The 102,207-nt window shown below is 55.3% G+C and carries 99 protein-coding genes, 4 tRNA genes, 4 pseudogenes and 1 riboswitch (1 of these 108 only partly in view); of the genes and pseudogenes, 22 read left to right on the top strand and 85 right to left on the bottom strand.

What is annotated here, in order from left to right; translation table 11 throughout:
• Positions 1-238 precede the first annotated feature (238 nt).
• The 4 genes from RYC18_RS14120 to RYC18_RS14105 form a co-directional block, all read right to left on the bottom strand.
• Positions 239-1,576 carry a sigma-54 dependent transcriptional regulator gene (locus RYC18_RS14120; protein ID WP_316886291.1) on the bottom strand — a complete coding sequence of 446 codons (1,338 nt, stop codon included), beginning with the start codon at positions 1,574-1,576 and terminating at the stop codon, positions 239-241.
• Between the two features lie 2 nt (positions 1,577-1,578).
• Positions 1,579-3,171, bottom strand: a complete 1,593-nt coding sequence (locus tag RYC18_RS14115) for a sensor histidine kinase (RefSeq protein WP_316886290.1) — start codon at positions 3,169-3,171, stop codon at positions 1,579-1,581.
• The gene (locus RYC18_RS14110) at positions 3,161-3,400 is read right to left on the bottom strand and encodes a PP0621 family protein (protein ID WP_002551997.1); all 240 of its coding nucleotides are present in this window, start codon (positions 3,398-3,400) and stop codon (positions 3,161-3,163) included. The genes RYC18_RS14115 and RYC18_RS14110 overlap by 11 nt, the downstream gene beginning before the upstream one ends.
• A 129-nt stretch (positions 3,401-3,529) precedes the next feature.
• On the bottom strand, positions 3,530-4,552 hold the full coding sequence (locus tag RYC18_RS14105; RefSeq protein ID WP_005733851.1) for an outer membrane protein assembly factor BamD: 1,023 nt from the start codon (positions 4,550-4,552) through the stop codon (positions 3,530-3,532).
• 149 nt (positions 4,553-4,701) lie between these two features.
• Here RYC18_RS14105 and rluD point away from each other — a divergent pair, with 149 nt between their 5' ends.
• The 7 genes from rluD to RYC18_RS14070 all read left to right on the top strand — a co-directional run bounded on the left by rluD (position 4,702) and on the right by RYC18_RS14070 (position 9,856).
• Entirely contained in the window at positions 4,702-5,664 is a 963-nt protein-coding gene (gene rluD / locus RYC18_RS14100) for a 23S rRNA pseudouridine(1911/1915/1917) synthase RluD (protein ID WP_002551999.1), read from the top strand.
• Complete coding sequence (gene pgeF / locus RYC18_RS14095; RefSeq protein ID WP_016981940.1) at positions 5,661-6,389, top strand: peptidoglycan editing factor PgeF; 729 nt, start codon at positions 5,661-5,663, stop codon at positions 6,387-6,389. The genes rluD and pgeF overlap by 4 nt, the downstream gene beginning before the upstream one ends.
• Before the next feature lie 170 nt (positions 6,390-6,559).
• On the top strand, positions 6,560-9,124 hold the full coding sequence (gene clpB / locus RYC18_RS14090; protein ID WP_004663469.1) for an ATP-dependent chaperone ClpB: 2,565 nt from the start codon (positions 6,560-6,562) through the stop codon (positions 9,122-9,124).
• A gap of 295 nt (positions 9,125-9,419) precedes the next feature.
• Positions 9,420-9,495, top strand: a tRNA-Asn gene (locus tag RYC18_RS14085).
• 29 nt (positions 9,496-9,524) lie between these two features.
• Positions 9,525-9,601 (top strand) — tRNA-Pro (locus RYC18_RS14080).
• A 5-nt stretch (positions 9,602-9,606) separates the two neighbouring features.
• Positions 9,607-9,682, top strand: a tRNA-Lys gene (locus tag RYC18_RS14075).
• A gap of 97 nt (positions 9,683-9,779) precedes the next feature.
• A tRNA-Pro gene (locus RYC18_RS14070) sits at positions 9,780-9,856 on the top strand.
• A 327-nt stretch (positions 9,857-10,183) separates the two neighbouring features.
• Here the strand turns inward: RYC18_RS14070 and xerC are convergent.
• The 3 genes from xerC to RYC18_RS14055 form a co-directional block, all read right to left on the bottom strand.
• A complete protein-coding gene (gene xerC, locus RYC18_RS14065; protein WP_316886289.1) occupies positions 10,184-11,587 on the bottom strand; it encodes a site-specific integrase in 1,404 nt (467 codons plus the stop codon).
• Positions 11,584-13,482, bottom strand: coding sequence for a MobH family relaxase (gene mobH, locus RYC18_RS14060; protein ID WP_083181224.1), 1,899 nt, complete (start codon positions 13,480-13,482; stop codon positions 11,584-11,586). The genes xerC and mobH overlap by 4 nt, the downstream gene beginning before the upstream one ends.
• 428 nt (positions 13,483-13,910) lie before the next feature.
• Complete coding sequence (locus tag RYC18_RS14055) at positions 13,911-14,603, bottom strand: SOS response-associated peptidase (protein ID WP_083181171.1); 693 nt, start codon at positions 14,601-14,603, stop codon at positions 13,911-13,913.
• A gap of 112 nt (positions 14,604-14,715) precedes the next feature.
• Between RYC18_RS14055 and RYC18_RS14050 the strand changes: the two genes are divergently transcribed.
• The 3 genes from RYC18_RS14050 to RYC18_RS14040 all read left to right on the top strand — a co-directional run bounded on the left by RYC18_RS14050 (position 14,716) and on the right by RYC18_RS14040 (position 17,026).
• Entirely contained in the window at positions 14,716-15,150 is a 435-nt protein-coding gene (locus RYC18_RS14050; RefSeq protein WP_003318766.1) for a LexA family protein, read from the top strand.
• Positions 15,137-16,417: a translesion error-prone DNA polymerase V subunit UmuC gene (umuC, locus tag RYC18_RS14045; protein WP_087677426.1), complete on the top strand. Its 1,281-nt coding sequence runs from the start codon at positions 15,137-15,139 to the stop codon at positions 16,415-16,417. The genes RYC18_RS14050 and umuC overlap by 14 nt, the downstream gene beginning before the upstream one ends.
• Before the next feature lie 219 nt (positions 16,418-16,636).
• Positions 16,637-17,026: a DUF3742 family protein gene (locus RYC18_RS14040; protein WP_020314295.1), complete on the top strand. Its 390-nt coding sequence runs from the start codon at positions 16,637-16,639 to the stop codon at positions 17,024-17,026.
• Positions 17,027-17,076: 50 nt separating this feature from the next.
• Here RYC18_RS14040 and RYC18_RS14035 read toward each other — a convergent pair whose 3' ends face one another.
• The 5 genes from RYC18_RS14035 to RYC18_RS14015 are packed head-to-tail and all read right to left on the bottom strand — an operon-like array spanning position 17,077 to position 21,785.
• Positions 17,077-18,615 (bottom strand): conjugal transfer protein TraG N-terminal domain-containing protein, encoded by a 1,539-nt coding sequence (locus RYC18_RS14035; RefSeq protein WP_087677427.1) that lies wholly within the window; start codon positions 18,613-18,615, stop codon positions 17,077-17,079.
• A complete protein-coding gene (locus RYC18_RS14030) occupies positions 18,612-18,986 on the bottom strand; it encodes a hypothetical protein (RefSeq protein ID WP_087677428.1) in 375 nt (124 codons plus the stop codon). The genes RYC18_RS14035 and RYC18_RS14030 overlap by 4 nt, the downstream gene beginning before the upstream one ends.
• Before the next feature lie 2 nt (positions 18,987-18,988).
• Positions 18,989-20,380, bottom strand: a complete 1,392-nt coding sequence (locus RYC18_RS14025) for an integrating conjugative element protein (protein WP_004409751.1) — start codon at positions 20,378-20,380, stop codon at positions 18,989-18,991.
• Complete coding sequence (locus RYC18_RS14020; protein ID WP_087672709.1) at positions 20,377-21,315, bottom strand: TIGR03756 family integrating conjugative element protein; 939 nt, start codon at positions 21,313-21,315, stop codon at positions 20,377-20,379. The genes RYC18_RS14025 and RYC18_RS14020 overlap by 4 nt, the downstream gene beginning before the upstream one ends.
• The gene (locus tag RYC18_RS14015) at positions 21,312-21,785 is read right to left on the bottom strand and encodes a TIGR03757 family integrating conjugative element protein (RefSeq protein ID WP_087677429.1); all 474 of its coding nucleotides are present in this window, start codon (positions 21,783-21,785) and stop codon (positions 21,312-21,314) included. Before RYC18_RS14015 ends, RYC18_RS14020 begins: the two co-directional genes overlap by 4 nt.
• A 418-nt stretch (positions 21,786-22,203) precedes the next feature.
• On the opposite strand from RYC18_RS14015, the gene RYC18_RS14010 reads away from it, so the two are divergent.
• From RYC18_RS14010 to RYC18_RS14000, 3 genes are read left to right on the top strand one after another with little or no spacing between them, the layout of a single operon-like run.
• Positions 22,204-22,419, top strand: coding sequence for a hypothetical protein (locus RYC18_RS14010; RefSeq protein WP_087677431.1), 216 nt, complete (start codon positions 22,204-22,206; stop codon positions 22,417-22,419).
• Entirely contained in the window at positions 22,416-22,640 is a 225-nt protein-coding gene (locus tag RYC18_RS14005; protein ID WP_087672713.1) for a hypothetical protein, read from the top strand. Before RYC18_RS14010 ends, RYC18_RS14005 begins: the two co-directional genes overlap by 4 nt.
• A 53-nt stretch (positions 22,641-22,693) precedes the next feature.
• Entirely contained in the window at positions 22,694-22,945 is a 252-nt protein-coding gene (locus tag RYC18_RS14000) for a hypothetical protein (protein ID WP_176394376.1), read from the top strand.
• A gap of 273 nt (positions 22,946-23,218) precedes the next feature.
• On the opposite strand, the gene RYC18_RS13995 is transcribed toward RYC18_RS14000, so the two are convergent.
• Entirely contained in the window at positions 23,219-24,634 is a 1,416-nt protein-coding gene (locus RYC18_RS13995; RefSeq protein WP_087677432.1) for a DNA cytosine methyltransferase, read from the bottom strand.
• Positions 24,635-25,140: 506 nt separating this feature from the next.
• Here RYC18_RS13995 and RYC18_RS13990 point away from each other — a divergent pair.
• Positions 25,141-28,908, top strand: coding sequence for a zinc chelation protein SecC (locus RYC18_RS13990; RefSeq protein WP_122270532.1), 3,768 nt, complete (start codon positions 25,141-25,143; stop codon positions 28,906-28,908).
• A 26-nt stretch (positions 28,909-28,934) separates the two neighbouring features.
• Here RYC18_RS13990 and RYC18_RS13985 read toward each other — a convergent pair whose 3' ends face one another.
• From RYC18_RS13985 to RYC18_RS13930, 12 genes are read right to left on the bottom strand one after another with little or no spacing between them, the layout of a single operon-like run.
• On the bottom strand, positions 28,935-29,351 hold the full coding sequence (locus tag RYC18_RS13985) for a hypothetical protein (RefSeq protein ID WP_103392881.1): 417 nt from the start codon (positions 29,349-29,351) through the stop codon (positions 28,935-28,937).
• Positions 29,348-30,043 carry a DsbA family protein gene (locus RYC18_RS13980; protein WP_087677433.1) on the bottom strand — a complete coding sequence of 232 codons (696 nt, stop codon included), beginning with the start codon at positions 30,041-30,043 and terminating at the stop codon, positions 29,348-29,350. The genes RYC18_RS13985 and RYC18_RS13980 overlap by 4 nt, the downstream gene beginning before the upstream one ends.
• The gene (locus tag RYC18_RS13975; protein ID WP_011267019.1) at positions 30,040-30,339 is read right to left on the bottom strand and encodes a hypothetical protein; all 300 of its coding nucleotides are present in this window, start codon (positions 30,337-30,339) and stop codon (positions 30,040-30,042) included. Before RYC18_RS13975 ends, RYC18_RS13980 begins: the two co-directional genes overlap by 4 nt.
• Positions 30,336-33,344: a conjugative transfer ATPase gene (locus RYC18_RS13970; RefSeq protein WP_087677434.1), complete on the bottom strand. Its 3,009-nt coding sequence runs from the start codon at positions 33,342-33,344 to the stop codon at positions 30,336-30,338. Before RYC18_RS13970 ends, RYC18_RS13975 begins: the two co-directional genes overlap by 4 nt.
• Positions 33,344-33,799 carry a TIGR03751 family conjugal transfer lipoprotein gene (locus RYC18_RS13965; RefSeq protein ID WP_003425120.1) on the bottom strand — a complete coding sequence of 152 codons (456 nt, stop codon included), beginning with the start codon at positions 33,797-33,799 and terminating at the stop codon, positions 33,344-33,346. The genes RYC18_RS13970 and RYC18_RS13965 overlap by 1 nt, the downstream gene beginning before the upstream one ends.
• Positions 33,777-35,261, bottom strand: a complete 1,485-nt coding sequence (locus tag RYC18_RS13960) for a TIGR03752 family integrating conjugative element protein (RefSeq protein WP_003425118.1) — start codon at positions 35,259-35,261, stop codon at positions 33,777-33,779. The genes RYC18_RS13965 and RYC18_RS13960 overlap by 23 nt, the downstream gene beginning before the upstream one ends.
• On the bottom strand, positions 35,251-36,174 hold the full coding sequence (locus tag RYC18_RS13955; RefSeq protein ID WP_074845320.1) for a TIGR03749 family integrating conjugative element protein: 924 nt from the start codon (positions 36,172-36,174) through the stop codon (positions 35,251-35,253). The genes RYC18_RS13960 and RYC18_RS13955 overlap by 11 nt, the downstream gene beginning before the upstream one ends.
• On the bottom strand, positions 36,171-36,839 hold the full coding sequence (locus RYC18_RS13950; RefSeq protein WP_024960171.1) for a PFL_4703 family integrating conjugative element protein: 669 nt from the start codon (positions 36,837-36,839) through the stop codon (positions 36,171-36,173). The genes RYC18_RS13955 and RYC18_RS13950 overlap by 4 nt, the downstream gene beginning before the upstream one ends.
• On the bottom strand, positions 36,836-37,228 hold the full coding sequence (locus RYC18_RS13945; RefSeq protein WP_003435722.1) for a TIGR03750 family conjugal transfer protein: 393 nt from the start codon (positions 37,226-37,228) through the stop codon (positions 36,836-36,838). The genes RYC18_RS13950 and RYC18_RS13945 overlap by 4 nt, the downstream gene beginning before the upstream one ends.
• A 15-nt stretch (positions 37,229-37,243) precedes the next feature.
• Positions 37,244-37,612 carry a TIGR03745 family integrating conjugative element membrane protein gene (locus tag RYC18_RS13940; RefSeq protein ID WP_074952401.1) on the bottom strand — a complete coding sequence of 123 codons (369 nt, stop codon included), beginning with the start codon at positions 37,610-37,612 and terminating at the stop codon, positions 37,244-37,246.
• A 19-nt stretch (positions 37,613-37,631) separates the two neighbouring features.
• The gene (locus tag RYC18_RS13935; protein WP_074952398.1) at positions 37,632-37,871 is read right to left on the bottom strand and encodes a TIGR03758 family integrating conjugative element protein; all 240 of its coding nucleotides are present in this window, start codon (positions 37,869-37,871) and stop codon (positions 37,632-37,634) included.
• Positions 37,868-38,230 carry an RAQPRD family integrative conjugative element protein gene (locus RYC18_RS13930; RefSeq protein WP_074952394.1) on the bottom strand — a complete coding sequence of 121 codons (363 nt, stop codon included), beginning with the start codon at positions 38,228-38,230 and terminating at the stop codon, positions 37,868-37,870. The genes RYC18_RS13935 and RYC18_RS13930 overlap by 4 nt, the downstream gene beginning before the upstream one ends.
• Positions 38,231-38,480: 250 nt before the next feature.
• Here RYC18_RS13930 and RYC18_RS13925 point away from each other — a divergent pair, with 250 nt between their 5' ends.
• Positions 38,481-39,428 carry a DUF2971 domain-containing protein gene (locus RYC18_RS13925; RefSeq protein WP_236534903.1) on the top strand — a complete coding sequence of 316 codons (948 nt, stop codon included), beginning with the start codon at positions 38,481-38,483 and terminating at the stop codon, positions 39,426-39,428.
• 57 nt (positions 39,429-39,485) lie between these two features.
• Here RYC18_RS13925 and RYC18_RS13920 read toward each other — a convergent pair whose 3' ends face one another.
• Positions 39,486-39,800, bottom strand: a complete 315-nt coding sequence (locus tag RYC18_RS13920; RefSeq protein WP_054994234.1) for a DUF4177 domain-containing protein — start codon at positions 39,798-39,800, stop codon at positions 39,486-39,488.
• Between the two features lie 168 nt (positions 39,801-39,968).
• Between RYC18_RS13920 and RYC18_RS13915 the strand changes: the two genes are divergently transcribed.
• Positions 39,969-40,400 carry a hypothetical protein gene (locus RYC18_RS13915; protein ID WP_074952385.1) on the top strand — a complete coding sequence of 144 codons (432 nt, stop codon included), beginning with the start codon at positions 39,969-39,971 and terminating at the stop codon, positions 40,398-40,400.
• 23 nt (positions 40,401-40,423) lie between these two features.
• Here RYC18_RS13915 and RYC18_RS13910 read toward each other — a convergent pair whose 3' ends face one another.
• The 23 genes from RYC18_RS13910 to RYC18_RS13800 all read right to left on the bottom strand — a co-directional run bounded on the left by RYC18_RS13910 (position 40,424) and on the right by RYC18_RS13800 (position 62,498).
• Positions 40,424-41,881: a UvrD-helicase domain-containing protein gene (locus RYC18_RS13910; RefSeq protein WP_083181163.1), complete on the bottom strand. Its 1,458-nt coding sequence runs from the start codon at positions 41,879-41,881 to the stop codon at positions 40,424-40,426.
• A gap of 9 nt (positions 41,882-41,890) precedes the next feature.
• Positions 41,891-42,640 (bottom strand): TIGR03747 family integrating conjugative element membrane protein, encoded by a 750-nt coding sequence (locus RYC18_RS13905; RefSeq protein WP_003425101.1) that lies wholly within the window; start codon positions 42,638-42,640, stop codon positions 41,891-41,893.
• Positions 42,641-42,679: 39 nt separating this feature from the next.
• Positions 42,680-44,839 carry a type IV conjugative transfer system coupling protein TraD gene (gene traD, locus RYC18_RS13900; protein WP_087677435.1) on the bottom strand — a complete coding sequence of 720 codons (2,160 nt, stop codon included), beginning with the start codon at positions 44,837-44,839 and terminating at the stop codon, positions 42,680-42,682.
• Between the two features lie 11 nt (positions 44,840-44,850).
• Complete coding sequence (locus RYC18_RS13895) at positions 44,851-45,357, bottom strand: integrating conjugative element protein (RefSeq protein ID WP_003435734.1); 507 nt, start codon at positions 45,355-45,357, stop codon at positions 44,851-44,853.
• On the bottom strand, positions 45,354-45,911 hold the full coding sequence (locus RYC18_RS13890; protein ID WP_074952376.1) for a transglycosylase SLT domain-containing protein: 558 nt from the start codon (positions 45,909-45,911) through the stop codon (positions 45,354-45,356). Before RYC18_RS13890 ends, RYC18_RS13895 begins: the two co-directional genes overlap by 4 nt.
• Positions 45,896-46,642 (bottom strand): TIGR03759 family integrating conjugative element protein, encoded by a 747-nt coding sequence (locus RYC18_RS13885; protein WP_016567472.1) that lies wholly within the window; start codon positions 46,640-46,642, stop codon positions 45,896-45,898. The genes RYC18_RS13890 and RYC18_RS13885 overlap by 16 nt, the downstream gene beginning before the upstream one ends.
• A gap of 8 nt (positions 46,643-46,650) precedes the next feature.
• A complete protein-coding gene (locus tag RYC18_RS13880) occupies positions 46,651-47,361 on the bottom strand; it encodes a hypothetical protein (protein WP_029572125.1) in 711 nt (236 codons plus the stop codon).
• 441 nt (positions 47,362-47,802) lie between these two features.
• Entirely contained in the window at positions 47,803-48,624 is an 822-nt protein-coding gene (locus RYC18_RS13875) for a hypothetical protein (protein WP_316886286.1), read from the bottom strand.
• On the bottom strand, positions 48,621-49,037 hold the full coding sequence (locus tag RYC18_RS13870; RefSeq protein ID WP_229621099.1) for a hypothetical protein: 417 nt from the start codon (positions 49,035-49,037) through the stop codon (positions 48,621-48,623). The genes RYC18_RS13875 and RYC18_RS13870 overlap by 4 nt, the downstream gene beginning before the upstream one ends.
• 205 nt (positions 49,038-49,242) lie before the next feature.
• The gene (locus RYC18_RS13865; RefSeq protein WP_016567474.1) at positions 49,243-51,501 is read right to left on the bottom strand and encodes a DEAD/DEAH box helicase; all 2,259 of its coding nucleotides are present in this window, start codon (positions 51,499-51,501) and stop codon (positions 49,243-49,245) included.
• Positions 51,502-51,607: 106 nt separating this feature from the next.
• A complete protein-coding gene (locus RYC18_RS13860) occupies positions 51,608-53,059 on the bottom strand; it encodes a DUF6094 domain-containing protein (protein WP_003425086.1) in 1,452 nt (483 codons plus the stop codon).
• A gap of 29 nt (positions 53,060-53,088) precedes the next feature.
• Positions 53,089-53,688: a hypothetical protein gene (locus tag RYC18_RS13855; protein ID WP_029573114.1), complete on the bottom strand. Its 600-nt coding sequence runs from the start codon at positions 53,686-53,688 to the stop codon at positions 53,089-53,091.
• A 66-nt stretch (positions 53,689-53,754) separates the two neighbouring features.
• Complete coding sequence (locus tag RYC18_RS13850) at positions 53,755-54,279, bottom strand: hypothetical protein (RefSeq protein WP_003425083.1); 525 nt, start codon at positions 54,277-54,279, stop codon at positions 53,755-53,757.
• An 88-nt stretch (positions 54,280-54,367) separates the two neighbouring features.
• Positions 54,368-54,979 carry a DUF3275 family protein gene (locus RYC18_RS13845; RefSeq protein ID WP_003317516.1) on the bottom strand — a complete coding sequence of 204 codons (612 nt, stop codon included), beginning with the start codon at positions 54,977-54,979 and terminating at the stop codon, positions 54,368-54,370.
• A gap of 95 nt (positions 54,980-55,074) precedes the next feature.
• Positions 55,075-55,410, bottom strand: coding sequence for a hypothetical protein (locus RYC18_RS13840; protein ID WP_054991125.1), 336 nt, complete (start codon positions 55,408-55,410; stop codon positions 55,075-55,077).
• Between the two features lie 476 nt (positions 55,411-55,886).
• Complete coding sequence (locus tag RYC18_RS13835) at positions 55,887-56,042, bottom strand: hypothetical protein (protein ID WP_003317518.1); 156 nt, start codon at positions 56,040-56,042, stop codon at positions 55,887-55,889.
• 70 nt (positions 56,043-56,112) lie between these two features.
• Entirely contained in the window at positions 56,113-56,685 is a 573-nt protein-coding gene (locus RYC18_RS13830; RefSeq protein WP_004409789.1) for an STY4534 family ICE replication protein, read from the bottom strand.
• 96 nt (positions 56,686-56,781) lie between these two features.
• Entirely contained in the window at positions 56,782-57,012 is a 231-nt protein-coding gene (locus RYC18_RS13825) for a hypothetical protein (RefSeq protein WP_003425076.1), read from the bottom strand.
• Between the two features lie 304 nt (positions 57,013-57,316).
• Positions 57,317-57,559: a hypothetical protein gene (locus RYC18_RS13820; RefSeq protein WP_003317521.1), complete on the bottom strand. Its 243-nt coding sequence runs from the start codon at positions 57,557-57,559 to the stop codon at positions 57,317-57,319.
• 307 nt (positions 57,560-57,866) lie between these two features.
• On the bottom strand, positions 57,867-58,415 hold the full coding sequence (locus RYC18_RS13815; RefSeq protein WP_087677437.1) for a regulator: 549 nt from the start codon (positions 58,413-58,415) through the stop codon (positions 57,867-57,869).
• 348 nt (positions 58,416-58,763) lie between these two features.
• Positions 58,764-59,030 (bottom strand): hypothetical protein, encoded by a 267-nt coding sequence (locus tag RYC18_RS13810; protein ID WP_017699420.1) that lies wholly within the window; start codon positions 59,028-59,030, stop codon positions 58,764-58,766.
• Positions 59,031-59,849: 819 nt separating this feature from the next.
• A complete protein-coding gene (locus RYC18_RS13805) occupies positions 59,850-61,871 on the bottom strand; it encodes a DNA topoisomerase III (protein WP_003425069.1) in 2,022 nt (673 codons plus the stop codon).
• 132 nt (positions 61,872-62,003) lie between these two features.
• Complete coding sequence (locus RYC18_RS13800; protein ID WP_003425067.1) at positions 62,004-62,498, bottom strand: hypothetical protein; 495 nt, start codon at positions 62,496-62,498, stop codon at positions 62,004-62,006.
• Between the two features lie 266 nt (positions 62,499-62,764).
• On the opposite strand from RYC18_RS13800, the gene RYC18_RS13795 reads away from it, so the two are divergent.
• Complete coding sequence (locus tag RYC18_RS13795) at positions 62,765-63,727, top strand: tyrosine-type recombinase/integrase (RefSeq protein WP_029571625.1); 963 nt, start codon at positions 62,765-62,767, stop codon at positions 63,725-63,727.
• 28 nt (positions 63,728-63,755) lie between these two features.
• Here RYC18_RS13795 and RYC18_RS13790 read toward each other — a convergent pair whose 3' ends face one another.
• The 4 genes from RYC18_RS13790 to RYC18_RS13775 all read right to left on the bottom strand — a co-directional run bounded on the left by RYC18_RS13790 (position 63,756) and on the right by RYC18_RS13775 (position 67,197).
• Positions 63,756-63,962 (bottom strand): hypothetical protein, encoded by a 207-nt coding sequence (locus RYC18_RS13790; protein ID WP_074996485.1) that lies wholly within the window; start codon positions 63,960-63,962, stop codon positions 63,756-63,758.
• 479 nt (positions 63,963-64,441) lie between these two features.
• Positions 64,442-64,822 (bottom strand): hypothetical protein, encoded by a 381-nt coding sequence (locus tag RYC18_RS13785; protein ID WP_003317528.1) that lies wholly within the window; start codon positions 64,820-64,822, stop codon positions 64,442-64,444.
• 328 nt (positions 64,823-65,150) lie between these two features.
• Positions 65,151-66,143 carry a beta-propeller fold lactonase family protein gene (locus RYC18_RS13780; RefSeq protein ID WP_003317529.1) on the bottom strand — a complete coding sequence of 331 codons (993 nt, stop codon included), beginning with the start codon at positions 66,141-66,143 and terminating at the stop codon, positions 65,151-65,153.
• A gap of 157 nt (positions 66,144-66,300) precedes the next feature.
• The gene (locus RYC18_RS13775; RefSeq protein WP_003317531.1) at positions 66,301-67,197 is read right to left on the bottom strand and encodes a LysR family transcriptional regulator; all 897 of its coding nucleotides are present in this window, start codon (positions 67,195-67,197) and stop codon (positions 66,301-66,303) included.
• Between the two features lie 117 nt (positions 67,198-67,314).
• On the opposite strand from RYC18_RS13775, the pseudogene RYC18_RS13770 reads away from it, so the two are divergent.
• Positions 67,315-68,483: pseudogene (locus tag RYC18_RS13770) on the top strand (TDT family transporter).
• Positions 68,484-68,491: 8 nt separating this feature from the next.
• Here RYC18_RS13770 and RYC18_RS13765 read toward each other — a convergent pair.
• The 9 genes from RYC18_RS13765 to RYC18_RS13725 all read right to left on the bottom strand — a co-directional run bounded on the left by RYC18_RS13765 (position 68,492) and on the right by RYC18_RS13725 (position 74,540).
• Positions 68,492-69,094, bottom strand: a complete 603-nt coding sequence (locus tag RYC18_RS13765) for a uracil-DNA glycosylase (RefSeq protein ID WP_052739322.1) — start codon at positions 69,092-69,094, stop codon at positions 68,492-68,494.
• Positions 69,094-69,639 carry an inorganic diphosphatase gene (gene ppa, locus RYC18_RS13760; protein WP_010924789.1) on the bottom strand — a complete coding sequence of 182 codons (546 nt, stop codon included), beginning with the start codon at positions 69,637-69,639 and terminating at the stop codon, positions 69,094-69,096. Before ppa ends, RYC18_RS13765 begins: the two co-directional genes overlap by 1 nt.
• A gap of 115 nt (positions 69,640-69,754) precedes the next feature.
• Positions 69,755-71,038 (bottom strand): phosphopyruvate hydratase, encoded by a 1,284-nt coding sequence (gene eno, locus RYC18_RS13755; protein ID WP_087677438.1) that lies wholly within the window; start codon positions 71,036-71,038, stop codon positions 69,755-69,757.
• Between the two features lie 73 nt (positions 71,039-71,111).
• On the bottom strand, positions 71,112-71,453 hold the full coding sequence (locus RYC18_RS13750) for a hypothetical protein (RefSeq protein WP_003317535.1): 342 nt from the start codon (positions 71,451-71,453) through the stop codon (positions 71,112-71,114).
• A gap of 94 nt (positions 71,454-71,547) precedes the next feature.
• Positions 71,548-71,814, bottom strand: coding sequence for a hypothetical protein (locus RYC18_RS13745; protein WP_057409479.1), 267 nt, complete (start codon positions 71,812-71,814; stop codon positions 71,548-71,550).
• A 42-nt stretch (positions 71,815-71,856) separates the two neighbouring features.
• Positions 71,857-72,180: a DUF190 domain-containing protein gene (locus RYC18_RS13740; RefSeq protein ID WP_087673443.1), complete on the bottom strand. Its 324-nt coding sequence runs from the start codon at positions 72,178-72,180 to the stop codon at positions 71,857-71,859.
• 80 nt (positions 72,181-72,260) lie between these two features.
• Entirely contained in the window at positions 72,261-72,626 is a 366-nt protein-coding gene (locus RYC18_RS13735) for a hypothetical protein (RefSeq protein WP_087673444.1), read from the bottom strand.
• The gene (locus tag RYC18_RS13730) at positions 72,623-73,969 is read right to left on the bottom strand and encodes a voltage-gated chloride channel family protein (RefSeq protein WP_087677440.1); all 1,347 of its coding nucleotides are present in this window, start codon (positions 73,967-73,969) and stop codon (positions 72,623-72,625) included. Before RYC18_RS13730 ends, RYC18_RS13735 begins: the two co-directional genes overlap by 4 nt.
• Before the next feature lie 79 nt (positions 73,970-74,048).
• Positions 74,049-74,121, bottom strand: a riboswitch (Fluoride riboswitch).
• 95 nt (positions 74,122-74,216) lie between these two features.
• Positions 74,217-74,540, bottom strand: a complete 324-nt coding sequence (locus tag RYC18_RS13725; protein WP_005895494.1) for a DUF190 domain-containing protein — start codon at positions 74,538-74,540, stop codon at positions 74,217-74,219.
• Positions 74,541-74,632: 92 nt separating this feature from the next.
• Here RYC18_RS13725 and RYC18_RS13720 point away from each other — a divergent pair.
• Positions 74,633-74,968, top strand: a pseudogene (locus RYC18_RS13720) (DUF1264 domain-containing protein); the annotation flags it as partial.
• Between the two features lie 115 nt (positions 74,969-75,083).
• Here RYC18_RS13720 and RYC18_RS26550 read toward each other — a convergent pair.
• Positions 75,084-75,872, bottom strand: a complete 789-nt coding sequence (locus RYC18_RS26550) for a methyl-accepting chemotaxis protein (RefSeq protein ID WP_410478370.1) — start codon at positions 75,870-75,872, stop codon at positions 75,084-75,086.
• Between the two features lie 69 nt (positions 75,873-75,941).
• A pseudogene (locus RYC18_RS26545) lies at positions 75,942-76,703 on the bottom strand (MCP four helix bundle domain-containing protein); the annotation flags it as partial.
• 192 nt (positions 76,704-76,895) lie between these two features.
• On the opposite strand from RYC18_RS26545, the gene RYC18_RS13710 reads away from it, so the two are divergent.
• Together RYC18_RS13710 and RYC18_RS13705 are read left to right on the top strand one after the other, a co-directional pair.
• Entirely contained in the window at positions 76,896-77,456 is a 561-nt protein-coding gene (locus tag RYC18_RS13710) for a GNAT family N-acetyltransferase (protein WP_003425019.1), read from the top strand.
• Positions 77,441-78,400 carry a tyrosine-type recombinase/integrase gene (locus RYC18_RS13705; RefSeq protein ID WP_087677443.1) on the top strand — a complete coding sequence of 320 codons (960 nt, stop codon included), beginning with the start codon at positions 77,441-77,443 and terminating at the stop codon, positions 78,398-78,400. The genes RYC18_RS13710 and RYC18_RS13705 overlap by 16 nt, the downstream gene beginning before the upstream one ends.
• Positions 78,401-78,958: 558 nt before the next feature.
• Here the strand turns inward: RYC18_RS13705 and pilM are convergent.
• The 18 genes and pseudogenes from pilM to RYC18_RS13615 form a co-directional block, all read right to left on the bottom strand.
• Positions 78,959-79,399, bottom strand: a complete 441-nt coding sequence (gene pilM, locus RYC18_RS13700) for a type IV pilus biogenesis protein PilM (protein ID WP_003425016.1) — start codon at positions 79,397-79,399, stop codon at positions 78,959-78,961.
• A 31-nt stretch (positions 79,400-79,430) separates the two neighbouring features.
• Complete coding sequence (gene pilV, locus RYC18_RS13695) at positions 79,431-80,840, bottom strand: shufflon system plasmid conjugative transfer pilus tip adhesin PilV (protein ID WP_316886255.1); 1,410 nt, start codon at positions 80,838-80,840, stop codon at positions 79,431-79,433.
• The gene (locus RYC18_RS13690; protein WP_003425013.1) at positions 80,837-81,769 is read right to left on the bottom strand and encodes an ATPase, T2SS/T4P/T4SS family; all 933 of its coding nucleotides are present in this window, start codon (positions 81,767-81,769) and stop codon (positions 80,837-80,839) included. The genes pilV and RYC18_RS13690 overlap by 4 nt, the downstream gene beginning before the upstream one ends.
• A gap of 2 nt (positions 81,770-81,771) precedes the next feature.
• Positions 81,772-82,296, bottom strand: coding sequence for a type 4 pilus major pilin (locus tag RYC18_RS13685; RefSeq protein WP_087677444.1), 525 nt, complete (start codon positions 82,294-82,296; stop codon positions 81,772-81,774).
• Between the two features lie 38 nt (positions 82,297-82,334).
• Positions 82,335-83,426 (bottom strand): type II secretion system F family protein, encoded by a 1,092-nt coding sequence (locus RYC18_RS13680; RefSeq protein ID WP_003348930.1) that lies wholly within the window; start codon positions 83,424-83,426, stop codon positions 82,335-82,337.
• The gene (locus RYC18_RS13675) at positions 83,416-85,047 is read right to left on the bottom strand and encodes a GspE/PulE family protein (protein ID WP_087677445.1); all 1,632 of its coding nucleotides are present in this window, start codon (positions 85,045-85,047) and stop codon (positions 83,416-83,418) included. Before RYC18_RS13675 ends, RYC18_RS13680 begins: the two co-directional genes overlap by 11 nt.
• Entirely contained in the window at positions 85,044-85,646 is a 603-nt protein-coding gene (pilP, locus tag RYC18_RS13670) for a type IV pilus biogenesis protein PilP (protein ID WP_003317569.1), read from the bottom strand. Before pilP ends, RYC18_RS13675 begins: the two co-directional genes overlap by 4 nt.
• Entirely contained in the window at positions 85,636-86,994 is a 1,359-nt protein-coding gene (gene pilO2, locus RYC18_RS13665) for a type 4b pilus protein PilO2 (RefSeq protein ID WP_087677446.1), read from the bottom strand. The genes pilP and pilO2 overlap by 11 nt, the downstream gene beginning before the upstream one ends.
• Before the next feature lies 1 nt (position 86,995).
• Positions 86,996-88,732, bottom strand: a complete 1,737-nt coding sequence (locus RYC18_RS13660; protein ID WP_011267069.1) for a PilN family type IVB pilus formation outer membrane protein — start codon at positions 88,730-88,732, stop codon at positions 86,996-86,998.
• Positions 88,729-89,862, bottom strand: a complete 1,134-nt coding sequence (locus RYC18_RS13655; protein WP_074291191.1) for a TcpQ domain-containing protein — start codon at positions 89,860-89,862, stop codon at positions 88,729-88,731. The genes RYC18_RS13660 and RYC18_RS13655 overlap by 4 nt, the downstream gene beginning before the upstream one ends.
• 151 nt (positions 89,863-90,013) lie before the next feature.
• Entirely contained in the window at positions 90,014-91,480 is a 1,467-nt protein-coding gene (locus tag RYC18_RS13650; RefSeq protein WP_011267071.1) for a YecA family protein, read from the bottom strand.
• A gap of 110 nt (positions 91,481-91,590) precedes the next feature.
• Complete coding sequence (locus RYC18_RS13645; RefSeq protein WP_003424996.1) at positions 91,591-93,543, bottom strand: DEAD/DEAH box helicase; 1,953 nt, start codon at positions 93,541-93,543, stop codon at positions 91,591-91,593.
• Positions 93,544-93,545: 2 nt separating this feature from the next.
• Positions 93,546-95,432, bottom strand: a complete 1,887-nt coding sequence (locus RYC18_RS13640) for a hypothetical protein (RefSeq protein ID WP_087677447.1) — start codon at positions 95,430-95,432, stop codon at positions 93,546-93,548.
• 103 nt (positions 95,433-95,535) lie between these two features.
• A pseudogene (locus RYC18_RS13635) lies at positions 95,536-95,724 on the bottom strand (CrpP family ICE-associated protein); the annotation flags it as partial.
• Positions 95,725-95,799: 75 nt separating this feature from the next.
• Positions 95,800-96,045 carry a hypothetical protein gene (locus RYC18_RS13630; protein WP_024666896.1) on the bottom strand — a complete coding sequence of 82 codons (246 nt, stop codon included), beginning with the start codon at positions 96,043-96,045 and terminating at the stop codon, positions 95,800-95,802.
• A gap of 202 nt (positions 96,046-96,247) precedes the next feature.
• Positions 96,248-96,712 carry a single-stranded DNA-binding protein gene (locus RYC18_RS13625; protein WP_005895538.1) on the bottom strand — a complete coding sequence of 155 codons (465 nt, stop codon included), beginning with the start codon at positions 96,710-96,712 and terminating at the stop codon, positions 96,248-96,250.
• 1 nt (position 96,713) lies between these two features.
• Positions 96,714-97,298 carry a DUF3158 family protein gene (locus RYC18_RS13620; protein ID WP_005895541.1) on the bottom strand — a complete coding sequence of 195 codons (585 nt, stop codon included), beginning with the start codon at positions 97,296-97,298 and terminating at the stop codon, positions 96,714-96,716.
• A complete protein-coding gene (locus RYC18_RS13615; protein WP_005895544.1) occupies positions 97,295-98,074 on the bottom strand; it encodes a PFL_4669 family integrating conjugative element protein in 780 nt (259 codons plus the stop codon). The genes RYC18_RS13620 and RYC18_RS13615 overlap by 4 nt, the downstream gene beginning before the upstream one ends.
• Positions 98,075-98,216: 142 nt before the next feature.
• Between RYC18_RS13615 and RYC18_RS13610 the strand changes: the two genes are divergently transcribed.
• Positions 98,217-98,489 carry a hypothetical protein gene (locus tag RYC18_RS13610; RefSeq protein WP_176394377.1) on the top strand — a complete coding sequence of 91 codons (273 nt, stop codon included), beginning with the start codon at positions 98,217-98,219 and terminating at the stop codon, positions 98,487-98,489.
• Positions 98,490-98,545: 56 nt separating this feature from the next.
• On the opposite strand, the gene RYC18_RS13605 is transcribed toward RYC18_RS13610, so the two are convergent.
• The 3 genes in view from RYC18_RS13605 to RYC18_RS13595 are tightly spaced (at most 36 nt apart) and all read right to left on the bottom strand, a layout consistent with a single transcriptional unit that may run on beyond the window.
• Positions 98,546-99,910, bottom strand: coding sequence for an STY4528 family pathogenicity island replication protein (locus RYC18_RS13605; RefSeq protein WP_176394378.1), 1,365 nt, complete (start codon positions 99,908-99,910; stop codon positions 98,546-98,548).
• A gap of 5 nt (positions 99,911-99,915) precedes the next feature.
• Positions 99,916-100,653, bottom strand: coding sequence for a DUF2857 domain-containing protein (locus RYC18_RS13600; RefSeq protein WP_011267074.1), 738 nt, complete (start codon positions 100,651-100,653; stop codon positions 99,916-99,918).
• 36 nt (positions 100,654-100,689) lie between these two features.
• On the bottom strand, positions 100,690-102,207 hold the 3' portion of the coding sequence (locus RYC18_RS13595) for a ParB family protein (protein ID WP_087677449.1). 243 nt of this gene lie beyond the right edge of the window; 1,518 of the gene's 1,761 nt are visible here — the last part of the coding sequence; the start codon falls outside the window, past its right edge; its stop codon occupies positions 100,690-100,692.

The raw sequence follows: 102,207 nt of genomic DNA, 5'->3' as shown, positions 1-102,207 counted from the left end.
GCGTCCAGAAATGCATGCCGACGCGGAGCGTCGCACGATAGTGGAGATTATCGTTCCTTGCGCCCTAGCCCAGACACTTATCGTTCCTCACGCTCCAGCGTGGGAATGCCTTGCGTGACGCTCTGCGTCACAAATCTGCGCCGCGCCGCTTATTCAGGATAGGACGCAGAGCGTCCAGAAATGCATGCCGATGCGGAGCGTCGCACGATAGTCGGTCAGGCTGTGCCGTACGGAGCGCTCAATCCAGGCCCAGTTTCTTCAGCCGGTAACGCAGCGATCTGAAGGACAAGCTGAGCCTTTCTGCCGCTGCGGTACGGTTCCAGCGGGTTTCTTCCAGGGCCTGCAGAATGAGCTTGCGCTCGATGCTTTCCAGGTAGTCTTCAAGGTTGTCGATGTCGGCCAGGCTAGGACCGCTGTGCTCCTGGGGGCTGGCGGACTCTGCCAGGCGCAGATCGCTGGCGTGGATTTCATCGTTTTCACAGAGCGTGTAGGCGCGCTCCAGCATGTTTTCCAGTTCGCGCACGTTACCGGGGAATCGGTAGCTCTTCAGCGTGTCCAGCGCCTGCGCATTCAGGCGCGCCACCGGTTGCGTGCCATTGCCAGCAAGTCGCTTTAGAACACTGGCTGCCAGTTGATTGATGTCCTCGCGCCGTTCGCGCAATGAGGGGACGCGCACTTCGATCACGTTCAACCGGTAATACAGATCCTGACGGAAACGGCCTGCCGCAACCTCTGCATTAAGGTTCTTGTGCGTGGCGCACAGAATGCGTACGTCCACAATCTGTTCTTGCTGGCTGCCTACGCTGCGGATGGATTTTTCCTGGATGGCTCGCAACAGCTTTACCTGCATGGCCAGCGGTAGGTCGGCCACCTCGTCGAGAAACAGCGTCCCGGTATGTGCCGCCTGAAACAGACCAGGCTTGTCTTCGTGGGCACCGCTGAAACTGCCCTTGCGATGGCCAAAGAATTCACTCTCCATCAGCTCGGAAGGAATGGCCCCGCAATTCACCGGTATGAACGGTTTATCGATGCGCGGACCCTGCTCGTGGATGAGCCGCGCTACAAGCTCCTTGCCGCTGCCCGATTCGCCGCTGATGTAGATCGGCGCCTGGCTGCGGGCCAGCTTGCCGATCTGGTTGCGCAAGGTACGCATCGCCAGCGAGTCGCCCAGCAGGCGGCTGTCGATGCTGCGGGCTGGCTGGGCGCAAGGCAGGCTCAGCGCACTATTGACCAGTTCGCGCAGCCTGCCGAGGTCAACCGGCTTGGTCACAAAATCGAAAGCCCCGGCCTTGAGCGCATTAATCGCGGTGTCCAGGTTGCCGTGGGCAGTGATCATCGCCACTGGCACATGGGGGTAGCCGTGCTGAATATGCTGCACCAGCTCAAGGCCGTTGCCGTCGGGCAGACGCATGTCGGTCAGGCACATATCGAACGGCTCGCGGGCCAGCCAGTCGTGGGCCTCGGCAACATTGCGGGCGCATCGGGTGTCGAGTTTCATGCGCCCCAGAGTGATCTCCAGCAGTTCGCGGATATCCGGCTCGTCATCGACTATCAGGATTTTTTGCCGTTGGCTCATGCTCAGCTCGTTTTGAACGGGTGGGCGAAGGTTATGCGCAGACAACTGCCGCCACCTTGCCGCGGGACGTATTCCAGGTGCGCCTGATTGCTTTCGCACAGCTCGCGTGACAGATATAGACCAAGACCGGTGCCTTTGCTTTCCGTGGTGAAAAACGGCTCGAACAGCTTGGCCAAATGTTGCTCGCTGACCCCTGGCCCGTCGTCCTGCACTTCCAGAATCGGCAAGTCGCTTTGTTGGTCATGATGCAGCTTCAGCCAGACCTGCGCTGACGAATGATTTCTGCCGCTGTAGCGCAGGCCGTTCTGTAGCAGGTTGGTCATGATCTGGGTCAGTTGCCCTGAATCCATGCGGGTTGTCAGCGTGCCGGGACTGATTTCGACATGAACCGACTGTCCGGCCATGGCGGCGCTGCGAAACTCGGCAACAAAGTTTTCCAGCCAGGTTTTCAGGTCCAGCAGTTCGGGCTGCGCTTCGCGTCTGCGCGACAGTTGCAGAACATTTTCGATGACCCGATCAATACGCCCCGACTGGTCATGAATGATCTGCCCCAGTCGTCGGTCCGCTGCGCTGAGTTCTTCCGACTCGTTGAGCAACTGTGCGGCATGGCTGACTGCGCCCAGCGGGTTGCGTATCTCGTGGGCAATCCCGGCAGTCAGGCGTCCCAGCGCGGCGAGCTTGAGCTGCTGCGCCTGATGAGCAATTTGCGACAGGTCTTCAAGAAAGATCAGCGTCTGGCGCTGATCGCCACGATTGAGCGCGGCAAAGCTCGGTTGCAGCACCGGCCCGATGGGTGAAGTCGTGACGCTGCGCGGCACCATGATCGGGTTGACGAGCCACTGGCGCAGGCGTTCCACCAACTGCGGCGAGTAAGCGTCGATAACCTGGCCGACCAGTCGCTCGTGGCCCAGTAGGGTAAGGGCACCTTGATTGGCCAGCAGCACCTGACGGTTGGCATCCAGTACCAGAATGCCGGTACGCATGCGTTGCAGGATCAGCGCGTTGAGTTCTTCAAGGCTGTCGACATCCGCTGCACGCTGTTCGGCCAGCACTTCGCTGACCTGCATGCGCGCTGTCAGCGCCTGCACCAGCAGTGCGGCGGCGAAGCACAGGGCACCCAGAGAGCCGGCCTGCACGTAGTCGTTGGAAACCGACGGTGTACCGAAGCTGATATAGAACGTCAGGTAGATAATGCCGATGGCAGAAACGGCGGCGATCAGCAAACCGATACGGCCCCGCAGCAATACATTGCTGATTGCTACGGAAGCAATCAACAGATTGCCGATGCCGCTGGAAGGGCCACCCGCCGCGTAGAACAGCGCAGAGAGCATGATTGCGTCAGTCATTGCCAGACTGAAAAGCTGCGCCTGACGGCTGGGACGCTCCAGCAGCACGACGACCAGAATGTTGAACACCAGATACAGCCAGCAACCCGAGCGGAACAGGTTTGGATTGGCCAGTTGCAACAGTTCGGTTTCCAGACTGCTGGAAATCAGCAGGACCAGTACCACGCCGATGGTTAGCCGATAAAGGTGGTAAAGCCGCAGAATCCTTTGCGCCTGTGGGCTGGCAAGCGAGGGCGTGTCAGCGGTCACGTGCCGCAGGGCCTTCCAGGCGGTGTGCCTCGCTGCAATACCATTGCTGTGCCTGGCTCAGCGCGCGATCCTGAGGGAGATGAACGCCACAGTGTGCGCAGCGCACCATTGGGGTGGCCGCTATTTCAGGCGGCTCGGCACGGGACTTCGGCTTGGGGGGATTGATCAGGCGCTTGACGAACCAGATCACCGCCGCGATCAACGCGGCCCACATGAGTAAGCGAACCATGACTACCAGCTTAGTGATTGACGATGGCGCAGTGTAGCCAAGGTACAGTCAGGCGCACAGTGGCTGCGGCGCATAAATGTGCTGCATAAAAAAAGAGGCCCGAAGGCCTCTTTCTTAATGCCGTGAAGATCAGTCGAACAGACCCAGGGTCATGTAGCTGAACCACGAACGGCTCTTGGTGCCTTTCGCTTCGGCGTCTTTTTCCGCCTGCTCGTCCAGCTCTGCCTGATTTTCCGGCAACAGCTCTTTCGGAATGGCGTCCTTGGCGTCCTGATACTGCTTCTTGATGTCCTGATCGGCACGGGTCTGGCCCGGTGGCAGCGGTGCGCTACCGTCGATCAGACCAAGGGTCGCTTTCGACAGCCACGAGCGGTTGTCGGCTTCGGCCTGACGCGGGGTGAACTTGCCGTCAGCCAATTGCGGGTGGTTCGGGTAATTGGTTTTGAGCACTTCAAGGCTGGTGGCTGCCAGATCGTCGAGGTGCAGACGCTGATAGGACTCGACCATAACGGCCAGACCGTCACCTACCGATGGCGTCTCCTGGAAGTTTTCCACGACATAGCGGCCACGGTTGGCGGCGGCGACATAGGCCTGACGGGTCAGGTAGTAGTCGGCTACGTGAATTTCGTAGGAGGCCAGCAGGTTGCGCAGGTAGATCATGCGCTGCTTGGCATCCGGCGAATAGCGGCTGTTCGGGAAGCGGCTGGTCAGCTGAGCGAACTCGTTGAACGAGTCGCGGGCAGCGCCCGGGTCACGTTTGGTCTGGTCCAGCGGCAGGAAGCGCGCCAGCAGGCCGACGTCCTGATCGAAGGAGGTCAGGCCCTTCATGTAATACGCGTAATCGACGTTCGGGTGTTGCGGATGCAGACGGATGAAACGCTCGGCAGCGGATTTGGCTGCTTCGGGTTCACCGTTCTTGTAGTTCGAGTAGATCAACTCGAGCTGGGCCTGATCAGCGTAGCGACCGAACGGATAGCGTGATTCCAGTGCCTTGAGTTTCTCCGTGGCACTGTTATAGCTGTTATTTCCCAGGTCGGCCTGCGCCTGCTGGTACAGCTCGACTTCGCTGAGGTTTTCGTCGATGACTTCCTTCGACGAACAGGCCGCAGTCAATGCGAGGATGGCGATCAGCAGCAGGTGTTTCACTTGCATGGCGGCTTGCGTCCCTATAACGGCCTGCTGTCTTGGGCGGGGCCGTCCTGTTATGATGAGCGCCCCGCGATACCGGCGGGACAAAAGACGCCGTATTTAACCACAAGCGCGCTGCCGAAACCAAAGGCTAGCCGCCACCTAGTCTGGTCATGTCCGAAAATATAGAACTCCGCGCAGAGGTGCCGTCCGAATTGGGCGGTCAACGCCTCGATCAAGTCGCCGCACAATTATTCGCTGAGCACTCGCGCTCGCGCCTTTCCGCCTGGATCAAGGACGGCCGCCTGACTGTGGACGGAGGCGTATTGCGCCCCCGCGACATCGTGCATGGTGGCGCTGTTCTCGAGCTGATTGCCGAGCAGGAGGCCCAGGGTGAATGGGTTGCTCAGGACATCGAGCTCGACATCATCTATGAAGACGACCAGATCCTCGTCATCAACAAGCCTGCGGGTCTGGTGGTGCATCCGGCTGCCGGTCATGCCGACGGCACGCTGCTCAATGCCTTGCTGCACCATGTGCCGGACATCATCAATGTTCCGCGCGCCGGCATCGTGCATCGTCTGGACAAGGACACCACTGGTCTGATGGTGGTCGCCAAGACCATTCAGGCACAGACCCAACTGGTTACCCAGTTGCAGAGTCGCAGTGTCAGTCGTATCTACGAGTGCATCGTGATTGGCGTGGTGACCGCAGGCGGCAAGATCGACGCACCGATCGGCCGTCACGGCCAGCAGCGCCAGCGCATGGCCGTGATGGAAGGCGGCAAGCAGGCGGTCAGTCATTACCGCGTGCTGGAGCGCTTCCGTTCGCACACCCATGTACGGGTCAAGCTGGAAACCGGGCGTACCCACCAGATTCGCGTGCACATGGCGCATATCAACTATCCGTTGGTCGGCGACCCTGCCTATGGCGGTCGTTTCCGTATTCCGCCAGCGGCCAGCCTGACCATGGTCGATTCGCTCAAGACCTTCCCGCGGCAGGCGTTGCATGCCCGCTTTCTGGAGCTGGATCATCCGACCACCGGTAAGCGCATGAGCTGGGAGTCGCCACTGCCGGATGATTTCGTCTGGTTGCTGTCGCTGCTCAAGCAGGATCGCGAGGCGTTCATCGGGTGAATGACTGGCTGATACCTGACTGGCCTGCGCCAGCTCAGATCAAGTCGTGCGTCACCACCCGCTCGGGCGGGGTCAGTCTGGCCCCGTTCGACAGCCTCAATCTGGGCGATCACGTCGATGACAGCCCGCAGGCCGTGGCGACCAATCGCCAGCGCCTGACCTCCAGTCTCAAGGCTCAGCCCGCCTGGTTGAAGCAGGTGCATGGCGTAGACGTTGTACCTGCCGATCCATCCCGTGTCGTCGAGGCCGATGCCAGCTGGACGAGCACGCCAGGCGTGGCCTGCACCATCATGACCGCCGACTGCCTGCCCGCGCTGTTCTGTCGTCGCGACGGTACGCGTGTGGCTGCCGCGCATGCCGGATGGCGCGGACTGGCGGCCGGTGTGCTGGAAGCCACCGCCGACAGTTTTCAGTGCGCTCCTGAAGACATCATGGTCTGGCTGGGTCCGGCCATAGGCCAGCCGTCTTTCGAAGTCGGCCCCGAGGTGCGCGAGGCCTTTACCGCCAGCCACCCGCAGACAGTCGCTGCGTTTGTCGCCAGTTCGAATCCTGATCGTTTCATGGCCGACATCTACGCGCTCGCCCGGTTACGACTGGCAGCCCAAGGTATCTCTGCCGTGTACGGCGGCGGGCTGGATACCTTCACCGATCCGCGCTTCTTTTCCTACAGGCGTGCCGCGCGCACTGGCCGCTTCGCCTCGCTGATCTGGATTGATCACACCTGATTGCAGGCTCTTTTGCGCGGGCCAGCTAGGCTTGGCTGAACACACGTCTGATCTGTATCAACCACGGCACGCTTGAAACGCGCAGAATCGTCCGCATCTAACTGGCTATTCAGCAGGTTTTCGTTATAGGTGTGTTCATTGCTCCGGCCTGCATTAAAGGAAGGTGACTAATGCGTATCGACAGATTGACCAGCAAATTACAGTTAGCGTTATCCGATTCCCAGTCGCTGGCCGTTGGCCTCGACCATCCCGCCATCGAACCTGCGCACTTGATGCAGGCGCTGCTTGAGCAGCAGGGCGGTTCCATCAAGCCTCTGCTGTTGCAGGTAGGCTTCGACATCAACAGCTTGCGCAAGGAACTGAGCGCAGAGCTGGACCGACTGCCAAAAATCCAGAACCCCACTGGCGACGTCAACATGTCGCAGGATCTTGCGCGCCTGCTTAACCAGGCCGACCGTCTGGCGCAGCAGAAAGGCGACCAATTCATTTCCAGCGAGCTGGTGCTGCTCGCAGCAATGGACGAGAACAGCAAGCTCGGCAAATTGTTGCTGGGGCAGGGCGTCAGCAAGAAAGCCCTGGAAAACGCCATCAACAACCTGCGCGGCGAAGGTGCCGTGAATGACCCTAACGTTGAAGAGTCGCGTCAGGCGCTGGACAAGTACACCGTTGACCTGACCAAGCGTGCCGAAGAGGGCAAGCTCGACCCGGTGATCGGTCGTGATGACGAGATTCGTCGCACCATTCAGGTCCTGCAGCGCCGCACCAAGAACAACCCGGTGCTGATCGGCGAACCTGGCGTGGGTAAGACCGCCATTGCCGAGGGCCTGGCGCAGCGCATCATCAATGGTGAAGTGCCCGATGGCCTGCGCGGCAAGCGCTTGCTGTCGCTGGACATGGGCGCGCTGATCGCCGGTGCCAAGTACCGTGGTGAGTTCGAAGAGCGCCTGAAATCGCTGCTCAACGAACTGTCCAAGCAGGAAGGCCAGATCATCCTGTTTATCGACGAACTGCACACCATGGTCGGCGCCGGCAAAGGCGAAGGCTCGATGGACGCTGGCAATATGCTCAAGCCTGCGCTGGCTCGCGGCGAGCTGCATTGTGTCGGTGCCACCACGCTCAACGAGTACCGCCAATATATAGAGAAGGACGCTGCGCTTGAGCGTCGTTTCCAGAAAGTGCTGGTGGACGAGCCGAGCGAAGAAGACACCATCGCAATCCTGCGTGGCCTGAAAGAGCGCTATGAAGTGCACCACAAGGTCGCCATTACTGACGGTGCGATCATCGCCGCGGCCAAGCTGAGCCATCGCTATATCACCGATCGCCAGTTGCCTGACAAGGCCATCGACCTGATCGACGAAGCGGCCAGCCGCATTCGTATGGAGATCGACTCCAAGCCTGAAGTGCTTGATCGTCTTGAGCGTCGCCTGATCCAGCTGAAAGTGGAAGCTCAGGCGCTCAAGAAGGAAAAGGATGAAGCGGCTATCAAGCGCTTGGAAAAACTCCAGGAAGAAGTGGTGCGCCTTGAGAAGGAATACGCCGATCTCGAAGAAATCTGGACCTCGGAAAAAGCTGAAGTAACGGGCTCTGCACAGATCCAGCAGAAAATAGAGCAGTCCCGTCAGGAACTGGAAGCGGCGCGTCGTCGTGGCGACCTGAACCGCATGGCCGAGTTGCAGTACGGGATCATTCCGGACCTGGAACGTAGCTTGCAAATGGTCGATCAGCACGGCAAACCCGAGAACCAATTGCTGCGCAGCAAAGTGACCGAGGAAGAAATTGCCGAAGTCGTGTCAAAGTGGACCGGTATTCCCGTGTCGAAAATGCTGGAAGGCGAGCGCGAGAAGCTGTTGCGCATGGAAACCCTGCTGCACAACCGGGTAATCGGTCAGGAAGAAGCGGTGGTCGCGGTCTCCAATGCCGTACGTCGTTCGCGTGCAGGGCTTTCCGACCCGAATCGTCCAAGCGGTTCGTTCATGTTCCTCGGTCCGACCGGTGTGGGTAAGACCGAACTCTGCAAGGCGCTTGCCGAATTCCTGTTCGATACCGAAGAGGCGATGGTGCGTATCGATATGTCCGAGTTCATGGAGAAACATTCCGTGGCTCGTCTGATCGGCGCACCACCGGGCTATGTCGGTTACGAAGAGGGCGGCTACCTGACCGAAGCTGTGCGTCGCAAGCCGTACTCGCTGATCCTGCTCGATGAGGTCGAGAAGGCACATTCCGACGTGTTCAACATCCTGTTGCAGGTGCTTGAAGACGGGCGCCTGACTGACAGCCACGGGCGGACGGTGGACTTCCGCAATACCGTGATCGTCATGACCTCCAACCTGGGCTCGGCCCAGATCCAGGAACTGGTCGGTGATCGTGAGGCGCAACGTGCTGCGGTGATGGATGCGGTGGGTACGCACTTCCGCCCGGAATTTGTGAACAGGATCGACGAAGTGGTGATCTTCGAACCGCTGGCGCGTGACCAGATCGCCGGTATCACCGATATCCAGCTGGGCCGCCTGCGCAAGCGTCTGGCCGAACGCGAGCTGGCGCTGACCCTGAGCCCCGAGGCGCTAGACAAGCTGATTGCCGTCGGTTACGACCCGGTCTATGGAGCACGGCCGCTGAAGCGGGCGATCCAGCGCTGGATCGAGAACCCGCTGGCACAGATGATCCTCTCGGGCAGCTTCATGCCCGGTACCACCATTACCGGCAAGGTGGTCGACGACGAGATCGTGTTTGCCTGATAGCGCTCGCCAGCTCTATATAGAGGGCCCTCTCGCCGAGGGCCTTTTTTCTGAGGATGCTGCCAGCAGTAAAATCGGGCCTGAAAGGGGATCTGGGAAAAAATCGCAAATCATTGTCTTAAAAAGCAATTTATAGGGTTGACAGGTGTTTTTAAAATTGTAGAATAGCGCGCCTCAGAGACGTGAACGCAACGATACAAACGAAGCGCAAAGGTCGATGAGATTGAAATCAACGAGTTAACAGCACGCTGGTTTCAAGGCAACAGGTTGTAAAGTTGAATCTGAAATCGATAGTTCCGCGATAGCTCAGTTGGTAGAGCAAGTGACTGTTAATCACTGGGTCCCTGGTTCGAGTCCAGGTCGTGGAGCCAGATTTCGCAAGATTCAATGCAGTTTCAGTCGGGGTATAGCGCAGTCCGGTAGCGCGCCTGCTTTGGGAGCAGGATGTCAGGAGTTCGAATCCCCTTACCCCGACCATATTTGGGTCGTTAGCTCAGTTGGTAGAGCAGTTGGCTTTTAACCAATTGGTCGTAGGTTCGAATCCCACACGACCCACCATTTTTGGTTCCTTTGTATCTGGCTGGATCTTAGGGAGTGACGCCACAAGCGTCACCCAAATAGAAAACGCCTCCTCGGAGGTGTTTTTTAGATTTACCGGGGTATAGCGCAGTCCGGTAGCGCGCCTGCTTTGGGAGCAGGATGTCAGGAGTTCGAATCCCCTTACCCCGACCAAACACTGTTGTGGCTGTATCTTTAGGACCTTGATGGGTGTTCATGTCTCAGTTTGAGGCAGGCTTTACCGTATGAGGGGTCTTATACCCAAACAAGCAGCCGTCTGTCGCGAAACATAGCGCCAGCAAGCTGTGATGTCAAATTGGAGCGCCCCGTACCGAGCGAAAGCTTGTGTACGGGGCGTTTTTTTTGGCAAAAAATGCTGTGCTGCGCGTGTATCGGCCCATATGAAGCAGTCATTAGGCCTGATAACTAAATAATCGGCATCGCGATGCATCTGCTGATAATGGCAGATTGAGTATTTTTACAAGTATCCAACGCAAGTGATCAGCCTGACCTGCCGATCCATCCGGCCAATTCCAGCATTTCAGGGCGTAGATGCCGAGCATCCTGGCTTGGGACAGGTCTTTCCTCGATTACTGGTTCAGCACCAATTCCTCCGCCGGCAATGTTGTTCTGTACCCACCTGGTGAGTTCCCCCAAGCTTCTCAACAGATCTTCTGGACTGGAGCAGCCTAACGGTAGCTGGCTGACTGCGGTGTCGCGGTCACTAGAGGGTGAGGGCGTCTCGTCGCGGTTCACTGTCCTGGTATCTTGAGCAGTTGATGGGCACATGGTCGAGACCGGTGTAGGCAGTGCGCGGGGCCTAGCCAAGGCCTGGCCGACTGAGCTTTCGGCTTCTGCAGTTGTTTCGCGAGTCGTAGTCGATGCAGTCAAGTCCTTAACTGGAGCAGATATTGATCGGTGTCTATCAGCACGCAGCGTCGCATCCGGTTTTGCCATGTAGCTGATTTTGGCCGGCCGCTTTCCTCGTTCGTTCATCACCTCCCGCATCATGTCGTAGTCGGGTTCGATGTAATCCATCGTGGTAGCTATATTCGAGTGGTTCAGCAATTTCTTGGTCAGATAGATGTTGCGCTCCGGTAGCGTCATTAGCTCACTGGCGATCGTGTGTCGGAAGCGGTGAGGCGTCATCCGTACACCGGTCATCGCAGTGAGTTTTTTATACATCGCCTCGACTTGGTTGGAGTTCATCTCATGGCGGCGGTAGTGGCCTGAAAATCTGTTTACGTTGAACAACTGGTCACCCGGCTGGAACCTCAAGGCCTTCGCTGCTTGCATAAGTGTTTCTATCTGAGCCATCAGGCCGTCCGGGATAGGAATCAGGAACTCACGATGAGTCTTCTCCGTTTCGCCTCTGACTCTGATCAGCCGGTCGCGCAGGTATACATCCGCATATCTCAGGCATAGCAGCGCGTTGAGCCTGATCCCCGTGTAGTAGAACGTTTCGAACACGCTCAGCCAGAACCAGGCAGGTGTAATTTCTGTCCGTTTCGCGGTGGCACGCTCCTCTGCGGTCAGCATCCTCAGCCAGTTACGAGCGCGGACGCTTGCGTCGTTCGCAACTGTCTTTTTTGGGCGCTTGGGCGGCATCACACGCGTGTTTTTAAGTGGGTTAACAACCAGCTCCAGCAGACCGTGCTCGATTGCATAGCCGTAGATGGTGCGCAAATGGCTGGAGTACGTGTTCCAGCTGCGCTTGGAGATCCGCTCGAGCTCAGACCTGCGCCAGTCAAGCATGTCTCGGTGGGTCGTCTCACAGGCAAGGCAGTCGCCGAAGAATCTGACGTAGGATTTTGTGGCAGCCCAATAGATCTTGACGGTGTCGGGCCTAAGGTCATGAGTGAGTATGTATTCCTGGGTCAGTTCCGGAAGCGTCATCGGTTTCATTCAGATGTGTCCTTGTCTACCAATTCTGCCAAGCTGATGACCGGGTTGTCATAGGGCACCTCGCTGAAAACGTCGTTAGGCTCTATGAGCAGATAGCCCCGCAGTTGCTTGCTTTTTCGTGGTCCTTTGACCAGGCATGTCCAGATGTTCAGGCCTGCGCCAGTCTTGCGATGTTTTTTCAGCTTCTCAAAAGAACGCTGAACGACCTGCCAAGCTTCCAGATCCCGCTCTTTAGCTTCACGCTCTATGCCCGGGTGCTCAAGTGCGTAACGTTTGAATATGTCCGGGCTCACCAGGAACGCAGTGCCATCCACGGTATGCACACGTGCCTTGGCGTCATTGATGATGATCCTGTGGGAGATCACGCCCCCCTTCAGCCAGGTGAGGAAGTTCAAGCCGTGGCTTGAGCTACCTTCCGGCAAGACTTTTGCCGGCTCTTCGACTGGGGCTGTGTGGTTCTCTGCCTTGTTACCCACAAGCTGCCGAGGTTGGCTAAGATTGGTAGGTGCCGGAGGAGGGGGCAAAAACGGAATCTGATCGTCATCGCCTACCTGCTCGGGTGCTGGTTGAGTCGGTGCTGTCGCTACCGGGTCCGGGAACAGATCGAGCAGCTCGTCCAGCGCATCAAAATCTTTTGCTGCAGGAGGTGCTTGCTGAGGTGCAGGGCGCACTGCTGATGCCGCAGGCGTATTTTTGCTGTTCACCGGTTGAGATTCGTCGCCTCCAGCAGGAACTTGCTCGTTGTCATCCGCCATTGGTGCAGATTCCACGGTCAGCGTACCGGTATACGTCTCAGGTCTATCAGTGGTGTTTGGCCAGATCAGTGCCGGCGCTATTTTCAGCACTGTGAACGTGTTCTTCCAGCCACGACCATTGTCGATGCTGGCCTTCCAAATGGCTTTTCCCTCTCCGTTGGGCTGAATGATCGCTTGATCCTGGAGCAGATTGAACATTGGGGCGTTGGACGAGGGGATGTGTTCGATACCCTGAGACAGCAGAAGTGCTCTGAGCTGATCTACAGCTGGCTTGCTGACAAGCCACAAGCCTTCCTGAGTCAGCCATCCGTCTGAGGGACCGTCTGGCTGATTCAACTTGAATTTATCCGCCACGAGCATCCTCAGGCCTTCAGCCAGCTGCCTTTGGATAGACTGCTTGGGCGCTGACATAGCTCGGCCAGGATTGCCTCCGAGTTCCTGTGCCACGGATGCCTGGTCAGCTTGGGAGACAATTTCACCAAGGATATCGGCATGCTCATACTGACCTGCGAACGCGAACACGAGTTGAGACCAGAGCTCGGGAAACCCGCTGAGCCAGTCCAATGCCTTCGCCGGAATCACATTGGAGTAGATCAGCGACGAAGCTGCTCCATGCAACCGATAGTCTCGACCTTTCACGTACTTGAATCGGTATGGCTGATCCAGAGGCCCGTGCCATGGATGCCAGATAGTGCCATCTGCGAGTTCAACCTTGACGTCTACCGCAATCTTTCCCAGGTCGTGGACGAGCGCACCATAGGCCGATGCTGCAGACCATGCTTCTGACTGAGCCGCTTGCGACTCGGGCGGCGCTCCGATGGGGAGCAGATACATTTGCCGTATCTTAAGTGCGTAGGCGACGATTTCGAGACCGTGATCCAGCATGCCACCATGATATGCATGGTGATGATTCTCAGAGGCTGGGAGATGCTGCACCAAGGCTGCGTAGCTCTTGAATGCCTGCATGTAAAGCGTCTCGAACTGCTCACGGGGCAGAGAGGTCCGCTGCCAGATGTTTTCAATCAACTGGCGCCGTCGGGAAGTCGACAGCAACGCGTCGGGAGATTCTGGTTTGAAAAAGCCTGCAGCAGCATTGGACGAGATCGGAGACGCTTTTCTTCGCGTGAAGAAACTAAGCATTTAGGCACCCATGATGAAGTCATTGGTGGGCCTTTTGCTTTATATGGCTCAGCGTGACAAGTCGAAACCTATATCCATCCTGGAAAGGTTATATACATAAGCCGTCACTCGATTGGCTGGGATCCAAACAGTGACAGAATCGGATGTTGCCACGCTTGCGTAAAAAAATGTAGCCTCCAAGTGACTGTTAAGTAACATTTTTTGTAAATTTCATTTTTATTGAGGACGCCTTTCGAACCCTTTCGGCATCCATTTCCGGCGGACTCGCCGGCCCTTTCGGGTAAGGCACTTACCCTTATTCCCCCATTCCATTCAAACCCTTCGCTTTGCCATTTGCTTCAGCCCATTTCGCCCTTTCGGTGCGGACTACCGGGGGCAGACGAATACGGACAGCCGTTGGTCGGGTCGAAGTCAAAGGCGTGGGGCAGTCAAAGCTCAACGGGCTGGATGAGCTCCGGTCCTTGATTCCGCACGTTCCCCACTGCGCGATCAACCGGGAACCATTCAAAATCGTCAACAATCCTGCAGTGCTCTTTTGCCAACGCTTCGGCTTTCTGCGGTGTAGTTTCGGAATCAAGCCATGCCCGCGCATCTTCTGCCGTCAGTACCACCGGGCGGCGATCATGAATGTCCACCATTCCCGAGTCGCTTGCCGACGTGATGATGACAAACCCGTCGCCATCATGCGGCTCAAGCCCTCTGTGGACCTGGGCCAATGCCGCGAAGAACATAGGCTTTTTACTCTTGAGACGGATGAAGTAGGGCTGCTTTTTCTTGGGGTCATCCGGGTCCTTCACCCATTCAAACCAACCGTTCGCTGGGGCAACTGCCCGTCCGGTAGGCCAGAGCTCTTTGAAGAACTTTCCCGTCATTACGGTTTCGACTCGAGCGTTGATTGGGGCTGGTCGTTTGCCTTTCGCCCAGAAAGGCTCCCACCCCCACCGAACCTTGTCGACACTCAGACCCCCCTCGGTGGGACGGATGATCTCAACCCGAGTGCTAGGAGCCACGTTGTAGCGCTCTATGGGCAGGAGGTCGTACCCATTGATCACGATCTGCTCTGGGGCAAGCTCCTTGAGGTAGTGGTCCATGGATTCGTAGATCGAGTAGCGTCCGCACATGATGTCACCCCAATGTCACTCGTCGAAAATGCCTTTCAGTACGATTGACCGCGCGCGGGCCAAAGAGTTAACTGTATATCTATACAGCTAACTTTATAGAAAGGTCTTCATCATGAGCGTAGTCATTCTTGGTCCGTTGTCTGAAGGGGGTATCAAGCTACCGCTCTACTCATTTCAGGTGCCAGCTGGATTTGCTTCTCCCGCTGTCGATTACATCGAGAAGCACGTGTCCCTAGACGAACTGGCCGAGGTACGGGCACCGCATGTCTACCTGGCGAAAATTCTCGGAGACAGCATGATTGGGGCAGGTATTTTTGATAAGGATTTGATCGTCGTTGATCGCAGTCGCACTGCCGAGCATGGAGAGATCGTTGTGGCAGCGCTTAATAATTCGGAACCGATTTGCAAGCGGCTCTTCATGATGGATGGGGTTGTCAAACTTCAATCCGAAAATAGTGCCTACCCGTCCAAGCACATCCTGGAGGGTGACAACCTCGTCATCTGGGGCGTAGTGAACTACAGCATGCGCCGTCATGGAAAAGCATGAGGCTGTCTTCGCGCTTATCGATTGCAATTGCTTCTATGCCAGCTGCGAGCGTGTTTTTCGTCCAGATCTGGAGAAAACGCCCATCGTGGTACTCAGCAATAACGACGGTTGCGTCATCGCCCGTAGCTACGACGCCAAGCCATTTGTGAAAATGGGGGCTCCCTATTTTCAGATCAAAGAGGTGTTGCGCCGCCACGGCATAAAGGTGTTCAGCAGCAACTACGCGCTCTATGGCGACATGAGCGAGCGTGTCATGTCGATCATCGAGTCGATGGTGCCAGCCTCCGAGGTCTACAGCATCGATGAGGCGTTTGCAGACCTCACCGGGGTCACTGGCGATCTCACAGCGTTCGGTCGACGCATCCGGGCGAACATTCTTAAATGCACTGGCATTCCTGTTGGTGTGGGTATCGGTCCTACGAAAACGCTCGCCAAGCTGGCAAACCACACTGCTAAGCGACTGCTATCCCATACAGGCGGTGTTGTAGACATTTGCGACCTGCATAACCGCAACTGGGTACTGCGTAATACGGCGGTCTCAGAGGTCTGGGGGGTAGGGAAGAAGATGAATGCCCACCTGGAGGCTATGAACATCCGCACCGCAATGGACCTTGCAACCGCCGACCCGCGTACTCTGCGCGACCGGTTCAGCGTGGTCATTGAAAAGACCGCACGTGAGCTGGCAGGTACTTCGTGCCTGGAGCTGGGCGAAGCTGCACCACCCAAGCAGGAGATATGTTGCAGCCGAATGTTCGGAAAACGGCTAACCACCATTCAGCCTATCAAAGAGGCGGTGGCCACCTACACTCAGCGTGCGGCCGAGAAGCTCCGTTCTCAAAACTCGCTGTGCAAGAAGATCCGCGTCAGCATCCGTACCGGCATGTTCAATCCGGAAGAAGCCAAGTACGCCAACGGCGCTTTGGTTGAATTGCCATACCCCACCAACGACGTGCGCTTGATGACCAGGGCGGCGACTGAGGCAGTGAATCGTTTGTTTCGACCGGGGTTCAAGTACAGCAAAGCTGAGGTTCTGTTGCTGGATCTGAGACAGCCTGGCGAATTTACGGATGACATGTTCGCTGCTTCGCAGCCGGCATCTTCGGAGAAGGTCATGGGAGTCCTGGACGAGATCAATACACGCTGGGGCAGAGGGACTTTACGAGCTGGGAGTGTTCCTTCCAATCCAGAGTGGGCTATGCGTCGCGAGCTGATGAGTCAAAGTTATACGACCAGGCTCGATCAGTTGTGGGAGGTGAAAAGTGTGTAGCAGCTCTGGAATGGTAGGGATGGAAGCGCGGACGCACTTGGATTAATGGAACAGTATTTCATTTGAAAACACTGTCGTACCGAAGCGTTATACGGTCTGAAACAGTCGGCCGGCTGTTCGTCGGAAGGTTGATTTCTAAGGGAAAGTAGGTTGAATATGTGAGTTTATAGGTCTATAAATGATGTCAGAACGACATGTTGATTGAGTCACGAGGTGGCTATGAGCACAGTTAAAGTACAAGGCAGCGCTGCAATGCGGATCGGGCAGGGCCTGGGCCGTGGTGTGGCTGCAGTTTTGCGCCTGGAAAAAGCTTTGTGGTCATCGCTGGGCCGTGCCGGTATACCTGCACTTATTGTGACCGCTGTGAAGTGGAGTGCTCGGGTGGCTGTCCTCGGTGCTGGAGCGCTGCTCGCAACTTGGGGCTTGCTACAGCTTCTTGGATTGCTTGCCATCATCGCGATCGGAATCGGCATCTTTAGCAGCCCTTCGATTCAGCAGGGATCGCAGAGCGTCGACTTTGACTTGGATGCCAACAAGGCAACGAAGATCGAAGTCCGTGAAGGCTTGGATGGTTATGGGACTTATGTTGGTAGCCATCGGGTCGAGTAAGTGCGCCAGGTAGCTGTTTCAAACCAGTACCTGGCACATTACGTAGTTGGTCAGATCTTCCCTTTGGCTACTGACATAGCCAACTGTCCACCTTTCCCTCCAGCGTCCTGAGCCGCGCTAGTGCCAGTAGCCAATCCGCTCATCAAACTTCCTAGTTTCGCCCCACTCCAGCCCAACGCTACTATCCAAAAGCTGGGGAGCACGATGAACATCGCTCCCATCACGAAGTCCAGCAGCAGATCTCCTTGCGCATTGCTCGCTCCAAATACCGGGTCAAAATTGGTGTGAGGAACATTGCTGCCGATCCCGTTGCCGTAGAGGGCATCGAGAATCGTACTGTCTACCCATCGTGCGAGCTGGAACCAGAAGTCCACGAAAATCAAGGCAAATGCTGCGAAAGTCACCGTCATCACGACTTTCAAGTCGAACGCCCCGATCACCAGTACAAACGGAATGCAAATGATGAGAGCCATCTTTAGGAAGGCCATCACCATGGGCGCTGCTTGTCTTACACTGTCCATGGCTGGATACATCACAAGAGATCCTGCTGCCTGACCAGCTGTAGCTGCAAGGCGTGTAAAGTCATTTAGCACAGAGCCACCGACTTGACCGCCATAGTCTGAATAAACCTGACCCTGGGTCAGTTGCTGCTTCCTCGGAGAGACCAGATCCCGGATGACCGAGTCGCTCACTTCGGTCTGGGTCATGAATTTTGCCCACTGAGCAAGCTTGCTCAGCAGATCTGGACTGACCTGTGCCAGCAGCCTGGCTCTGAGCCCGACGCTTCCATCCGACCACCATTGAGTGCATGTAGGAAACCCACCACCACCAGTGGTTTGTGGCAGGCCCGCGTCCCGGGTTGCGTCATAGGGCCATTTGGTTCGGGGAGTGTGTGATCTGAACCCAGAGAAACCATCGCTGTAATAGCCGGATGTTTGCAGGAAGAAGTGCGAACCGATCCAGTTGACGTCGTTGAGTTGATCATTGCTAAGGGTAGGCTGGGTCATGAACAGCTTTGCGCGCGCACGTGCGTAGCAATCGTTCGTGAAGTCAGCGACCTCCTGGGCAAGCAGCGGATCGTTGATGCGGGCCTTGTTGACGTCCATCCGGACCTGTTGCAAATCCACTCCACAGGGAATAGCTGCGACTGAGGCCGCAGTTGCTGCCTTGGACATCGCATGCACAAACAGCCACCAGACGGGCACTGTGGCGCTTTTACCGTTCAGCGTACTGAAGGATGTTTCCCAGCCTGTATCAGTCGGATTGGGTATTGAGTATTGGCATTGCTCTGAGCGGCTTCGGTCGAACTGGATGGTATCAATGCTGACGTTCACCAGAGGCATACAGGCAAGAATGATCACGAGGATTGCCGTGTAGAACCGGTTTTCTACTCGGGCCAATGAGAGGACGCCCTTGTTGCCCTCATCAGCTCCCTCACCGCGGGCTCTGAGCCATTCGCTGATGACAATGGCGGCAAAGGGCGCTGCGAAGAGTCCGCTGTCCTCGATCATGTTCCAGATGCCGCCGTTTATGAGCCATCCGACCAACGTCAGGTAATACTCAAGGTAATCATTCGTGTGCAAGATCATGGCAGGTCAACTCCCGCTACAGTGGCGGCGCGCCGAAGCTCGAAAAGGAGAATGACGAAGATGGCCATGACCTCGCAGCGACGAAGTCCCGAGGGGAATAGGTTTGTTTCTGATGCTCGCTGTTTAAGGGTGCGCCTTAGCCTGTACCAGCCGAGCCCTATCGCCGCATAAAGCGACAGCCGCCAGGCCAGCATGTAGTTGTAGTGCGCTTTTTGCCATTCCCTGAACTGCTCAATATCTCCAAAGAAATGTACGATGGCCGTCATGAAAATCAAAGCCAGAACAATGGTCAGCAAGACCGGCCAGGTGAACGATACAAGCGCCTTTGCGCCCCTACGTAGCCATCCCTTGGCAACCGGCAATGAACTCATGATCAGTTACCTTTCGCAGGGTTCTGCAGCTGATCGAGGCGGTCTGGCGTTGGATCTCCTTGAAAGATGCCTTTGGAGCTGTCCTTCCGGCTCTGAGCCCTCTGTAGGATGGCTGTCGGTGAGTTGCTGGCCAAGCTGCGACGCATATCCAACTCGGTCTTGAGGTTGTCAATTTCCTGTTGCAGGCTGCTGTTCTGCTGACTGACCGCCTGCAGGGCCACATCGTTGGCGGCAATGTTCGGTTCTTTGCTGCCGGTGAACATAGTGCGCTGAAGCAGTAGCGCTTTGCCGAGAACCTCAGATAACGCTACCTCTGAAGCAAGACGTTTTGCGAGAATGTCCTGGTCATGCTCAGTCCTGAGTGCCTCGACCACTCCACGGGTAACAGGCAGAGAATCGCTGCTCGCTGCAGTCAAGTTTTCTGAGGTGAGGGCCTTGCTGCCCGAGATCAATTCCTGCAGCGCCTTGAGCTTGGAGTCGTAGGATTCCTGTATGAGTGGTGTGAGGCCAACGCCGGCAGTGGAGGTTGTTTTGGTGCAATCCTCACAAGTGCGTTGTTGTTGCTCTCCCAGTACCCGGTTGGCGAACGTGGTAGCTGCCTGAGGCGAGGACCAGGTGGAACACACCATGCCGTTGTTGCAGGCCGAAGGACTAATGGACGATGTATCGGCAGCGCCGCGTCCGTTCAGCAAGTTGTATCCCGCTCGGGTAACGTCGCCTACGACCTTGATAGGTTGCTGGCCAGATCCGCCGGCCTTATTCCCTCCGAGCCACGTAATACCGTCATTCCCTCCCTGCTTTTCGACCTGTGCAACGGCTGAGACAGCATCTGTGTTCCCGTTTTTCACCGCCTGACTCATAGCCTGGCCCTCGGCGATCTTGTTCCAGCCCATCTGTCCTCCGGCGACGTCGAGCATCTTGTCAGCAATGGCACGGCAAGTGCCTTTGGAGCGGTCGAAGTCAAGACGACCCTGCAGAATGCCGTTGGTAAGCAGGTTGTACAAAGCCGGGTTAGCCCGCTGGATAATCAGTCCTGGTAGTGATGAGACGGCGCTGGTAGCGTTTGAGATCATCGACCCCATGATCGTCTGAAATCCGGAAGTTGCTCCATTCAACTGATTCTGGAGCGTGTTGTTCATGCTCATGTTTCCGCAGACTAGGTTGCTGTTCCAGCCACCGCCGATGCTGATGCTATCCATATTCCCCGCCGTACCCATCGTCACAGCGTTGCCGCCTCCAACGCTGTAGAGCACGTCGTCACCGATCACGCTGCCCGATGAGCTTGCATTGATTCCCGGGATTTCGGCGAGAGCACTATGGGCTGTCAGGGTGCTCATGAATGCAATAGTCAGAAAGGCAGCGCGGCGCATAGTTGAAGTCCTCTTGATCATCATTGAAAGTCCGTACTGCCAAGAAAGGTTTGTCCTTCCCGCTTGCAGCAGGAATACGGGCGCCATAACGCCCAGGCGTAACCACCATCGGTCGCCTGCACACGGGGCTGGGGGTTTGGAAATACCGCGCAGCTTTGACTGAGGGTCGGCGTGAGCTCTTGCCACTTACCGGTGGTGGCGTCGGTCTCGATCAATTCTCCTGCCGGCCAGTAGCCTGGCTGCGGCTGTGCCAGAAGCGGTTGATAGACATGAACCTGACCGCTGCGAGTGACCACGTCACCTGCACGCTGCGCTATCACGGATGCCGCCTTGTAATCGTCGGCTTGATGGATAAAACCACTGCGAGGGTAGACGCTTCCCCACATGTCCCCCGACGTCAGACCACCCACCTCTCGACGGCCGGGAATCAGTGCTTCTGGATACACAGATTCTGGAACGCCGTAACGCCAGGCGACGGTGTCCAAGGTGCTCAGCAGGTAGGGCATATAGGGCGTTGCAGCGCCTTGACAGGCATAGCCCGAGGCGCTGGCAAACTTACTGAATGTTGCACCCCCGGGGTGGCCTATGACGTCAGCGTTTTTGAATTTAGCCAGGCTATTCTCGTTATTATGATTAGTGGTTCCGTCACCGCCATCCTGGGCGAATGAAGTGGGTGAGCTCAACGAAGAGACCTCCACCCAAGGGTTTTCACCGGTATTCGAGTAGCTTGAGACCACGGCGTCTGGAACGAAGTGACGAACCTTGGTCGACGTCTTCACCTTGCATCCAAACGGAGTGCAAAGCAGCCAGTAGCAGATCCCGACCACCTTGTATTCCAGGCAGTCAGGTGACAGGGTTGAGGCGACCAGGGTGGCAGATGTCACCGTGCCCGCTGCTGCCGGCCAGGTTGTGATCGACAGTGCCAGGGCTGCCCATGCTGGAGGCTTTGGCAAGTTCATCGCGGTGCCTCCCCCCGGCCAGTTGCATTTTGGTATTTGGCGGTGGCGCGCCACTGGGCAATGCGATATTCAGCGGCCGTAGCGTTGGTTTCCCCGTACACAACAAACTTGCGGTCGACCACCACTGCAGGGACCTTCGTTACCCCCATGCTCCAGGCGTCTACGAGGTTTTGTTGAGCCAAAGCCAGATCTCGTTGCAAGCGCTGCGCATCGCTGCTCATGAGGCGTTGCTGCATGATCGCGATGGCTTGTTGCTGGTTCGCTGGCAGTCCTTCCGACAGCTTGGCTTCGAGCCGTTCGGATTCGTCGAGGAGGATCAGCCGGACATGTGCCGGTGCCTGAACTGGGTGGTTCCGGTCGGTAACGATCCACGTCTCCGCGTTCGTGAGGGGGACCTGTATGGCCGCAATCAAGATCAGTAAGGCCATGCGGTTCTTGCCGCTGAGGCGGTAGGGGCTGGAGGGTGGCATTAGGCAGTACCTGCAAGTGGTGTCAGGTACAGAAAACGCGACTAATGAACTGTCGTCAGTAGGAAACCGTTATCGGGACGGTTGGGGTTTGGTGGCGCCTGTCTGGACCGTGAGCCTGCCATCGAGCAGCAGGCGCGGTAGTGGTGTCGGTAAACAGTGCAGCAAGCGGGCCTGCAAGCTTACGATCGAGCTTTTGCTGCGAGCCGGTTATCATGGTGGAGGATGTTTCGGGTGCTGTCTCGCTGGACGACTGCACTGTTGTTGCGGAGCACACAGTTGCATTAGGAAAAGACCTTTCGCGCCCAGTGCCGACCGCCAATCTGGCTGCCGCACAGCTTCACTCCAAACCTCGCTTCGTGCGGGGCTTGGCAATTAGAAATACACGACTTTTGCATCGAAAAGACAGAAGGAACGTCTTATGAAATTAGCAGTGGCTCAATTGATTGCGGTTTTGGCTTCTATAGGTCTGGGGGAAGCAGGGCAGCGCACTGCAGATCTGGCGTACAGCGAGGCATGTATTATTGCTCTGCTATTGGGATTTGTTCTGATGATGGCAGCACTTGCGCGCGAGGTCTTTGAAGTGCTGCGTGAAAAGTCATTGATAGGTCAGAACAGAGCGAAAAATCTACGATGAAAGACAATGATCCAAGCGTCCAAATCATGGAACGTGCCCGTCAACGCATCGAGAACGTGGCCATAGCTGGCGACTTGGAGGTGATGCTCCATGTTGCAGCTCAAGCTCAGGGGTGGATCGGCGCTCTGCAGGCAGAGAGTTTGCTGGGTGAAGAGCAGTGCGAAATGCTTGACGTAGAGCTGAAGTCTGCCGTTTCCAATTGGAATGGTGGTCCAGCATAGGCCACATAAGCAGCCTATTGCCGCGAGGCCCCATCAGGATAGGAGATTTAGCCATGACCGATCTCAGCGGAGCTCTGCGCGCAACTGCCACTAAGTGGCGAGATCTCAACCAGGATCACCATGGCGGCATTGTGCTGATCTGGCAAGGCGAGGTATACGGTTGGAAGGATTCATTGCGTGACGCGAGCCATGAGCGCCCGGGTGTATTCGCTGTGGATGAAACTGGCCACATTTTCATCGCCGAAGGAGGTGATGAATATAATGGTGCAAAAGGCTGGGTAGCGGCTGACCTGGACAAACAGTAGGTAATGCGATGAAAACATTTCTGCTTTATTTATTGCTCATTTTTGGCGGTACGGCTGCGGTCGTAGCCGGTACGGTGGCTTTGGGGTATGACTCGCTTAGCGCCTTGACCGGCTGGGACAGTAGAGGGACTCCGGAGCTCGTATTCATGGCGATCTGCGCTGTAAGTGGCCTTGCATGCTCAGTGAAGATTTGGAAAACCCACAAGCAACATGGCTGGTACTAAAACCTTTCGAGGATAGCCCGGCGCTACCCATAAGGTAGGCCGGACGTTTTCAAGCCGCCATCACACCTGCCGGTGTGGCAGTTCTGTGCAGCTTCGTTATCAACTTTCCTACAGCGGCCGCTATCGCTTCGAAAGCGGTATAGATGACAGATTGACCCAGCATTTCGTGGGCTGTGGTGTTGGATACTCCTTCAACGATCTCAACCGGTATGGTTTTGACGCGAGCATGTTCGCTTACCGTCAGAAGCCTGCTGAGCGCCGGGTTTCTTGGGTGTCGAATAAATGGTTCTGTCGATCTTGCCTTCGCGTACCCACGCCCAATACAACCGCATGAGGTTGCTTCAGGTGTCAGTAACTGCCTGCGAAAGCCCTTGCCGCTAGCAATGTCGCGCTCCTCTTTACGTCCCAGGTAGTCATAACACTTCCAGCTTTCATCTGTTTCTGGCACAGCGTCCATGAGATCCTTGAGTGAGCGCTCTTTTGTGCGAAGAGGGGTGATCTGATCCAGTCTCAAAGGCTCAAAAGCCCCCTCCGTGTATGCAACCAAAGCCATCCTGGACCTGCTTTCGAAAGCCCCGAACACGGCACCGTCGAGGATGCACTCGAACAGCCGGTAGCCCAATGACTTCAACACAGATCTGATCACTTCCATCGAAGTGCTGGTCTGGTAATCAGGTACATTTTCGACGATTGCCATGACTGGGTTGGAGTACCGGACAAAGTCCAGAAAGTCTATGAATAACGAGCCCGCGGACGGATGTTGTTCGGCTGAATTGAGTTTGTTTTTGGCCTTGCCTGCACGGGACGCTCCAGTACAAGGAATGCCCGCAACAACCAAATCACATTCCGGTGTGCCCGTGCCGCGCTGTACGTCCCGGACATCTGCACAGATTGCGAATGAAGTGTCTCGCCAAAGCATTGGGTTGTTGCGCAGGCTGGCGTCCAGGTACTGATCTTCAACCTCAATACCAATCCTGACAAACGTATCAATTCCTGAACGCGCCAGGCCGGCGTGTATCGCACGATCCAGCACTCCTCCACCGTGAAACAGACTGCATACCGCCAGTGGTTCTTGGGCATCGAGCTTGCGCTTCATTCGCGCCAGACGCTCTTCAATCCTCTTGTCATTGTCGAGGGGGGTGATGATGATCCTTCCCAAACGAATGACAACTCGGACTTTCTCTGCGGTCTTGAACAAGCTTCTGAGTAGTGCTGTCCGGATCTCGATGAGGGGTGTCGTGATTCCATTTTTAACCCGCCTGGAGACCGTGACATCGCCTGTGTTGAACTCTGGTGATGTGGCTGGCACGAGTTCCAGCCTAGTCTGTCCTTCTAGGCGGATGAGTGAAAAACGAGTTCCTATTTCGATGCCGGCATTTAAAAGCTTTTGGCCCTCAAGCCAAATACGTGGGACGCCGCGGGCTTCCCCTATCTTAGGGGTGATGAGCAGTGAGAAGGTATTCATGTAGGGTTCTCAAAAAGGGAACCCGGCCCAATGGGAGGATTCCCATTGGGTTGATGAAGTGAGGAGTGTGCAGCCACCAACGTCAGTTGGCCGCTCGCGCTTCCGGTTGCTTTGCGAGCTTTGGGGATGTTCACGCAGACAGCTGCGTCGAGGCCACTAGTAGGTAGCCCTCATTACGGGTTTGAAGCTGAAGTTACCTATCCAGGCTCTTACAAGTTCGCCAGTTGTGTCAAGGGCGGAATCGGTACGTTCGGCACCGTCTATCAACCCAGTACATGAAACGCGGGCAAGGGCGCGCGCGTTTTTCTCCAAAGCTACGATGGTTTTCATGCGCAGCGTGCATGCGTCCGCTTTGGCCAAGCACCTGTCGCAAGGCTGCACATGCTCCCTACTAGCGTTATTCAATCGAGCCTTGCATAGTGCATCCGAATCTTGCTGTGCAATTCCACCCTGGCCAGCGGTTTGCTCGAAACCACAACTATAACGGGTGCTTCAAAGGATTGAATATGGACACGCAGGATCCGGAATTCGGCCCATACCAAGTGGATTATGGCTCATTACTAACTGAGATGGCGAAAGGATTCTGCCAACAATCTCTCGGTTCGCTAATGGCAGCTTGTTCGCCACTGCCTAAAAAGCTGGACGGTTTTTGCCCGGTGAAAAGTGCGGCGGCGTTCGGTGGGCTGCTGCTTCGTGCGGATTGCCAAAAACACTGTCTACGTATTGAGCTTTTGATTCACATGGCCATCGCGGCGGGCAATGGTAAACGATCGTTGCCTCCAGAAATGATGGTGCACGGTTTTCACGTGGCAGGTAGTGCGGTGGGTGTATTGGAGGATCCTCCGGAGGACGTACTGGTCCAGAACATCAGTTCCAGACGCGGTAACTACCGAATCCTCTCAGGCATCTGGGAGGGCGCAGGCTTTTATCTGCAACGTTTTGTCAACTTACTAGACGAGATGCCTGTCGAGGGGAATTTCAAAGTCATAGCCGATGCGGGGCACGCATTGTTGAAGGTGTCGGATCTGCTCTGCTCAAGGGCGGGACTTAGCCGTAATCTGCGCGGCGCCGAAATGGGCCTCACTAGCCTGCCTTTGCGAATGGCGTCGAAGGCAGCGGAATTACGTAATGGGGTCGGACTTACTGCCGCAGACTTGCGGGCAATTGATGTAGATGTCGAAGATCTACGCCCATTCATGTTCACTCCCCAGCTCAGGCAGGGGCTGAGCGAGCAATCATTCGGCAATACTGATTTGGAGCGTCGCCCATTGGCAATGGTCGGCGATACCCTGTATCTCGTGTTGCCGACCGCAGTGTCTCTAGCCATCCGTTGGTGGTGTCTGCGCAGCTTTAGCGTTCCTTATTTGCGCGCATCGCTGCGATACAACCTGGCCATCGAATACGTCCAGTTACTACATGATGCGGTGCCATTGACCTCCAGGCAGCCGCTGTCATTCACGAATGAACAGGCAGCGCCTTTGGCGCACCTGACTCGTATGGTAGACGCTGGCCGCTGGCTCAACATGTTGTTTGTGCTAGATAGCCTCCAGAATTTTGCCGATGGCGGTTTCACCGGCGTTGACAAGATGACCGAGTTAGTCGCGCCCGATGTTTCTCGGATCGTGGAGCAAGCCCAGCAACGGGCGAGCGAGAGTGCGGGGTTTGAAAGCGGCATCACTTTGCTAGTTTGCTGTGGGGTCGGACGTGGCATGGGCATGTCGTTCGTCGCACCGCCACGAGCGGACTGGAAGATCGAGGCGATCGCCATCCACGATCTTTGTACGCTGAGCCATATTAATGGTTTCAATACACTGGATCTGTGGCGGTTGTGGGAATCTGAGATGCGGCTGAAAGGCAGCAACGTCTGGCTGCAGAACGCCAACGGACTCCTAAATATGTGCGCGTGGACGGATGCGCTCAATGGCCACATGATTCCGCATGCCGAGATCCCGGTCGAGGCTAGTGTAACCAGCCTTGTGGTATCAATCACACAAAACGGTCTTCTGGATCTTCGTCATCGGGCGCTTCTTGCCACAGACGAACACGCGCGGGAATACGTGGATGGCTCCTGGTTTATCATCCGAAAAGAGGAGTCTAGCTACTTCGACGAGGATGACCTTCAACCGCTGTACGGCAGCGTCAATGCGCCAGGGCGGCCTAAAGGGGCGTTCTTGACTACCAAGCGCTGCTGGTGGAGTGAGTTAGCGTCTCCCATTGGGGGACCGGACACGGAAAGCTATGATCGTTGGAAGATGGTGGCCACCTGGTTGGTCCGATGCGCGCCGGTGCTGGAACGTGTGCTGGCGCAGCAACTTGGCCATGGGCCTATCTTATGGCGGTGCGTCTTTGTCTACCCGCCTCTGGCCGCAGATCTGTCCGAGTGGGGCAACGAAGCAGATGCCAAGGAAGCGATCACCTGTCGGCTGGACCCACAGTTGCGGACGGTCGAGCTGTTAATCGACCAAGGCCTCGATCAGGCTATCTACCATCCCGAGAACATCGCCGAGCGCGCATTGGTCCGGGCATTTGTAGAAGGCGTGGTCACCCTTGCCGGTGCGGCGTCTGAACTGGTCGAGTCACTTGTGACACAGATCGTGCCGAACACTAAGGCGCGGCACGCCCATGTATTTCCGGTGCGTAGCTATCGCGATGCAATTACCGAGCTTGCAAGTCGTTCCCTGATCACTATTAGTCGGCTGGACGACGCAGCGGACTGCTTGGGTATGGGCTGGGCAGTGCGCGGGCGCGAGCTCGGCGGGCGGATAACAGGCAAGGCGGAGTGCCTTGCCTACTTTGGGCAGTTAGTCGGGCAACTGCAGCGAGATCTTTGTGAGCAATTACGACGCTTCGACAGGGAGAGCGTGGTGCGCGCAGTGCTAGAAAATCATGAGGTGGCGGGTGTTTCGCGGGATCGCTGGCACCGTACAGCCGCAGCAGTCCTAGCCTTGCGCGAGAACCAGACGGGGGCGTTGAGTGCTATGCGCGATCATGAGTACACGCTCAATGCCGTCTTCCAGCCAAGCCGAAACCTGCTGGAAATGGCGCTGTGCGAATCGCCTCTGGGCACGTGCAAGCCACTAGGCAAATTGGACTTGGCAAAATTGCTGGCTAAGGCGTCGCGGCTTTACCACATTGGAGGCTGGTCGGATTTAATCCGCTGGGACCTGATGAAGCCGATTGTGATCATCCGGCCGCTCGGCGATGTTCATGTGCAACAGGATTTTATCGACACGGTGATGGAAGGTTACGGCTCGGCAACCAGCGCCTATCGCTACCAGGCATCGGTGCGACGCTATGACAAGAACCTACAACAGCCAAAGGTCGCGGCAAGCGTGCAACAGGACGTCGACACTCAGTTTAACCAAGCCTGGCTGGAGGAATTTGGCGTTGATCTGGATGCTTACCGGCGATTCTTAGATGCCCTCGAGGATTATGGGATCGACCAGCAGCAGGCAGTGCTCGCTATACGGCGCTCGCAGGTATTGACCATGGCGGACTCGATCGAGACGGGGCTAACGATACTCGAGCACTTCGTGCTGGCTCCCCGCCGAGCCTGGGCCGATGTACCGCATGGGTACGATCAAAAGGATATCGATCCTTGGCGCTTCCGTCGGCGGCTAAGTTCATTACGTCGACCGATCTTCCAACTCGACCTTGAGGACGACCCTATCCTGATCCTTGCACCCGGCCTGGTGCGTGAAGGGTTCGCCGCGACGGTGCAGAGCTACTACAGTGGCAGCTACCCAGACCGGCATTTGGGGAGCGCGATGAGACGCTACGCAGGCTATGCGCGTAATAGAGATGGCATGGCCTTCAATGCGAAGGTGCTGGCTCGACTGACGGAGCTAGGCTGGCAGACAGCAGCCGAACTCAAGCTTACCAAGATCCTGAAGCAAAGCCTGGACCGTGACTATGGAGATGTTGATGTCCTTGCCTGGAGCCCGGAGCAAAAGCGCGTCCTCATCATCGAGTGCAAGGACCTGCAGTTTCGTAAGACCTACGGGGAAATTGCCGAACAGCTAAGCGATTTTCGCAACTTAGAAGTAAACGGCAAGCGTGATCTGCTCAGAAAGCACTTGGACCGAGTGCGTGTACTGCGGGAATATCAGGGCCGAGTGGGTGCCTTTGTTGGCATCGCAGGAGATTTTACAGTGGAAAGCGTAGTTGTCTTCAGCTTCCCGGTCCCAATGCAGTTTGCCAGCGGGGCCATCCGCGAACTAGCTCAGCTGCATACCTATAGCTCCTTAGACGACCTCACCGAACGCTTACGGTAGTTTTGCAGGAGTTTTATCGGAAGGAATCAAACCAGCTTCAGGTATGGAATGTCCTGCCAATCTGCGTGGAACATCCAGTATCTGAACTCTTCAATGCTTTGACCACTTCTTGATTGGAGGTTGGCCAACCGCCCCGTCAAACGTTGGCACTGCGCAGGCTGATCCTCGTTATCTGGATCTTCCTCGCGCCACTCCAGCACATAGTCGCTATTGAAGCTGTCTGGATCGAATACCTTGTATACGTGGGATCTGTGCGCCCAGTTAAGGTAATCATGATCGCGCCATCCTTGGGGCAGTCGCATTGCGAAATCGCGACTGTCGGTGATTCCATAATAGTCGGGGTAGTTGCAGTCGCCGTTCCAGACGAAGCTCCAGTACACTCTACCTAGGACTGGGTGGCATGAGCTGACCAATACTTCGCTCTTAAAGACGTTTGTGTTCACTGGTGATCACCAGCGGCCGGCCTCGCAGCTAGCCAATCTATTGCGGAAAGAAGCACGTCACCGTCAGGTGCTCCCTGCAGCTTGATCGAGCGGCCAGATTGTTTGTCCTTGATGACTAGCGTAGGTGTGGCCGTGATGCCGTCCTGGCTTGCCTTGTGAGCCTGGCTAATGACTGCCTGTTGCACGGACGGGTTGCTCGCAGCACAGGTATCGATGAAGTGCTGTCGATCTTCAAGCCCGGGGATCTGCGGATTGCCCGCAGTTCCGTCACCGTTTGACCGAGTACGCTGATAAATGAGCTCGACTGCGAGCCAGAAGGCGTCATTGCCTCTCTCGATCCCCGCGCACTCGGCCCACCGAGCTTCATAGCTCGCTGCAGGCTCATGCATCGACAGGGGCAGATGGTGCCACTGAAGATTCACGTCCGGATGCTGATCAATCCAGGCTTTGAGGCGTGGGAAGTAATCCTTGCAGTAGGGGCATTCCAGATCTGCATATTGGATGATGGTGAAACGCGCCTCACGGCTCCCGTAGACCCATCCGCCACTTTGTCTCTTCTGATCGGCTGCCGGCGCCACGGGGCCACCTGTGACGCCAGGCTTATTCTGCAGCTCGGTCAGCAGAAAAGGTGAGATAGCCAAGGCGACCGCACCGATGCAGTAGAGGATTTGCCAGCGCGTCGGTCGCTTCATGCGGAGGCCTCTTTGTCGAGGAGCTGTTTTGCCAGCAGCTCCTGATCCAGCAGCGTCAGAAGAGCTTTCTGGGCGCTTTCAGGCTGAGGGTGATGCTCAAGCCACTGATCCAAAGCTTTGTGCAGTTGAGACTGAATCTCTCGGCGATCTACCGCTACATGTTTGACGACTTGTAAGTGCTCGATCAGTACCGGCGCGCAGATTTTCAATGCGAGCAGGGAGTCTTCCTGCGGGCACTGAAGTATTTGAGTCAGACTGTCGATCAGGTTTTGAGTCAGGGCATCCATGGCTCTCATGCCAGGTTCTCCAATGCACGGGGTGTTGGGAATGTAATGTTCAGGGGTTCAATACCTCGTTTCCGGTCGAGATCTGCAGCTACTTCCAAGGCAGCTCCCAACTCGTCGACACCCATGGACTGCATCAGGTCGTAACGCTGTTTTTTCTCTTCAGGCTCGGTCATGGCCAATGCCAGGTACAGGCTCGGCGGAACAGCGCGAAACAGGACTTCCATCGATTTCGAAAGAACCACGCCTTCGGTGTATTTACCGCTCTCTTTGCGTGCTGACAGCATCAAGCCCTTCTGTGCAGGTGTGAGCTCACGGAAACGGGAGATCTTCTCCACTTCGTCAGGCGGCATGTTCAAGCAGATCCACCACTCGATCATGTTGAGCATTGGTGCAGTTGAGGGAGGAAAGTCATCCATGTTCTGTGTTGCCAGCCAGAACCAGGCCCCGAGCTTTCGCCACATTTTGGTGATCTTCATAATGTAAGGGGCGAGGAGGGGGTTTTTGGTAATGATGTGGCCTTCGTCTGTCACGTTGACCAGAGGACGGCCCTTGTACTGATCACGCTCCGCTATGTTGTTCACGGTGTTGATCAGCGAGATGTAAGCGATCGACAACTGGGCGTTGTAGCCCTCACGTGCGTAGGTGGCCAAGTCGACGATGGTCAGATCTGCCTCAGGCCAAGGCGTACCGGTACGGTTGAACATCTCCCCGTCGGCGCCCATGCAAAACATGTCCATGGCTTCGGCCATTTCAAGCATCCGATTGCGTCTGCCCTCCGGGATGGAGGTGTCTTCCCCGGCCGTGCGCAACGCATTACGGACATCTTCCGTGAGGACGGTGCGATCGGCGTCGGAGCAAATTCTGGCCGCTGCAAGGATGCACTGTCGGATTACGCTGCGGTCAGCCCGGGTCAGCCGAGCTTCCTCTTTTTCCTCACCGCCGGTGATCATCAAACGGGCTACGATTTCCATCTCGCCGAGGACATCCCGTTCATCATCGTCTTCATCGGGCTTGGCATTCATGTCCTCGTCAGAGCTCTCTAAGTCATCAGCGTCCAAGGTCTTGACCTGGCTCGGTGTGTTTACCAAGCGAATAGCGTCGGCGAACGGAGCCAGGCTAACGCCTGAGTTCGGGGCTAGCTTGATCCTGTTGACTGTCAACCCAAGCTTTTTCGCGAAATCCCCGAGTAGACCGAAACTGTTACCCGCCTCGACGATGAACAGGCGGGGAGCGTAAACCGCAATGAGCTGGTTGAGCAGGTTATTCAACGTGGCGGACTTACCTGCCCCTGTGGGGCCGAACAGAAACATGTGGGCATTCATCTGACGATCCAGCTTGTTGAATGGATCAAATGTCAGTGGAGCCCCACCACGGTTGAATAGCGTGATGCCAGGATGCCCGGTACCACTGGAGCGACCCCACACAGGGCACAGGTTTGCAACATGCTGGGCGAGCATCATCTGCACGTACCAGTCCATGGCTCGCTTTTGATTGACGTCGAAGTTCCCGGGAAGCCAACGGAGGTAGCTGTTGAGTGGGGCCACCTCGTCGTCAGATGCTACGGGTTCCATACCGGCACCCAGCAATGCGTTGGTCAACTGCATGCTGCGCGCGGTGAGCTGTGCTTCGTCATTTCCCTTGAGGTAAAAGGCGATGCTGCCTCGGTACAGCTTGTGCTCACGACCGATCAGTTTCCTGGCATCGTTTACCGCTTCGCGGGTGAGTAGTGAAGCTTGGTTGTCACCCACCGACTTGCGTGCCAGCTTCTCAAGATGAGCCTCCAGCACGTCCTGAGGGGTGATGACCAGGGTGATGGCCAACACAGTGTCCTCCGGCAACTTGTCGAACAGGGCATGCAAGGCATCACCGCCTTTACGTGTTTCGCCAGTCAGGTGGCCGGTCTTCGGGGCTTCGCGCAGCCGATCCAGCATGATGACTCTGTGAGGCTGGCCATCGAAGTACCACAAGCCTTTTTGACTGTCGGATTTTGGCTCTCGATAAAAGAGTCCCTGTGCGAAGTCGTCGCCAGTGACCAGTGGAAGATCCTCGCCGGCATCCTCTGTGCGTTTGTTCACCAGTTGAAAGAAGCGATCAAAGTCTTTGAGCGTCGTTCCCAGGTGATCGGGGTGAGGGTTGAACCACTGCAGGAGCCAGTGTCGGATGTCGTAACCGTCCATCCGTTTGCTTTTAATGCCGGCGTTGGCCAGACCTCCTGTGAAGCGCTGACAAATGTTGTCCAGGTGCATGGCAGGGGTTTGGCCACGGAACGCTGCATCACCGACTACCCGGCGATACACGACTACCCGCACTCTGCGCTGCTGGCCACGCCAAGGCAATTTTGAAACTGTGGTGTCTTCAAAAAGACCACCAGGTTTGGCGATTGCATCGAGGTGATGCTTGAACAGATCCAGATACAGCTCCGAGAACGGGCTGCCTTTAGCCTGTGGTCGGATGTATTCACGCAGGTTCCGAAGGTAGTCATCCCAGCTGGTTTCGTCCTTCGCGTAGAACTGCACAACCCAAGGTGAGGTATCGAGCTCGTCAAAACTATTTTGCAGCGCGTTCTCCAGGGCATCGCGCACCTTGCGAAGCCAGTCGGGATCACGGCCTTCAGTGCCGATCGGAGTCAGTTCGAAGAATGCTGCCAAGGATTTGCCATCCTCAAGCAGCATCGCTTGCTCCGCTGGCAGGTACTCAATCCATGGAAGGAGGTCTACAAAGCTCGGCTTGACGTCGTACAGCGCGGCGACGTCGCCAACCGTGGCAGGCTTCTGCTTCGGGTTTCTCCAATCGCCAGGCGCGGGTATGCCCTGATCCTCAAGTCGCTTTAGGTAACGCTCAAGTGCCGCATCCACATCGTTTTGATCTGAGGCTTTCAAATCCTCAACCAGATCATCTTCAGGCTGTTCAAGTTCGACCGCTGCAGGCTCGCTCAGCAGAGGGTCGCCCGCTATATCCGTCTGCGTAGCTGAATTGAGGGGCGCGCGGCTTTTGAGCCGTTGAAAAAGAGTCATCAGTAGTCCTCAACCCGCTCGCCAGGCATGGCGTACTGCACACGCTGATAGAGCGGGAAAACAGTGGTGTAGCCAGGGACTGGTGCTGGATCGGAGCCCGCAAGGTGCGGAAACACGTACATGACAAGATCCGGATTGGGTAGTCGTTTGAACTGGCTGTAGATCTCGTTTTGAGCGGTACGGGTGTAGGCCGCGCTGTCCTGCAAGGGCTGGGTAGCACGTACATCGATTGGACGGCGCAACTCCGAGCGCGCATCGAGCAACTGCCGGCCACTAGCGCTTCCCGCCGAACCGGTCGTTCCTTGGTTCCAAACGTCCATCATGGTGTTTTGACCATGCGGCAGCATTTGCTCTTTGTTTGTCGAGCATCCAGCCAGCAAGCCCGCCGTGAGAAGGCAATACATCAGCGCGCTGCGCGCTGAGCCCAAGTGATCAATCCAGGTTGGCATTGGCATGGTTCGCTCCTGAGGCGTACTTGACCTTGCGGCCTTTGAGTTCGTAGTCAATTTCCAGCTCTTGATCGATATGCAGTGAGACTTGCGCACCAGGCAGGACATAAATGGCCGCGAACGCTTGTCCGTAGAGTTTGTTAACCCAGCTCGAAACGTCCGTGACTCCTTGGGTCAGGATCTTCCCCATCGCCTCGTTACCAGACAAACCGGTGCTACCAAGCGTCCCAGAAGCGTTCGAGACGTATGAGGAGGTGCTTCCCTCTGTCTTGATCAACGATGCTGCTCCAGCGCCTGCTGCGGTGATGAGGGCTTGTGAACCGATGTACTGCTGCGCATTGCTGCGTCGCTCGCCCGCAATACATGGAATGCCGTATGGATCACTGATCCAGCCAAGGCCACCCTGGATGGGTTGTTGGTCTCCAGAGTTGTTCTGGTTGTTGTTCTGTTGATTGCCACCCTGAACCGGTGCCGGCAACGTGCGGACAGTGCCGTCGGTAAACACGAAGGTCAGACTTTTGATTTGCCCACGCACGCATGAGAGGGTCCAGTCGCCGGACGCTGTACCGCTGGCCACCGCACCGGCTACGTCAGGAAGGTCGATGCCATTGGCAGTCAGGTTGTCCGGACCGATCAGCACCTTGAACGGGTAGGGGTCATTAACCGTCCCATCAACAGGAACCCGGCCGATCAACGCGGACATGGCCACCGAGCCCATCAACGTCGAGTTTTGAGGGAGGGTGTAGGCACGTCGTACCTTCTTACGCTCCTGTTGCTGGCCACCCATGTCATCGCGGACAGACTGAGCACCTGTCGTGAGCGCTTTCTGTCCTCGGTCCACGGACTCGCCGAAGGCTGTAGGAAAGCTGTAGGCGCTCGCGGGGACGCTATTGCCGGCAGTGATCGGTTTGCCATTGCTATCCAGGGCCGTCGCGTCCTGTGGATCGATCCACACGATGTCTGAACCGTTTGTTTCCGATTTGAACTGTTGGCCATCACCAGGCTGAACACCTAACCCAATCGGTAAATCCGAATTGGAATTATTGTTTTGTCCCATTCGGGTCAGTTCATCCATCTGTTTGCGCAAGCCCTCCAACACGCTCTGCTGTTGCTGCTGACTATCCAGCTTGAACTGTTCCTGGGCGTTTTTAAGGCGCTGGTCGACTGTCTGATCAATGTTTGCCAGTCGCTGTTTGAGGGTCTCGTTATCCTGTTTGACCGCAGTGTTCTGTGCGATGACGTCGGTGATCTGTTGCTTGAGCTCGCGTCCTTCAGCGACGACCGTGCGCAGCGTATCGCTCGGCGTGTCGCCTTCCACACCCAGGGCTTTGGCTTGCTCAGCCGTCAGTTTTGGAGCAGGGGTTTCGGTACTTGGTGCGGGGGCACTTCCCAGTGATTTGATGCCGACGAAAATCACAAGCAGGAGGAATGGAATCACCAGGTACTTGAGCAGCGGATTACCTTTCATGCTTCGCTCCTTGCGCTGCACGCGGATCTGCTTGGGTCGCCGAGAATACGGCCGCCTGTGTCAGCCCGTGTCCCCGCGTGACCAGGTACAAGGTCGTGGTGTCACTAGCATCGCCGCGTGATCCAAGATAAGGATGTTGGAACGCTGCAGTGACGAATTCACCCATGAGCTCTCGAGGATCAAGCGTGATCCGCTGCGCCGTCTGATTCTGCAGCTTCACGGCAGTCACCCAAAAATCATCCAGACGCCATGCGCCTAAGGGTGTGGACTTCACAGGTAGAGTGGGAAGCAAGGTCGCCAGATCAAGGCTGCGCTCAACCTTCACCTGGGCGATGCCGTCTACAGGCTCAACGGTGCGCAACGGCGCATAGAGCATCTGGGCTGCATAGCGGGTGAGGACGACTGGGACGGGCGTTTCTCGCTTGACCACTTCCTCTGGTTCATCGTCTTCATCGCTTGAACGGCTGGTTGAGTCCGTGTTCTTCGTAGTGGCCTTGGCTGAGCGTGCTGTAGCAGCCCCTCCATAGCGTGCTGATGATGTTTCACCTTCGACTATCTTCACCGGCTCGAGCGGCGTTTGATCCGTAGATGCCTCTGTAGCAGCGATGTCGACCAGAATGATCTCACCGGTCTTGGCGTTCTGCAGCTGAAGTCGAGTTGGCTCTATCGCTTCCTTCGCATATAGGTAGATCGCGCCCCCCGTACTCTGCACCCGCAGCTTTTCAGTCAGCGAACGCGGGAGTCCAACACGAACATTCTGATCAACGAAGACGATGCGTTCCTGATTGATGCGCAGTGGAATAGCCAGTGGCAACCGCTCCCAGCGGAGAATCTCGACCGCCGAGGCGATTTGGGCGTTGCCAGCCAACACCGCCAGTAATGTCGAGCATGTGATTACTCGCAAAACGCTCATTTGAAGACTCCTTTCGACGGAGTTGCGGGAGCTTCAACATTGCCCTCGATGCGTTGTGGTGCGCCGTTGTAGCAGTCCCAAGCCAAACCGAAGGGATTGGTTTCAGGGTCGACGTCCATACGTACAACGTGGAGTGGATATCTCGCGAGGGCACGCTTGACCAACTGCCCGCCGTAATACTCGTCTGCTGTTATATCGAGCGTCACAGTCCAATCGTCGATAGAGTTGGTCACCGTCCTGATCTCTGGGGAATCTCCATAGCCTCGACCTGGAATTTCGTACACGCCCCGGACGCGCTTGCGTAGCTCACCGCTAGACCTGCGCAGTTCAAAATCACTCTGCAGGTAATGCTTGCAAGATGGCGTGATGTAAGCATCCAGACGGGTGATATTTGCCTGGTAATCCTGCTCGCCGTCGACCGGCCACCGGTTCATTTGCTGAAAGATGTACAGGCCGAATGTGTATACCGATTGTGGAGGGACATCCCACCACATTCGCGTGCTTCCAGACCGCAGATCTGGCGGAACGTGAACGGTCAATTGCTTCGGCGCACTCCACCAGCCGAAACCAAGGCCTGCTGCCACCAGCGCGATCAAGACAATCGCTATCCTCAAGCTGTTGATGTGGGCACGTTGGGAGTCGGCCAATTTCAAGAAACGGCTCATTGTTGCTCGCTCCGGCGGCAAGTCCAGTTGCCTGATCGAAGTACCAGGTTGGCTTTGTTGAATGAGGTCGGGCCGAGCATTGCCGTCTGGAGCTGGACCCTGCGGTAGATCCATGTCTCCGGTCTACCGCGTTTGAGGCGTCGCAAGACCCGAGATGCGATGAGCAGTCCCAAAACTCCTCCTATCAGGGCGCACACCACGGGCATTGACGGTGTGATGATGAATGCCAGCGGCAGACCAATCACAAAGCCTATGCCGCTGCAGCCGAATACGGTCGCCCACATCTCATCCGCCGTAAGACCACCAATCACCACGGGCTGGTTATTCAAGCGACTGGGCAGAAAACGCAGGGTGCCGTCTTCATGCTGATCTTGCTGGAGCTCAGTCATGGGAGCCTCTACGACTTAAAGGATGTTGGTAGCGGTGGTGACCAGGTAGATCGTGACGCCGATCAAGCAAACACCGACTACAGCGGTACTGCCCAAGTCAGCCCATTTGGCTTTGCCCATGTGGATCTCGTGGTAGACGCCCAGCGCATGTCGCCCCACCAGAACGATGCCGAACGCGCACAAACAGAGACCCAGCAGCATGAAGCCGTCGTAGGCATAGTTTTGGAAGGTCTGCAGGAAGCTGGTCCCAGTGCCGCGCGTGGGGGCTTGGGCACCCGGTAGGGCGGCAAAACTAGTGCCAGGGGTAGCGGCCATCAGCAGGACCGAAAAAGGCCGGCGTTTCAAAAAGGCACGTGCCTGAGTGAACAATGAATACAGCGTCATCTTTATCTCCTTGGAAAAATCAACTCAACAGCATGAAAGTCATAACCATGAACAGCACGGCCCAGCGAGCGGCAGAAGCGGCAGCAGCCGATCTATCGAGGTTTCGGGTTGCCCAGCCGCGATAAATGCTTAGAAGAACCCAGACGCCCCATAGCAGGAGGATGCCCATCGCAATTCCGGTCCACAGCGTGTTGCTGCTGGCTGGTGAAAATCCGGCAGCGGCCTGAAAGGCACTGGTCTGGGTTGAGGACATCGTCATGGCGTGTGATCACCGCTGACGTTGTAATGGCCTGATATCTCGACGGGGTCGCGGGGCTGAGCCCGGGAGGGAGTCAGATAGTCCTGCAGGCCCTGGCGGATGCGAGCTATGTCGCTGACTAACCTGGAGTAATCCAGGTGATAGCGCTGAGCCGATTCACTGGGCAGGTCAACGCTGCGCTGTGCAACGGCCTCTAGCGCATTGAGCTGGCGAATCATTACTTCCACATTGGCTTGCTCGGAAGCCGTGCCGGCTGCTCGGGCATGCGAGGAAAGCAGCGGTGTGCATATGAGGACTGCAGACAGGCAGATCTGCACGCTTGAAAACGCTGGTTTGATCGCGGGGAGTTTGATTTTCACGTCGCGGGCCTTGGAAGCTGTAGGAATCTATGTACACAGCATGACCATCGGCCCGGATGGAATCAGTATGAAACCCTTTTTAGGTCTGAGGGGGTTTAGGTTGGCCTGCTAACTGCGCGTCCGGCCAGAGATTCAATGGAGAAAATCGTTTGGCGAGGCTTTAATGCACAGCATGCAGCGCTCTCAATGTTGAGTCGGAGCAGACATGCTGCGGAGAGCTTCATAGGGACTGATTGGAGTTATTGATGTGATGGGTAAAGCGCCAGCAAGCTTGTACAAATATCTAAGTTTCAGTGATCGTATGGTAGAGCAGCTGTATCACGGAAAGGTTTTTTACGCTGATCCAGGGACGTTCAACGATCCATTAGATTGCCGGCCTGTCGTAATCGCTGGTAACCAAAGCATTGAAAGACTGAAATTGCTTCTAAAGTTAATGGTCATTAGGCGCGTAGAGAAGGAGTCCTCTGCAGCGCTGAAACGCTTAAAATTGAAGGGGCAAAGACTCGACTTGCACCGAGCTCGACTCGGGGAGACCGAGGTACAGGATGCTATTCGTGGCATAGAGTATATGGCGACGGATCCAGAGATCACCGATCAGGCAGGCTATTATCAACGTGAGCTGTTGACGCTGATTCAGAGTGAAGTCAAAGACACACTTGCCACGGGCGTTCTTTGCCTCAGTGCGAATGCGACAAGCCCATTGATGTGGTCACACTATGGGCAGCAGCATCGAGGTGTGTGCATTGAGTACGACACTTCGGATCTCAAATCGACGCGTATCCATAAAGTCGTGTATGGCCAGAGCCGTGAAATACTAGCCGACGCAATTCTCCGGTGGTTGCAGGATGGTGACGTGCAGTCGCAGCTCGAGGTCGAGAGGGCCTCCCTACTCACAAAGTCGGGCGAGTGGAGATACGAGAAAGAATGGAGGTTACTCGCTCCCATCGGGTTAGACCGTAGCCCATTCCCCGTCAAATCCGTCACATTTGGTATGAACTGTCCTTCAGCAATTTTCGAGTCGACCATGTCGATGCTGGGTGGGGAAAAATCGACCATAAAATTTTGGAAAATAACCGAGCCGACGTCCAACTTTAAGCTCAAACGCGCGAGAATTCATTTCGACGACTCGATGAGACCTATGCTTGATCAAGATTATTCATGGCTTCTTGACGACTTGGACGATGCTCATGACGTTTAGGAGGCCCGCGACACTCCCTTCAAGTCATTTATCGCCAGAAAGCAGGTCGAAGTCCCATTATTCGACTTGTTGAATTCTCACGCAGCGTTTGAAAAAGAAAAGGAAGCCCGTACTGAGAGTGTAACCAAGCGCCCAGCCTTGGGCGTTTTGGTTGCCAATTTGCTCACGGCCGCGATTGATCTGCTGAACGCTCACCAGCTCCCATCCTTCTCTGCCATGTCGATTCAACACGGCCAGAGTTTCTGGGTCGCTCAGATACCTCTCAACATCCGGCTGGGTCGTCTCATCTATCGACTTGAACATCAACATGCCGCTGGTCACGGTTTTGTAGGGAAGGGGGACGAAGGTCTGGGTGTATTCATAGAGTGTCATCGGATACCTGCTGCGAGTAGATGGGGAAGGCCAGTTCATTTTTGCAGTCTCTAAGCGCTGGGCGAAGCGCCAAACCTATTCCATTTGGAAAATGGTATAGGTAGTGAGATATTTACTACGCCGGTCATGAGCCGGTCTACGCAGTTATATTCAAAGGGAACGTTGGGAATGCAGACGCTGGAATATCACAATTTTGAGTACAAAGGCTTCCACTCCATGGGAGCATGTTTTGTTCGTGTGCGTATCAAGGATGACGGGTTCCTTGTCTGTCTGATAGCTCAACTTCGTGACTACAATGGCACGTCAGTTACAAACGTCATTGAGGACATCATGTATGGTGTTGTTAAGCGTCTTGATTCTGAAAAAGCCCTTCCCAAGGCGCTTTCGTCAATGGATAAAATTCTTGAGCGTTCTGTTTGGATCGAACGATATGCCCCGGGTCTTGGCATCTCACCAGACGGTTCGTGGGCAATCGTTACCCTTGATTCCGAACGTAAACCGGATTGGACACACGCGAGCTTCGAAAGCGTTGTAGCGCATAGCGGTGTAGAACCTGGCTTCTTGGCTCTGACCGAAGAAGACTTGCGTCATAAGAAGTAGTTGGTTGGGGATGGGGCAGCGCATCAAGGTTTCGAGCGCTGCTTCATGTCTTTGAAGCGCTGCATGATGTCGATCACCAGCGAGTTGACGGCAAGAATCTTCATGGCTCGTGTGACAGCGACGTATAGAAGGTTCAGCTCATCGTCGCGTTTGCCTGCGTCGATGTCAGGTGAAAGCGGATCCGCAGAAAAGTCGTCATAAAGTCCAACGAAGTCCCACTCCAGACCTTTGGCTCTGTGCGCGGTGGTAAGGGTCACGGTTGCATCGAGCTCCGACGTGACAGATGCAGCACGCAGCTGCTCGATGCGTTGGGGCAGATCTGCATAGTTTTCGATGATTTTGATCGACCGCAGCATCTCAGGATCCTGCGTGGCCTTCGCGATCACGACATACTGGTCGTAATCGGCATAGTCGGTCAGCAATTTGCGCTGTTGGACCTGGTCATTCATATGCCGGCTGAAATAGAACAGGTCCTCCAGATCGCGCAAGGAATAGCTGTCGATCCCTCCGATCCACTGCATGCGGTGGTTTTGGTTGACCAGGCGCAGCGCGTTCTCGATCACACCGCTCACAGTACGGTGCAGGTAGGTGCGGTGAGGGAGGTCGTCCGGTAAGGCTCGTTTCACCAACGTCGGCTGTCCCAGGCCTTGCAGGGGGATCTTTTCACCCTTGAAGGAAAGGATGACGTTGGCCACGTAGGCAACTGCCGGTCCAAATCTGAAGCTCTGAGTCAGGAAGTGTTTCTCTGCGTCCTTCATCGCCGGGCTGTTTAAAGCATCCACAGCGCCTCTGAACCGATACAGCTGCTGATGCCGATCACCTACAGTGACTTGAGTTATTGTTTGGATCTGGACCAGGTTCGCGATGACCGGGTTCACGTCCTGCCCTTCGTCGAGCAAAATCGCACCGAAACGCTGGCTCAGATCTGGCTGGCTCATCTGGTACAGCTTCAGATAGCCATCGTGCGTCATGGGGACTGAGCGATCGTTGATATCGACCATCTTCTCCCAAACGCCTCTGGTCAGGTTGAGCGCTTTACTCATGTACTGCTGCTGGACCGAGGTCAGTCTGCGGTTGCTCTGGAATCGCACAAAGTGGTCTTCCAGCAGCTCCAGATCTTTGCTGGCCATGAAAGCATTGAGGGTCGAAACGATGTCTTTGGCCAGCTCCCAATCCTGGGTATTGATCGTCCTCGCGATGTCGGTCAAACGCAGATTGCCAGCCTGCTTGTGTTTGTACTGGCTGCCATAGACAGCGTAGGCAAGGCCGTGAGCTGTTTTGCAGGTCACGTTGCGTGGAAAACGGTTCTTTGCCGCGATCTCAACGGCTTTGTTGTAGCAGAGGTACAGCATTTTGACCGACGAATTATGCGTGGCGTAACCGACGAGTGTCGTTGTCTTCCCGGTACCGGCAAATGCCTGGACCAGTAGCTTCTTCGCGAAGGAGTGAATAGCTGGCAGTTGTTCTTCTGTCCATTGCATGGAGGGCACCTAAAGGTATTTTTTGAAGCTGGACGCCGTAATGCTGACCGCCAGGCCGAGCAGTGCTGCGCATGGCAGGAGCACCAACAATGGGCTCACGCTGAATGGCAGAGCCAGGTAGAGGCTCCAGGGGATGATCACCAGCGGCACCATCGTTGCTCGAGCTTTGTGATATAGGTAGCTGGACTCGCGGCCGGCACCGAACCGCCGCAAGTCTCTGCGTACCAGTCCGTCCACAAAACCAACAAACGCCGTCATCACAAATAACGGGATTGCGAGGGTCAGGATCACCAGGCGCACGCAAAACACCAGTGTCGTGTAGAGCGCCGCAAGGCCGTAATCCTGAAACTTGCTGACTCCCACGCCGAGCATGTAGCGCATATCGAAACCGCGTGATCGTTGTCCTGTCGCAGCATAATCAGAGGTGTGTTGAACCCAGTCCTGAAGCCCGGTCTTGACCACCAGCCAGTCATATGTGGTTTGAACCAGCCATGTCGCCGTTCGGCCTGGCTCTTGAACAACCACACTCTGCAGGAACCCCTTGGAGAGCCAGCTGAGTTCATGATCGAGCATTGCACGAGCATGCTGCCAACCGGCCTCCGGCCAGAAAAAGTACATGCAGATCCATTCGACGATGATGGCTCCCCCCAGAGAGAGGAACATCACTGCCGCGAATCGGAAGGGCAGGGTGAAAAGAGATCCTATGAACGACTGTTCGTGGTCTTGTTGCTGTTTCGCGCGATCGGCAACGTCAGCCATATCAGATGCCCCCTTGCCGATCGCTCAACCCGCCGAGAGTCATGCCGCATCCTCAGGTGCAGCACCGATTTTTTTGAAGTCGTCGAGCAGATCTGCAGGCAGCGACTCGTTGAGCGTCTGATAACCAGGCGCTGACCACCAGCCAGTGTCGTCGACCTTGCCCACCTGATACGTCTGACGCATGCTTTCCGCCAAGGCCTGCAGATCTGCCGGCATCACCTCATCAGGATCATGCCCGGGCAAAGGCATTCTTATTTTCCACAGATTGCCGCCCTCCATGAGAGCAAAGCATTGGCCCTTGGGGAGGCCGACGACATGCGCTGGCTCAATCATTGGCACGCTGACCTGCTGAACTTGGTCATGACTGGAGGACGTGAACGCGGTACTGCCCGTTGCACTGTCATTCGCCGAGCTGGCCGGGGTGGATGTGAAAACCTGAACCTTAGGCAACTGGTTTGTCAGCAGCTCGGCGGTGGACGTTTCGCGGACGCGCAGCATGAACACGTTGTTGAAGTTACCGATCACCTGGCCAGCCTTGGCCTTGTTGCCGATCTTCGCTTCGATATCGCTCATTGTCTGGGTGTAGGCAGTCACCTGCATGCCGGCACCACCACCCTTGTTGATCATCGGAATGAATTCCTCACCCATCAGCTCGTTGAACTCATCGGCATGGAGGTTGATAGGCACTTTGGTGCCAGGGACGCCGCCCGGTAGTCCGTCGTCGACACCGAACTTGTAGATATGGCCAGCGACCGAGACCAGGTCGGAGAACATAGAGTTGCCGACGGCAGCGGCGACCTCTGTGTCCGACAAGGCGTCCAGGCCGATATAAACCACGGCCTTTTTGCGGACCACCTGCATCCAGTCAAAGATCGGTCGAGGATCGTTCACGTCCTGATAGTCCGGCGAGATCAGTTCCGCCATGCGGCCTGTTGTCAGCTTCTCAAGCAGTGGCAGCAGCGAGGCGACGATCTTGTCGAAATAGGTCTTGTCGTAGCGGACCGCGCTGCGCAGTCCATCCATCACTGGATCTGCCACGCGCGTCTGAGACAGGTATTGATCGATGGCCACCACGCGGAACGGCCGACCCTTCATGTTGAACGGTACGTTTTTGTCGTTGAGCTTGCCCTCAATGGCGACGATCGCCTCCCAGGCCTTTGGATCAGATTCATCAAAGTATTTAGAGGCATACTCCTGGAAAATCCCTTCGATGTTGATCACGTGCTGCTGGATCTGGAGGTAGTCAGGTCGGCGGCCCAGTGCGACCAGGGCTCTTGCGATGATGTTCACGAAACGCCAGGCGAATTCACGGAATGCTGCCGAGTTTCCTTCGCCGGAGAGTTGGCCAGCGATCCGGGTGGCCACCTCCGAAATCCGACCAAAACGTCCTACGGCGTTGTAGCGTGCCGAGTGATCCGGCCAGCCCAGGTGGAACACATAGAATTCATTCAGGCGTCCGGCGCGTTTGGCTTCGAGATACATGCGCTTGAGCAGATCGGCGTCGCCCTTCGGGTCGAAGACGATAACGACTTCATGCTGGCCGTGTTTTTTACGCCGAATGTCCTGAGTGATGAACAATTCAGCCAGGCGCGTTTTTCCGACACGGGTAGTGCCCAGGACAATTGAATGGCCTACTCGCTCACCCAAAGGGAGAGAGACGTTCTCCTCGTATGGCTCGATGCCGTGCAGCCTTGGCAAACCGCCGACGGGGGGCAGAGGTCGCACAGGATTGATGGGCACGTCCCATGATGTGGCTCTGGCCAGAAGCCGGACCGGGTATGGGGCGAACTCAGCTCTTTCCTCAAAACGACGCGCTGCGCGGAAAAGGGGGGTAGCTTCAACGTAGCTGGCGTACTTCGGCAGGTAAGTGTCCATCAGCCGCTGGGTATGGCGCTGCTGCCAGCGAAAGCCAAGACCGATGAAGAGACGTTGATTGCTGACCGGCACTTCTTTACTGGTCATCGTGTAATGAGGCAGTCGACGGATGTTTCGGCGATAGCGCAGCACCTGCCATGCTTGTTTCAGACGCATTAAACCCAAAGCGAGAAAGCCCGCGGAGGTCACGATGCCGAACAGCGGAGTAAGCGCAAACGCCCAGGGAGCGAACACGCACAGGAATGCACCTGCAGCGCACACGTACACGGTGTACAGCTCTACGGCGGGTCTGAGCAGTGATTCAATGGCGTAATCGTGAGCCATAATCCGACCTCCTATTGCTCGATGGCGGTTGGGGTGATCAACACCGGATAGTGATTCAGGCCGAGTCGTTGAGAAAGCTCGTCACCTGATGCGGGGGACACGAGCGCGTCGGGCAACCAACTCCTGACTACGGCAAGTCGTTCTTGTGTGGCCACGTTGACCACCAGTCCTACGGCCTGCATCTGCTTCAGCACCGCACCGCGTTCTTGTAGCCATCGGCGTGATGTTTCATCGTCACCGATCAGGAACAAAGGCTGCAGGCCTGGCGCGTTGATGATTCGGCCCTGAACTGTCCCCGGAGTCATTCGAGTGGTGCGTACCGGCAAGCCCTGTGCTGCTACAGGATCCAGTTGCGAGGTCAGGTCATTTGAGACAGAAGAGGACGGCTCGGGATTGAGAGATCGATAGTAAGGCAGCGCTGAGTCACCACCTTTGTCTTCAACCACGGTGAGCTCTGCAGCTTGGCAGATCATAAATGGCAGGCAGAGCGCTGCGCCGAGGATCACTGATCGGGTCATGGATTGGTCACCAGCATTTGGATGCCGGTTACCCGGCTGAGATGTTTGGCAAAGGCCTTGCGGTAATTGGCGGCTGGAGCGCCGCCGGCAGGCCGGTGATAGCGTCCGGCTACGGTGATCCAGTCACCGCCAAGCGCGCGCAGTTCGGCGAGCATCTGGGCAGCTACATCGAGGTTCTTGTAGGGATTGAGCGCGTCGCACGGATTGCTTGATTTAAATCTCTGGCCGTTCCAGCCCATGTTGACCTGACCTAATCCGACGTCGACCCGCTTGGGACCCGCCTGCGCGAGTGCGATGATAAGTGCGGTGCAGGCATCGGCACGGGTTGCAAAACGATAACTTGCGCCGGCAACGTTCAGCGTCCAAGGCCACGGGACCAGTTGGCCCCGCAGTGGCGTCCCGCTTTCCTGCAGTGCCACCGAGTAGAGCACTTCCGACGGAATGTTCGCGGCGTGAGCAGCCAGTTGATAAGCCGGCGGCGGAAGCTCGGCTGCACGGCTTGTCAACGCGAAGCACAGCAGGGCAAGGCCTGCCCACGTCACTGACGCAGCCATTGCCCATTCACCTCTCGCACAACGGCCGGTAACTCGCCACCCAAGCTCAGGCCAAGCCAACGTCCACCGTCATGGTTGAGTGTGATTTGTCGGGTTCTGACATTCGCAGGGTCGATCCCCGAGACAATCGCCCAGTTACGAATTCGCTCATCGTCGTTCTGGCTACCCACCATGTACACGTCAAACGGCTGCTTCTGAGCTTGAAGGGCCTTAACCCGAACGGAGCACTCCGGGCAATCGTCCTTGACGAACACTGCCAATCGGCCATTGCCCTGGTTAGCAGGGCTCGCGGTCCCCCCCTGGGACGCCGAACTGGCGATGGGCATCAGATTGGGATAGAGGCGTTTGAAGGCATCGTCATATGCGCGTTGATACGCCAATTCTTTTGCCGTGCGCTGCGCCTCGGCTTTGACCTGGAGCTCTGCATACCGCCGGCGCTCTTCATCATTGCGGGCTTCGATACCCAATGCAGTTAGCGGATCCAGCCCGGGGGAATACACACCTCGTGAACTCTGCATCAGCGTTTGATAGCGCTGCCATTCCTGAGGACTGAGGTTCCAGTCTCGTGCCAGCATCTCGTCGCTCGATTGCGATTGGCTGTCCAGCAAAGCGCTCTGCTGCTCTCTACTGGTGGACTGCGCTGAACTATTGCTGGCGGCGTTGGCCATGCCAGTTGCTGAGAGCAGGATCACTCCCGTCAGTGTGAACATTCGCAAGGTGTAAATGGACATGTGAACCTCTAAGGGCGCAGGGGCAGTATGCGGGTGGAGCCGTTGATGCTGAACAGGGCGCGCGAGTCATCCAGGCTGTTGAGCTGCCAGTTGCTCCCCGCGACCACGTCGCCCGGGCGTACCAAGTTCAATTGACTCAGTTGAGTGCTGCCAGGCGGGGCAACTGACAAGAAACGTTCGCCCCCGCGATACTCCACACCCACGACCGAAAACGGTGGAGGAGCCTCCGGAACTTTGGTTTGTGCTGTTGATTTGCGGGAGGGGGGTGGAGTCTTTGGCTTGGCTGCCGTGATTTGAACAGATGCTGGTTTAGCCGCACGCAGGTCTTGGAGTTTCACCTGCAGCTCCTCGATCCGAGCCCCCATGACCACAACCTCTTCCATTGTGGCACCCTGCTGGGCAGCCTCCTTCGCCGCCTCCTGCACCTGCTTCAGGAGGGCTTGAACGGCATCGATGCGGTTGGACAAAGCCTGCTGGCCGGCTCTGAAATCATCGATGGTCACGGACTTCATCTGGCTGGCGGCATCGAGCCGGTCATCCACGCCATTGATGCGTTGGGTGATGGCGTTGACGGTTTCCAGGTTTGCAGCGGACTCAAAGCCGGCATTGAGGTGGAAAATCTGCCACTGCTGGTAGACCAACATGCCGATCAGCACGATCAGGGTCAGTATTTGCAGGATGGCAGCGCGGGAAAGAGAAGGGCGCAGTGGCAGTTTCATGAAGGACCTCACTCAAGATGTGAGGCAGGTTCGCAAAAGCGATCATCAGAATCAGTACCAAACCGTTTTTGGATTGCGTTGGGTTTCCGAGAGAGAAATTCTCCTCCTGGGAATTCGCGAACATTCTCAGGGATAACCTCAGGATTTCGGGCTGATCTACGAGGGTACTCAACCGGTCAAGGAGGTAAGTCTTCTTGCGCAAAAGTTTGTTAGGATGATATCGTACGATACAGCGCTACGCTCCACGCCTTCCGGGCTGCTGAATCCAATACGTTGGACACCGGCCTGGTCATCGACTGATGAATGCGTTGCCAATAGCTGGGAAAGCACCAGAAACGTATTCGTTTCAGAGCAGCAATCCTTTCTATTGACGCTGAGGGTGGAATAAGCGATAGGCTGCAGGAAAGGGGAATCAATTAATTGATTCCCCTTTTTTTTCGATCAAAAAAAGTCGTTCATGAACATGTTCAGGTGAGACGTTTTAGTGACCTCACGGGTCTCATTATGGCAATTCACAAATGCTCCCTTAACCGATGGGTTTCGCCCCGACCCGCGATTCACGTTGAAGTGCCTGAGAGGATCATCCACTTTCCTGCCGAACCTGAATCTGCCGTTGAGGTCACAAGACTTAGTGTGAGGTTCACCTGTTTGGAACTGTGAGTGATGTTCTTTCCCGTATAAAAAATGCTTATCATCATCATCTATAAAGAAATGTGTTCGATCCTTGTTTTTACGCCTGGGTTTCCGTCTCTTTCTGCGGATGTCTGTCAGTAGAATCTCTACCTCTTTGATAAAGGTGTCACTGTGTGTTTCACAACGTATCTTGTCGAGTAGTTGGCGCCATTCATCAGCATCAAAGTTCAGGGCTGGCAGGATCGAGACAAGGTAATTTTCGCCCCTTGCATTGAGCTGCTTGAAGGCACTGAAGTGATTTAGGAGCCGAGACAGATGATGTTTTAGAAATGGCGCAGGATTCTCAACTCGTTGGGGAATTTCCAGTCTATAGCTGAAAAGCGCCGTTGGAGTGAAGTCGATTTTAGTCGCGCAAGCGTGATCCGCAATTACGAGTAGAGCGTCATTGCAAGCTGATTTTGCGTGAAAATAGTCTTCTAGTGTGTCCCAATGCCCAACCTCTGGAGTACCCAACTCAAGTTTTATTGCTGTTTCACTGAGGTTAGCGGGAAGGGCGACGCCATTGCGGAGCTTTATGAATTCCTTTCGAAGAAAGTCGTTCGTGGTTGCCAGCGCAATGAAAACGTTCATGGCATGCGGTGCAATTTTGCCAGCACAGAGACTGGGATATTGAGGTTTACTAGATCCTGATCATCTAGCTTGCTAAGGATGTCGAGTAACCGGACTGCGTGGCTGTCACCGGTGTACTTCTGCTTTTGCTTTACAGCATCCTCCTCTTGCGGAAAATCGTAAGACTCTTCGGCGGGAATAAGCCCAATCTTCGCGCGGTGCTGCGGGTGAGTGACAACTTTGAGGTGGCCTTGTTCGGCTAAGGTGCTTACAAAGGCCTTCAATGAAGTATTTCCAAGGATGGACTTATAGTCTGCTATTCCCTTCTCGGACAGAGAGCTGGGTAGGTTGCTCAGCAACAACGGGCTGCTGTAGGCCGCCCAAAAATCCCGAGTCGCGTGGATCAGCGTGTCTTTGAGTTGTTCGTTGTTCATCGTAGGTCCCTCCAAATGAGGGCACATATTCTCCTTGAAGGATGCTTAAGGCAAGTGGCCATGTGGCATGCGCTTCAAGATAAAGACTAGAGTAAGCGTCTGTTTACATGACTCGAACCCCATGGCCTGCGGCGCTGGGGGCAGGAAGTGTGTTGCTTGGAGGCACCCGAAGGATATAAAAATGGCCACCCGAAGGTGGCCATGTTCAAGCGTTGATGAGTTGTCTGGCGAGTGCCATCTCTACGGAATCACCATCCTGGTTCAGTGAATCCAATCCAGACTCTGGAACATCCCCTGAAGTGCTCTGCGATACGGCGATCTTCTTGGCCATCAGTTGCAGGCAGGTAATCTGAGAACTGCCGATGTAGCCGAAAAAGATCACCCGGACGTCCTGCTTCTGTCCGATCCTCCATGAGCGCCTTGCCGCCTGTTGCACCGTGTAGACGTTGTAACCCGTCTGCATGAACGCAATGGTCGGAAAGTCCAGCAGGTCCAGACCTGTTTTTACGAGCTCCGGGTTGGTGATCAGTACGTCGACGCCTCGATCAACCTGGTCAAGGATCCAGTCCTCGCGCCTGGCGGTGTCCACCGATGCACGCAGCACTGCCACCTTCAGTCCCGATTGCTCGAGCACCCGCTTCATGCGGCTCGTGGTGTCTCTGGTACCCGTGTAAACCGAGTAGGCTAGAACCTTGCGGTTCCGGGCTTTTTCAGCAAGACATAGGTCCAGAAGGGCCTGTTCCTTCGGCATGAGCTCGTCATCATCGAAGACCGACGGCACGAAAGCCAACGTGTCTCTGGATCGAGGATGTTTCACCACCTCAGGTCGAAAGCAGCAGTCCGGCCATGCCAACAGCACGTTCAACACCACCCCTAACAGCGTCGTATCTCTACGAGCCAGCGCCTGCCGAAGCTCGGCGGTCAATGTCTGGGCAAGCTTACGGTGAGCCGCCTCCTGGTCTGGAGACATCGGTACGTCAATGAACTCCTCCCGGTAACCAGGTAGCACGTTGCCGCCGATATCCTTGAGTTTCAGGAACACAGTGAAGGGTAGAACGAAGCGGTGAATGCCTTTCGGGCCGAACCCCGGAGCCTTGACCGTCCGCACTGAGAGTTTCTTACCTTTGGCAGTCTTGTGAGAACTGCCATCACGCTCGGTGTAGATATCCTTCAATACCCCGTGATCCCGCATAAAAGACATCGCCGCCGGCGCCATGCTTCCTCGCGCGTTGGGCTGATAGCCGTCCTCGATCATACGTCTGGTGAGGATTCGGAACAGGAGGTAGAACAGATCGTCTGCATACCCGCCCATCAGAGTGCCGGTCAGCAGCACAGTCTTTCGTGCTTTGGCTGCGAGCACGCCCATAGCCTGACCTTGTGCCGATCCACTGTTTTTGTACTCGTGCCCCTCGTCCACGACCAGTAGGTCGAAGCACCCATAAGGTAGGTAGCGCTTGATGAACTCGGTGGGTTGGTAACCCCCTTCGCCGAACCCGAACTCGATGTTCGCCATCGCACGCTCCATGCGCTTGGCCTGGCGGTCGCTGAAGATGAAGTTGCCTTTGGCGTCCATCAGGTTGATGAACTCAGAGACATTGTCCAGGAGCATCGAGGCGAGAAAGTCTTCGCCGAAGTCAGATAGAAGCCGTTCTGCACGAACAGGTCCGATTGTAGGGATGCGGCACATCGACTTTAGGATCGTGTTACGGCGGCTGCCGCCATCCGATTTGCCCGGGCGCATCAGCGTCCATAAAGCGGCATCACAGTGTTCGCAGCGTCGACGTCGCTCTTCACGCTGAAATTCCTCAGCGGTGATCAGATTGCCTTCCTGGTCCTGGAGCAGACGCCCACAATCTGGACACGCTGCCAGGCTCCTTCCACCGCCGGCACGTCGCTGCCAAAAGGCCAGACGCCAGTGGAACCCCATCCGCATCCGCACACGGCCGAGAATAAAGAACTCCTGACGTCCGTCGTAGGTATCACCCAGTTGATCGCGCAGCTTCAGCAGCTTGACCAGGGTATCCGGTCCGTTGAGCACCCAGACGCGAGCGTCTGGGATGGTTTCGAGGATTTCGCGCCGCCACTTGTAGACCAGGTGCGGAGGCGCGATGACCATCGTCCTGCGATAACCAGCTCCATGCATGACTGCAGCGAGAGCGATGGCCATCATTGTTTTGCCTGTCCCCATCTCGGCATTGATGATGCCAGCCTGCTCATTCTGATCGAGCAAAAGCGCGGCAATTGCCTGGACCACTTGAGCCTGGGCAGGGAAGGGCTGTCGTTTGAGGCCGTCCAGCACCCACTGCCGAGCCGGATTGTCGATGCCGGCGTAAACCGGTGGGTTGGAGCGGTTGAGTGACTCCAGGAGTTCGTCGCCAAACTCTTCGATAAACTCAGTGAGCCCGATGTTCAAAGTTGGCACACAAGGGTGGCCTGCAGGCGCAGCCAAAGGCAGGTCGTTCATGATGTTTCTCCACTATTGGGTTAAACAGGGCATGCACGACACCACCAAGGGTATTGTTCATACCCTGAGGTGCGGTTAGATGATTGAAAGGTGTTGGTAAAGTTTCTTAGTAGTCAGATGGCAACATGACTGTTGTTGCTGAGCGATCAGACTCGGTAATGATCCAGAGTCTGGTCTCATCCTCTGCGTCGATGTCATACCCGGAAAACAATCGGCCATCAGCACTCAGTGCTTGCTGGTTGCTGTCCCAGTCGTCGTTCGAAATCTCGCCCCAATCGCCCGTCGCGTGACGCCGCAGGTACTGCCTCACGTCGAGAGAGCTATTTTGAAGCAGACTTTGAACGCTGTGCGTGACCATCACACGGCCCAGTTCAATTGAAGCGTTCTGACTACTTGCAGCAGTGTTTGAGGTGGTTTCGTGTGTAGCTGGTGTTGTCGCATCCGAGCTGATGGTCAGTGCGTACCCTAGATAGGATGAGCCTGGCGTCATATCCCATGCCCGAATCCTGGGCACAAAACGATCAGTCAAGATCCGTGTCTCAAACACGTTGCCGTCCTCGTCCTCAGTGAATTCGGTCTTGGGAACCTTATCCTTGTAAGTGTCGCCCTTGAGCACCAGGACACGCCCGGAACGAGAGGTCACTACACCAGTTATGGCTCCAGCAGCGAGTGCCAGTGCCAAGTGCCACCGTGAAAGTGCCTTCACCGGGGCCCGCGGTTGAGCGCCAGTCTGGCCAAAGTGCAGCGTAAAATCAGGCCATAGGCCTCTCAGACGAAGAACCTCTTCACTGAATTGCTCGCGTTCAAGAGTGATTCGGTAGAAGTGTTCCAGGTCATTAGCGATCGGTAGGACAGCGTATTGCTCCCATGGCCAAGTGGCCGGTAGCAGATCAGCAGCTTCTTCCCCGGATCCGATTGCCCGCAGATACTCACGCATCGCCGCCAGTTCCCGGGATCTTGCCAGATCCTGACGCCGTACCCTGATTCCGAATATCACGACCTGTTTGAACGTCCGGTCTACCGCGGCGCAGATCCGCAGCCCGGTAAAGTGATTGGTGAGCCAGCCACACAGCTCGTCGTCCAGCACGTAGTGAGGAACGATGAATACCATCACCCCTCCGTACTGAAGCAACGGCAGTGACCGTTGGTAAAATGCCTTCTCCAGCCTTTTGCGGCCGCTACCCTGGTACTGTGAAGCGCCAGAGTGATCAGCGACCAGATCCCCGTAAGGAGGGTTGAGCCAGAGCAGTCCGAAGGACTGTCGAGAGATCATGGTGTCCATCAAGTCACCCTGCAGCACTCGGTCCAGCAACGTTTTCGAGTGATCAGCGCGCTCTTTGTCGTACTCAACCGCATACGTCTCTGTTCGGTCTCGCTCCAGCCGGTGTGCGACCTCAGCCAAAGCCACTCCTTCTCCCGAGCACGGATCAAGAATCCGCATCCGTCCCGAGGTCGCCGGCAACAATGCCTGCAGAGTGCGCTCCAGAGTCAGTTCGTCAGTCGGGTAATAGCCGTTGCGTGCAAAATTACGGGCAAGCCGTGAGAACATCAAAGCCATGGTTGGCTCCTTGGACTGGTGGGCGTGAACTACGCCGTAACTTCAGTGGTGAGCTTCCCTGCGCGAATGAGTTCGCCGAGAGCTTTTTCGAGCACGTCCAGCTGCAGCGACAAACGCCAGGCTGTCACCGAGCCAATAGCTCCCGGTAGCGGGTGCAACATGTTGTGCGCAGTAAGGACCTCCATCACCGGCTCACGCCAATGTGGAAGGAACGGAAGAGGGCAAGTGTCTACGATCAGCGGCCACAACCTATCGAACGGGTCTTGGGCTTGATTGATGAGCGCGTAAGCAGAATGGTTTGCTCTATCCGGCTGCGAGCAACGCTGATCGAACAGCCATAAGTGCAGCAGGCTGCCGAAGAGCGTTCCGCGAAGCTGGCGAGTGGTGCGTTTTTCCAACAGATCCGTATTAGGGAACACCGGGATGCGTTGGTCATTCATGACGATGTGGAACTGGTCCAGGCCGTTCTCGGTGGTACCGAGTGTGAGTCTGGCCAGAAACTCCTGCATGGCCGTGTCGCGGCCCCAGGCTGATAGAAATATCAGGTTTCGCTGCTCGTCACAGACGCACGCGTCGACGTACAGATCCGGGCATTCTTCGATGTGAAAGAGTTGAGTGCGGTTCGGCATTAGGTCCTCCAAAACACGAGGGGAACCGCCCTGAGGGGCGGTGATGCCCCTCGGGATTCAATGTGTTTAGCGGATAAATTCGGGTTTATCGATTGCCGCCCGAGTTTGTTCTTCTGTCTCGTACTGCCAGCGACCATCAACGAACGCATCGCGGTCGAAGTCGTAAACTTCAAACATGACGTTTTTGTCGCATGGGTTTAGATGGGTGCAATACAGCTCACCCTCTGAATTCAAACCGGCTGCCCAGTGAGCCCCCAGTTTGAGTCGGTAACCCGGTCGACTCTTCAGCAGCATCGTGTATATCTCTAGGATCTGATCGAAACTCAAAGGCTCAGCAGCCACGAGTTTTTTCTCAAGCGGATCGAAGGTTACGGTGTTTGTTTGATACAACGGGCTTTGCCCAGCAATGAATATCTCGCATCGGAAGCGCGGTCGCATTGCTATGGCCGCGTCTGCCTGTTCTACGGTCAAGTCAAGTTCGTCGACCAGAATGTTCCAGATTTCAGAGTCAGGCGCTTCTTCGTTGTTGGTGAGTTGATCCTCAATGATATCCAGGATCGCTTTCTTGATATTTATGAAAAGCGGATGCATGTGATGCTCCTTCAGTTAGTAATGAGGAGCACCCATGAGGGAGCCCTCAGGGGATGTAAAAGTAGAAAACGCTCAGTTCTGAGCAAGGTCAATAAGTGCTGAGATTCCAAATCTGCAGCTTGAAGTCAAGCTCATACCCGAGCTCGCCAAGGCGAACACATTGTTGCCGCAGACGCTTACGGTCTACAGTTGTGTCCAGCTTGACTGAACGTCCAATCGGCCAGATCGTGCCGAACAGCTCTGCATCAGCCTCATGTGCGGTGACCTGTTTCTCAGGCTCGGATCTCGACATCCCGAACGGTGCGTCACTGCCAGCAGAAACTGATCTTCTCGGAGTTGTTTGAATAGTCGGGCGAGGTTTGGTTGACGACGAGCCTCCCGAGGCTTCTTCGTCGAGTGGGTCAGTTTCGTTGTTGGACAGCCTCTCAGCCTCGTCTGCGCTCAGGTTGGCCACATCGTCCAAAGACATGCTGTCCAGCCTGGCGCGGACTTCTACCACTAATCTGCCGCCGTTTGTGTAGTAGGAGGGACGAATTTCGGTGATAACAAAATCACCTCGATATTTGCCCTCGTGGTACTGGTCCAGCAGCGCGTCCTTGATAACGAACTCACCGATGGACGTCGAAAGTCGCCCAACGTTGAAAGCGCCGTTGCGACCGCTGATGGTGCGTATGGCCAAATAGCCGGGCAGGTTGATCATGACTACTCCGGATTATCGGGCAGGCCACTAATATGGGAGCCCGAAAAAAAGCCCGAATATTCGGGCTTGTTCGTGGTTGCAGGTTGCTAACTGGGTCAGCAAAGATAGAGCGGCTTTTCATCCCTCAGCGAAATACACAGGTACGAATTACCGTGTACTGCATCAATGCGATGGAGTTTTAGCTCCAGCCATTCACGCCCTGAGCGGTCACCGTTAGGTGGGAAACGATAGATACCGAAGTCTATCTGGGTTTCATCGGGTTGCAGGTGGAGTTCACGATACGCTTCGAGTACGACTTCGCCTAGGCGAGTGCCGACTTCTGCAATATGTGATGGGGCTTCCAGGTGAACAGATTCATTCCATGCGGAAGGCGTCAGCACAACTGGCAATTTCAGCAAAGTGGATGGCAAGTGGTTTATGGCGGTGGACATAGTAGTTCTCCAGGTGCGGGTAACCACCTGGCCCGACCGGGTGGTGAATTACCCGGTCAGGTTGGTTTTCGTTCTTGAGAACGTTTGGTTAGAGTCTTTCTGTTACAGCGGATGGGCTATCAGGATATATATCTATCCCGCACCATTCCCGAAGAGTCCAGTAAGACCTGAGGATTGCAGCATCTTCAATATACGAGCTGTGGTCCGGTGTGAAATTCTCAACGTGGTCCAATAGGGCCAAGTCTTCGAGCTTGTCCAGGACATCCTCCCAATACAAACTGGAAAAGCGATCTGGAGGCGTATCTTTGTTCAAAACCTGTTGATAGATACTATCTTGAGTGTGTGCTTTTGAGATCAGCAAAGCGAGCTCAAGTCGCAAGGTAAGTCTATTAGTATTACTGTCCATAGGAGCTCCAATATAAGGGCCCCGGACCCTTAAGGGTGGGGGCCTTAAGGGTAAAGTAGAAGGTTTAGTGTCAAGAAGTGATCACCATACCTGTCATTGCAAGAAAAGTGGCGACCAGTCCTCCTGCGCCGATCTGTGTCAGTAGTTGAGCGGAGAGCTGTTGTCCAAATTCCAGAAAAAATATGCTTAGCACTGTAAGCACGAGTGTAGCGATAGCGAATTTCATGAAGTCGTTACCTACTATGTGGAGAAAAGAAAAGGCGCCTGCAGGGCGCCTTGAGGTTGTAAAAAATCTATCAAGCGGCTTGTTTCTCTCCTCGTCCTGCGCGAGCTGGTTTTGCTCGTGTTGGCTTAGGGGGAGTAGCAGCTGGAGTAGCCACATCAGTTGGTTCGCTGGAGGCAGACGCCTCGGATTGAACGACTGGGGTAGCTTCGGACTCTGAACTTTCAGAAGAGGCAGGTGCTTCTTCTTTCTGCGGAGCCTGATAGACGTATTCACCTTCAACTTTGATCCAGGCAAGGTACAAGAGACGGCCTTTGAGGCTGACACCTGCTTGGCCCTGCTTAGCACCACTGCTGTAAGTAAAAACATCAGCCCAGATATCGCCGATCCGGAAAGAGACAAGAACCTTCTTCTCGGCAGCAACAGCTTCCTGGCAACGGCGAATCAGCTTGTCAGCTTCAGCACCAACCACGTTGCAGTCAATGTAGGCGTACTCAGGTTTCTCAGATGTGCCTTTGAGGGCAGCTACTGTCACAGCCATGAAAGGAGCGCCCTTACGAGGCTTCACTTCACGAATGCGGTTGAGATAGCCAATGCCGACGGTGTGCAGGTCGAAGTATTTGGTTTCGTTGGTAGAATTGCTCATGATGTATCTCCAGTTTTGAGTGTTCAAAGCGGAGATACACTTCGCCCAAGGGGAAGGTATTCCCCGCATGGGTGGTAAAGCGAAATTTTACGACAATCAATGCATGAATCTGAACGCAGTAAGCATAACGCCTACAGCAGCAGTCAGCATGACGGCCATACGAATGGTGAGTTTCAGTTCGAGTCTAGACTCGAGAGTGTCGATGTCGGCTTTTGTCGCGAGTTGCGTTTGCATATCCGACTCCAGAGCATCGACGACTGCAGCGGCGCGGTCTTCCGGAACATCGATTGAAATCAATGCTTGGTACAGCGCAATACTGCTTTTCATGAAGGTCTCCTGCTGGGCACGAGACCAACCCTACGGGAAAGGTCCCGATGGGGTGAGAGAATCATTGTGCATCCATCAACCAGATAAACTGATCAACCGTTCGCGCTTCCGAATGCTTTGCGAACTGGGGGTTGGATTAATGCGAAAAACGCATCGTAGTCATGAAATCCAGACTACCTCGGGCATGTTGCTGACAACGTCAGCGGTACATGGCTTTAGAATCCTTTAAGGGCGATTCGTTTGTCAACCCTCCAAATGAAAAAAGCCCCTCAATACATGAGGGGCTTGCCAAGGGTGGGGAGTATTAGGCAATGAGCTGGTCCAAAGGACCCATCACAGGGGCCTTGACTGGTGGTTCAGCATCCTGCTTTTGGGATGTTTCAAGCGCCTTCGATGCGCGAGATTTCCGGGGTTTCTTTACGGGTTTGGCTTGAATTTCTTGCATGTGGTGATCATACCAGCCAGCAAGATCGACGTGTTTGCATCGAGCCAATGCCGGCAGGCGGTATTGTTCCCACTGTTCGTTGGACATCACAGGTTCAGGCATTGTCCTGACTTGCTGTGGTGCGACTTGCACTGGTTCAGGATTAGGCTTATGAGTGACTGCACGGATGCATTCACGCAATGCTGTACCAACCATAACGCCAAAACGAAAGCTTGCTGTACTCATGATGTTTCTCCAGGGAAAATTGCGGAGAACACCGCCCGAGAGGGGAGTGATTCCCCGCTGGGTGAGTGACGCGTTTAATGTGCATCCATCGGCGTTTGAAACACCGATCGTTCGCGCCTCCGGAAGCTTTGCGAACTTTAGGTTGGATCAATGCGTAGAACGCATCGTAGTCGTGAGATCCAGACTACCTTCGACGAATAGTTGATAACTCCAACGCCTTAATCCACAAAGTTTTGAGGAGGTTACGGATAGGTTTGCTTGCGTATAACATTTCTTGTTGACGCCATTGTTCATTCATAAGCTCCCATTCCTCATCACTCATCGCGAGGGCTGGATCACTTATTTCAAAGACTTCAGCATCAGTAAGGTCACAATCTTCAGGTCCATAGTGCTCATAAACCTCTGGCCCAGTGAACTCAAAACAACCGCATGGGCAGGTGTCTTCAGTAAGACCGTGACTGCAGATTCCATGGCTTCGATTAATTTCCCTTGCCGCCTTGATTTCTGACGGGGAAAGATAATCATAGTCCAAGCGTGCATAGGTAAACGCATCTGCTGCTTCAAGCGCCAGTTCGTCATCGCCGAAAGTCTCAATCATCTGAGAGCAGAAATGCTCAAAGACCATCGTTTCGTATGTCGGAAATTGACGGCATGCCTCGCCATAAAGCATATCAACGCGTTTCGTGATTTCAACATTCTGAGATGCTGAGTGCATAGCCGTGTGATTCGACATGGTCAGTCTCCGTTCAAATAGTAGAAAACGGAGAAACTTGTCCCTAAGGGAAAGTATTCCCCGAGGGCAGGTGAGTTGTATGACATGACTCAGCCAAGCCGAGTGCAGCGTTGCGGGCGATGTGAAATATGCATCCATCGGTAACCAATACCGATCGTTCGCGCCTCCGGAAGCTTTGCGAACTTTGGGCGGGATCAATGCGTGGGACGCATCGTAGTCGTGAGATCCTGACTACCCGGGCATGTTGCTGACAACGTCAGCGGTACATGTCTTGAGAATGTGAATTCTTTGAAGGCTTGTCAAGCACGAGCTGTCGGGTTTGGCCACGACCAGCGTGAGATGCTTGTGTCAGAGCTCTCTACGACAGTATCTTCCTTCTGCTTGACTTGGTTCGCAGGCAGCAACCACGGCATTTGTCGCATCAATCACGGACTGCAGTCGACGTGTGATCATTGGGATCTCATCATGCTCCAAGGCTCCCCCTACTCTCAGAATCGCAGCGAGTTCTAAGGCTGCCTGAGCCGCTTGGTTCTCAACTGTTTCTGGTCTTACTGGAGATTGCTTAGACGCAAGTTTAGTGATCATCCAGTCAAGCACTCCCTTCAGCACACTCATGTTAATTCCTAATATTGATGAACGCAAAATACAGCGTTCCTTACTGACTCAGCCCCGCAAAAGCGAGGCGTAATTAGAGCTTGTTTTATTCACGCGAAAGAACAACCTGTTAAAGGAATTTCACGCGAACAGACGCTTTATCTGGCTGGAGAAACAATGTTGTTCTAACGCTGACTCAATGGGAATCGTGCTGAGAGCTATCTCATTGAAGACGCTAGCTCTCAGCCGATGTGTACTTTGCAACAACTTGTAAAGTTTGCCACCTGTGAGCGCTAGCTCAGCGAGGATCCCTGGGCATTGATCGCACGCATTGCTACATCGACATCACCCGGCCCGTTGTCGTGGCTTGGGCCAGTTATCAAAAGGCACGCATTCGCGCACAAAGGGAACCCGTTTTTTCACCGGTGGGCGCCGGCAGCGAAAAGTGGCTACCTCGGAAGGTAACCTGGTCATCCAGCGTTGCGAGATGACCAGGTTACCTGCCGAGAGAGTCGGAAGCGTTTTTAAAAAAAAGTGGACCGCAACACCAGTGCGGCCCTGAGACGACTATGCATCGAACCTTCTGTGAACTCTGTGTGCCTATGAACCCGCTTTCACGAGTTAGACGGCTGCGTGTCTGCTACTGAACAGGGAGACACAGGGAGAATTCACAACAAGATCTGTACGCCCCTCCCGATGCTTTGCGTACTTTGGGGGAGGAGAATGAAGGCAAGGCCGACTTCTCCAGGGTGTCACTGATGACCGTCAGTGACCAGCGGGGTGGAACTGGTAGTAGCCCCATTGTGGCACATCATTTGTAACCCCGCTATCACCAGCCTCTCAGCTGCTCTTGACAGTAGCGGCTCGGGGCTTGGCTGACTTGCCAGGTGATTTTTTCTTCCCTGTACCAATGTTCACCGTACCTTTGCATTCGGGGTAGCGGGAACACGCCCAGAAAACGCCTGAGGATCCTTTACGCTGCGAGGTTTTCGCACTGCACAAAGGGCACTTGGGACCTTCGGGCACTTTGATCGACAAGGTGGTGCCTTTGTATTGTTCGACGAGCCTGGTGATCCAGCTCGATTGTCTGGCGATAAAATCATCGAGCGTCAAGGTGCCTTGCTCGATCATCGTAAGCGCTTGCTCCCATATCGCAGTTGTGCCGGGATCGGCCACAGCAGGAGGGACCGCATCAATTAGCGAGAATGCTGCTTCAGTTGCTCGCAGCGCGCTACCTTTCTTGATGAGTGACCCTCGGTCTATCAAGCCCTGAATCGTGCCTGCGCGAGTTGCTTCAGTACCAATACCGGTGGTTTCCTTGAGCTTTTGAGCCAGTCGTGGATCCTTCACCAGCTTGGCAATGGTTTTCATCGCTTTGATCAATGTACCTTCGGTGTAAGCCTTGGGCGGCTCAGTTTTCAGCGATTTGAGATGCAGGTCCTGAACGTCACACCGAGTGCCAATTTGCAGCACTGGCAGGATCTGAGAGCGGCCGCCACTGTCATCAGCCTCTTCTTCGGACGATGCAGAAAAAAGAACCTTCCAGCCTGGGACCACGATTCGCTTGCCCACTGCTTGCAGTAGAACGGCATTGCATTCGAAGGTGGCCACGGTCCGGTCGTACTCATGGGTAGGCAGGAACTGCGCAAGGAAGTGGGCGCGGATCAATTCATAGACCTTGCGTTCCTTCTCAGACATTGCTGAAAGGTTTGCAGGTTCAAGCGTGGGGATTATCCCGTGGTGGGGACCAGTGATTTTTTTGTCATTCCATGCCCGGGAACGTTGCTCCGGGTCGATCAGTTGCAGCGTTTTGCCGATGGATGGATCCGTTCGATTCAGAGCATCGAGGACCATCGGCACTTCGTCAAACATGCTCTCCGGCAGGTACCCGCAATCGGTCCTTGGGTAGGTCGTCGCCTTGTGAGTTTCGTAAAGTGACTGTGCTACGTCCAGCGTCTCTTGCACACCCATCCCAAACTTTGCAGAGCACACCTCCTGCAGGGTGCTCAGATCGAACGGGAGCGGAGCTGGATCCTTGCCACGCTTTGTATCAACAGAAACTGTTGAGGCAGCCTGACTACTTTTCAGCGCGGCCAGTGCAGCAGCTGCAGCAGCTTGATCAAGGCAACGGCCTTCCTCATCTACCACGTACTCATCGGCGACCCATTTCGCCAAGAACGATTGTCCTGCCGTCCAGAGCTGAACCTCGACACTCCAGAACGGTTTGGGTATGAAGTTCGAGATATCCCGGTCGCGGTCGACCACCAGGCGAAGGGTCGGTGTTTGGACACGGCCCACGGAGAGCACACCGGTGTACCCGGCCTGTCGGCCGAGCAGGGTGAATAGCCGCGAAAAATTCATACCGATGAGCCAGTCCGCTCTGGAGCGAGCGAGCGCCGAGAGGTACAACGGGTAGGTTTCTGAGCCTTGCTTGACGGTGTTGAGCGCTTGGCGGATGGATGCTTCATTGAGCGCAGACAGCCATAGCCTCTGAATCGGTCCTCGGTACCCACAATACTCGATCAGTTCGCGCGCGATCATCTCCCCCTCGCGGTCAGCGTCTGTCGCAATGACGAGCTCGGTAGCCTGCTTGAGAAGCTGCTTGACGATCTTGAACTGACTGGAGGTTTTCGGCTTTACGAGCACTTTCCATTCAACAGGCAGGATTGGAAGTGTATCCAGGCTCCAGTTTTTCAGGTGATCGCCATAGGCATCCGGTGGAGCCGTTTCCAGCAAGTGCCCAATTCCCCAGGTCACGGCCACACCATTGCCCTTGATGCAGCCGTCACCTCGTGTCTTGGCCCCGAGTACGGCGGCGATGTCTTTACCCTGGCTGGGCTTCTCGCACAGATACAAACGCATAAGGACTCCGATGAGGTCGTTTTACTCAAAGGAGAAACATTGCCTGCTTGAGAAGTTATGCGCCTTAGAAAACCCTATACTGGTCCAACAGGGTTATCTGAAGCGCCTCACGCGTCCACCGAATGCCGTCATTTATCCTATGATGTTGATTTGAACCTGCTCAGGTCTAACATGGTAGAATTTCGAAACCGCAAGCTTTGCATCCTCCAACGACATTGCCTTCCTTAAAACTCCGTCTAGGTCGAAGACCTCTGGAGGTTTACGAGATCTATTTAGAAAGGCGTCAAAGTCTGTCACTTGAGAAGATGTCAGTTCCGTACCTGGACGGTAAGTATCCAACAAGTAATTTACCTGCTCCTTGGATAATCCAACTGTCCCCCCTATTCTCAGAGTCCAGTCAATCATCTTTCCTTGCGATCGGTTTACTATCCTCCGGTCCCATCCTGTAACTTTGTAAAGTTCTGCGTCCCCATCTTTATTATATTCAACTACATATTGAATGCGAAGTGCATCCTCGTCCTGAATCTTTTCTGGAAGCTTCATCTCCCAATCTGGAACTGAAACAAATCCATAGGGGTACTCGTTCTTTTCATCATATTGGATAACGTAAACTCTTGGTCCAGTCATTGACGCAATTCCTTTTGATAGTGGCGATTTGATAATAGCAGTGAGATTCCTGATAGCAAGCCTGATGACTCTGCACTTTTGATGATCGGTAGGAGGTGCGCTTCGAGAGAACCTCCGATCCAAGCGAAAGCTAATTTAGGGTGATAAAATACGTTATCACCAATTATTGCCGTTTATCCGATCTGCGTACGCCGATAGCTTAGCGCGTTGCTTTGGTGACTGGGATGACCATCAGTGATCGTAGCTGTGCCAACAGAGAGATAGATATGCATGAACTGACGAAAACCGCCCAGAACGATCAGCGCAGGCTGACGTCAGTCGAATTTCAGACACTGGCCCGGGTGCCGGCCGCAGTCGAGTGGTTTGCCAACCTCGACAACCCTCGCACACGACGCGCCTACCAAAATGACTTAGAAGACTTCTGCGGATTTGTCGGTTTGGCTTCGGCCGATGAGTTTCGTGTGGTGACCCGATCGCACGTTCTGGCCTGGCGTGCCCAGCTAGAACATCGCGGCTTAGCGGGAGCGACGATCCGGCGCAAATTGGCCGCGCTGGCCAGCCTTTTTGATCATCTCCTGGAAAGCAATGCAATCGCCGGCGGCAATCCCGTGCACGGAGTAAAACGGCCGAAGATTGAAAGCAACGAAGGCAAGACTCCGGCATTGGGCGATCACCAGGCCAAAGCGCTGCTCGAAGCCCCGGATGAAACGACGCTCAAAGGGCAACGCGACCGGGCGCTATTGGCTGTTCTTCTTTATCACGGGCTACGCCGCGAAGAAGCGGCGCTGCTGCAGGTGAGCGACATTCAGGAGCGCCGCGGTATTCAGCATCTGAAGGTTCACGGCAAGGGCGGCAAGGTGCGATACCTCCCGTTGCACCCGATCGCAGCCGGGCGTATTCATCAGTACCTGGAAAACTCAGAGCATCATCTGGCCGAACGGAAGGTGCCACTGTTCATGCCGCTGCGAGGTAAATTGACCGGCGCCGGTATCACGGCAAACGGCATCTATGCCGTCGTCACGGCCTACGCGAAAAAGGCCGGGATTGAGGTCGACGGCCTTGGGGTTCATGGACTCCGAGCAACGGCAGCCACCAACGCCTTGGAGCATGAAGCCGATATCGCCAAGGTCCAGGCCTGGCTGGGTCATGCCAACATCAGCACGACCAAGATCTACGATCGGCGGGAGAACCGGCCGGAGGATTCACCCACCTATAAAGTGAAGTATTAATTGAAGTGATCGAGGCCTAAGCGGCAGCTCACCCACGCGCACTGCCGAGGATGTGGTGCAACGCTGCCCATGGATGATGACCTTCCACATCGCTGGCTGGACAGGTGTCGGCATGTAGAAAGGGGCTTTCGCTGTCTTCCAGCGCTTGGCTTTCCATGCAGCCAGTGCATACAGCACGTCCGGCAACGATCGACCATCGACCGTTCCATTCCTCAACACCTCGTTCAGTCTCCACTGTTTCGACTCCTCAGCGTACGTTTGTTAGATGCTGAAGGTAGCGCTGTGCGGGCCGGTTTGATACGCCCAAAACCATACCCTTGTTTGAGTTGTAAGCCATGCGCACCAACCAATAAAGCGACGCCTGTTGGTCGGCTTATTAACGGCAGCTTTCGGCCATAAGCAGACCTTCGCCCGCATATTTACGATGCCCTACCGTTCTAATTGGCGTTGCCTCAGAATATCGGTCCACTAGCGGCTGGATGGAACCACCATGCGCATCGTCACAGACTCCCGGCCAAACGAAATCCTCAGGCTGGCGTTACGGGAATACGTCCAAGGTGTACCGTACCTCGGCCCCATTTTTCGTTGAAATGATCCATCAAAGATTTATGAGGCGCGGCGGCTGTATGTTGGCGAAAATATCAGGTGTGTATTCTTCTGGTTTGCGCCACTGACAAAGCCAGTGGCGTAAGCCAGCCTATTAATTATTTGACGTTACGGCTTGGCAACGTGCCAGACTTGGTTGACGCCGTCACCGGTTGTATCCCCTGGCTTGGTATCTTTGACCCAGCTGTAAAGTGGCATGCCTTTGTATGCCCATTGTTTTGTGCCATCGTCTCGAGTGATGACAGAGTAATCATGACCCGCTTTCGCGTCTGCGGATACCGGTAGAGGTGGCCAGTTTGAAGCGCATGGCCCATTGCAGACCGACTTGCCCGAGGTGTCCTTACCGAAGGTATAAAGAGTCATACCTTTTGCGTCTACGAGTACTTTTCCCTTGTCCGTTTCAGCAAGCTTGACTGGCGCATCGGCGAGCGCCAAACCCGACATGCAGCTGGCGGCAACAGCGACGGTGAGAATCATCTTTTTGAACATATGTATTTCCTTTGGTCATTTTTAATTTTTAGAAGACCCACCTGCCTCTGAAACGGCAAGCGATCAGACAATAGACGAGCCACAAACAGGTTAATTCGACTCCATAGAAAAAACGTCCCGATATCATTTTTTGCTGGAATGCTGGGCTCTCCCCCCCCCGGACCCTGTGCCTTCCTCAATTGAGCAAAGCGACGCTCACGGTCAAGCATCATTGGCTCATCTCAATGAGCGACGGCGATCCATCATCCAGGACTCATCATTTTCACTCATTATTATTCACTTGGTCGTGGAGTATCAGCAGGCCCCCATGAAGGCCTGCGCTGTTCAATCAGTCGGCCTTGAGCGTCGACACCACCTTGTTGCTGGCGAGATCGACTGTGGAGATACTCAAGTCCTCATTGAGGACATACGCCTTCGACTTGTCTTTGGTGAAGACAATGGCCTGGCGGGGTGCCTTCAAACCGGTCACAGTGGTGGTCACTTTCAGCGTTTTGGTGTCGATCACTGAAAGGCTGTTGTCACCGAGGTTACCCGAGTAGACGTGCAGCCCGTCTGGAGTGAGGGCTGCGCCGTAGGGGTCTTTGCCAACAATGACGGTGGTTGTGATGGCGCGTTTTTGAGTGTCGACAACTGCGATGCTGTTACTGCCGCTGTTAGCCGCGTACAGCGTATTGCCGTCCGCCGATATGGAGATGGCGCGCAACTTGTTGAAGCCAGTGATCTCACCTTCAATCGTATTGGTCTTGCTGTCGACCAAGGTAATTTTGTCCCCAAGAAAGTTGGTGACATAGACGGTTTTGCCGTCAGGACTTACTCGGATGCCCTGGCGCGGTTGGGAGAAGCCAGGTACCACAGCTACTGGCCGCTGGTGATCAAGGTCAATGACCGACAGCGTGCTGGCCGCTTCATTGTTGACGTAGAGCAGGCTTCCGTCCTTGCTGAGTGTGGTACCAAAAGCACCTGCGCCCAACGGAATATCTGCGATCACTTTTAAAGTCTTGGTGTCAATCTTGCGCACGACCCCCAAACTGCTGTCGGAGAGGTAGAACACATCGCCAGTTGGCGAAAACACAATATTTCGCGGCGTGACGTAGCCGGTGAGAACCTGGCGAACCTTACCGGTTTTCAAATCATAAACCACTACATCTGGACGCTGACTGTAAGAGACCACCGCCGTCGTTTCATCAGGGCTGACGGCCAGCGAGTTGTTGTGAATATCGCCGTCAAACGTCCAGCGATCTTGCGCGGCCCACGCGCTCATCGATGCGGCCAACGCAACACCCAACGTCAGGGCTGTGACGGTTTTCTTTATCACATTCATCAGAATTTCCTCATAGGGTAAGCAAGGCACCCAGTCGCGCCTTGGCATATACAACTCGTTCATCGCTGCAGGGCAATGAGTTGACTTTATGCGTCGTTGATAAATTCCGCAAACAACTTGTTTTGGTAGCTCTTACCTGTTTTATAAATAGGTCTAGCTACTCCTGGCTCACGAATTGACTGCATTTTTCCCAGAATCGCTCAAGCCCAGGCGAGATGTATTTGTCCCGGTGACGGATCAGAAAAAAACGTCGGGTCAGTGCAGGCAACGCGTGCGGCAGTTCAACCAAGACTTCAGAGGCCAGTAGATCCCGAACGACCCAGCGGGACAGGCAACTGATGCCGATGCCTTGTGCGAGGGTATGCTTGATGGCCTCTGAACTGCCGATCTGGCGCGTTTCGGCGAGATCGTGCAAATGACGCAGCAGCAATTGTTCGACTTCTTCACGGGTACCAGAACCTGGCTCGCGCAGTAGCCATTCAGCGGTACGAAGATCATCAAGTGTGACCTGCTGCTTTAGTGCCAAGGGGTGCCGTTGGCCTGCGGCAATAAGCAACTCATCAATTAGCCAAGGCTCGGCACTGAGTTCGGGCAGGTGGCAAGGCCCCTCGATCAGGCCCATATCAATCTCGAAATCAGCGACTCTTCTTGCGATAGCCATGCTGTTGGCCATGTCGACATCGACCCTCAAATGTGGTGTTGATTGACGTAGCTCACCGAGAATCAATGGCAGAACATAATTGCCTATCGTGGTACTGCATCCTACCCGCAAGCGTGTCTTCAGCCCGGCATGGCCGGGTAAGAAACTGGCCTCTATCTGTTGTGCATTCTCAAGCATCCTTCTGGCTTGAGGCAGTAAGGCATGGCCGTTATCGTTCAGCACTAAACGCTTGCCTACACGGTCGAACAGCCTGGTATCCAAGGCGCTTTCCAACTCGTTCAGTGCGGCGCTGGTTGCAGATTGGGACAGTGACACCGAAATGGCGGCGCTGGTGGTGCTACCGTGCTGCGCGACGGCGCAGAAAATTTGTAGCTGGCGTAGGCTTAGCTTCATGTAATCTACCTTCTTTATAGGTCATATAAACCTATACTATCCGTTTTTACCGCTATTCCCATCAAGCTATACTTCAACCATGTCATATTGAAGGCACACTGAAGCGGGAGCGCGAAAATGAGTGAGACACGACTCGCAGCTATAATGGGCGGCAGCCATCCACTGGCGGCTTTGTCCAATCCACGAGAAGCGATCCGGCAGTTCACACCCAACTGGTTCGCCGCCACGATGGGCACCGGGATTCTGGCGCTGGCTCTGGGCCAACTGCCCTTTGTTGCGCAGTGGCCCAAAGCGTTAGGGGAAGCCTTGTGGTTTTTTAATATCGTGCTGTTTTGCCTGTTTACGCTGATGTACGCGAGCCGTTGGGTATTGTTCTTCGACGAGGCCAAACAGATCTTCGGCCACTCCACTGTATCGATGTTTTTTGGAACTATCCCCATGGGATTGGCGACCATCATCAACGGTTTTCTCCTTTATGGTTTGCCACGCTGGGGGGGGGGGTAGTCGCTTTAGCGGAAGTGTTGTGGTGGATCGATGTCACCATGGCATTGGCCTGCGGGGTGCTGATCCCGTATATGATGTTTACTCGCCAGCAGCACAGCATTGATCAGATGACAGCGGTATGGCTGCTGCCAGTAGTTGCGGCTGAGGTGGCTGCCGCCAGTGGCGGTCTATTGGCTCCGCACCTCGCTGATGCGAGCGCACAGTTCACCATGCTCATCACCAGCTACGTGCTGTGGGCCTACTCGGTGCCCGTCGCCTTGAGCATACTGGTGATCCTGTTACTGCGCATGGCGCTGCACAAACTACCTCATGAAAGCATGGCAGCATCGAGCTGGCTGTCTTTAGGGCCGATCGGTACCGGGGCTTTGGGGATGTTGCTGCTGGGCAACGATGCTCCAGCAATCTTTGCTGCTCATGGAATGGCAAGCATCGGCGGCGTAGCCGAGGGCATTGGCTTGATCGGTGGTGTGCTGTTCTGGGGGCTGGGATTGTGGTGGATGGTATTGGCGCTGCTAATTACCGGGCGCTACTTCAGGGAGGGCATTCCCTTCAACCTCGGCTGGTGGGGCTTCACCTTTCCGCTGGGAGTGTACGCCGTAACAACCCTCAAATTGGGCTCTATGCTGCACCTCACGTTCTTTAGCTTCTTTGGCGTGGTGCTGGTGTTGATGCTGACTGTCATGTGGATGATCGTCGCGGCTAAAACCCTGGCTGGTGCCTATCGCGGCAACTTGTTCGTCTCGCCGTGTATCCACTCGCTGAACAAGGCGAGCAAAACCTGAGCCTTTGGCTACTTGATCGACTGTTTGGCGTGACGCAGTGTGGACAAAATGCGCTGCCTAACATTCGGGTGAGTGCAAACAGAAAGGGGACTTGGGTGTGGCATTTCCAGCAATGAAAAATTAGGGAAGGCGAGCCGAACACGCGGTATGGCTTTCTGGGCAACACGTCCGGCAAACACGATAGTGACGAGATCAGGGAAAAGCGTCAGTAGCGTGATCAGCATCTCGATACCTTCCTCAATTTGCGCTCTGCGGAGCGGACCCTTGGGCTTATCGAGATCTGGTAACCAAGGGTACAAATTCCAAAGGACGGTTTTGTGACGTGCCAGTCCAACCTGCTCAATGAAACCTTTCAGGTTGCGTTGTGCAGGCCCCGGATTGTCTCTTGAGACATACCGTGGAAGACTGACCGTTCGAGCGGGCGATTCCAACAAGATCAATACCCTTGCGAAGACGCCGCCATCCAGTGGATCGAAATACGGTAAAGTTCTTCCGCCCGTGGACTGGGCCATTACCCAGCGCGTCAATTCAGCAGTTTTCGGCAGCAGCAAAAAGTCTTCTCTTACCTTCAGAGAAATTTCCTGCTCTGCGCTCTTCTGATTGAGTAACACTACTTGCAAGCCTCCTTCTTCAGGTTATAGGCCGCTACCGATTTACGAATATCTTCCCGCGCTTCGTCTGCGCTCCCCCAGCGGCCCATTTTCACCCACTTACCCGGCTCTAACGCTTTGTAGTTTTCGAAGAAGTGCTGAATCTGTGCGAGGAGTAACGCAGGGAGGTCAGAGCATTCCTTTACATTGCTGTACATAGAGCTGAGTTTTTCATGAGGCACTGCGATTACCTTGGCATCCGCACCAGCTTCGTCCGTCATGTACATCACACCTACTGGGCGACTGCGGATGACAACGCCAGGTGATACCGGGTAAGGGCAAATCACGAGGACGTCCAAAGGATCGCCGTCATCGCTCAAGGTATTTGGAATGAACCCGTAGTTAGCCGGGTAGAACATCGGCGTGCTGAGGAAGCGATCAACGAAGATCTGTCCACTTGGCTTGTCCACCTCGTACTTGATCGGCGAGTGGTTTGCAGGAATCTCGATAACGGTGAAGAAGTCATCGGGGATCGCGTTACCAGCTGGAATATCCGTGTAGCTCATGCTCATATCTCCAAGCGTCTAGGAAAGGCCAATGCCACTGACGTTTTTGCCAACAGCTATACGTGGTTCGTTTTTTTACGGTAACCAGTCCAACAGGTTTACCGGCGATAGGCCGTCAGCGCACGAATGCATCATGTCCTGCATAAAACGCACGGCTGCCAAGATGCTCTTCTATTCGCAGAAACTGATTGTATTTCTCGACCCGCTCCCCCCGGCATGGAGCTCCTGTCTTGAGATGGCCAGTCCCCATCGCGACAGTCAGATCAGCGATGGAGCTGTCCACCGTCTCCCCGCTACGATGAGAAACCATCGCCCCCCAATTTGCCCCATAGGCCATTACGATGGCGGCCTTGGTCTCAGTCAGGGTTCCGATTTGATTGGGTTTGATCAGTACGGCATTGGCGACGTTTTCTGTGATGCCTCGCTGGATCCGTTCGACGTTGGTGACAAACAGGTCATCTCCAACCAACTCGATCCGGTCACCCAGCGCAGTATTCAATAGCTTCCAGCCCGCCCAATCGTCTTCCGCGAGGCCATCTTCCAGTACCGCAATCGGGTACTTGTCGACCCAGGAGGAATAGAGGCTAATCAGCTCTTGGGCATCGACCTTACGACCTTCCGAACGCAGATGGTAAAGACCGTTTTCATAGAAACCGCTGGATGCTGGATCGATAGCGATCTCGATCTGAGATCCAGGGGCGTAACCGGCCCTTTCAATTGCCTTGAGGATCAGCTCAATGGCATCTGAGTTTTTCTTGAGCGTCGGAGCAAAGCCGCCTTCATCTCCGACCGCAGTTGAGTAGCCGGCGTCCTTAAGCACCACTTTCAGCTCGTGGTACACCTCAGCGCCCCAACGAAAGGCTTCCTTGAAACTGCCAGCCCCTGTAGGTGCAATCATGAATTCCTGAAAGTCAGGGCCTTGCCAGTTGGCGTGAACACCGCCATTGAGAATATTGAACATCGGGACGGGCATTCTTGCTGCTTGCTCGCCGCCCAGATATTGGAACAAGGGCAAGTTCAGCGCAGAAGCCGCCGCTCTGGCAACGGCGAGGCTCACGCCCAAGATCGCGTTTCCTCCAAGCCTGGATTTATCAGAGGTTCCATCCAGCTTAATCATAAAATGATCAATTTGTTCCTGGTCAATCGCATTCATGCCCCTCAGAGACTCAAGTATTTCGGTATTCACATTGCTAACGGCCTTTAACACTCCCTTGCCGGAGTACCGCTGTGTATCTTTGTCACGCAACTCAACTGCTTCGTGAGCGCCTGTAGAGGCACCGGACGGTACTGAAGCCCGGCCCATGGCGCCGCACTCCAAGGTGACGTCGACTTCAACGGTAGGGTTGCCGCGTGAATCGAGAATTTCACGTGCATGAATGGCCTGGATTTGCGTTTTCATAGATCTTCTCCAAGTAACGATTCGGGAACGTCATTAACGATGTGAAACCGTTGATAGGCCTCTATGTCGGACGTCAGCTCTCCATGAGTATCCTGAACAGCTGCACTGCCGACACCGCAATTGCGGGAACCAAGAAGCCTCCAATAATTAGTTCAGGAATCTCTCCCACCAAGGGCATGAACTGCCCTCTTTTTGCCATCTGGAAAAGCTCCATCATTTGGTTTGAAGCAACCATTACAGAGCAGCAATACGCCGTCTGGGCTTGTAGCCTGACGCGCCTTTGATTTAGCAGATGAAAGGTCAGCAAGGACACTCCAACGCTTACGATGAAAAGCGCGGCGAACTCATAGACGGATCCTGTGAAAAACCTGCCCATCACAAGCCCGAATACGATGCTCAGCGTCACTGCGCTCATGTGGTCTCCCAATTCTCTAAAATGATTTTGATGAGCCGACGTCGGTGAGCTCCATTTCGCGATCTCATCTTTGGATTGCCAACCGCCATCGCGCTCAATGTTGCTGTGCTCTCAGCTCGTAGCCCGGTACGCAGGTCTGGGCTACGTCGGCCTTGCAGGACTTCTCACTGGGCATACGCAGCGTGACCAATGCGCCTTCGAGCGAGGTGACTATGTACCACCCCTCGCTCGAGACCTTTTGACTGCCTGCGATGCCGGCCAGAAAAAGTGACCAGAAAACCAGTCCTACGAGAAGCGGCTTGTTGTCACGAGCCCAGTTAGCAGGTGCTGGCTGTGGACGTAGGTTATAAACTCGGTACATGGCGCTTATCCTTTTTATTGGTTGTCCAACAAGGTGCGTTTTTTAGTTTTTCGCCTGGCCCACTCGACCGTATTCGATGGGCAATTTGATATAGCTCAGTGAAAACGACTCCTTGGCCAAGGCCTCCAGCAACCTGTCGCACCCAATTTCATCAGTGGATATCGTCACCGTGACGGGATGATCGGCACCGCTGAGGAAATGTGCGGTATGCAAACGCCCCAAATGATCTAGCCCCTCTGTACCGCTTACCAACGTCGCACCCAGCGCGCCCTCTCGCTTTGCGAACTCGACCAACCACTCTCCCAGTGGAAGGTGCTGGTAGTTGGTACTCTGTTCGGTGAAAAACGTCAGTTGAAAGCCGTTCATAGCTACATCCTCTAATGTCGCGAGTGACCGACGCTTCGGTCGGCCTTACCTCTTCATTTCCGAGCTGTTTTCAAACTGAATTACGACGCGTCAGTGAGCGGTAACTCACATAAGAGAAGAACTGCTCGCACTTTGCGTAACTCGTCAGCGTGGTCGCGCAGGAATGCGCGCAGCTTGTCCTCTGTATCCAGCAATTCCAGACACTGGGGATGACGCATATCGCCAAGCTCCGGGTGATGATGGGAGATGCGATAGCCTGGCAAATAACCTGCAGAAATCGTCTTGAGCATGACCTGCTCAATTTTTGCTTTTTGAGCAACTTTAAGGAGGTGCTGGGCTAGTGCAGGTGCGCTTAGGTGGTGCCAGAAGCTGGTCACGCGAGCCCGGCTAGCGCCAGGAAAATAGAGTTGCAAAGCTCTCAGGCGATCTTGGTGATGTTCAATCATTTCTCTTCCCCCGCAAGAGTCACTTTCCGCTCGCTGGCGGATTCACTTTGAGCATGAAATTGCTTGATATCAGAGAGCCGGATTTCCTCCGGAAGAGGACGGTGATGCTTGCTGTGGGCGACGCGCTGGGCGTGATAGATCCCGGTGTGTCCGGATACGAGGTAACTTGCGATACAGGCAATGGCTGCAAGCGGAGCAATTTCGGGCCCGAAGAGCTCCATGGCCATAACGATGGTTGCCAGTGGCGTATTAGCTGCACCGGCAAAGACGGCGACAAAGCCGATACCAGCCAGCATGCCGAAGGGAAGGTGCAAGAGGGGAGCCAGCGCATTCCCCAAGGTGGCACCGATGTAAAACAGCGGTGTGACTTCGCCGCCCTTGAATCCAGTCCCCAGGGAGACAACGGTGAACACCATCTTTCCAAGCCAGTCCCAAGGGGCCATTGGCATTTGAAAGGATTGGACGATGCTCGGAATGCCTAGCCCGATGTACTTATCAACGTCGATGTAATGGTTACTACCGAGCGCCCACACTGCGACTGCGATCAGCAGGCCGCCGGCGAAGGGTCTTAATGGTGAATAGGTGATAAGCCGCTTAACGGAGGCTCCGAGCTTGTGGGTCGCAGTCGCGAATAGCAGGCCGGTAAGGCCAAAGACAATCCCAGCTGCCACCACAGCCATGACGCTCCACAGCTGCACCGGAACCACTTCGCCAATGACGTAATGCGTGTGAACCACGCCCCAGGCTTGCCCCACCTGGTCAGCAACGATTGCCGCAACCACGCAAGGGAAAAGCGCGTCGTAACGCATACGTCCAATGGCCAATACTTCAAGTCCGAATAAAGCCCCGGCAAGAGGGGTGCCGAAGACGGACGCAAAGCCAGCACTGATACCGGCCATGAGAATCACCCGACGGTCTTCGCGGCGCAGACGGAAGACATGCGTCAGTTGATCGGCAAGGGCACCGCCCATTTGCACCGCCGTCCCCTCACGTCCCACAGATGCACCAAAAAGGTGGGAAATCACGGTTCCAATCAGCACCATCGGCACCATGCGCAAAGGCACGATCTTCTTAGGATCATGGATCTCATCGATGATCAGGTTGTTTCCGGCATCAACGGGTTTGCCTATCAAGTGATATGCAAGTCCCACAGCAAAGCCAGCCACTGGCAGGAGCCAGATCACCAAAGGATGGGTTTCTCGCCACTGGGTGGCATGATCCAAGGAAAGGAGGAATAACGCAGAAGCAGAGCCTGCCAAAAGAGCTACAAGACCTGCAAGCGCAAGCCATTTCGCTATATAGGGAAGTAAGTCGAGTTGTTCAGGTCGTCGAAATTTAGACATTTGGCCAGCCACAAAAAAGTAAGTGGGCCTGACCAAAAAGGGAATCTGAGCGCGAACGCCTACAGACCTGATCGATCAGGTTTCTGTAGGCATCATCAGCTGCTACGGGCGCAGCGTTTGGTTAATGGAGGAATGCCATCTCCAATGCGCCGATCTTAGCTAGGTCTGTCCAAAATGTAAAATCGTGTTTCGGAGTACGAGGCAAGCGAAGGCGTCTTCGAGTCACCGCTTATGAAAGAGGGCCAAACTAGGTGACCTCTGTTCCGACGAAGCCCAGCTCAACTGGGGTTTTTATGTAAAACAACGAGATATCTTCAAGCTCCAATCGCTTGAATAACTGTTCAGATTCGTCCTCGGTAATGGCCATACGAATTTCGGTAGGCTGATCCGCTAGTTCAAAAAAATGCGAGGAATGCAGCCGGCCGGTATGCCCAAAGCCTTCGATACCTGTGGACAGGGTCGCACCCCGCAGTCCCATTTCTTTCGCCAAATCAACGACCCAGTCGCCGAGCATCTTTCCCTGATAGCGACGATTTTGTTGAGTAAAGAAAGTCACCAGAAAACCTTTCATATTCCTCTTCTCAGCGCGTGCTGATTATTTGATAGGACAGAAGCCCGGCAGCCGTCATTACCAGCGAGCCCACGACGTGTATTGCTGACCGGGTGGAGCGACTGGCTCATACCTATGGCAAGACGTGGCACACCTGGCACACCGATCAAGACAAAACACTTCCCCTAGGTGTTCCACAACTGATGATGGGGATCACAGCTGACGGCCAGGCTGATCCCGCAATGCAGCAACAACGCAACCAACGCTTGGGAATCGTCAAGTCGGCAATCAAAGCTCAACGAGCCGATATTCAGATCCCCAAAGCAGATCCAGGTGCGGATGGATGGCAGCATGGGAAGACAATTCAGATCAATGATCCTACGGGACATCTTCACGGGCCCGCAACGTCACCCACCCCACAAAACACAAACAGCCGATCAACCCAATAGCCAATAGACTGTGCAATCCCTGCAGGCTCAGGCTCAGGGAGGACGGTATATCGCCAGACAGTCTAGGTCCGATATCCAAGGACATCGGACGAGTCCGCTGACGTACGTGAATACCTTAAACCTTGAAACGATTGACCAGCTGATTCAGATTAACCGCAAGCTTCGACATCTCGTTGCAAGCGCTTGCAGTCTGGCTTGCACCTGCAGAACTTTGGGAGGCCAGCTCGCGAATGCTAACCAGATTGCGATCGACTTCCCGGGCGACGTGCGCCTGTTCTTCCGAAGCGGTGGCGATGAGAATGTTACGCTCGTTGATGCCCGTAATAGCTGTCGCGATCTGGTCAAGCGAACTGCTGGCATCGCCTGCGACGCTTAGGGATTCTGCAGCCAGTTCTCTGCTGGTGGCCATCGCCTTCACGGCCTGGTCAGAATCGTTCTGAATGGCCTGAATCATCTGCTCAATTTCTTGCGTAGACACTTGCGTGCGGTGAGCGAGGGCTCGAACTTCGTCGGCAACGACTGCGAAGCCTCGGCCTTGTTCACCCGCCCTAGCGGCCTCGATCGCGGCATTGAGCGCAAGCAGATTGGTCTGCTCAGCAATGGCTCTGATCACCTCAACCACTTTGGAAATGTTCTGTGCACGATTGGACAAGCCAGTGATCTGCTCGCTGGTGTCGCGCACGTTGCTCGACAGCTTTTCGATGGACTTAAGCGTCTGCGATACACGCTCCAAACCAACCTCCGTATAGCCCTGACCTTTCCTGGACTCTTCGGAAGCTGATTCGGCATTGCGTGCTACCTCGTCCACTGCAGCGCTCATCTCGGTGACAGCAGTTGCAGCCTGATTTACTTCATCATTCTGCGACACCAGGCCAAGGCTGGATTGCTCAGTCACCGCGGTCATTTCTTCCGAGGCGGCAGCCAGTTGGGATGAGGAGTCAGCGATCTGCGTGATCGTGCTTCGAAGGTTCTGCTGCATCGTGGCCAACGCGCTCAAAAGCCTGCCTGCCTCGTCGGTACCGCTTACCTCAACCTCCTTCGTCAGGTCGCTTGAGGCAATGCGTTCGGCGACGCTAAGGGCGCTCCCGATGGGCGACGTAATCGTTTTGGTTAGAAGAGTTGCCAAACAAAGAGTCAGGAGCGCGACGAAGATAATCAGGCCGATGACGATGTAAAGACCTGAATCATAAACTTGCGTCGCTTGAACACCGGCAAGCGCAGCGCCTTTGTTATTGAATTGTGTTAATTCCTCGACCTGAGTTTCCATTTGGTTCGTGAGGGGACGTATACCGGTAGCGACGAGTTTGACAATCGAAGCGGTGTCGCCTGCCTTCAACAAAGGTTCCAGCAGATCCAGTTGGCTTGCGTAATCGTCGTAGGACTTTTTCACGGCCAAGAACAACTGTCGCTCCTGGTCACTCGCAATGAGGGTCTCATAGTTATAGACCGCATCCTTCATGGCTTTCCGGTAGGCAGGAAATTTGACGATGGTCTGCTGAACGGTTTGAGGATCGGCAACGGCCCGCTGGGTCTCCAACCGGACGCGAAGGACGGTGGAGTTCATCATCGCGGTTTGCCGAATACTGGGTAGCCAATTCAGTTCGACATCCTTTTCCGTATCGCGAAGCTTGCCCATCTGCAGTATGGCGATGACGCCCAAGACCACGACCAGCAAAATGATGGCCGAAAAAAACAAGGTGGCGCGTGGAGCGAGGTTTATATTTCTGAGCCGCATAGGACTTCCCACTGCAAGATGGCCAGAGGCCTGGTCTTGAAGCTATCGGCTAGAAATCGTGAAGGATTATGGCTGTTCGTCAGCTCGTTGACACCACGTCCCCCGGCGGCGCATGCGTACCATTGTCGGTTATGGCCGTTACTTACCAATGTAAGAAATACGTTATCACGCTAATTCAGGAGGGCTGACCGTATGTCTATCATTGAGCCAGTTCGGCATTATTTTCATAGACGCGAAGCTGAAATGATGATTCAGGTGGCGCACAAGTTGAGTTTGTTGGTTCAGGAGCAAGCAGCGCCACGAGGCAACTTCGTTTTCCCTGGGATGGACTATTTGGCCAGGCTGGAGGTCGAGGGCAAGCGAGTGGGCCACATTGATTACTGCATCAACCCGCTGCAGGACCGGCTCTACATCGACAAGATCGAAATCGACGCAGATTATCGACGACGCGGGTTCGCCTTAAGCGCGCTCTGGCAACTCTGGCAAAAGCACCACCTGCCCATAGTGCCCCTGTATCAATTTGGCACATCAGATGGATTCTGGCACAAGGCGCGGATACGTTTTGCGGCGGTGGGAGCCGTAATCGGAGATGAGATTCGTAGCATGGAAATGATCGCCGAAATGGATCGCTGGCAGCACCTAGTGCCTGAGCCGATCCATGAGCGCTTGCAGCGTGAGCTCATGGCATCGGATGAGTGGCCTGCTATTAAGGCTAAATGGGACGCGGAGTACGGTCCATGCCGGGAGAATTGATCTCAATTGAGGATGGCGGACGTCGGCTTACGGCGGCGGAGTTCCAGCAACTGACGGCTGTACCCTCAGCCGTGGAGTGGTTTGCCAATATCGATAATCCACGTACCCGCCGGGCGTATCAGATCGACCTACAAGACTTCTGCAGTTTCGTCGGCTTGGCCGGGGCCGAAGAGTTTCGGGCCGTGACGCGCGCACATGTCCTGGCCTGGCGCGCTCGGTTGGAGCAGCGTGGTCTGGCCGGAGCAACGATCCGGCGTAAACTCGCCGCGCTTGCCAGCCTGTTTGATCATCTGCTCGAGAACAATGCAGTGGCAGGGGGCAATCCGGTCCACGGCGTCAAGCGGCCCCGGATCGAAAGCAACGAAGGGAAGACGCCCGCGCTCGCGGACCACCAGGCCAAGGCGCTTCTCGATGCGCCGCCGGCTGACAGCCTCAAGGGACTACGAGATCGTGCTGTGCTGGCCGTGCTGCTGTACCACTGCCTGCGCCGGGAGGAGGGCGCGCAGTTGAAAACCAGCGACTTGCAGGAGCGACGGGGCATTAAGCACCTGCGGGTGAACGGCAAAGGCGGCAAGCTGCGCTGGCTACCGCTGCACCCCGTGGCCGCCGAACGTATCTACGCATATATGGAAAAGGATCTTGAGCGAGGAGCAGGGAATGGGTCGCTGTTTAGGTCACTACGAGGTCGCGCCTCTGGTACCGGGCTGAGCGCCGATGGCATTTATAAGATCGTGTGTCATTGGGCGATGTCTGCCGGCATCAAGGTTGATGGTCTGGGCGTCCATGGTTTGCGGGCCACGGCGGCGACAAACGCGCTTGAGCATGACGCGGACATTGCCAAGGTGCAGATCTGGCTGGGGCACGCAAACATCAGCACGACGCGTTTGTATGATCGGCGCGGCCAGCGGCCGGAAGACTCTCCGACGTTTAAAGTCAAATACTGAGAACCGCGGATTGTGGGCCACCCTTCAACCACTACCACTCGTCGGAGAATTAAGGTTGGTAATTACTGCTCACTCCAAATCTCGAAATTTGACGGAAAGGCTCGTAGAGGTCTCCCGGATGCTTCCAGATACCTCAAAACACCATTTCTACGAAAATCGCGTAGTCATAAAAACCCCCGCGCGAGGCGGGGGCAGAGTGCATCACTGTCTTTATCAGGTGGCAATGCAATTTTCTTGCGTTTAACATCGGTGCAACACATGACGCATACAACGGGACCTAGGAAATCTCAGAGTATTGCTGGTAACCCTCTGCGTCAACTCCTCTAGGGGGTTTACTCGCTGTCGTGTGGATATGTCAGGAGCCTAATCCTGATCCCATTCACTCTGCGAGGACATCGCCATGCTGCGATTCATACCTGAAGAGTTGATTAGAGCGCTGCAGACCGTTTACTGGTCTATTCGTCTGATTCGACTAATTCAACAAGTCTAAGCAACACCAGCAGGGGCATGCGCCCCTGCTGCCTTTCTGTTCGCATCTGTGACGATCCGTCAATTGACTCATTGGTACGCCACGGCTGCGCCGTTGGGTACTGTCGCCGGCAGTGCGACCCCCACGTTACCAGATGACGGGGTGACAAGGCTGCCAGACGACGCCGTTCCGATGGCCAGCGACCCCCCAGTCAAATTGATCATCTCTGAAACAAGACCGGGAGGAGGGGATCCGACGAACGCGTAACTTCGTCCAGCATCGATCACTCCCTCCACCCCAGGGTAACGCGCGTACCAGGTGGGCAGTGCCAACTGGTTATCGGCCACCGTTCCTGATGCAGCTTTGTGAGCGTAGGCATACTCGGCCAAGGCATTTCTGTAGACGAGGACGTTATGAGCAATCAAGGAGATTTCTACGGTCTGGGAGCTCTGTTCTGCCTGGTGTGACTTCTCATAAACCATTCCGAGCACTGCTGTAATCACCACCATTGCAAGCCAGTAAATGTTCACTCTACGTCCTCGATGACAGTTATGAGCCTGGTCAGAACTGACAACAGAAAATGGTGGCGTAATCGTTCTGGCCGACCACGATTCCTGGGGTACTGCTGAATCGTTGGCCTGAGCCGGCCGTGTCCCAACCAACTTTTGTGTAGCCGACTGGGCAAGCGTAGGTAGTGACGTCGTTTGCGTCGTAGCCGGGGATGGTTTTTGCCGTGCAGGTAGGGGCACTGGAACCGTTCACCACCCAGACCTGGTTATCACAAGAAAGGGATCGACCCGTACTGGTTCGACCAACCATACCGTTTGCAGCACAGGCAGTGCCGGCAGTTGCAACGCCATTCAGCTGCAGGTATTCACCGACGGTCGCGCGACCTTCCGAAGTCACTGTCCCACCCCGGATGTTCCCGGCTGTGTAGAGGTTCTTGTCGCCGTAGACCCGAACCCAGTCCGAGTCACTCATGTACCAGCCACCACCCCATTTTTCGCTGTACCAGCCGGTGTCGCCCTGAGTGCGAAACCAACCGCCTGTGACAGTCTCGCCTGATATGCGGGCAGCCGCCCCCGTGAGGTTGGCCGAGGCATTCACCGACTGCGCGTATACATCACCTGCAGCGATGACGTTGCTCTGGGCTGTGACGCTCCCCGACGCACTCACATTCCCCTGGGCTGTGACAGATCCCGAGGCACTCACATTGCCAACGGCGTTCACTGACCCAGCAGTGTCGACATTACCTCCAACCGTCACTGTTCCAGAGGCGTTCAATGCAGCCACATCGTTGACATTGTTTCCTCCCATACTGAGCGCCGTGTTCATGCGATTGAGTTCAGGCTTTCCTGGGATGGCGTTGCGGTACAGGTAGTCGTTGGAGAGCGTGCCATCCTGGAGAAACAAGGCACTCGCAGTGTGGCCAACGCCTGGGTTGATCCCATAGTTGCTCAGCGCAAGTTGCCAGCCGCCTCGTACTCCTTGGATAACGCCGGTGTTGTTGAACGGGATGAAGCCACCCGGCGCACCCATATTTTCCGCAATCGTCCGGGTACCGATCTCATCGATAGCCTGGCCACCGGTAGTGATCACGATGGATTCGAGCTGGTTGACGTTGACCCTTCGAGCAAGCACCACGAAGCTTTGACCGAATGCATTTGTGTCACTGAAGCTGGCTGGCAGATAGTTGGTGTTGCGTAGCATCTGAGGGGTAATCGTCGCAGGCGTGGTTGTGCCCGCCGATCCATAGACCGTTGCGAAATTGTCCTTCAAGTATTTAGAAGCGGCCTCTGCGATCTGCTGCTGCTGCTGCTGAGCTGCGATTTGATAGTTCTGCGCATCCATCCTGTCGGCCATCAGCGAGACGCCTATGGCCGACGCAATGGCGAAAATGATCAGGCCGAAGAGCAGCTCGATCACCACAAAACCATTCTTTCTGGTCTGGCCATGCTTGAGAACATTCATCCCCAGAGGCTCCTGTTCGATTGTTGATCCACATCCTGGCTAAGCATCGCGATCTGATTCGAACGGATCTTCTCGCGAATACCAGGGCCGTCAGGTCCAGTCAGTGAAAGGCTCTGGATCTTCAGATGTCGCATTTCGCCTTCACCTTCGAGGGCAAGCGCAGCTACAGCTACCAAACCCTGTGACAGAATTGATCGGACGTTGCTGATGGCCGGCTCCGCAAGAGTCGCTACTCGCTCGATCGCCTGCGGTACTGTTCCCGCGTGAACTGTGGTGATGATGAACAGGCCATTGATTGCCGCTCGCACTGCCTGAACTGCCGTGGGGGTGTCTCTGATCTCACCGATAAGCATCATGTCCGCGCCAGAGCGGAGGCCTCTCATCAAAGCCTCCTCATACCCGCCATTGCGTCTCGAAACCTGCATCTGGATGCAACGACCAGGTCCGTGACGACCGTTCAAATCTGTCTCAGCTGGATCCTCTGCAGCCAACGCGATCCCACCGCACGCATTTAGCCTGGCGATGATCAGCGAAGCTGCGCTTGACGTCTTACCGGTGCAAATCTCGCCGCAAAAAATCACCAGGCCGCGCACCTGCTTCGTAAGTAGCGATTCGACAAGGTCTTCAGGAAAACCCAATTGGTCGAACTGCCGGACCTGCGCATTTGATCTGCGCAGTACGAACACGGCCTGGCCAAAGGCATCGGGTATCTGAGTGACGCGAAGCACCGTTCCTTCTTTGATCAACGAGAACTCAGGATCCTGATGCACTTCAAAATGCTTTGCGCATTCCTCCCGTAATAGCAGGGCGCTTTCTTTCCAGTTTTCCGGAGCCTCGACACGTCCGCTCTGGCCATCCAGGCCTTTTACGTCCGTAAAATCCGGCCCCAAGTAGAGGTCACTAAAAGGCGTGTCGATAATTGGGTTCATGCTCAGTAGGCCGTCCAAGCCAACGTGTTGCTATCAGTAGAGCAGCCACTGGTGGCAGCAGCTGAACTCACCTCGCCGTTCACAACTGTGCCGCCATTGATAGAGGTGGTGACCTTCTGCCCGCGTCCAATCTTCGTGGCCAGTGTCACACAGGCATCTTGGGGCAAACCGGCCTCGGTCACGGTGAATGTCATCCCGTTGGCAACCACAGTGACCTGGCCACTCCAGGCGTTGTAGAGCTTGCCGCTGGAGAACGACATATTGGGCAGGCCACGTATCGAGCTGAGCTGGGCGATCAGATCGGTCCCTGACGCTCCGTAACCGGTACTGCCTTTGAGCTTGCGAGTGTTCGCGATCAATTGACCGACGTTACCCTGTTCGTTGTTGACGTCCGAACTGCCCATCGCGCCCCAACCGTTGTAAAGGGCGTAGCCCATCCCGATCAGGATAACGATGAGAACGAAGAGCAATTCAATCGAGATATAACCGATCTGGTTCGCCCGAGCGGAGTGACTGGTGTTTTGCATGTGTGTGGTCCTGGGTATGTGGGTAACGGGTGTAGTGCTCAGTGCGTCATGCCTTGTGTGGCATTGCCGGTCATGCTGTAGGCCCCGACCATGACCAGAATCATCAACAGGCCGATCAGAACCATGGATACGAGGGACAGTGTCTTTGCGTAACGCTCGACCTGTTTCAGTGATATCTCCAACCAGCGAAGGCTGTAGCGGTGCACTGCAGCCGAGAAGCTCTGCGTAGTGGAGAGAACAATCAGAAATTGAATCGCTTCGTGGTCTGGGAATTCATGCCCGGAAAGATCTAAAGCCTCCCCAAAGTTTTTACCCATCCGAACCCCGTAGTGGGCGGCTTCCAGGCGTTCACGCAGCCACGGATTTGCCCCACGCTTTAACGTGTCCAACGCTCCGAGCGGATCGATGTTTGCTCGCAGCATGACCGCGATATTGAGGAGGAACGTTGAGCCGTGGAGCGCTTTGTAGATTGACCAGGGAGGCAAGATCTCCAGCCTTGTCCGCCAAGGGCCACGGAAGTAAGGCAGAGTGACGACACTGGTGACAACCAGGACTACCACAAGGCACAAAGTCAGAAGTCCCCAGTTAGTCACAAAGGTGGCGATCATGTGCAGAACCATGGGTGCGCCGGACCAGGCTTCTGGGTTGGATGAGCGGCTCATGGCCGGCACCACCCGGGTGGCGATTACGTTCAGCAAGTAGGCCATCAGGCTCCAGACAAAAACCGGGTACGAGGCCGTTGAGACCACCAGCTTCATCACTTTTTGCCGAGCTTCGATGATCCGCACGCAGTCGCTGAATGCCTGGATCAAGTTCCCTGACTTCTCGCCGGCGCTGATAACGGCGTGCTCCTGATAAGGCACCCAGTTAAGGCAGGCCTGGGCCAGCGTCTTGCCGCCGTCCACAGCTTTGCCTATGCCATAGCTGGCAAGCGCGATCGGATGTCGAGCACGTCGGCCTCCATCACTGTAGATCGATCCAATACGATCAAGAGCCAGGTCGAGCGGCACCCCGTTCTCGAGCAGAGCGGTCATGCTCTCGTAAAGCCGGATCCGCTCATTGCCTCCAAACTGGTTCCTGTAAAAGCCATCTACAAGCCCAGACCAGGCATCCATCACCTTACTGAGCATGGACTTCTGCCTCAGGCGCTTCGGCATCCAGCATGTAGCTGTCAAAATCCAATGGACCGACTACGGCCTCTGCCATGCGCGGGTCAATCAGCCCTGTATTTATCTTGATGAGCGTGTGGGCAACCTTCGTGATACCACCCATGTGCTTGACCCAATACTGGCGCGCAGCGCTTGGGCCATTTTTTCGGATCTCCTCCATGAACCGGTGGGTCGGGAGAAGAATCTCGGCGACAGCGGCCCTGCCGTTCACCCCGTCACGGCATAGAGAGCAACCCGGCCCAGCCAGATAGACCTGATCCAGCACGGTCATCTTTTCGAGCCGCTCGACCAGCTGCGGATCCAAGGTACTGATCTGGCTGCGCGCAGGCACGCGACACTTCTTGCACAGCGTTGGCAGCAGTGACTGGTTGATAAGGCCGACAATGAGTGTTGGGTCGGTGACCAGGCTTGTATCAGCCCCCATGTCGATCAGGCGAGGAATTGCTGCTACAGCGTTGTTGGTGTGCAGAGTCGATAAAACCAGGTGGCCGGTCATCCCCCCTCGCAGTGCCCCCTGAGCTGATTCAAGGTCTCGAATCTCCCCATACATCAGTATGTCGGGGTCGAGTCGCACGGAGTTTGTAATGGATTCTCCCCATGACTCATTGCTGCCAAGAGGGGACTGATTTGCACGCATCGGATATTCGGGCGGGTCCTCAACGGTCAGGATATGTTTTGTGCCTTTGCACTCTTCAGCCAGAAGGTTGATCTGCACCTGGAGCGACTTCGATTTCCCTGATCCAGTCGGACCGGTCAATATGATCACGCCGTAAGGAAGACTTCTCAGCCGCTTGAACAGCAAATTCTGTTCTGGCAGAAACCCCAGATCGCCGACGGACTGTTTCTCCTGATCGTCATAAATCAGTCGCAGCACCATCAAAGGCCCTTCGACGAGAGGGCGGGTTGCTACACGGGCCCCTGACAGTCCCAATTGATCGAGGAAGGTGCGAGCCATGCGCGCATCTTGTTTCAGTTCCGGTTGATAGTAGCCCTCAGATTTGACGTCACACATTGAGTTGAAAAGTGAAGAACAGAGCTCGTTTCCTACGGCGCTCTGGATCTGCCCGTACTCCCGCAAGAGACCGTCCTCACGAAACTTGATGTAGGTGATTTCGTGGCCAACGATGAAGTGAACGTCGGAAGCACGTCGTGCATGGGCCGCGCCGATGATACGAATCACCTCTTGTTGACGCTGGGTACTGTCTATAGATCCGGCGAAAGCTTTACCCGCATTCTGATACAGAGACTTGATGTCGCTGAGCGTGCTGCTGATGGTCTGAAACGGCACGCCGGCTCGGTCCAGGCGGTCCATAAATGCCATCACATAAGGGTCGTGCATGTGCTGAGACGACACGAGCAATTCTGCTTCTTCAGCCTCTGGGGCAGGTGCTAACAAGGCAACGAGCTGACGCAACTCGCTGGTGATGTCCCCCCACCGATTTCCCTCCGCAGTCAGGACGGTTCCGACCACGTCAGATTGCATGGCAATGGTGATCGGTTGCACGACTGCGGTCGGCCGGGCGACCTGGCGTGCCAACGGATCAGCCTCAATGTCTGGCTCAATTCGTACCGCGCCGCTCATCGCTGAAACTCCTGCGACATGCTGGACAGCGGACTCATAGCCGAGGGCTGCCCCGGAGCTACAGGCTTGAGTGTCTGCAGTGACATTTGGGGCGCGTCAACCGAGCCACTTGGTGCCCGGGTCGAGAAACCTAATGGATACCGGCGTCCGTCATGGCCCAGTACCACGCTGTCGAGTGACACGCTGATTACCTTGAATCCTCCTGGCAGCTCAGCATTACCAACAGATGCATCGACCTCGAAACCACTTCCGTACAGTAACGTTGCATACAGAGCGTTATTCATCCTGAACACGGTCTTGACCACCGGCAACTGCGGTGTGCTGTTGCTGGCCGGGGCGGGCGTCGTGTAAGCGTTCTGCGTAGTCTGAACCGGCACAGACGTGGTTGTTTTGGCTCCGTTTACGATGTCTTCCTTGGCACGAGCCCGCGCCGCCTGTGCTGTGAAGAGCAGGGTTTCACTCTGCACCTGGGACAACTCACCAATGTTGATCCGGCTCAGGTCGGTGGGAGATGGGTCGGCAGCGACGGCCATGTTGCCGGCAGCCACGCAGGACAATAGAAACGTCATCAGAATGGAGGCGCGAGGGTTAATACACATAGAGGTCACCTATGACGTTCCAGGTTAATTTGCCGTCTTGAAAGTCGGTTTTGATTTCACGCAGGCGCATGCCCGTGCTTTCCACGCCTTGAAGAACAGTCGCTGGCGGTAACAGGCTCGTGTAGCGGATCTCGAAGTGTCGATAATCCGGAGGCGGTGGTGGTGGAGGGGCTGGCTGGCCAGGCAAAGCTGGTGGCTGGACAACCGTCACAGGTACTTCCGTGATCTTGGGCTGGACGTTCTGGGCTTGCAGCCATGAAGTGATGCTGTCCAAGGCCTGCGTTGCCGGGTTCAGAACGTCATCACCCGCCAGCGGCAGCTCGAAGGTGAGCTTCACCGCGGCCATGTTGCCTTCGTCGTAGAACGCGGGCGTATCTGCAAAGTAGCCCGCCGTAGCGGCGCTGAAAGCGAGCGTGGTGCTGTTGCCGGTCCGGTTGTAGTTGGCTGACATCAGCGTTCCGTCGCATTTAGCTGAGACGAATAGCCATCCTTCGATTGCCGGTGGTAACTGGTCAATTGCGCCGTTACAGCCTCTAAGAAATACTGGGACAGAAGGCTGTTTTACCCACGGATGTACAAGCGCCTCGATCACAACTGGGGAGTTTGTTCGCTGGTTCAGGGCATCCAATTCGGCTTGCCTTGCAGCTTCTGCCGCTTGCTGCGCCTGACGAGCAAGTTGCAGCTTATGTTCATTCCACTGGTGCCACCCAATCAGGCCGGCCACGACCAAGGCACCAATCACCCCGGCTTTCAGCAGTTCCTGTCTGGACAGGCCGAATGCCAGCGGTGTCAGTTTGTATTCGCGCTTGAGATTTGATGGCTGCAACAATGCTTCAGGGTCGAATTGTTCGCCACCGCGACCAAACTCCGGGGGGAGAAAAATCTTGTCGAAGCTCATCGAGCGGCTCAGTTGCTGAGCCACCTTCTTTTTTATTTCCTCACTGCTGCCTACCAGGTCTGCACCGGGTATGACCGCACCTCGGTACACTGCGACCAAGGCGTATCTATCCTCGGCGTCCTCGATCTTCCAGGCAGCCAGCCACGATGCGCCCAGCTGCCCGGCGAGTGCAGCTGCAAGGGAATACATACCTTTGACTGCACCGTCATTCTGCGAAACAAATCCAGCCTGAATCACCGACTCGGTATGCCTGATGGCCACGATGTCCATTTGCTGGGTGCGACCAAACTGGCGTGCTTCCTTCATGTAGCCGGTAAGGCTACCCAACGGGTGCCACAGCAGGCCTGTAACGAAAGATCGTCCGTGATAAGTCAGAATCTGAACTTTGCCATCGCTGGGCGTTGGGGGGCGAGTAGCGCGCTTTCGTATCAGAGAGAACAGGTTCGCCATGTCAGTTGGTCACAATCGGGGTGATCAGCACTACCAGAACGCTTTTTGACGAGGTGCGCTTACGCCCACCTCCAAGCCCGAAGAATCCGGGGGAACCTGTGCCGATCTTGTCCGTGTTGTCGCTGAGCTCCTCAAAGCCCGACAGGATCAATGTCTGACCGCTGCGCAGCTTCACCTTCGGTGACAAACTTTTCGCATCGTAGTTGGGGATCTGGACGCTGGAGCCGTTGCTCGTGAATGGCTCGAAGGTAGGTTTGGAGCTCATATTGATCGATACCATGAGCAACATCTCGTCATCGTCCATCAAGCGAGGCTGCAGTGTCATGTTGAAGCCGGAGGTGATAGTGCCCGGAGTAATTGCCGTGCTGGAGCCCACTGACGCCGTGGTGTTGGTCTGAACCGATGGGATGTAGCCTTGGACGTTGCCGATCTGCAGCGGAGCAGGCTGCAGATTCAATGTGGTCACAGACGGCGATCGAACATTCGAGATCCGGGCCTGCTCTGCGATTGCCTGGATGATCGCGTTCGAACCTGCCCAGGCAGAGTTGGCCGTATCGACAATGCCAACAGAGCCCGAGATTGCGCTGGAGCTGATGCCTGGCACAGTATTCGAGAGAGACAGGCCCCACTTTGTGCTCAGCGAGTTGTAGACGGCCGCCCAGTTCAAAGCCAGCTGATCGGTGTCGGTCAGCGTCGCCTCAAACACCTTCACATTGAACAGCACTTGTTGGGTGATCGCGTGGTTGGTCTTGGCCAGATAGGTCTCAACGTTCGAAAGCACGTCGGGCCGGTCAGTCACGGTCAACGTCCCGGTCGACGGTGACAGATACATGCGACCAGGCGGCGAGGTACTCAGCATTGCCCTCACGTTGCTCTGGATGTCAGTCAGGATCGATGTGTTGAGAGTGACTGTAGTGCTCTGGTTGCTGCCCGAGTCACCCGAAACGCCTGAGGAACTGCTACCTGACGATGATCCGCTCGACGAACCACTTCCCGAACCTGAGGAGGTGGTCATACCGGATCTGACGGTGCTTTTGATTTCCTGCACGTCTCCAAATGCGTAGACGTCAAACACCTTGGTGTCGAAATAGCTGACCTGCACTGACCGTGAGGTGGGATTGAATCGATAGGTGAGTCCCAGCCGCGCGGTGACCTCATCCAGCAGACCCGAGGCTTTCCCTGTGAAGCGCAACCCACTGACGAGGTTCGGTGTCAGCATGGATGCGAAGTCAGAACTTCTCCCCTGAGAGGCCTGCGCCAGGTTGGAGCCGCCCGTAATACCTGCAGGCAGCAACCCGGCCAGGCTATCAGGGTTGGGGGCCGTGCTGATTGGAGGCGCATTGTTGCCCTGTGCAGGTGCATTAGCGTTCAGCAGGCCAGGATTGAGCGCATCCGGCGAGACCAGGACAGGGATCCCGCACTGTCTGGAAATGTACTGGGCAATTTCAGCAATTCCGACACTGCCAGCAGGCCTATATGCGACCTCACAGTCATACTTGGTGGGGATGCCTCGTCTCGCAACAACTGGCTGCGTTGAAACCCAGGGTTTGTCGCTGAATATCACTGTGTCCCGACGTTCCTGTTGCTGCTTGTTACGCTGGATAGCCGCGTAACGGCCGGCAGAATCGGCGGTAGCCTCTGCCCGTGCAGCGGCTTCATCCACCCGTTGCACTGAGCATGCTGATGCCGTTAGAACAGCGAGACTCAGAGCGGTCTGACGCATGAAGGGCATGCTCATTTTTTCCTCTCCGATACGTGCAGAACCTGCTGACCATTGCCCTCATTACCGTCCACCACAAAGGACCGTTTGGCGTTGTCGTACAGCGGGAATATCTGCCTGACCGCCGAACTGAAGGAGCCTGTAAAACTCAGCGGTGCTTCGATGGGGTAGTCCAGGTCCTCCGGTACCCAGATAACCTGCCAGCCGGCCCGCTTGGCCCAGTCTTCGACCGATTGACGCAAGGTACTGCCCACAGGTGCATTCCACGTTTGCTGTGGCGCAACGGTTGCTACGGGTTTCGCTGCTGGTTCAGGTTTCATCGGAGCCTGGCTGGTCGAAGCGATGCTCTTGGTGACGGTGGTCTGAGATGTGGCCTTCGCCGGAGCCGCGCTCACAGGAGTCGGCTTTTGCTGGGTAGGGGTGCCTTCCTTGGCTGGGGTGCTGATGGATGCAGCTGGTTGCGCTTTTGCCTGCGTGACGACCGTGGTTTGCGGTTGCCCTGCAGGCGATGTGTCCTTGCTGAATGGGGTTCCGGTTGCCGGGGCAGTTACAACGGTAACGGCAGGGGAGGTGCTGGCTACCGAGGTTGATCCAGTGCTGGCCGGTTGCGCAGGTTGAGCCAGTGCCACGGGCTTAGACGTCTCCGGCAGTTGGTAACCTGGCCGCAGTACAAAACACACACCGCGCGTTACTTCGTTGACCTTGACCTGCCATGCCGGACCGGCCAGTACCTGCAGCGTGTTGCGCAGGCTCATTGGCCCTAGCTTGTACTGGGCAGCAGGAAGAGGGCGTGTGAACAAGATGTTTACGTGACCGGTGCTCGGTGGGCACAAGGTGTAGCCTGAGCGGCTGACCACATACTGCATCGCATCCTGGACGGACGGATGCATATTGGCCGGAATGCTGACATCGATGATCTGGGCCATCAGGTCACGCTGTTCGGCCTCTGGAGCGGTATTCACCAGAGCGTATCGACCATAGCGAACCATCGGCTCCTGACCGGACTTGGCGCCACTTGAGTACAGGTCTGGCGAGAGCAGCTCAGGATTCTGGCTGCTATCGAAAGCTGGTCCAACCGGTTTGTCCGCTACAGACGTGCATCCGGCGAACAACGCGAGTATGGAAAGTGTAGAAAGCTGCCTGATCATGTGTGCCTTGACCCCATTTCTTGATGGTGGCCAAGGTGCCAGCGCTTAGGTTGCAAAGCACTGCTAAACCCTTAACGGATCGCTTCAGGTTATCTATGGAAGAGATGCATGTGGACGGAAGCGGTCCTCAATTACGCGACAACTCCACAGCTCAATGCATGCCGGTACCCATGCAGCACTTTTTGTATTTTTTCTTCGATCCACACGGGCACGGCTCATTACGTCCGACATCCGCGCCAGAATTGGATGTTTGGATCACTCTTTCTACAACGTGATCCAGGATCCTTAAGGTCTTCATCGTATGCTGAGCCATCTCTCGTTCCTCGCTTGAAAGAGGAACGGTCGCATCAACCGCGAAGATCGTCTCAGATCCACCTTGGCCGCCTTTTGTGTCAGCTCCGAAAATTAATATCTCCTTCGCTTTCTGGTATTTGTACATCGCGACGTATGCGTAAAGCTGCATGCAATCCGTCCGTGCCTCTCGGTAATCCTGATATGACGCAAAGCCATCATCCCAAGGGAAGAACACGAATACATACAATCGGTCTGGCTTGGCGGTGGACGGTAACGTGCGCGCAGAGCGGATGCCCTTGGGCACCAAGTCGAACTTATCGAGCATTGCCGATGCCAGAAAGCTGCTTGAATACAGGTTCTCAGACGCCAAAATCTGAAGAGCATTTGAATGGCCAATCAAAGGAAGATCCTTGGCCTCACCTACACATGCCTCGGTAATGGCATCAGCGAATCGAGCGATGATCTCGTTCCAGAGCTTCGCCTTTTTCTTATGGCCATACCGGAGCGCGTAAGCCACTGTCTGACGATAATGCTTCCATTCCCCTTCCGGGATCCTGAAGGCGTGGCCTTCATAGCCCTTCGGTGCTCTCAGATCGCCGAAACCGTACCCACCATCTTCCTGCAGATATGTTGCGAGCGTCTCCTCCTCTCCAGCGCTGGATAAGAAGGTTCCATTACGAATAACCCGCTCCTTCGTCTCCAGGTAGTGGATAAAATCTTCCGGTGTGCACAGCTCCTCGAAAAGCAGCTTCAGACCGCTTTCATCAAGTACATGGACGAATGTTTTTCGTGGATCGACATCGCCTACGAGGAACGGCTCCTCCAACAAAAGATCTTCAGGAACCTCGTAGTGGTACACCAGCGTTCCATTACTACCAGGTCCTACCGAATCGAAGAAACGTTGGGCGTGCTGACCAATCCCGCCAGTGACCGCTACCAGATGGATCTTCAACCCTGGTTTAGTCAAATCGAACGGGAACGGATCCTCCAGCTTACTGTTGAGAAAGAGCTTGTCGGGATGGTTTCTGACCAAACTCTCAGCCCCATGCAGCTGCTTGGCAGACTCCTTGACTGCAGCCCGGTACCAGCGGCTCCAGGCCAACTGGATATCATTGTGCTCCTGAAAGTTGACATGGCCTTTGTCCGAGAAAATGACGAGAGTGTTGTTGAAATAAATCGTCAGGTCGGCGAACTCTTTACCCTTGCCTGTTGAGCGGAACAGGCTCGGATAACACCAGAGACTGAAGAACGTGTTTGACACGATGGCAGACAGGACCCTCTCACTCTCGTTGACACTGGGTTCTTTCAGAATTGGTTTCAGCACTCAGATCGTCCTTTTTCTTTGGCGCGCTTTGAAGGGGCATGGCATGTAACGACTCCACGCGGCTTGGCTAAGCAACATAGCTCGAAGTCATGGCCTCCTGCCACAGCCGATTAAAGAATCTCGGCAAGGGCTTTTTTGCTCGACTCCTCCGCTTCCGGATCGATCAGATCGCTGGCCAGGGCGCGCTTATCCATGAGCATCTGCCACAGCTGCTGGTCGATGGTGTCCTCAGCTAGAGGGATTTTGACGACAACCATGCGCAACTGCCCGTTGCGATAAGCTCGATCCTCAGCTTGGTCCTGCAGCCCCGGTGTCCATGGAAGCCCCAAAAAAAAGACATAGTTCGCAGCAGTCAGGTTGTAACCTGTTCCGGCGGCCGACCTGGTCCCGATGAACACCCTGCAGTCCGGATCCTGCTGGAAAGCATCAATCGCCTTCTGTCGTTTCTTGGGCGAGTCACTGCCTACCAACGTCACGCACCCGACGCCCATCTTGATGCAGTGCTCACGCAACGTGGCCACGGATTCCTGATACTCGCAGAAGAGGATAACCTTGTCGTCGACGTCCAGCTCGGCCATCAGATCCGCCAGGATCCGTACCTTCACGCGTTCGAGCAGTTGACGCAGTGCGCCCAGCCTTGCGAATCGGTGCTGGTCGCTCCGCATGATCTGGTTGTACTCGTCACGTTCTATCTGGCTCAGTATCACCGGTACAGTCTGCCGCTGCTTCCCCTTCAGGTTGGGCAGCACATCCTTACGGCGACGAAGCATCCAGTCGGATATCTCATCTCTAAGCGTCTTGCGAAACTCAGGACTGCCGGCGAATCGCTCGCAGAACTCATTGAGGGGCAGTTGTCCGATTGGATGGCCTGAAAGCCTCAGCAGTGTGTGCAGCTCCGCTTCGCGATTGAGCACTGGCGTGCCCGTCAACAGGTAGCGGTTTTGTACCTGGGCAGCAATGTCGAAGCCGTGGCGTGTCCACGCTGCAGTGGGTTCCTTGAGTCGGTGAGCCTCGTCAATGACCATCACCGCGAAACGGCTCGCGTGCATGACAAAATCACCCAGCCTCTCGTAGTTCACGATGATCCAGCCAGCACTGGCATCAAAGGTTTGCATGGCGATCTGAGCTTGGGGAAACACCATCAGGATCTCGCGCTGCCAGTTGATGATCAGGCTGTTGAGCACAATAACCAGAACCGGTTTACCTTGTGCGCGTATGCCAGCGGCGATCACAGCCTGGCGAGTTTTGCCCAGTCCCATGTCGTCGGCCAGTAGCGCGCTCGTGCGCTGCAGCAGGTGCTTGATTCCTGCTGGCTGATGATCCATCAGCGAGAATCCTTCCAGCGCCTTATCGATATCGGCACTGGTCAGCTCGGTGTTTTTGATGGATGGGACAGATGCCAGGTAGATACCTGAATCTGAAACTTCCTCTTCGCTTTTGGTCGACTCCGGAGAGTGGCCACCCAGACTGATACTGGTGACCTCATTCACCGCCTTGACCGACCCGTCAGCGAGCAACTCCTGCAGCGTGTCCAGAATTTCGAACTGATCTTCGTCCAATCCCAGTTCCAGAATCAGATTACTGCGAACCAATTCTGGTGTGCCCTGCACTCGCCAGGCTTTGCCCGCCGAGAGGAACACCCCACGCATGCGCTTGGCGATTGCTACAGCACCAGGATGAAAATCTCCCGACAGGATCACACCGCCTTCCGCCAGCGGCGCGAGCCTGAACTTCATCCCCCAGGTGAATGCGTCACGGTGCACGTCGGACTGGGCAGAGGTAATCCTGTCTCTGAATGCTTGCCAGCTTTCGATGTGTTTGCCATCTGCGAGCTCTGCCAGCTCCCGATAGAGCACATCGAGGTCATCGAGTAGCTTGTCTTTGGGCACACGCCAAAACTGGTTCAGTGGGTGATCAGACCTGCGTATGAAAAAGCCCCTCCGGCGAAGCAAAAGCTTGTTTGCACCTTGTAGGTAACTGAGGGACAGCCCGAAGTCGTAGCCATCGAAAATGGCTTTGCGAAGCAATACCGGACGCTTGTTCATCAATTGGGCCGATGCCATCTTCAGAGCCCCTTGTCCAACAAACTGTTAGCCCAGCCCACGATCTCTTCCCCAAAGCGGATGTTGAACACCGATTTTTCATCAGCGTAACGCGCCATCTTCATCGCCATATTTGGCCATTCCAGGAGCACGGGCATACGACCGCTTCTGACTGCGGCCATGAATAACTCAAAAGCGTTCATCACTACCGAGTGAGCATCTGGGGTTTTGTTTTCGTGGTCTCTAATCTGAGCGATATGCAGATGCTGAGGTGTAAAATCGCCAGTCACTCGCTCATTGCGGCCTGTTCTCAGTGTGAGCTCGACCGATGCCAGCGGCAGCCCTTCAGATCGGATGGATAAGAGTCGGCAGTTGCCCGAATATGCACGGAAGTCGTATGTGTCGATGCAGTGACCCAGAGAGCGATGCTCCTGGTCTAAGTCTGCTGGGCAGCGTAATTCGACGATCTGCAAACCGGTCGTACTGCAGGTGATTGGATCACTGCCCAGCAGCAGCCCCGGCCACCTTGTGAAACAGTCAGATGGCTCAGGCGGGTGATCCCGCTCCAGCCTCGCTCTGATGTCTGCGAGTGCGCCATGGAACGCATCGACTACATTGGATATTTGGCGGAAGTTTAAACCGCTTAAGAACGCGTACAGCCGGCGCTTGGTGTTACGAGCCTCGCAACTTCCAGCGCGGTCTAGATTGTCGAACAGCTCTCTGAAATCAACAAGTTTGGTCGCTATGCCTGACCAGGCGGGGTCCGCCCAGTCAGTAGGGCAGCCCGCCAAAAGATTGTTCATATCACGCAATGGTCGGAGTAATTCCCATGGAATCGCTGATCTGAACGAATAGAAAAAACGCCATTCTGCTTTGGTTCTCGGGCGACGATTGCCTAGCAGAGAGCCCGCGATCAAATGCTCCCAGCCTGCCTCAAGGCCCTCAGAATTCAAACGACTGAGCGCGCTGCCGGTGTCGTAGACCCGCTGCTGGCCAAGGAAACGGATCGAGGACGTCGGTACCGAGAACAGCCATGCCAGAACCCTGTTAAGCGGCAAGCCAGTGTCGACTGCCTTTCCCACGAACCCGGCCCCGTCCATGATGGTTTCACCCTCCCAGGAGCAGCAAAACCCCTGAAGTTCGAACCATGGGCATTCCACCAGCAGTCCACCTGCGATCATGGGCCACGGCATTCCAACCCCAACGATCAACACCGGCACCAACACCGGTTGTGCTTTCAAGGCCTGTAGTCGACGTGTGCGATCGCCTTGAGCGAGCCAGTTGTAAAGTTTGGCAGAAGGGCACTGCACAGAACGCACTGCATGCAACAGCTCCTGGTCGAGGTTCTGACAAAACCTCTTCAGTGCCGCGCCGATACAGGTGATGTAAAAGCGGCCGCGTGGCGCGTAGAAACGTTTGTTCCGGCCCTCTGAACTAAGCGCGCCCATATTGTATTTCACCAGCGGTCTTATACTAAGTTCCGCTTCACCCCGCGCCAGGTCCCGTGCTGGTTTGCAGAATGAGGTCAGAAGTGCATCCGCGCTGTCATGAGTAATCAACTTATGAGCCAGCTTCAAAGCTTGGCTCGGACTTGGTGCGTGCCCGGGGACTTTTCTCTTCTCATCAAATCGCACAGCTGAAATCAGCTGGCCATCGAAGTATTGCAGCTGCCTTCCGATCCGCGCCACAGTTGGACGTGCAACCGAGCCATCGTTATGCAGAGCAACGCACCAGCATCGAGTTGAGGAGGTGTGAGTCAGGTAGTGCAGTATGAACTCGTCACGTGCTTCCGCCGGTACGTTGAAATGATCAGCCCAAGTGTTGGCGACAGCTCGATGACGTTCTGGGAATTTCGCAATATCGAGAAGAGTTTGGACGAGAGTTGTTTCGCAAATAGGCTCGGCGGTCATGAATCAATGAGCTCAAAGTGACTTGAGGCAGCACTGTCCTAGACCTGATCTTCGCTCGCCATGCGTAACCGTTAACGTGGGAGAGTGGGTTAATCGCGCTGAGTCAGAACTTGAAGCTTTGCTGTTGCTCCTGGGCAAACCCCTTTAGCCACGATGCGCGCATGGCTGGATGCCGGTAGAGGCATTCGTGGAGAGGGATGCCTTTAAGTGCCGCTTCAGCACCCGCGAGCATCACGGCATGGTGAGGATTGTTGAATCGACGCCGATCCGAAGTCTCGTGCGTCGCTGTAGGGGGCTGTTCTCACAACTGAGGGTTCCCGTGGAGTAGATCGCATACATCTAAGACTTCACGAACGAGGCGAATTTTTCACTCTTCAAGGTATTCAGTTGTCGCCAGCTCCTTAGCTGCCCGCCGGGCTTCTTGGACATCCAGGTCGTTCATACGGGCTTCAAACAGCTCATTCAGTGTCATTTCATCCTCCACTGATGTCCCGGTGATGACTCCTCCATTACTGATAACCGCCTCATTCAATTCAGTAGTCAGGGCGGTCCTTGATACGGTGTCGTTTGGCATGCGGATGACATAGGTAACGAAGTTGTTGATGTCACTCATTGGATTCGACCTGTAAGAGAATAGTCGTCAAGTGGGCTTCCCGATTCGCAGATTCATTTAACCAGCAGATCCACGAGGAGGGCGTTTTTCGCCAGCGGGTGAACAATGCAGAAGTACCTGCCTGCTGATGGAGAACAACGTTGATCAGTGTCGTTTCCACCAGCAGCTTCACGCAGAGGGCGCGATTTTTCGCACAGGTTTCCTACACAGGAATATCGTCGTCGAAATGCGGAGCTGCATCATTTTGAGTTGAATTCCGGTCGGTATGCTGTTGCTCGCTTTGCGGCTGGTTGTATGACTGGGAAGGGGCCAATTGCACCGCTTCAACCCGGTGGGGAAGGATTGCGACCCGCGATGCCTGCACTTTCAACGCAGAAAACTCCTTACCGTCCTTGGTCCAGTTATCAATGATCGCTCGCCCTTGGATCATGACCCGCATGCCCTTTTGGAACAGGTTGGCATAGTGTTCCGCATCGCGGTGCCAATATTCTACGTTGGCCCAGAAACCGCCTCTGTCCTCAAAGCCTGATCCATCGGCTTTCGGAATTGAATTGTCAAAGTAAACGTTCAGCCGTAGCAAGCGGCGCGGATCTTTGTTGCCGTTGGCGAACTCCTTAAATTCTGGAGCAGAGCCAAGGTTACCTTCCCAGTCTACTGATGTGCCCATGTTAGGACTCCTTCTGCGTGTGCGGTGAAATGCCGCTGGATTGTGAGATCTGTTGCAGCCGTCCTGAGTAAACGGCATCTGCCTGGGCCATCTTTTCGGCACATTCGGCGGCCTGCCGGCCGATGGTATGGACCAGACTTATTTGCATATTCAAAGCGACGCGTTGCTGTTCCATGGAGTGCAGATCCTGGAGCAGTGATTCGGGTGTTCTGGGATCGGCCAGCAAGCTGGACCAAACAGTGACGCCCATCTGCCGCGTTCCCATTTCCTGCCAGCGGAGAAAAACTGTGCCAGCGCTTGTGCGTTGCCGAACCATCCGCACAGGTAGAAGGGTGTAGGGATGCCTGTTCGCCTGGGCCAGCACTTGATCTTCAGCCAGCGCATTCAGATCGGCTTCAAGGGACCGGCATAACTCTGCCAACTGGAGCATCCCCCCCTTACCTTTAAAAGGTTTTAAAAGGCCTTTTAGGAAGGGCGCATGTTGCAGTGCTACGAAGGCATCCTGTTGCAGGGGTTGGAAGGCACCCTGTTGCAGGCTCTGGCGCTCTTGATTCTGGTGCGCGGGGTTGGCCGTCACGTTAATCACTCTGCGGACTCAGGTTCAGACTTGTCAGGGTGCGGCTGGCCCAGCGTGATGGTCTCCTCGAAGCCGTCGTCATCACCGTCTTCACTGACCGCGGCATTTGATGCCGAAGAGGGGGACGGCGCGAAGCTTGATTTGCGAGTTCCTTCCAAAATATCTTGGGGGATTTCACCAAACGATGCGTACATCTCACGAGCCTGCTCGGAACGTGCGTTCTTGGCCGCAAAATCATCTCGGCTTGCTCCCGAGAACTTCCAGCGCTGACTCAAACCGAAAAGACGACGCAGGATTGCAGCCCCCTCATCGAGCCACTGGCCTTTGGCGTTGTTGTCTATAAGGCCGACGTGGCTGGCCAGAAGAATGCGCCGCACCAGCTCGTCGTAGGCAGTGAGCAAAAAGACCGCTTTGAACGCCAGCGGCGTGGACAGGAACAGCGGCAGTGTCACCGGCTGCACGGATAGGTTTTGACCTATTGAAAGCATCGGCGGCAGTGAGGCCATAACTTCGTCCAGCCTGGCGTCGATATCTTTCATTTCCTGTTCAGAGGCTTCGATCTTTTCTTCTATAAGGATCAGAAACCAGTCTGAATAAGGATCGTCCTGTTCACAGCCACGCTTGATGCGATTGAGGATGTTGGCAAAGCCGCTCAGGCCGATCATGCCAGGCTTGCCTTCGGTGCGTTGACGCCCAAACCAGAGGCGCGAGGCATGGTGGGTGTGCAGGGTCAGGTTGACGCTGCTTCGCAATGAACCGAGGTTGAGCTGAAAGTTGTCAGCCATGCTGAGCGCTTCCTTTATAAGAAATGATTGATAGGGCGAGGCAAGACTGCCTGCGCGTATAACTCAGGGTCAGTAACAAACCGTTTCTTGATCGGAATGGTTTTTTGGCGGAGACCCTTATTTTCGTGGGCTTGCGTGTGGAATGACTCAGAGCGGTGCTGGAAGTGATTCCCGGGGAATCACCCTGTTCGGCGCTCAAAGTGATGCCAGTGGCATCACCCAGACTGGAGCTGGTAGTGATTCCCGGGGAATCACCCTGATCGGCGCTGAAAGTGATACCAGTGGCATCACCCAGACCGGTGCCGGAGGTGATTCCAGGGGAATCACCTCGGTCGATGCTGAAAGTGATGTCAGTGGCATCACCCAGACCGGTGCCGATAGTGATTCCCGGGGAATCACCTCGGTCGATGCTTGAACTGATGCCAGTGGAGTCACAGTGCTTGCCTTGATTGCAGCATTCAGCTGATCTGTTCAACCCTGTGATCTCGGTCGAATTATCCGCTTGATGTCCATCATTGAGCTGCGCCCGGCAGCCAGTGAAGACTCGTCACGATCTTGCGGCGAGACTTTTTTGACGGGAGGCGGGGGAGTTGGCTTTGGTTGATCAGGCGCGTTGCTGACATGTTTCGGCTGGGGGGAGTGCGCCTGTGGATTTTGAGCTGACGCTCTAGGAGCCTGCCACTGGGCGTTGAATTCCCCACTCAGGGCTTTCTGCATGCAGCTCAACAGATAACCGAATGGGTTCTTCACGGAACCGCTATTGCAACGATGGCGCCATTGATCAAGCAACGGTTCTCGCAGTGTCGGCTCGACGCTCTGCAATGCGGTCATCGCCCTGAAGCGTTGATCCTCAGTAAACCTTTCAAACCCTGGAGGTAGATCGACTGGAGCGCTCACAGCCTCGCGCGGTACAGAGCTTTTACATACAGATGTATTTGTATTCGTATACGTACTATATGAGTTCGGAATCCGAACTGTGCCGAATGATGCTGATTTTAGACTGAGTTCGGATTCCGAACTCGGTCTTTCGAGATTCGCTTTCTCGCTGATTTTACTGAGTTCGGAATCCGAACTCAGTGCTGAGGGCCCGATTTCTTGCTGAGTTCGGATTCCGAACTCAGGCTGGTTTTCTTCGCGATCCACGGCATTCGGTGCATCATGCCAACCCTGACTACGCCATCTACCCTCAATGACATCAAGCCGCGTGGGCAGCATACCTGTCGATTGATTAGGGTCGGCTGCGAATTCTTTGAATGCCAAATCTGCCACGGTCCTGACAGCTTTATTTGCATGCTCGAGGGAATGGCCTACAAGCAACAGGTAGTCGCGATCAAGCTCCATAGCCTCAACACACCCGACCGGTTCGTCATGCAGGATGTAGACGTTTCCCTGCATTCGACCGCTCAGAGAGTCTCTTACTCGCCGTCCAAGACTAAGCCAGCGCGTCAAGCGAAGCACTGTCAGAGCCTTCGCTACAGTCTCTCTGGATGCGAATTTTCCTGGGACTGAGCCAAGGTAGGGACGAAGTTGTTCATAAGTCGGAAAGGCTGTGATGCCATCTGCGTTAATAAGCAGTCTGAAGACTTGCCAAGCATTGCGCTCAAGCGGTGAAAGTCGATCATCAAGCAGGAGGCTTCGCGGCACCGTCTCATGTGGATTTCCACTGAAAACGATACCGTCGAGTGTGTCCTCAGTATCTGAGCCAGCAACCGACTTTCTATTATCTGAGCCAGAGCTCTGCTGTTGGGCCAGCTTTAATTGCTGGAGCAGCAGATGATTTTGTAGAGCCCCGGCAGCGGCATTAATGGCTCCCCCCAGAGAAGGGCGCCGGTTCATCCTTATCACATCCGGTCGCCTTCTACCTTGCCCACGGGCTTGTTCGCCTGGCTTTGACCCGGCCGGCTCCGATTAGCGTTTGCTTTAGACTGTTGCCGCGACTCCCCCAGCATTACGAGGCTTGCCGATTTACGCTTCTTGCCAGTCGGGTATAGGTCCTGAGCCAGCCATCCTTGAATCTTGTTCCAGACGAGGCCCAGGGTGATCTGATCCGGAGGCACGATGTGGGGCTCTTCAGGAGGGATGTTTACCTCCTCCGTCAGCATCATCGCGATATCAAGTAATGCGACACCATCCGTATGATCCACGTTGTACTCTTCCATCAGTTGCACAAACCTATGCCACAGAGGTGCGTCATCGGGAATGTCTCTGAATCGCCCAGGGCGTCCAGGAACACCTACCAGTACCCGTTGCAAGGAAACTTCTTGGGGGGACATGCCGAAGAACTCCTGCAGCATTGGGGTCGTCGCCCCCAAACGAAGCGCGCGCTGCACGATTCGGTTTTCCTGATCAGTGCGCTCCTTGTTCGCCAGCAGACGCTTCACCATGTCCGGATCAACCGCCACGCGGCACCAGATAACTGCAGAGTTCAGCAACACACTTTGTGATGAGGGATGCTGGAGCATTGCCAGAATTTCTGGGTCCAGTCCCATATCAAGGCAACGCCTCACTTCACCGTTGCGCAAGTGATGCAGAATTTGCGCGACCATGGCTTCGTTGAGGGGGTTATGTTTTTTCGACATGACCAAACTCCTGTCTCACAACGCCGGAAAAAAACCTCATGGGGTCTGAACCACGCTGACGCTTCCAACTTCCAGCTCCACCAACCGTCGGCCGAGGCGAATGAGTCGGAAAAGCTTAACGATGCAGGTATCGTCCAAGCGCCCCTGGAGTATTGCTTCACGGTCTTCGTATCTCGGGCTACCTAACAGCAACTGGGCCAGCGCGGCGGTGAACTGAAACTCGGACACATCCAGTGGTTGCTCGGGGGACTCTTTGATCAAGGCAATTGCATACACCCCACTAATCGACTGGAGAAGGGTCAGTACGTTATTGGCCAGATCGCTGAGGTCTAAATTTTCAGGAGGGTCTTGGCAGAGGAAGCCCAAACCACCCGGGACATCAATCACGCTGTCTGGATTGATGCCTGACAGGTGGGCGATCTCTCGGGCGAGCTGAGCGATTACCGGCCGCAATTCATCCGGCTGGTCGAGGATACGTTCGATGTACCAGACGTCAGAGATAGGATGTAACCCACCCGCTTGGACCGGTATCGAAATCAGCGCATTTGTCTTGAAGTCGGGCAGATTTTCCCCATCGAGGGCTGCCAACTGCCGCTTCACATCCTGCACACGTTCGGTGGTGGATATCGGGCTAACGATATGCCCAGCAAGCCTTTCTGCGCGCTCCTGCTCGGTGAGCTCAGGAGCCTGAGGGGGCTTGTTATCGATAGTTTCGGTTTTCGAAGACCTTGGCGATACGTCCTGTTTGCCCTTGTTTTTGCCAGCCTCAGAAGGGCGAGCCTGAATGGCTGGTTCCTGTTGCTGATGGCTACCCGGACCGTCGTCAGCTTCAGGCGGAAGGCCAGCAGGTCCAGGCTGTTGAGCTGGCGTCAAACTCACTGGGGTATCGATCACAGATGAACGTCGTGCTTGGTTCTGATTTTCACTCAATGTGAGTAGGAGCTGCTCGTAAGACAGCCCCGTTCCCGACTGCATGTGACTGATCAACTCATCCTGAACCCGCTCGTAGACAAACTCGCTCGCATCGCCATCGAACAGAGATAGTACGTCCTGGAACAAACCTTCGAAGTCAGGGATGTGTTCTTTCCCCTCTGTATGCGTGATCCAGGTCTGGCCAGCGGCCTTGCGTAGGGAAAGGAGACGCTCCACCTGGTGTTTTCCTAACCCTGAGTAAAGCGCACTGGGTATCACTGGAAGAAGGCTGCGAACCGTATCCTGCATCTTGCTGATATGTGACTGGGAAACCGGATAGCCGTCGGCACTGAGCCTCCGAACCAGTTCCCTTTGAGATATGGACTCACCGGCTTCTTTCTCATAGATGGCACGAGCATTTTCTATGCCCACCGCCCTTTCGATGAACATCAGAGAACCGCGAAGATCGTTTTCCGAAAGGTGACCTGTGAGAGCGATAATCTCCCCACGTGCTGAGTCCCAGGGCCGAAACAGAACATTGTGCCGATAGAAACGGTCTTCGCCGGTTTCGCTGTACAGCTCCCGAAGAATCTGCAGACGTGTATTGCCGCCGTTGTTGATGGTGTATTTAATTTCGCCAGG

The organism is Pseudomonas syringae group sp. 247E2, from assembly GCF_032587795.1.
GTDB lineage: Bacteria > Pseudomonadota > Gammaproteobacteria > Pseudomonadales > Pseudomonadaceae > Aquipseudomonas > Aquipseudomonas amygdali.
The sequence above is the reverse complement of the archived record's forward strand: the minus strand, read 5'-3'. Positions and strand labels throughout refer to the sequence as shown.

What these genes read in the sequence shown, in the direction of transcription:
- RYC18_RS14120 (WP_316886291.1), bottom strand. Translation starts at nt 1,576, where the DNA reads ATGAGCCAACGGCAAAAAATCCTGATAGTCGATGACGAGCCGGATATC.
- RYC18_RS14110 (WP_002551997.1), bottom strand. Translation starts at nt 3,400, where the DNA reads ATGGTTCGCTTACTCATGTGGGCCGCGTTGATCGCGGCGGTGATCTGG.
- RYC18_RS14105 (WP_005733851.1), bottom strand. Translation starts at nt 4,552, where the DNA reads ATGCAAGTGAAACACCTGCTGCTGATCGCCATCCTCGCATTGACTGCG.
- rluD (WP_002551999.1), top strand. Translation starts at nt 4,702, where the DNA reads ATGTCCGAAAATATAGAACTCCGCGCAGAGGTGCCGTCCGAATTGGGC.
- clpB (WP_004663469.1), top strand. Translation starts at nt 6,560, where the DNA reads ATGCGTATCGACAGATTGACCAGCAAATTACAGTTAGCGTTATCCGAT.
- xerC (WP_316886289.1), bottom strand. Translation starts at nt 11,587, where the DNA reads ATGAAACCGATGACGCTTCCGGAACTGACCCAGGAATACATACTCACT.
- mobH (WP_083181224.1), bottom strand. Translation starts at nt 13,482, where the DNA reads ATGCTTAGTTTCTTCACGCGAAGAAAAGCGTCTCCGATCTCGTCCAAT.
- RYC18_RS14055 (WP_083181171.1), bottom strand. Translation starts at nt 14,603, where the DNA reads ATGTGCGGACGCTACTCGATCTACGAATCCATGGACCACTACCTCAAG.
- RYC18_RS14050 (WP_003318766.1), top strand. Translation starts at nt 14,716, where the DNA reads ATGAGCGTAGTCATTCTTGGTCCGTTGTCTGAAGGGGGTATCAAGCTA.
- umuC (WP_087677426.1), top strand. Translation starts at nt 15,137, where the DNA reads ATGGAAAAGCATGAGGCTGTCTTCGCGCTTATCGATTGCAATTGCTTC.
- RYC18_RS14040 (WP_020314295.1), top strand. Translation starts at nt 16,637, where the DNA reads ATGAGCACAGTTAAAGTACAAGGCAGCGCTGCAATGCGGATCGGGCAG.
- RYC18_RS14035 (WP_087677427.1), bottom strand. Translation starts at nt 18,615, where the DNA reads ATGATCTTGCACACGAATGATTACCTTGAGTATTACCTGACGTTGGTC.
- RYC18_RS14030 (WP_087677428.1), bottom strand. Translation starts at nt 18,986, where the DNA reads ATGAGTTCATTGCCGGTTGCCAAGGGATGGCTACGTAGGGGCGCAAAG.
- RYC18_RS14025 (WP_004409751.1), bottom strand. Translation starts at nt 20,380, where the DNA reads ATGATGATCAAGAGGACTTCAACTATGCGCCGCGCTGCCTTTCTGACT.
- RYC18_RS14020 (WP_087672709.1), bottom strand. Translation starts at nt 21,315, where the DNA reads ATGAACTTGCCAAAGCCTCCAGCATGGGCAGCCCTGGCACTGTCGATC.
- RYC18_RS14015 (WP_087677429.1), bottom strand. Translation starts at nt 21,785, where the DNA reads ATGCCACCCTCCAGCCCCTACCGCCTCAGCGGCAAGAACCGCATGGCC.
- RYC18_RS14010 (WP_087677431.1), top strand. Translation starts at nt 22,204, where the DNA reads ATGAAATTAGCAGTGGCTCAATTGATTGCGGTTTTGGCTTCTATAGGT.
- RYC18_RS14005 (WP_087672713.1), top strand. Translation starts at nt 22,416, where the DNA reads ATGAAAGACAATGATCCAAGCGTCCAAATCATGGAACGTGCCCGTCAA.
- RYC18_RS14000 (WP_176394376.1), top strand. Translation starts at nt 22,694, where the DNA reads ATGACCGATCTCAGCGGAGCTCTGCGCGCAACTGCCACTAAGTGGCGA.
- RYC18_RS13995 (WP_087677432.1), bottom strand. Translation starts at nt 24,634, where the DNA reads ATGAATACCTTCTCACTGCTCATCACCCCTAAGATAGGGGAAGCCCGC.
- RYC18_RS13990 (WP_122270532.1), top strand. Translation starts at nt 25,141, where the DNA reads ATGGACACGCAGGATCCGGAATTCGGCCCATACCAAGTGGATTATGGC.
- RYC18_RS13980 (WP_087677433.1), bottom strand. Translation starts at nt 30,043, where the DNA reads ATGAAGCGACCGACGCGCTGGCAAATCCTCTACTGCATCGGTGCGGTC.
- RYC18_RS13975 (WP_011267019.1), bottom strand. Translation starts at nt 30,339, where the DNA reads ATGAGAGCCATGGATGCCCTGACTCAAAACCTGATCGACAGTCTGACT.
- RYC18_RS13970 (WP_087677434.1), bottom strand. Translation starts at nt 33,344, where the DNA reads ATGACTCTTTTTCAACGGCTCAAAAGCCGCGCGCCCCTCAATTCAGCT.
- RYC18_RS13965 (WP_003425120.1), bottom strand. Translation starts at nt 33,799, where the DNA reads ATGCCAATGCCAACCTGGATTGATCACTTGGGCTCAGCGCGCAGCGCG.
- RYC18_RS13960 (WP_003425118.1), bottom strand. Translation starts at nt 35,261, where the DNA reads ATGAAAGGTAATCCGCTGCTCAAGTACCTGGTGATTCCATTCCTCCTG.
- RYC18_RS13955 (WP_074845320.1), bottom strand. Translation starts at nt 36,174, where the DNA reads ATGAGCGTTTTGCGAGTAATCACATGCTCGACATTACTGGCGGTGTTG.
- RYC18_RS13950 (WP_024960171.1), bottom strand. Translation starts at nt 36,839, where the DNA reads ATGAGCCGTTTCTTGAAATTGGCCGACTCCCAACGTGCCCACATCAAC.
- RYC18_RS13945 (WP_003435722.1), bottom strand. Translation starts at nt 37,228, where the DNA reads ATGACTGAGCTCCAGCAAGATCAGCATGAAGACGGCACCCTGCGTTTT.
- RYC18_RS13940 (WP_074952401.1), bottom strand. Translation starts at nt 37,612, where the DNA reads ATGACGCTGTATTCATTGTTCACTCAGGCACGTGCCTTTTTGAAACGC.
- RYC18_RS13935 (WP_074952398.1), bottom strand. Translation starts at nt 37,871, where the DNA reads ATGACGATGTCCTCAACCCAGACCAGTGCCTTTCAGGCCGCTGCCGGA.
- RYC18_RS13925 (WP_236534903.1), top strand. Translation starts at nt 38,481, where the DNA reads ATGGGTAAAGCGCCAGCAAGCTTGTACAAATATCTAAGTTTCAGTGAT.
- RYC18_RS13920 (WP_054994234.1), bottom strand. Translation starts at nt 39,800, where the DNA reads ATGACACTCTATGAATACACCCAGACCTTCGTCCCCCTTCCCTACAAA.
- RYC18_RS13915 (WP_074952385.1), top strand. Translation starts at nt 39,969, where the DNA reads ATGCAGACGCTGGAATATCACAATTTTGAGTACAAAGGCTTCCACTCC.
- RYC18_RS13910 (WP_083181163.1), bottom strand. Translation starts at nt 41,881, where the DNA reads ATGCAATGGACAGAAGAACAACTGCCAGCTATTCACTCCTTCGCGAAG.
- RYC18_RS13905 (WP_003425101.1), bottom strand. Translation starts at nt 42,640, where the DNA reads ATGGCTGACGTTGCCGATCGCGCGAAACAGCAACAAGACCACGAACAG.
- traD (WP_087677435.1), bottom strand. Translation starts at nt 44,839, where the DNA reads ATGGCTCACGATTACGCCATTGAATCACTGCTCAGACCCGCCGTAGAG.
- RYC18_RS13895 (WP_003435734.1), bottom strand. Translation starts at nt 45,357, where the DNA reads ATGACCCGATCAGTGATCCTCGGCGCAGCGCTCTGCCTGCCATTTATG.
- RYC18_RS13890 (WP_074952376.1), bottom strand. Translation starts at nt 45,911, where the DNA reads ATGGCTGCGTCAGTGACGTGGGCAGGCCTTGCCCTGCTGTGCTTCGCG.
- RYC18_RS13885 (WP_016567472.1), bottom strand. Translation starts at nt 46,642, where the DNA reads ATGTCCATTTACACCTTGCGAATGTTCACACTGACGGGAGTGATCCTG.
- RYC18_RS13880 (WP_029572125.1), bottom strand. Translation starts at nt 47,361, where the DNA reads ATGAAACTGCCACTGCGCCCTTCTCTTTCCCGCGCTGCCATCCTGCAA.
- RYC18_RS13875 (WP_316886286.1), bottom strand. Translation starts at nt 48,624, where the DNA reads ATGAACGTTTTCATTGCGCTGGCAACCACGAACGACTTTCTTCGAAAG.
- RYC18_RS13870 (WP_229621099.1), bottom strand. Translation starts at nt 49,037, where the DNA reads ATGAACAACGAACAACTCAAAGACACGCTGATCCACGCGACTCGGGAT.
- RYC18_RS13865 (WP_016567474.1), bottom strand. Translation starts at nt 51,501, where the DNA reads ATGAACGACCTGCCTTTGGCTGCGCCTGCAGGCCACCCTTGTGTGCCA.
- RYC18_RS13860 (WP_003425086.1), bottom strand. Translation starts at nt 53,059, where the DNA reads ATGGCTTTGATGTTCTCACGGCTTGCCCGTAATTTTGCACGCAACGGC.
- RYC18_RS13855 (WP_029573114.1), bottom strand. Translation starts at nt 53,688, where the DNA reads ATGCCGAACCGCACTCAACTCTTTCACATCGAAGAATGCCCGGATCTG.
- RYC18_RS13850 (WP_003425083.1), bottom strand. Translation starts at nt 54,279, where the DNA reads ATGCATCCGCTTTTCATAAATATCAAGAAAGCGATCCTGGATATCATT.
- RYC18_RS13845 (WP_003317516.1), bottom strand. Translation starts at nt 54,979, where the DNA reads ATGATCAACCTGCCCGGCTATTTGGCCATACGCACCATCAGCGGTCGC.
- RYC18_RS13840 (WP_054991125.1), bottom strand. Translation starts at nt 55,410, where the DNA reads ATGTCCACCGCCATAAACCACTTGCCATCCACTTTGCTGAAATTGCCA.
- RYC18_RS13835 (WP_003317518.1), bottom strand. Translation starts at nt 56,042, where the DNA reads ATGAAATTCGCTATCGCTACACTCGTGCTTACAGTGCTAAGCATATTT.
- RYC18_RS13830 (WP_004409789.1), bottom strand. Translation starts at nt 56,685, where the DNA reads ATGAGCAATTCTACCAACGAAACCAAATACTTCGACCTGCACACCGTC.
- RYC18_RS13825 (WP_003425076.1), bottom strand. Translation starts at nt 57,012, where the DNA reads ATGAAAAGCAGTATTGCGCTGTACCAAGCATTGATTTCAATCGATGTT.
- RYC18_RS13820 (WP_003317521.1), bottom strand. Translation starts at nt 57,559, where the DNA reads ATGCCTGAACCTGTGATGTCCAACGAACAGTGGGAACAATACCGCCTG.
- RYC18_RS13815 (WP_087677437.1), bottom strand. Translation starts at nt 58,415, where the DNA reads ATGTCGAATCACACGGCTATGCACTCAGCATCTCAGAATGTTGAAATC.
- RYC18_RS13810 (WP_017699420.1), bottom strand. Translation starts at nt 59,030, where the DNA reads ATGAGTGTGCTGAAGGGAGTGCTTGACTGGATGATCACTAAACTTGCG.
- RYC18_RS13805 (WP_003425069.1), bottom strand. Translation starts at nt 61,871, where the DNA reads ATGCGTTTGTATCTGTGCGAGAAGCCCAGCCAGGGTAAAGACATCGCC.
- RYC18_RS13800 (WP_003425067.1), bottom strand. Translation starts at nt 62,498, where the DNA reads ATGACTGGACCAAGAGTTTACGTTATCCAATATGATGAAAAGAACGAG.
- RYC18_RS13795 (WP_029571625.1), top strand. Translation starts at nt 62,765, where the DNA reads ATGCATGAACTGACGAAAACCGCCCAGAACGATCAGCGCAGGCTGACG.
- RYC18_RS13785 (WP_003317528.1), bottom strand. Translation starts at nt 64,822, where the DNA reads ATGTTCAAAAAGATGATTCTCACCGTCGCTGTTGCCGCCAGCTGCATG.
- RYC18_RS13780 (WP_003317529.1), bottom strand. Translation starts at nt 66,143, where the DNA reads ATGAATGTGATAAAGAAAACCGTCACAGCCCTGACGTTGGGTGTTGCG.
- RYC18_RS13775 (WP_003317531.1), bottom strand. Translation starts at nt 67,197, where the DNA reads ATGAAGCTAAGCCTACGCCAGCTACAAATTTTCTGCGCCGTCGCGCAG.
- ppa (WP_010924789.1), bottom strand. Translation starts at nt 69,639, where the DNA reads ATGAGCTACACGGATATTCCAGCTGGTAACGCGATCCCCGATGACTTC.
- eno (WP_087677438.1), bottom strand. Translation starts at nt 71,038, where the DNA reads ATGAAAACGCAAATCCAGGCCATTCATGCACGTGAAATTCTCGATTCA.
- RYC18_RS13750 (WP_003317535.1), bottom strand. Translation starts at nt 71,453, where the DNA reads ATGAGCGCAGTGACGCTGAGCATCGTATTCGGGCTTGTGATGGGCAGG.
- RYC18_RS13745 (WP_057409479.1), bottom strand. Translation starts at nt 71,814, where the DNA reads ATGTACCGAGTTTATAACCTACGTCCACAGCCAGCACCTGCTAACTGG.
- RYC18_RS13740 (WP_087673443.1), bottom strand. Translation starts at nt 72,180, where the DNA reads ATGAACGGCTTTCAACTGACGTTTTTCACCGAACAGAGTACCAACTAC.
- RYC18_RS13735 (WP_087673444.1), bottom strand. Translation starts at nt 72,626, where the DNA reads ATGATTGAACATCACCAAGATCGCCTGAGAGCTTTGCAACTCTATTTT.
- RYC18_RS13730 (WP_087677440.1), bottom strand. Translation starts at nt 73,969, where the DNA reads ATGTCTAAATTTCGACGACCTGAACAACTCGACTTACTTCCCTATATA.
- RYC18_RS13725 (WP_005895494.1), bottom strand. Translation starts at nt 74,540, where the DNA reads ATGAAAGGTTTTCTGGTGACTTTCTTTACTCAACAAAATCGTCGCTAT.
- RYC18_RS26550 (WP_410478370.1), bottom strand. Translation starts at nt 75,872, where the DNA reads ATGACCGCGGTGACTGAGCAATCCAGCCTTGGCCTGGTGTCGCAGAAT.
- RYC18_RS13710 (WP_003425019.1), top strand. Translation starts at nt 76,896, where the DNA reads ATGTCTATCATTGAGCCAGTTCGGCATTATTTTCATAGACGCGAAGCT.
- RYC18_RS13705 (WP_087677443.1), top strand. Translation starts at nt 77,441, where the DNA reads ATGCCGGGAGAATTGATCTCAATTGAGGATGGCGGACGTCGGCTTACG.
- pilV (WP_316886255.1), bottom strand. Translation starts at nt 80,840, where the DNA reads ATGAATGTTCTCAAGCATGGCCAGACCAGAAAGAATGGTTTTGTGGTG.
- RYC18_RS13690 (WP_003425013.1), bottom strand. Translation starts at nt 81,769, where the DNA reads ATGAACCCAATTATCGACACGCCTTTTAGTGACCTCTACTTGGGGCCG.
- RYC18_RS13685 (WP_087677444.1), bottom strand. Translation starts at nt 82,296, where the DNA reads ATGCAAAACACCAGTCACTCCGCTCGGGCGAACCAGATCGGTTATATC.
- RYC18_RS13680 (WP_003348930.1), bottom strand. Translation starts at nt 83,426, where the DNA reads ATGCTCAGTAAGGTGATGGATGCCTGGTCTGGGCTTGTAGATGGCTTT.
- RYC18_RS13675 (WP_087677445.1), bottom strand. Translation starts at nt 85,047, where the DNA reads ATGAGCGGCGCGGTACGAATTGAGCCAGACATTGAGGCTGATCCGTTG.
- pilP (WP_003317569.1), bottom strand. Translation starts at nt 85,646, where the DNA reads ATGTGTATTAACCCTCGCGCCTCCATTCTGATGACGTTTCTATTGTCC.
- pilO2 (WP_087677446.1), bottom strand. Translation starts at nt 86,994, where the DNA reads ATGGCGAACCTGTTCTCTCTGATACGAAAGCGCGCTACTCGCCCCCCA.
- RYC18_RS13660 (WP_011267069.1), bottom strand. Translation starts at nt 88,732, where the DNA reads ATGAGCATGCCCTTCATGCGTCAGACCGCTCTGAGTCTCGCTGTTCTA.
- RYC18_RS13655 (WP_074291191.1), bottom strand. Translation starts at nt 89,862, where the DNA reads ATGATCAGGCAGCTTTCTACACTTTCCATACTCGCGTTGTTCGCCGGA.
- RYC18_RS13645 (WP_003424996.1), bottom strand. Translation starts at nt 93,543, where the DNA reads ATGGCATCGGCCCAATTGATGAACAAGCGTCCGGTATTGCTTCGCAAA.
- RYC18_RS13640 (WP_087677447.1), bottom strand. Translation starts at nt 95,432, where the DNA reads ATGACCGCCGAGCCTATTTGCGAAACAACTCTCGTCCAAACTCTTCTC.
- RYC18_RS13630 (WP_024666896.1), bottom strand. Translation starts at nt 96,045, where the DNA reads ATGAGTGACATCAACAACTTCGTTACCTATGTCATCCGCATGCCAAAC.
- RYC18_RS13625 (WP_005895538.1), bottom strand. Translation starts at nt 96,712, where the DNA reads ATGGGCACATCAGTAGACTGGGAAGGTAACCTTGGCTCTGCTCCAGAA.
- RYC18_RS13615 (WP_005895544.1), bottom strand. Translation starts at nt 98,074, where the DNA reads ATGGCTGACAACTTTCAGCTCAACCTCGGTTCATTGCGAAGCAGCGTC.
- RYC18_RS13610 (WP_176394377.1), top strand. Translation starts at nt 98,217, where the DNA reads ATGACTCAGAGCGGTGCTGGAAGTGATTCCCGGGGAATCACCCTGTTC.
- RYC18_RS13605 (WP_176394378.1), bottom strand. Translation starts at nt 99,910, where the DNA reads ATGAACCGGCGCCCTTCTCTGGGGGGAGCCATTAATGCCGCTGCCGGG.
- RYC18_RS13600 (WP_011267074.1), bottom strand. Translation starts at nt 100,653, where the DNA reads ATGTCGAAAAAACATAACCCCCTCAACGAAGCCATGGTCGCGCAAATT.